Raw genomic sequence first — 115343 nt, forward strand, 5'->3', positions numbered from 1 at the left:
TTCATTTCACGCACTCTCCTCTTTTATATGTGTAAAGGAAAGGATTAACTTGTTTCTTACTATAAAGGGAGAGTGTGAATTTCATGTGAACTCCTAGTGAAATTAAGACAAATTATTTGACTTCTTTTACTTTTTGTAAATTGAAATAGAATACAACACTGTTAGTCGTATTATATACACCATACTCGGCATGATGTAGGTCTAAAATGTTTTTTACAATAGATAATCCGAGACCGGTACCTCCAGTGTGACGGCTACGTGATGCATCTAGACGATAGAAGCGATCCCAAATTTTTTCAAGACTTTCTTCAGGGATAGGGTTTCCTGTATTTTCGATTTCGACTTTTACGGTATCTTCTGCTTCTATAATGGAGACTTGTATTTTTTCTCCCTCTGGTGTATACCGAATTGCATTACTTAGTAAGTTCACAACTACTTGCTCAATGCGACTGCGATTTGCTGTAACAAGTATAGAAGGGTCTGCATCGACGTTCACTTGTAAATGTTTTTCTTCCATGCTAAATAATAATTTTGTGTAGACTTGTTGCGTTAATTCACCGATTGAGAACGTCGTCATATCTAGTTTGTAAGTACCAGATTCCAACTTTGCTAATTCTAACATTTCAACAATCAGCCTGTTCATATTTTCTGTTTCTTCTAAAATAACATCAGTATAATACGAAGTATCCTTACTAACACCATCTTTAATTCCTTCTGCAAAACTTCTAATTACACTTAGCGGTGTTTTTAATTCGTGTGATACGCCAGAAATGAATTCTTTTCTTGTTTTTTCTAATTGACGTTCACGTTCAATATCTTGTTGTAACTTTGTATTAGCAACATTTAATCGATCGATTCGATCTTTTAAATTTACAGATAATGTATTGATACTGCCAGAAAGCCCGCCAATTTCATCGTCAGCTGTAACAGGTAATTTCTCGCTGAAATCAAAATTAGCCATTTTTTTTGTAACACGATTTATTTTAATTAATGGCTTTACAATAATTTTTGAGTAGTAGAAGGATAACAAAATAATTACGAGAAACACGATGATTAAGGCATAGACATAATAATCTTTTAAAACGAGCATCGCTTCATTAACAGGCTGCAAAGATGCTATCGCAAAAGCATATTCTGTAATCCTTCCATTTTCTATAATCGGTTTTACAAAGATACTATTTTTTATATTTTCTCCGCCATCTAATATGAAAGTACTTAATTGGTTCGAGTTAGAAGTGCCCTCTCTAATCATATCAGCAAAATATTGAACGGCTTGTAATGTTTCAATATCATTTGCAAGGCGAACCTCAGCTTTGGATGGGAGCTGTAACTTAGTTATAACACCTGTAAAGACGATTCGAGTTGTAGATTTGTATCGGCTCGCAAGTCTATTCTTAGAAGGATTTCCATTAATTGATTGAAAATCCGAATAGAAATGTTCGTTTTGCCATTGATTATAATTCGTTCCTAATTTTTGTGGTGTGATTATATTATTCTCTTGCACGACTCCATCAACATTGATTATTACATCTTTTTTTAAACCTAAATTTTCGAATTTATTATATTCTTCTGGTGTTAAAAGATTATTGAGTGGAATGGAATACTGTTTATTATTGTTGGGATTAAATACATCGATATAGTAATTGTTATCACTTTTAATAATACCGTTAGAATCTAAAAACTGCATATCGGCATTTGTTTTATCATGAAATTCTTGTTTTAGTTTTCTAACCTTCTCATAACTTTTATCACTTTTATCATAATTATCTACGAATTTTTCAAAAGCAGTTTGGACTGTTTTTACTTTCTTATTAATATAAAATTTCTCTAAAAATAGAGATTGTCCTAGGAAAAAAAGTAGGAATATGATTGTAAATAAAGTGGATGTTAATAAAAATAGTTTAAAGACGATACTTCTGTTTTTCACTGCGTCACCTCTTATGAGAAATACTGTAAATGATTTCTTTATCCCGCTTTAACGGGCAATAAGACTCCCACTTCAAAATTCGGCGAATACAAGGGAGTTAAGTGGGAGATCAATTGCCCGTAAAATCCGATTGGTTCAACTAATAATCAGTGGGGGATGGAAAAAACCCCCACTGATTAAAGTTTCACTTTATTATAACAAACGTTACAAGAAAGTAGAGGGGAGAAATCTGTCTCTTTATAAAGTAGTTATTTATAAAAAGTCACATAAAAAGAACTCGCCAGACGTATGACAAGTTCTTTAGTGTACTATTGTTGAATTGCTGCATCTAAAGCGATTTCAATCATTTCGTTAAATGTAGTTTGACGCTCTTCAGATGTTGTTTCTTCGCCAGTGAAGATGTGATCGCTAACTGTTAATACTGATAATGCATTTACACCGTATTTCGCTGCTAATGTGTAAAGAGCAGTTGTTTCCATTTCTACTGCTAATACACCGTAATCTCCAAGTTTTTTAACCATGTCCATGCTTTCACGATAAAACACATCTGCTGTTAAAACGTTACCGACACGAACGTGTAATCCTTTTTCAGTTCCAGCATCATAAGCTTTCTTTAAAAGGTCAAAGTTTGCAGCTGGTGCAAAATCAAATCCTGGGAATGTTAAACGGTTCATATTAGAATCAGTACAAGCCGTCATTGCGATAATAACATCACGAACTTTTACATCTTTTTGAATTGCACCGCAAGTTCCAACGCGAATTAAATTTTTAACTCCGTAGCTTTGGATTAATTCGTTTACATAAATAGAAATAGAAGGAACACCCATACCTGTACCTTGAACAGATACACGTTTTCCTTTATAAGTTCCAGTGAAACCTAACATACCACGCACATTATTATAGCAAGTAACGTCCTCTAGAAATGTTTCAGCGATATATTTTGCACGTAATGGATCACCAGGTAATAGAATAGATTCAGCGATTTCACCTTGTTTTGCTTCGATATGTACACTCATAAAAAAGTCCTCCTTATAATGTATTGATAGAAATCAATATCATTTGCATTATACACTACGAATCCTTTCAATTAAAATCTTTTTATTATTTGTAATATGTGCAAAATAGGAGGATTTCATAAATCATAATCTAGAATATATATCTTAAGAAGTTTTGTATGAATAGAGACAATAAAAATGGTAGGTGATGTTTTGAAAAATCTTGTCATCGGGCTTATTGCGTTAGTACTTATTGTGGCAGGAGGATTTTACATAAAAAAATATCAAGAAAACGAAGAGACTGTAGGAGATGTTCAGGAAGTAAAGTGGGATGTTTCGAATGGAAAGGGAAATGAGAAAGTAGATATTGTATTTCAGTTGTTAAACAACAAGAATAATGAAATTCGTGGTGTAAATGATCAAATGCGGGCAGTGATTGTAGATGGACAGTTAAAAAACATACAACAAATTAAACCCACATTTGCAGGGAACGGGTCATATAAGTTATCTTCCAAAATAGCGAAAGACGAAGAATATACAATATTTTTATACGAAGACAAAAATAAGTCCGTAGAGTCATTCGCTAGGAAGAATTTTGGTAGAACGAAAGAGGAGAACAATAAGAAAAAAGTGAAATTTCCAATCGACAGTGTACTTACAAAAAAAATAGGAGAGTATGAAGTTTCTCTTTTATTTGGTGCATTACATCCGAATGAACCAGTTACGTTAACATTTCAGTTTCAAGCGAAAAAGGGTGAAAAATTGAAATTACATTCAGAGAGAGGAGAAGTAGAGTCACTCTATATAGTGGATGAAACGAAGGAGAATTTTTTATACGCTATGCCTGTAGATACGGATGAACAATTACAATACCGAATTACATTTCCTGCCGAGGGCACGTATAAAATGTGGGGGAATTTCTATATAAATGGTAAGAAGTATGAAAAAGAATTTATTGTACAAGTTCAAAAAAGAAAAAACAGCTAAGAATTTAGCTGTTTTTTCTTTTTCCTATTAATTTTGTTACAGAGAGCATTGTAATTGGTAAAGAATGATTCTTCCTAAATGCTAAATATTTACCGCTCCATGCTGGTTTATATTTTTCTTTAAAATGTCGTAATCCGCTGAAACTATACGTATAACGAACGTTATTAAAGATTGCAGCAGCCACTCGTTCAGACCAGAAAGACTGTGTGGATAAACCAACATTTGAAAGTGGTGCCATACCGATATTAAAGGAGTGGTATTCATTTTCTTTTGCCCACTGGAATAAGTGGATGAAAATTGCGTCCATAATGCCGCTAGGCGCATCTGGATAATATCGCATTAAATCGACAGATAATGATCCGTTTTGATATACAGGCATGAATGTTGTGAATGCAATAATTTTTCCATCCGCATCAGATAATGTTGCGATAGGAGCGCGACTAATATATTCACGATCGAAGTATCCGAGTGAAAAACCTTTCTCTTTTTTTCCACCAAGCCATGCATCTGAAACTTTTCTTAACTCTTCATATAATTCGTCGGAGAAAGGTGGCTCATGAATAGAGAATGTATAGCCTTCTCTTTCAAAACGGTTGAAAGTAGCTCGCATGCCAGCGCGTTTCTTTCCTGTTATTGTAAAGGTATTTAAATCAACAACAGCTTCTTCACCAAGCTTAAAGAAGTTATAACCAAAATCGTGGTATAAACTCATCCATTTACTTTCAATTTGATAGAATACACAAATGTATCCAAATCGATCAGCCTCAGCTAAAAACTCTTGCAATACAGTACGATAGGAGGAAGGGTCCCCAATTGGATCACCTAGTACAATAAGTCGTTTTCCAGTTATTGAGAAGAGAATGAGTGCTTTTCCATCACTACTGAAAAAGAACTGTTTATCTCCTAAAAAACCTAAATGACTAAGTACATTTCCACCATGTTCATCTAAGAAGTTGTGTAATCGTTTATCATTAGCTGGTTGCCCGGGAAATTCATTTCGATAACGATTTGCAATGAGTGAACCAATTAGTAAAAAAGTAGGAACAAAAAAGGCAGCTGCTAATGCACTTCGTTTCACTTGTGTAATATTACGAACGACAAAATCAGGTTTGAAAGCTTCTTTTGCACCTGCAAATAAAATACCTAAGTTTTTATATAAATATAACGTTACAAGTAGGAATATAAAAACTTTTACGATATCGGAAAGTGAGACTTCCATTTTCTCACGTACAAACCTTTTACGAAGCATATACAATACAGCGAGTACGATTAATAAAATAAAAGTTTCTTCAACATCAATTCCTTTTAGTGTGTTAAAAATAGCCGCTCCAATTAAAGAAACAATCGTCATATAATAAGAACGTTTTGTTCCGTAATATATCCCCCGCGAAAGAATGAGGAGGAGAATACCGAATGTTAGCGATAAGCTAAAAGAAAATTGAATAAGATGTTTTGGAGCTAGAATATGTAAGGCGTGTGCCCGATTTATACTTGTCGGTAGAATGGTTGATAAAATAACCATTAAGCCAGCAAATACTGTTAAAGCAGCAGATGCCCAAGAACCTAACTTTCCTAGAAAGTCACGCTGCAAAGTCCATATAACACCAGTTGTCTCTAATGCAGGCGCAATAAAAGGTTTATCTTCAAACTTTTTAATGGCTACTCCTGTCATTTCAAAAGCTGCAAAAATGAGACCAAGGCAGAAGGGCAAGATGTAATAGACGAGACGATATAATAACATAGCAGGGAGTAAAACACCTGTATCGATGCCGTATTGCCCAAGCCCAGTTAAGAAGACAAGATCAAATGATCCAAGGCCACCAGGAACAAGACTAACGACACCAGCTAAAGCAGCAATAACATATACGCCTAAAAACTTTTGGAATTCGATTTCAATGCCAAATAATAGTAATATGACGTACATAACAATACCAGCAGATACCCATTCGACTAATGAAACTAATGAGTATAAAACAGTTGGGTTTTTCTCCTCTTCTTCTTGTTCCTCTGTTTGCGTCGCTTTTCTATTTTTTAATTTAGAAAATCCGATATATATAGGGACGAAAAGAGCGAAGAAGATAAGAACAGGCCATAGCCATGGTTTTTCATGCAAAATAAATCTCGTGTCTAATATTCCGATGAGACCAAGAAATGAAAGAATGGCTAATCCATTAATAAAGGCAGTTGTCATCCAAGCGATACTTTTAATAAGTTTTCCATTTTCTTTTATATATGGACGATAAAGCATTGTGCGTACGCCGGCTCCAACAAGACCACCAAACCCGATAAATCCATTTAAAGTATTAGCAATCCACGAGATACGGAAAATCTTTTGGACAGGGATATCAGCTTTTAAGTAACGAAGCATAACATAGTCATAAAAGAACATTGTTGATACAGCGAATGCACCAAGTGTAATTGCTAAAAAGACTCCTCCAGTTGGAATGTTTTTAATTGTATCAATCGCTTCTAAAAAAGAAATGCCCGCTAATTCTTTTTTTGCTTGAAAGAATACAATTGTTAATACAACAAATGGGAAGACAATTTTCCCGATTTGTAAGAAACGTTTCCATGAAAACGACATAAATACAACTCTCCTTGTATAAGAAAACTGAGACAATAATATTATTATGACAAACTTCAAGAAAAATAAAAAGGTAAATTCCTGTATAGGCGAGCTATTTTTTATATAGGTATATTTAAAAGAATATTTTGTTTATCAGAAAATTAAGTTAGAATAAGATGAAAGAGGGGGAGGGGAGTATATGATTATAAAAGGTTACGTAGGATATGAGTTAGAAAAAGCGAAACCTAATACATCAGAAGATTTTTTTAACAGATCTGAAGTGACATATATATTAAATGGTAAAGAGAAAACTTTTTCGGTTTTATACGTTCGATATTTTGAAGAAGTTTTACAAGAAATTACTCCTTTTGAAGGAAATCCAGTGTATAAAGTAGAAGAACAAAACATATATTTGCGTGATATTGTAGCGATATGTTGTTTAGTGAAAGATAAGGAGCTTCGTGCGCAAAAACGTTTGTATTTAAATAATATGGAAGAATTTCAACAATATTTTGATGAGGGAACGGTGTCGAAAGTACAAGAAATATTGGCTGAATTACATAAAAATAAAAGAGTAGAAATAGCGTGAAATGGCAAAGGAGAGAGAAAAATGTCTAATTTGATGGTTGAAAATCAAACAGAACAAGTTTCTATATTTTTAGAAGATGCTATTAATTTGATAACCAATTATGTAAATTATCATACGTTACCTTCTTTATTAGAGGAAACACCAGCAGGGAATGAGCAATATTATAAAGGGGTATTAGCATCAATGAGACGACTTCTCGTTTTTTGCGAAGAAGGACAGGATGCATGTTTTGTTTTGTTGAATAGCCAGCCATTTCGAAAAACAGCAGCTGAAAAAATTTTATATAAGATTTACCATCAAGTAATTGCAGAGTTTTTTTCACCGAAGAGTGATCATTGGTATGAAAATAGTCGGTCTGCATATACAGGGAAAAATTCTATCGTTTTTCAACAAACACCACCTGCATCTTTGGAGCAAGTGATGAAGAGTTTAGAAGGTAAATTTCAATTGATGCGTGAAGAACTAGAATATTATGAGACGGATTATCAGACAAAGATGTTGCACAAATATTGATTGAGGAAAAGAAGCTAAGGTTACTTAGCTTCTTTTCCTTTTGTACAGTTATATAAGGGATTTTCATTGAATATAGTTAAGTGGATAGCATTAGGGAGGTGCAACATGAATCAGCAAGGTGTATTTACAGATTACTTTCATGAAGTAGAAAATTGGTGTGAAAGTGTTCTTCACGTATTAGATAGCCGCGCAATGGAAGTGTATGATGTCCATATGCTTGCCTATAAAATTCAGACGTTATTAGAGCGTATGAAAGAGCATGAGTATGAAACAGATGCAGAGTTTATGTATGAAATAAGCGATGATGTAGAACATATTCAGCATCACTTGCAGGAAGTATTTATGCAAGAAGAAGAGGAATATGAATTATATGAAAGAGGGGATAGTGAACGAGCTGTCCCGATTGGAGGACATACACTCCCGCCATTACCTTATCCGTATAATGCATTAGAACCGTATATTTCTAAAGAAATTATGATGTTACATCATGATAAACATCATCGGAGTTACGTGGAAGGGTTAAATAAAGCAGAGAAGATGATGGAAGAAGCGAGAAAAACAAATAAATTTGATTTAATTAAGCATTGGGAAAGGGAAGCGGCTTTTCATGGGTCAGGTCATTACTTACACACGATATTTTGGAATAACATGAAAAAAGACGGTGGTGGAAGTCCAAGAGGAGCTTTTTCACAACAAATTGAACAAGATTTTGGGAGCTTTTTACGTTTCCAAAAACATTTTACAGAAGCGGCCTCTAAAGTAGAAGGTTCAGGCTGGGCAATTCTCGTTTGGGTACCCCGGTCTGGAAGGTTAGAAATTTTGCAAAGTACACTTCATCAATTATTTACACAATGGGATACGATACCGCTCCTTGTACTAGATGTCTGGGAACATGCGTATTATTTACAATACCAAAATCGAAAAGATGAATATATTAAAAACTGGTGGAATGTTGTAAATTGGCCTGATGTAGAAAAAAGGTTTGAAACTGCGAAACAAATTGAATGGACACCATATTAGACGCAAATTCTCTGCGTCTTTTTTAATGGAAGTAGAAGGAAGATTTCGTTCATATTTTAAAAGGCCAAGCATACACTTGTACAAAAAGTGCCAAAAGGACGTGGGGGGAAATATGAGACGAATTTGTGTAATCATTACGCTTCTTATGATGTATGCAAGCGTTATGCCGATTCCTACATATGCAAAGATGAACAGCAATGTCAGTGCTCGAAATGCTGTATTAATGGAGCAACAGTCTGGTCGTGTATTATACGGAAAAGCAGAACATGAGCCTCAAAAAATTGCTAGTATAACAAAAATTATGACCGCCTTATTAGCTGCTGAATCAGGGAAGATGAAAGAAATGGTATCAGTTAGTAATGAAGCGGTGAGGGTGGAAGGATCGGCAATCTATTTAAAGCCTGGACAAAAAGTGAAGTTAGAAGATTTAGTATACGGACTCATGCTTAGATCTGGTAATGACGCAGCGCAAGTAATTGCTGAAAGTGTGGGTGGGAGTATAGATGGATTCGTATATTTAATGAATCAAAAAGCGAAAGAAATTGGAATGAAAGATACGCACTTCTCAAACCCTCATGGCTTAGATGGAGATGGATCACATTATTCGTCGGCTTACGATATGGCATTATTAACGAAATATGCAATGGGAAACGAGACATTTAAGAAAATCTTTGGAACCAAAACATATAAATCAGATTCTTGGGATTACCCGTGGAAAAATAAACATAAGCTGGTAACGTCTTATTATGAATTTGCAACAGGAGGAAAAACAGGCTTTACGAAGAAAGCTGGGCGAACGCTTGTGACAACGGCATCAAAAGATGGACTAGATTTAATTGTCGTAACTTTGAGTGCCTCTAGTGATTGGGATGATCATATGAATTTGTTTGATAAAGGTTTTGAACGTTTCAAACAAACGAAAGTTTTAGGACAAGGAGCAATTGCTGAAATAAATGAAAAGAAGTATGCCAACCATGTTTATACGAAAAATAGTTTTTCGGTACCGTTAACTGAAGAAGAAAAAAAGAACGTAGTATTAAAAGTTGAACTCCATAAAAGTATAAAACTTACGGATGGAGTAAAGGTTGGGAAGACAGACATTTATGTTGGTAATGAAAAAGTTGGAGAACGGAATTTATTTTATAGTAAACGGAAGTTAGTAGCTACAACGGGACTTTACTGGAATAATGTGAAAGAAATTTTTTCTTACATGATAGGTGTTGGGAACGATGGTTAATCTCGTATGGGTAGCGATGGCTGTCATTGGGATTGTATACGCCATGATAAATGGCACGATGGAAGAAGTGAATAAAGCTGTATTTGACGGAGCAAAAGATGCGGTAACGATTTGTATAGGACTTATTAGTGTTTTAGTATTTTGGCTCGGTTTAATGAAAATTGCAGAGGAAGCCGGATTGTTAAAAAAATTAGTTACACTTTTTATGCCGATAGTAAAAAGGTTGTTTCCAGAAATACCAAAGGATCATCCGTCTATGGGATTTATTCTATCAAATATGATGGCAAACTTTTTTGGTCTAGGTAATGCAGCAACCCCTCTTGGTATTAAAGCGATGGAACAACTGAAAGAGTTAAATGGAGGAAAGGATTCGGCGAGCCGTTCTATGGTGACGTTTCTAGCATTAAATACATCAGCCATTACATTAATTCCTACGACAGTCATTTCCATTCGAATGACGTATGAATCAGCGAATCCTACTGAAATTGTTGGGGTAACATTTATTGCACAAGTACTTTCTATGATTGGAGCAATTTGGATTGACCGCTATTTTTACCGAAGAAGGAGTAGAAAGGGGCGGAAAAAATGAGTATTGTAAATACAATTTCCTTATGGGTAATTCCTTGTGTAATTGGTTTTATCCTTTTATATGGCACAATAAAGAAAGTACCGACGTATGAATCGTTCGTTGAGGGAGGAAAAGAAGGGATTCAAATTGCAATTTCCATCTTACCGTTTATGGTTGGAATGCTTGTGTCTATTTCTATATTCCGGTCTTCAGGTGCATTAGACGCAATGATATCGGTAATGAAGCCAATGTTAGATTTGATCCATGTTCCAGCAGAAATTGTTCCACTAGCACTTATACGCCCTATTTCAGGCTCTGCTGGTTTAAGTATTACGACCGATTTAATTGCCACATATGGGCCAGATTCGTTTATTGGGAGATTGGCTTCTACGATGCAAGGGAGTACAGATACGACTTTCTATATTTTAACTGTATATTTTGGAGCGGTTGGGATCAGAAAAATGGGGGATGCACTAAAAGTAGGACTTTTTGCAGATTTAATCGGGATTATATGCTCAATTGTGTTCGTTTCTTTATTGTTTCAGTAATACTATTCATTTTTTACGCTATTTCGCTTATAATACGTATACGACCACTATTAAGGTGTAGCTTAATAGTGGTTTTTTTATGTGGTATTTTTGACAAAATGATGAACTTTTATTGTGAGAAATATGAAAAATATGGACAATAATAAAGGGTAAAAACATGATTTGACCTTTATATGTTTATTATCATCGCTATGTTGTTTAAGTAAGATGAAGCGAATAGCCGTAAAGCGTATGCGGTTGCCAAGTCTTTCTAATGTAAGGTAAGATAAATTCGAGGTGAAAAAAAGAAATGGAACGATTACAAAAAGTGATTGCGCAAGCAGGTATTGCATCGAGAAGAAAGGCTGAGGAATTAATTCAGCAAGGAAAAGTGAAAGTTAATGGAAAAATAGTGAAGGAGTTAGGGACAAAAGTAACTCCTCAAGATAAAGTAGAAGTAAATAACATCCCTCTTGAAAAAGAAGAACCTGTTTATTTTTTACTATATAAACCAACTGGCGTAATTTCAAGTGTATCAGACGATAAAGGAAGAAGTGTTGTAACGGACTTTTTCCCGGAAATTACACAACGTTTATTCCCAATCGGACGCTTAGATTATGATACGTCTGGCGTATTATTAATGACAAACGATGGGGACTTCGCAAACGTATTAATGCATCCTAGATATAAAGTTGAAAAAACATATGTTGCAAAAATAAAAGGGCCATTAACAGGTGAGAAAATTCGCATGTTAGAACGCGGTGTTACGTTAGAAGACGGTAAAACAGCACCAGCACGTGTGAAAATTATTTCTTGGGACAAGCGTAAAGAAATGGCTATTGTACAATTAACAATTCATGAAGGACGTAATCGTCAAGTACGTCGTATGTTTGAAGCGTTAGACTGTAAAGTAGTGAAATTAAAACGTGAACGTTATGCTTTCTTAGAAGTAGGAAGCCTGCGACCTGGTGATGCGAGAGAATTGACACCACATGAGGTGAAACAATTACGCGCGCTTGCTTCTACAAAGCCAAGATAAGCTATAGAGTTAAAAATTCACCAGTGGAGTGCTCTGCTGGTGATTTATTCAATACAACATTTACAGAAGATAATACATAACATTTATCGAGGAGAGGAGAAGTAATATGAAGAAAAATCGCTTATTATTTCGCGTTATTATTCTACTCATTTTATGTGGTGCTGTAGGATTTACCCTTTATCAAGGATTCTTTGCTAATAAAGAGAAAATGCAAATCGGAAAAGAAGCACCTAACTTTGTTGTGACGGATTTAGAAGGGAAGAAAATTGAACTAAAAGATTTAAAGGGAAAAGGTGTATTTTTAAACTTTTGGGGCACGTGGTGTAAACCTTGTGAAAAAGAAATGCCTTATATGAATGAATTATATCCAAAGTATAAAGAAAAAGGTGTTGAAATCATAGCGTTAGATGCAGATGAAACGGATATTGCAGTAAAGAACTTTGTGAACCAGTATGGTTTGAAATTCCCAGTTGCCATTGATAAAGGACAAAAGATTATAGGAACATATGGAGTAGGTCCATTACCGACAAGCTTTTTGATTGATAAAGATGGAAAAGTAGTGGAGCAAATTATAGGTGAACAAACGAAAGAACAGTTAGAAGGGTATTTAAAGAAAATTACTCCGTAATAAAGAAAGCCTTTACATAAGGGGTGCGTGTCTATAGTGCCTCTGGTTTAAAGATTCTGAGTATTGCGGTAACTTGAGGTTAGAATATACAATAGTACATATAGATACAGGGGCGGTGAGAGTGTTGAAAGAAATTAAATGTGAATGTGGACATGTTAATCCGATAGGAACCGTTTTTTGTGAAGCTTGCGGGAAACCATTTGAAAGCAATGAAAATACAAAACTATTGGATATGCGCTATGAGGGGAGTGCACGGAGATCTCTCACGCAGACAAAAACGATAATCGATAAAATTTGGAGCTTTTTCTCTTCTGTAAAAGTGGGTGTATGGCTAATCGTAATAACTTTAGCTGCATCAGCGATAGGAACTATTTTTCCGCAAGAAATGTACATAACTCCAGGGATTGCACCAGCTGAATATTATAAACAAGAATACGGATTTTTAGGACAATTATACTATCAATTAGGGTTTAATAATTTATACGGTTCATGGTGGTATATGATTTTGATTGCTTCTATCGGTATTTCACTTGTGATATGTAGTTTAGACCGTGTTATTCCACTTTATAAAGCTTTAAAAAAGCAAGGCGTAAAAAGACATCCTAGCTTTTTAAAGAGACAGAGATTATATGGGACTGGTACACCGCAAGAAGGTGACCTGGAAAGAGTGCAAAAGAATTTAAAGAAAAGAAACTATAACGTGAAAGTGGAAGACGGAAACGTTTTAGCAGAAAAGGGACGCTTCTCGCGTTGGGGTCCATATGTAAATCATATCGGTCTTATTATCTTTTTATTCGGTGCGATGCTTCGTTTTTTACCGAGTATGTACGTAGACGAAGCACTTTGGTTACGTGACGGTGAAACGAAAGAGATACCAGGGACGGATGGACAATACTACTTAAAAAACGAGAAATTTATAAAAGAAGTTTATGATAAAAGTAAGGACAAGGAAGTTTTTGATGAAGCGATTGATCGTGTAGGCGATAAAATGATTGCGAAAAACTTCCAAACGAATGCCGTATTATATAAAGCAGTAGGAGAAAATATAGCAGGACAAAAACCGAAATTAGAAAAAGTAAAAGAAGCGGAAATTCGAGTGAATGAACCACTGAAATTTGATCAATTTGCAGTGTATCAAGTGGATTATAAAGAAAGTGAATTTAAAAGTATGTCCTTTAACTTACAAAATAAAGAAAATAATCAAAAGTGGGGACCGATTAAAGTAGATTTAACGAATCCTAAGGAAAAATATGATTTAGGAACTGGTTATTCTCTAGAACTATTAAGCTATTTTCCTGATTTTTATTTTGATGAGAATGGAAAACCAAATACGAAAACGAAATTACCAAACAATCCTGCATTTGTATTTAAAATGTTTACACCTGAAACACCAGATGGTGAAGTGAGTTTTGTTGGTATTCAGCAAAATATAGAACCAGATGGAAACAACAAATATAAAATGTCGTTTGCAGGTGTTGAAATGCAAAATGCAACAGCACTTACTGTAAGAAAAGATTTAACGCTTTGGATTCTCGGCATTGGAGGATTTATATTTATGGTTGGTGTCATTCAAGGTATGTATTGGAATCATCGCCGTATTTGGATACAACGTGTTAATGATGAATGGTGGATTGCAGGGCATACAAATAAAAATTGGTTCGGTTTAAAGAAAGATATTGAAAGAGTAATAGAAGGTACAGCAATTCCACAGCCAAATGATAAAGTAATTGATAAAAAAATTAGTTAAGGTGGGGAAACGATATGGTGCAAATAAGTAGTAACTTTCTCTTTACCGCATTTATTTTATATTTAATTGCGACTCTATTTTTTGGGGGAGCCATTAAAGAAAAGGGTCATAAATGGGCAAATGTAGGAATAACGATTACAATTTTAGGGTTTATAGCACAAACAGTATATTTTGTTACAAGGTGGATTGCATCAGGGCATGCGCCAGTTAGTAACTTTTTTGAATTCGGTACATTTTTCGGCATGATGCTTGTAGGAGCATTTATTGTCATGTATTTTATGTACCGTGTAAGCATAATCGGACTATTTGCATTACCAGTTGCGCTTTTATTAATTGCCTATGCAAGTATGTTTCCGAGGGAAATATCTCCGCTTATTCCATCTTTAAAAAGTAATTGGTTACATATTCACGTGACGACTGCAGCAGCAGGACAAGCCATTTTAGCGATTAGTTTTATTACAGGCGTTATGTATTTATTGAAAAATGTAGATCAATCGACGAGAAGTAAACGTACATTTTGGCTAGAGACGGTAGTATTTACACTTGTTTGTACAGTTGGATTTATTGGAGTAACAACGGTATTTTCTAGTATGAAATATGAAGCGAAGTTTCAATGGATTGATAAAAATGAACAACAACTGGAAATGAAGTACAATCTTCCGGCTTTAGTTGGACCGCATGAAGGGAAGTTACTGACAGAAAATAAATTAGAACCGGCAGTTGAAGTTCCAGCAATTGTAAATGCAAAAAAATTAAATACTGTTATTTGGTCAGTGTTAGTTGGAACATTACTGTATATTGTATTAAGACTCGTTTTACGGAAGCGAGTATCGGCGGCACTTCAGCCGTTAGTAAAGAATACGAATAGTGATCTACTAGATGAAATCGGATATCGATCTATTGCAATTGGATTCCCAGTTTTCACATTAGGTGCATTAATTTTTGCGATGATTTGGGCTCAAATAGCGTGGACGCGCTTTTGGGGCTGGGATCCGAAAGAGGTTTGGGCACTTATAACGTGGCTCTTTTATGCTGCAGTACTACATTTACGATTATCTAAAGGGTGGCATGGGGAGAAATCAGCTTGGCTTGCAGTAATTGGTTTTGCAATCATTATGTTTAACTTTATTGTAGTAAACTTAATTATTGCCGGTTTACATTCATATGCATAGAGAAATAAAATAGGAGAGTGCATGTCACTTTCCTATTTTATTTTTGTCAACTTTTCTTCTTTTTTGAGAAAAACATGACAAAGTAGCGGTTGATTTTGTAAAATGATGTCGAGGACATTATATACAGTTCAAAAAAAATACATAGTTTTGGAAAAAAATTGAACAAAATTTATTATTCTTGTGAAGCATAATATGGGAAGTGAAACATTTAGAAGATTGCTTAAATAAACGAGAATAGCGCAACATAATAGTTAAAGAAGGGTAGGTGTGAACCGCTGAGGTGAGAGTACGCAGCGGGTAGAGATGGAAAATGAATCAAGAATTTTAATTGTAGATGATGAGGATCGTATTCGTCGTTTATTGAAAATGTACTTAGAAAGAGAACAATATACGATTGAAGAAGCAGATAATGGTGATACAGCTTTAGAAATGGCGTTGCAAAATGATTACGATTTAATCTTATTAGATCTTATGATGCCTGGTAAAGATGGCATTGAAGTATGTAAAGGGGTTCGTGAGAAGAAAGCGACACCAATTATTATGCTGACAGCAAAAGGTGAAGAAGTAAATAGAGTACAAGGATTTGAAGTTGGAACAGATGATTATATTGTAAAGCCGTTTAGTCCACGTGAGGTCGTGCTACGTGTGAAAGCGGTATTACGTCGTGCTGTACCAACAACATTCTTTACACAAGATACAACGACAAAAGATGTTACTGTATTCCCTCACTTAACAATTGATAACGATGCACACCGTGTTACTGCAGATGGCAATGAAGTAAACTTAACGCCGAAAGAATATGAGTTACTATTATTTTTAGCGAAAGCTCCTGATAAAGTATTCGATCGTGAGCAGCTGTTAAAAGAAGTATGGCAATATGAATTCTTCGGAGATTTACGTACAGTTGATACACATGTAAAGCGTTTACGTGAGAAGTTAAGCAAAAAATCACCAGATGCAGCGAAAATGATTGTTACTGTTTGGGGTGTAGGTTACAAATTTGAGGTTGTGAACGACTGATGCTTTGGAGAAGTGTAGTAGGGAAGTTATGGATGACCATATTACTTCTCGTTTCGTTTGTTCTTGGATTTGTTGCGATTTTACTTTCACAATTTTTTAGAACGTATTATGTTGATATGAGTGAAAATAGACTTCAAAAAGTCGCAACAAGTGTTACGGAATTAATTGAAGAAGGTGCCGATGTAAAAACGATTGAGAACATCGCGTACAAATTCTCTGATCCACTTTCAAGGATTATTATTGTAGAAGATGGCAAGGAAATCTCTTCTTCACCGAAACAAGAAGGGTTAGTCACCCTTACAATGGATAATTTAAAAGAAGATAAAGAATTAGCCGCTGTTTTTACGGACAAAAAAGAAATTAAGAACAACATTAGAAAAGCTTCTGATAGTAGAAAGAATAAAAGCACTGAAAATGATATTGTGATCGTTGGGAAACCAGTGCAATCAAAAAATCAAAGCGCAGTGTTCGTATATGAATCTTTACAAGTGCCAATAAAAGATATGGAGAGAACGACTGATTTCATTTTCTTAGCCGCTGGGATTGCGATTATATTAACAACTTTCTTTGCGTTCTTCTTATCTACTCGGATTACAGCACCGCTTCGTAAAATGCGTGAGGTTGCTTTTGAAGTGTCACGTGGGAAATTTGATGCAAAGGCTCCTATGGTATCTCAGGACGAAATTGGTGAGCTGGCAACGGCCTTAAATCAAATGGGTAAACAGTTGAAGTTTAATATGAATGCTTTGCAGCAAGAAAAAGAACAGTTAGCTAGTATTTTGAGTAGTATGGCAGATGGAGTTATTACGTTAAATCAAGAAGGTGAAGTCGTAGTTATTAATCCACCGGCTGAACATTTCTTACAAGTTTGGCAAGAAGAAAAAGAGATAGAGTTAAGTAAAAAATTACCTTCTGAACTTGTGGAACTATTCCATCTCGTTGTAGAAAGCGAGCAACAACAAGTTGTTGAAATTAATTTACAAAAAGGGAACTATGTAGTTCTTATGACACCACTTTACAATCAAACGAAAATTCGTGGGGCTGTAGCGGTACTGCGAGATATGACGGAAGAACGTCGTCTTGAGAAAATGCGTCAAGACTTTATTGCGAATGTATCACATGAACTTCGTACACCGATGGTCATGCTGCAAGGGTATAGTGAAGCGATTTTAGATGATATTGTGCAAACGAAAGAGGAAATAGATGAGTTTGTTCAAATCATTTATGATGAATCCGTTCGTTTAGGTAAACTTGTAAATGAATTGTTAGATTTAGCTCGTATGGAAAGCGGTCACGTAGAGTTACATATTGGTGAAGTGGACATACATCCGTTTGTGGAAAAAATTGGTCGTAAATTCCAAGGGATTGCAAAGGATAAAGAAGTTGAACTAACAGTTGATTTCCGGAATCAGATTGAAGAATATGCGTTTGATGCAGATCGGATGGAACAAGTGTTGACGAATTTGATTGATAACGCAATTCGTCATACGAATGCGGGTGGACATGTAACGCTTGTAATTGATACGAAAAATAATGGCCTCATTTTTGAAGTACAAGATTCGGGTGTAGGCATTCCAGAAGAGGATATTCCATTTTTATTTGATCGTTTCTATAAAGCTGATAAAGCAAGAACACGTGGGAAAAAGGGTGGAACAGGACTCGGGCTTGCAATTGCGAAAAATATTGTTCAAGGCCATGACGGTAAAATTTCTGTATCAAGTGTTGTTGGAGAAGGAACTACATTCTCTGTATATTTACCGAATCGTATAATTTAGATATGCTTTTTTAAAGTTGATAATGAATAAAGTTCTGCTGTTTTTTATTTTTTTGTAAACTCAATTAAATAAAGAATGGTAGAACTTTTTTCTATCTTGGTCGAATTAAAAATAACAAGAGAGGTGCTGTGAAGAAATGAAATTATATACAAAAACAGGAGATAAAGGAACGACAAGTGTAATAGGTGGCAGGGTTGATAAAGATGATATCCGTGTGGAAGCGTATGGAACAATAGACGAGGCAAATTCTCATATTGGATATGCAATGACTAAGGTTCAAGGCAAGGCTTTTAGAGATATTTACAATGAGCTCGAAAATATTCAACATGAACTATTTGATTGCGGAGGAGACTTGGCAATAGTGGAACAAAAAATTCCTTATAAAGTGACAATTGAGATGGTTGAAAGTTTAGAAAGAAAGATTGATTTATATATAGAAGAAGCCACGCCATTAGAACGCTTTATTTTGCCAGGTGGTAGCGAGGCGGCGGCTACTATTCATATTGCACGTACTGTTGTAAGGAGAGCAGAACGCTCTATAGTATCATTGCAAAAAGAAGTGAAAATAAATGAAGTTGTCTTAAAGTATGTAAATAGATTATCTGATTATTTGTTTGCGATAGCTCGAGTAATAAATGCCCGATTACAAGTGAAAGATGTGGAGTATAACCGTAGTGCATTAGTTTTTCGTGATAAGAAAGAGAAGGAAGTGGAGTAATTCACTTTCTTTTTTTGTATACTTTTTTCTGTAATATACCAAAATAGAGAAGGTATGGTGGTAATTAGAAAACGGAGGATGTATATGAAAGTTTTAAAATGCGGCGTCATGTTATTGAGTATACTGTTTGTATCTCAATTACATGTTTATGCAGAGGAAAATCGATGGACATGGCCTGTTGAAGGTCAGATAAGTGATTATTTTGGGACAAGGCATGGAAAACACTATGGTATTGATGTAGCTGCGCCGATTGGAACGCCTGTGGCAGCTATTCAAGATGGTAGGGTAACGAAGTCTTATTATTCAAGTAGTTATGGAAATGTTGTATTTATTAAACACGGAGAATATGAGGCTGTATATGCACATTTAAATAAGAGATATGTGGGGCAGGGAGATTATATTTCCAAAGGAGAAAAAATTGGAGAAGTAGGGAACACGGGAGAATCGCGAGGTGCACACTTACATCTAGAACTTCATCAAGGAAGATGGACGATGGCGAAAAAGAATGCGATGAACCCATTGCTTGTTTTAAATGAACAAAGAAATGAAGTTGTTTCTTCATCATTATATGTCGTACAAAAAGGGGATACTTTAGTTAGTATTGCACGGAAATTTAGTATGACACTTAAGGAAATTAAAGAAAAAAATGGATTGCAGCAAGAGCTAATTTATCCTAATCAACAATTATATGTTAAGTGAAGGAAACATCTCAAAAATTAAACTTTGAACAAATTTATGTTCTTCTTAAATAAGGTTCAATGTAAATGAAATTATATGGGCGCTTTTGCTAGAACTATTGAGTGAATTAGAGCATCTATATCTAAAAGAAAACCGTCCCAAAATTTATTTTGGGACGGCTTCTTTTACCAAAAAATAAAGACACATATAAATCCAGAAATAGCTAAATAGCTATATAAGTAAAAAACTTTTGTTCTTGTTTTCTCTTTTGTTCGAAACAGTACGATAGTCGGTTCAATTAAACCGATTGTCAAACAAAGTAGGCCAAGAAGCATACAACCAATCGAGATAGAATACAGGGCGATTTGTGGTGCTTGAAATGGAATCATCCATTTTAATAAAAATGCAATAAGTGCAGTGTAACAAATACTACCGATGTATTTATTCAGTGGTGTATTAGAACGAAAACCAGGAAGTTTTTTTAAGAAAGAGCGGGAAACAACTTCTGTTTGTAAAGATGTATGCTCTTCAATAATTTTTTGAGCTTCTTTTCCTTTTTGAAAAAGAGATAAGATCCAATTTCGCTCACCCTGAAAAATAAATTGAGAAGTTGTCAAATAGTGATCAATCTTCACTTTATTCCAACTCTTCCACGGATGACGCTCACACAATTTTAATTTACTTTCTGTTTTTTTATCATACTGATAAATACTGATGCCATCTTCATCGAAAGTAGCATAGTATGTCTCGTTTGAGAATGTGCCTAAATCAATTGGGCAGTAGAAAAGTAATTCTTTTTTTAAGTAAAAGTATTCTTTTCTTAAGTTTTTTTTCATTGCTTCTCGAATAGAATGTCTCTTGTCTTTTTTCATGACATTTCCTCCATAACTCAGAAAATGTTCTTATCTTAACAATTCAATATCTTATCACTTTTAATTATATATGACTAGGTAATTCAAAAGAGAAATGCCGAATAATAAAAAATATGGATTGTATTGTAAAATATCTCGCAATTTATTTTTTTTGTTACGAAAAATAAATAACTAATTTTAAATAAGTTACAATTTTTTAGTTCACAATGTTATGAGGTTGTTGTATAATGAAGGGGAAAATAGAATATCGGTCTATCTTCGGGGCAGGGTGAAAATCCCGACCGGCGGTGATGAACTATTTATGATTTTGTTCTAAGCCCGCGAGCCGTTAAGGCAGGATTTGGTGTGATTCCAAAGCCGACAGTATAGTCTGGATGGGAGAAGATGGAGGTTCAAGCGTTCAAAAAAGATATGGATTTGAACGTCTGTTTGATGTGCCTTAAATTCTCCCTTTGTGTAAAACACAAAGGGTTTTTTCGTTCTATGAAAAAATAGGCATAGCAGAACCTTTCCACTTTCCATGAGATGATCGATGGAAAAGGAGAGAGAAAGATGAAACAAAAAAACAGTGTAGTGCAGATGGTGAGTGTAGCGATGCTAAGTAGTATTGCATATTTACTAATGATGTTAGATTTTCCGTTCCCAGGGCTTCCGCCATTTTTGAAAATTGATTTTAGTGATGTACCAGCTCTAATTGCAGCAATTATCTTTGGACCAGTAGCAGGAGTGATTGTAGAGGCGATAAAGAACATTTTACATTACGGGATTCAAGGAAGTTTAACGGGAGTACCAGTTGGAGAGATTGCAAACTTTATTGCAGGATGCTTATTTATTGGACCAGCAGCTTTCTTATTTAGAAAGTATCGTACTGTGAAGAGTTTAACTACAGGATTAATGCTAGGGACAATTACAATGGCACTTATTATGAGTGTATTAAACTACATCATCATATTCCCGGCTTACACTTGGTTTTTAAATTCACCGGCTATGTCTAGCGAAGCTATAAGAACAACGGTTGTAACGGCAATCTTACCATTTAATTTAATTAAAGGGATTGTTGTAACAATTGTATTTGTAGCATTATTCTCACGCCTGAAAGTATGGGTGTTTGCAAAAATGAAAAATGCATAATATATATTAAAACCATTAGTAGTGTGAAACTACTAATGGTTTTTTATTAAGGAAAATAAAATTTAGATACAAAAAATGCCCCTCATCAATATGAGGGGCATTTTTTGAAGTTAATAAAAGACTATTCGAATTTTAAAGCGTCTCCGTCGAATGATTCGTCAGCAACTTTAATTGAGTCAGTTGGACAGCCTTCGAATGCATCCATCATATCTTCAATTAATACATCTGGAATTTCAACGATACCTTGGTTATCATCTAATGTTACAAATGCAATACCTTCATCATCATAGTCATAAATGTCTGGTGCAGCAGCGCCACAAGCACCACATGCAATACAAGTATCTTTATCAACGATTGTATATTTTGCCATCTTTTTTCCCTCCTGATAATATGTATGTGAAAAGCTCGCCATAAAAATTATAACCTTATTGTAAAACGGTTTGTAAAACTTTTCAACATAAAATTATAATGATAATGCTTATCAATTAGAGTGTCAACTTATTTTTGAATTATGTCATAAGATTTTCAAAATACGTAAATATGATTTCGTTTGATACAATAGAATATATACAAGTATATAGTTCTTATATGATAAGTTTAATGAGCGAAAGTAGATAGTGTAATTGTACTGAAAAGAATGAAGTTAAGATTGGAAGGTGGAAGCGGTCATGCAAATACAATATACTTTGTTGCATTGTTTAAAACAATTGAATGGTGAAAGAACCGTTTCTTCTATTTATTATTTACTAAAGGGCAAACGTTCTTCGCAAACTTTACAAGATGGAAATATGTTCCGAATTTCTTTTTTGTTCGGAATATACAAATCATTGAATAGAAATGACTATGATGGTGAAGTTGCAAAGTTGTTGCAAGCGAATTTTATTCAAGAAATACATGAAAATACATATGTGTTAACACCTACGGGTAAAATGCAGTTACATAAATGGGAGGAAGTTTATGCTTTTCCGGCGCATTTGCATGGTTTACATTATGGTGAATTAGGTGAAACATTTTGGAAAAGATTATCATTAATTATTCAAACTATATCAAATTTACAACAGAATAATACGAAGTTTATCCCAATTCAGCAAGATACAGAAATAATGATGTGGGTGAAACGTTTTCTAACAGGAATACCATATAAGAGAAGTGAGTTGGCGAGAAAACTATGGACGGAAGTATATAATCTTTTAGAAAAGAGCAATACGATAGAAGCGACGATTGTAACATATCGACTAACGGGTTATGAACGTATTGGTTGTACATTGCAACAATTAGCAGAAATTACGAAACAAGATATATTCAGGGTGTATTTTTTATTTTGGGGTACAATGCATTTCTTTATACAAGAAGTTCGTGATAAAGAAAATGAATTTCCACTATTAGCTGAAATTATATCTTATCCAAATGAAAGAGCTGAATTATTTAGTTTATCGACGAAAAAAACATATAATTTTTGGAGACAAGGACGTTCTTTAGAAGAAATAGCGACGATTCGGAATTTAAAGGTTGCAACGATAGAAGATCATTTTGTTGAAATTGCTTTGCGAGAAAAAGATTTTTCTATTGAAATGTTTATGGAAAAAGAAAAGATAGACAAAGTAATAAAAGTAATTGAAGCATTGCAAACGCGGAAGTTACGTGTTTTGAAACAAGCGGTTGGAGAAGATATCTCTTATTTTGAAGTTCGTCTTGTATTAGCGCGGATGGAGGGTGTAAATGAAACTTGAAGAATATTTATATAAGTGGTTTGGATATTCTGAATTTCGTCCAGGTCAAAAAGGAGTTATTACAGATTTATTAGAAGGAAAAGATGTGATAGCAATGCTTCCGACTGGAAGAGGGAAATCTATGTGCTATCAGTTTCCGGGGCTTATGCGAGAAGGAACAGTGCTTGTTGTATCACCGTTATTATCTTTAATGGAAGATCAAGTAACACAATTAAAGTATGTTGTGAAAAACCGAGTAATAGCATTTAATAGTTTTCGGACATTAAATGAAAAAAGAGAAGCGATGAAAAAATTATCTTCATATAAATTTATTTTTGTTTCACCAGAGATGTTACAGTCGGAGTTATTAATTAGGGAATTGAAGAAAATTCATATTTCATTATTTGTTGTTGATGAGGCTCATTGTATTTCTCAATGGGGTTATGATTTTAGACCGGACTATAAAAAACTAAATGTAGTTATTGAAAATATTGGTTCTCCTACAGTATTAGCATTGACAGCCACAGCGACAAAAGGGGTACTGCAGGATATCGCAAATAGTTTAAATTTAAAGGGTGCCGCGGAACATGTATACTCTATTGACCGTCCTAATATTGCAATGGATGTGCAATTTGTAGAGACGATAGAAGAAAAGAAAGAGGCGCTTTTAGAGCAGGTGATGTATTTACAAGGGCCGGGGATTGTATATTGCTCAAGTAGAGCGTGGACAGAAAGGTTAACGGAATACTTGAGAGGGAAAGGTGTTACTGGTGTAGCTTTTTATCATGGTGGTATGGAACATGAAGAGCGTATGTTAATTCAACAGCAGTTTATGAACGATCAATTGCAACTTGTAATATGCACAAGTGCATTTGGTATGGGGGTAAATAAGGCGAATACGCGATATATTATTCATTTTCATTATCCAACTAATATAGCTTCTTACTTACAAGAAATCGGAAGAGCTGGAAGAGATGGCGAACCGAGTATAGCTATTTTATTATGTAGTCCGTTGGATCATGATTTACCAATTTCGATCATTGAGGATGAATTGCCAAGTAAGTCACAAATACAATTTTTATTTTCTTTACTACAAGAAAGAATGTTTCAAACGAAAGAATTACCAATAGAAGATGTAGAAGAAATTTGTTATAATGCAGCAAGATTTAATGAGCAATATTGGCGTTTCGTTCGTTATCATCTCGAACAGGTTGGAATTATACAACAACGAAGATTATTATTAGAAGGTTTGTCAGATGAAATCATGAACCGATTAATAGCTGAAGTAGAAATAAGGTTGCGTAATAAATATAGTGAGCTAGAAAATATGAAGTCATGGATACAAGTTAAAGGATGTAGACGTGAATATGTGCTGCAACAGTTCGGTTATAGGAAAGAGCAAGAGTTAATTAATTGCTGCGATTATTGCGGTATTACAAAAGAAGATTATAAAAAAAGACGAGCGCAACAATCGGATTTCGACTATAATTGGGAAACAGAGTTACAAAAGCTTTTCGGCCTAGAAAAGATGGAGGAATGATGAACATTCAAAGACATAATGTTGAAGATATGAGTCCGCAGGAAATAAGGCTGAATCTATATATAACACAGTTAATTATTATCGGTATTGGCTGTTTACTGGCATATATATTATTTCAAGATGTAAAAGAAGTCTTTAATTTATGGAAATGGGAACCAGTATCTATACTTATTATAGGTGGTTTGTTAGCGATTGGTATTGTGTTATTAGATTATGTTGCAATGCGAGTGTTTCCGGAGTCTTGGTTTGATGATGGTGGTATTAACGATAAGATGTTTCGAGGAATGTCCGTTCTGCACTTACTCGTTATTACGTTCTTAATTGGTTTTGCAGAAGAATTTTTATTTAGAGGTGTAGTACAGACTCATTTTGGAATTGTAATTGCGAGCTTCGTATTTGCAGTGTTACATATTCGTTATATAACAAAGCCATTTTTGTTTTGTTTCGTCTGTTTCATTAGTTTTGTCTTTGGTTATGTATTTGAATGGACAGGAAATTTGTTTATAACAATCTTTGCACACTTTCTTGTTGATTTTATAATGGGACTCCAATTAAGAAAATAAATGGAAGGTGGTGGTGAACAACATGAGGAAACGAATTCCTGATTTTGAAGAGGAATTAGAAGTTGAGCGAGTGGAAGAAAAAGAAAGTTTACCGCCGCGTAGTGAAATTCATAGAAATAAAGAAAAAAAACAAAAGTTTAAAATAAATCACATTTTCGTCCGGGTTTTAACATTTCTATTCATTCTGCTGCCGATTAGTATTTTGTGGTACACGGATAAATATATTCAGGTGAAGGGTGATAGTAATAATGCCGGAAAAAGTGCGTTTGAAGTAATCTTCTTTGATTCAGCTAAATCTGAGTCGCAGAAACATTCTGAAAAAGTAATAACGCATACTGTGAAAGAGGGAGAAACTTTAGAAAGTATAGCGAAGCAATATTTTTCAGATGGAAATGGAATTGAAGTAATTAAAAAGTATAATAACTTGCAAGAAGATGAAGTGAGTGCAGGTCAAGAATTAAAAATTCCGATAAAAGATAAGTCCACAAAGCAAGAAAGCTAGTGAGTTAAGCGATCACCGTTTGTTATAAAAGCCTAGGATTATCTTTATGAGGAGGGGAGTCAAAAATATGATATGGATTATATTATTCAGTACTCTCATAGGCATGGGGATTTTATTGCTTCTTGTGATGTATAAAGAAGCGATGCGTAATACGGTGTTGGAACATACTTTAGTATTTAAAGAATTTCCGAAAAGTTTTCAAAAAGTAAATGTGTTTTTTATTTCTGATATTCATAGAAGAGTCATTTCGAATTTGTTAATTGAACAAGTAAAAGGAAAAGTAGATCTCGTAATTATCGGAGGAGATTTAGCAGAGAAAGGTGTCTCTTTATCAAAAATCTCTGCGAATATTCAAAAGTTAAGAGAGATAGCTCCTGTATATTTTGTGTGGGGAAACAATGATTATGAGATAGAATATCATGAATTAGATGCGTTATTATTAGAAAATAACGTAAAAGTTTTAGATAATACAAGAGTGGTATTTGAGTCTGAATTAGGCGAGAAAATTTGTTTGCTCGGTATAGATGATGTTGGATTGCACCGTGATCGTCTAGATTTGGCATTGGCGGATTGTAAAGAAGATGGTTTTCGTATCCTAGTTAGTCACAACCCTGATATAATAAAAAAAATGTCTGGAAATGAACAGATTTCACTTGTCTTAAGTGGACATACGCATGGAGGGCAAATCCGATTATTCCCATCTAAAAAATATTTAAAAGGTGGCGTATATAACCATTTAAATACGATTCTCTTTGTTAGTAATGGGTATGGAACAACATTGATACCACTTCGTTTCCGAGCACCTGCTCAAACACACATCATTACATTGTGCGGAGGGAAATGATGCCAACTCTTAATGGGAAATACAATATAAAAGCCGTTTCGAATATAATTGGAGTTCAGCCGAGTACGCTTCGTGCATGGGAAAGACGATATCAAATTATTGCCCCAAAGCGGAATCAAGCTGGGCATCGTTTATATACAGAAGAGCATATTCAAATTTTAAAATGGTTAATGGAAAAAGTTTCTTCCGGTATGATGATTGGACAAGCAGTTCGATTATTAGAAGAGAATCGTTTGCAGAGTACAGTTCAAAAAGAGATACATTTCGATAAAGAAGTTGTTTTAGTGGACGATTTGCTACAAGCTTTGTTAAAATTTGATGAAATTACAATTGCTGCATTATTAAACGAAGCTTTTAGTATATATTCAACAGAGAAGGTTGTTGCCAGTATTGTTCTTCGAGTGACAGACAAATTATTAACGTCAAAAAATAATAATGAGATTTCAATGGTGCAATTTCAATATGCACTATCATTTTTACAAACGCGTCTAGGGATGGTGTATCACAATGCCTCAATGTTTTCCTCTTTACACAAAGTTATTGTGTTAGAAAAGGATGCATTGAAAGGATTTATTTTTTCAACTTATTTACGCTTAAAAGGATATGAGGCGATATATATTAGGACAAGCTTAGCTGAAGATGGTATGTTATCAGCGGTAGAGGAAATACAGCCGAAATATGTATTTGTATCTTTTGCTGACGAACAAGAAATGAAAAAGACGATGAACTTTATAAATTTATTACAAGAAAAAAGGGAATCTCTTTTAGTTGGATTTATCGGAAAGCTAGGCGTTCTAAACCAGTTGGACATTGAAACAATCCTAATTGGTGATACGAAAGAAGAATGGGATGGATGGTTAAAAATGTCGGAATAGTTGTTCGAAAAGAACCATCTATTTTCTATTTCATATAATAAAAATTAGATGCATTGGTTACGTAGGGAGGGTATGAGATGAGGCTGGAACGATTAAATTACAATAAGATAAAAATTTTTCTAACATTTGATGATTTATCTGAACGAGGATTAACGAAAGAAGATTTATGGAGAAATGCACCGAAAGTACAGCAATTATTTCGTGATATGATGCAAGAAGCAAATAAGGAATTAGGGTTTGAAGCAGATGGTCCGATTGCAGTTGAAGTGTTTTCTCTACAAGCACAAGGGATGGTTGTAATTGTAACGAAAGAAAATCAAGAAATGGATACAGATGATGAGTTCCGTGACGAGTTTATTGAAATGCAAGTGACTCTAGATGAAAGTGAGCATATATTATATGAGTTTGCTACGCTAGATGACGTAATTAACCTGTCGAATCGCTTATATAACCTTGGTGTAACTGGCGGAAAGCTATATACGTGGGATGAGCGCTTCTATCTTTGGGTGGAAGAAGAGGAACAAATTCAATTGTTAAAGGCGGATTTTATAGCTATTTTAGCGGAATACGGTAATCCGTCTACAGCAACCATTTATCGCATCATGGAGTACGGTAAAGAATTAATGGATGTTAACGCGATAGAGCAAATACACAATTACTTTGTGAAAAAACAAAACCTCAGCTAATACAACATAGCTGAGGTTTTGTTTTTATTTGGAGAAGGGAAGGGATGATTGTAAATACTCGAACATACTTTTTGAAAATAAAATATGCAGTTTTATGGGAGTGTGGTTGATGGAAATAAAAAATATTTAAATATTTAAGTATTTTACTTTTCTAAAAGTAATAAAAGGACTATAATAATAGTGAAAACGCTTGCAACAGAAAATAGTTTGTATATATTTGTTAGCGTTTTCTATTGCATTCCAAATTTAAGGGTGTATACTAGGCAATGAAGGTTTACTAAACAAGTGAAATTACAGGGGGTTTACTTACTATGGTAGCCGAAAAGGGAACTCAAACAAAAACACAACAACAAAGGGAACAACATTTTGAACTATTGAATTCAACACAAATTGTTATTAGTGAAGCGTTAGAAAAATTGGGTTATCCAAACGAAGTATATGAATTATTAAAAGAACCAATTCGTATGATGACAGTGAAAATACCAGTTCGTATGGATGACGGGACTGTTAAAATATTTACAGGATATCGTGCACAACATAATGATGCTGTTGGTCCAACGAAAGGTGGGATTCGCTTCCATCCGAATGTAACAGAAAATGAAGTGAAAGCACTTTCAATCTGGATGAGTTTAAAATGTGGTATTGTTGATTTACCATATGGTGGAGGTAAGGGTGGAATTATTTGTGATCCACGTGAAATGTCATTCCGTGAGTTAGAAAGATTAAGTCGCGGTTATGTACGAGCAATTAGCCAAATCGTAGGACCGACGAAAGATATTCCAGCTCCAGATGTATTCACAAACTCTCAAATTATGGCATGGATGATGGATGAGTATAGCCGTATTGATGAATTTAATTCACCAGGATTTATTACAGGTAAACCGCTTGTATTAGGTGGATCACATGGACGTGAAACAGCAACAGCGAAAGGTGTAACAATTTGTATTCGCGAAGCTGCGAAAAAACGTGGCATTGATATTAAGGGTGCACGCGTTGTTGTTCAAGGATTCGGTAATGCTGGTAGCTTCTTAGCTAAATTTATGCATGATGCAGGTGCGAAAGTTATTGCAATCTCAGATGCTTACGGCGCGTTACATGATCCAAACGGATTAGATATTGATTATTTATTAGACCGTCGTGATAGCTTCGGTACAGTAACAAAGTTATTTAACAATACAATTTCAAACAAAGAATTGTTAGAACTTGATTGCGATATTTTAGTTCCAGCTGCAATTGAGAACCAAATTACAGAAGAAAATGCTAATGATATTAAAGCGAAAATCGTTGTTGAAGCTGCAAATGGTCCAACAACATTAGAAGCGACTAAAATTTTAACAGATCGCGGAATTTTACTTGTTCCAGACGTGTTAGCAAGTGCTGGTGGTGTAACAGTATCTTACTTTGAGTGGGTACAAAATAACCAAGGTTACTACTGGACTGAAGAAGAAGTAGAACAACGTTTAGAAAAAGTAATGGTAAGATCATTTGATTCTATTTATGAAACAGCACAAGTTCGTAAAGTGAACATGCGCTTAGCGGCGTACATGGTTGGTGTTCGTAAAATGGCTGAAGCAAGCCGCTTCAGAGGTTGGGTATAAAATATTATATCTTGAGAAAACGTGATTTCCTTTCGAGGGAATCACGTTTTTTTGTTGAAGTATTAAATGAGGTGTTGTATATGGAGAATGAAATGTTGGAACGAGTAGAACAATTAGAAGAAAAGGTTAATAGGTTAGAGGGAGAACTCGCAAGAACGATGAAAGCTCGCAAAATAAGTACCGTTCGGATGTTCGGGGAAGGGCTACTGTTTCTGATATTTGGTGTGGTTGTAGTAGGGCCGATTATTGCCGTTGTAATCTCAATTTTTACTTGGCTTGCTGAAAAATAAAATAAAAATAAAAAAGAACGCTTGTTCTACACGAACAAACGTGCTATACTCTCCTTAGATAAACAAAACGGAAATGATTTTAAGGAGAGATAAATGATGAAAATGACAGTAGACCAAAGATTTATGATGCCAGCAGATGTTGTAGAGCGAGTGGAAGTTTTACGAAACAAACAAAGCAAGCGTGGCACATTATTACAATCGGTAAATAAATTTTTCGGTTTAGATACGAAAGAAGATTGTGTTTGGTTTTACGGTTTTTATGGAGTGGCTGTAAGTATCTTGTTGTTTATGGTGTTCACTTCAAATATTTTCGATTTTCTCTTCGCGTAAGAAATATGCGATAAGGACATTGCTACCGAATACATATATAAGGAAGTAAGGTAATCTTCTAGAGCGGGAGTTGGTAGCAATGGCGATGTTTCCTATAGAGCGCAATTATATTGGATATGGAAGTTCACGACCGGGGATTCCTCTGACTAAAGTGAGATTTATCGTAAGCCATGATACGGGGAATCCTGGAAGCAATGCGATAGGCAATCGAGATTACTTTAATGAATTACAACCGAAAGCTTCGGCACATACATTTATAGATGATAAAACAATATTGGAGATTATTCCTATAAATGAAGTTGCGTATCATGTTCGATATGGTGTGCCGACGGATAATGACTTATATGGCTATGACGCGAATAAGGCGGCCATTGGAGTGGAACTTTGTTATGGTGGTGATGTTAACTTTTGGGAAGCGTATAATCGTTTTACATGGTATCATGCGTATTTATGCCAAAACTTTGGCTTAAATCCGAAAAAAGATATCGTGTCACATAAAACGCTTGATCCAGCTAGAAAGATTGATCCTGAGAATGTATTAGGGAAACAAGGTATTAAATTTCAGCAGTTTTTAGCAGATGTCTATCGGATGTACGTTTCGTTTAGATGACAAATATATGAAAAATGAATACAATAAAGATAGGTGCCTACTGCTGTAAGTAGGTTTTTTCTTGTTTTTATAAATAGTGCATTGGTAGAAGACTAGGAGTGGACGAGTATGCAGAAAGAAACAGTTATTATAATCGGAGGCGGTCCGTGCGGATTAGCGGCTGCAATTTCGTTGCAAAAGGTAGGGATAAATCCGTTAGTAATTGAAAAAGGAAACATTGTAAATGCCATTTATAATTATCCAACTCATCAAACATTTTTCTCTTCTAGTGAAAAATTAGAAATTGGTGATGTAGCTTTTATTACAGAAAATCGTAAGCCATTTCGAAATCAAGCGCTTGCGTATTATCGTGAAGTAGTAAAACGTAAATCTGTACGTGTAAATGCTTTTGAGCGAGTGGAGAAAGTTCAAAAAGATGGAGAAGTTTTTCAGGTTGAGACGACAAAGCGTGATGGAAGTAAGGAAATGTATATAGGGAAATATATTGTTGTAGCAACTGGATATTATGATAATCCAAATTATATGAATGTTCCAGGTGAGGAATTGAAGAAAGTAGCTCACTATTTTAAAGAGGGGCATCCTTATTTTGATCGAGATGTAGTAGTTATAGGTGGGAAAAACTCGAGTGTAGATGCCGCGTTAGAACTTGTTAAATCTGGTGCACGTGTAACGGTACTGTATCGTGGAAGTGAGTATTCACCAAGCATAAAGCCTTGGATTTTGCCGGAATTTGAGGCGTTAGTACGAAACGGTACAATTCAAATGCATTTTGGAGCTCATGTGAAAGAGATTACTGAGCATACATTAACGTTTACAGTTGATGGTGAAGCTTTTACAATCAAAAACGATTTTGTATTTGCGATGACTGGTTATCATCCTGATCATAGCTTCTTAACGAAGATGGGTGTTCAGATTGATGAAGAAACAGGACGTCCAATTTATACAGAGGATAGAATGGAAACGAATGCTGAAAATATTTTCATTGCAGGTGTCATTGCTGCTGGAAATAATGCAAATGAAATATTTATCGAGAACGGTAGATTTCATGGAGATGCGATTGCGCAAACCATTGCATCAAGAGAAAAATAAAAAGGAGCTGTCGGGAAAATCTCGACAGCTCCTTTTTATTCGTGCATAAACATATTTTGAATGGATTCATGAGAATTTGTATTCTCTAATGCAACAAGTAATTTAATGCGTGCTTTTTGTGCATTTAAGCCGTATGTGAATACAATGCCCATATCTTTTAAGTGTTTACCGCCACCTTCATACGAATATACGTCTTGAACGATACCGTTGAAACAGCGAGAAACTAATACGACAGGAATACCTTTATTTAATAATCTTTCTAGGCTAGGTAGTGTTCTTGGAGGGAGATTACCTTGTCCAAGAGCTTCGATAACAATGCCGTCTACAGGAAGATTTTCGATTGCTGCTAATAATGTATCATCCATGCCAGCATATGCTTTTAGAACAACTACATTTTTAGACACTTTATTTATCGTATATGATTCGCGATGTACTAAAGCGTGATGGAAGACAACGCCGCGTTTTGTTACCATTCCAATTGGTCCGTATTGTGGACTTTGGAATGTTGCGACATTACTTGTATGTGTTTTCGTTACATTTGTAGCGCAATGAATTTCGTCGTTTAATACGACTAAAACACCTTTTTCTGCAGCTTCATCACAACTAGCAACTTTTACAGCTGATAAGAAGTTATATAGACCATCAGCACCTAACTCATTACTAGAGCGCATTGCACCTGTCACTACGATCGGAATAGTTGCTTGTACTGTTAAATCTAAGAAATAAGCTGTTTCTTCTAATGTATCCGTACCATGCGTAATAACTACGCCATGAATGTTGTCTTGTTTTACTCTTTCATCAATGATGACTTGTAATTGTAACATTTCGCTCGGTGTCATATGAGGAGATGGTAGATGGAACACATCTTCAACGATTAAATCAACATCGCCTTCTAAATCAGGAATGAATTTTAAAAGAGGATTTTTTTTACCTGGTTGTACGACCCCAGTTTCTTTATCTTCCTCCATTGCAATTGTTCCACCTGTGTGTAAAACTAGGATTCTTTTCAATGCTTATACCCCTTTCAAGTAAAAAAATACATTTAGAACATAACATGTTTTGAGTAAATTCGACAATGGAAATGTATAAAAGTATGCCTCGAAAATGACAATAAAATTAACTGCTATATGTACGATGTATAAAATTACGAAACGAAATGTGCAAATATAGTATAGGAGGGAGAAATTACGGTGAAAAAGATGGAGAGAATTTTTATTCGTATATTAATAATACAATTCATTTGTCTTTCTGTTGTACAATTATTATTTATACATAAGTCATCAGTGAAATATTTATCTAAAATTGTTTATTATGAGGGTGTTATGGTAAAAAACAAAGTGGAAATCTTGCAGGTGAATCGGTAGTTTTCATTTTCTTCTATGAAGGATTATGCTACAATAATTGAGGATTTAATGACGCGAAGCAAATGAGAAGAAGCAGGGTGAACACCTGCTTTTCGTTTTGTTTTATAAGTGAAAAAATGAGGTGTTACAATGGATAAACGAATTTCAATTGCTATAGATGGTCCAGCAGCTGCAGGGAAAAGTACAGTGGCAAAAGTTGTTGCGAAGGAACTTTCTTATGTTTATATTGATACAGGCGCAATGTACCGTACGCTTACATATGCAGCCCTTGAACAAAAAGTAGACATTGAAAATGAAGAGCAGTTAATGGAAGTTGTAAAGAATGTAAATATTGAGTTTCAGCAAGGAGAAAATACACAGCTTGTATTTTTAAATGGACAAGATGTTTCTGAAGTAATTCGTACACCTGATGTGACGAATCGAGTATCTATTGTAGCGAAACATCGCCTTGTTCGTGAAGAAATGGTACGTCGTCAGCAAGAGTTAGCGAAAAAAGGCGGCGTTGTAATGGACGGCCGTGATATTGGTACACATGTATTACCGGATGCTGAAGTGAAAATCTTTATGCTTGCTTCTGTTGAAGAAAGAGCGGAAAGAAGGCATTTAGAAAATTTAAATAAAGGTTTCGATTCTAATTTAGAGCAGCTAAAAGAAGAAATTGCTCAGCGTGATAAATTAGATTCAGAACGCGAAGTTTCTCCACTAAAAAAGGCTGATGATGCATTGGAATTAGATACGACTTCTTTATCAATTGAAGAAGTTGTCCAAAAAATTATGAGCATTGTTTCTGGAGTGTTTGCGAAATAAAGAAAGGGGATAATCCTCTTTCTTTTTTTGTTTAAATAGAAATGTAAAGGATACGTGAATTATGAGTCTCTTTCCTTGACAAATGAGCTGATTTGTAAGAAGTTAGTTAAAGAGGAATAAAACTGTCAGAATATATTCGCTATTATATTTCAAAACATACTTTTTTCAAGCTGGTTTTGCTGTATACTATTTATATAGGTTTAATATATTTTCTTGTGAATGTTATTGAAAAAGAGTATGTGATGAGAAATTCTTAAACATGCAAATGAAAACTTTGTTTTCATTTCGTATATACATAAAAAATGCTTTGTCAATTCTGTAGGGAGGTATTTCCATGGTAGAGAAAATGAATGAAGAAGTTATGGATTCAAAAGAATTACAAGTTGGTGACGTTGTTACAGGTTCTGTAACGAAGGTTGAAGAGAAACAAGTGCTTGTAAATGTTGGATACAAAACAGATGGCGTAATTCCAATTAGTGAATTAGCTAACGTTCATATTGAAAAAGCAAGCGATGTTGTAGAATTAGATCAAACACTAGAGTTGAAAATTATTAAATTAGAAGAAGATGATCTTGTCTTATCTAAACGTGCTGTTGATGCAGAAAAAGCATGGGTAGAACTACAAGAGAAATTTACTTCTGGTCATGTATTTGATGTTACTGTAAAAGATATTGTGAATGGCGGATTAGTTGTGGACCTTGGTGTTCGCGGTTTTATTCCAGCTTCACTTGTAGAAGTACATTATGTAGAAGACTTTACTGACTATAAAGGTAAAACATTAGCGGTGAAAATTGTTGAATTAGACCGTGAAAAAAATCGTGTAATCCTTTCGCATAAAGCGGTAGTAGAATTAGAACTAGATTCTAAGAAAAAAGAAGCAATTTCTTCATTAAAAGAAGGGGACGTTGTTGAAGGAACAGTACAACGATTAACTGACTTTGGCGCATTCGTTAATGTTGGTGGAGTGGACGGTTTAGTTCACATTTCACAAATTTCACACGAACGTGTAGAGCAACCTTCTGAAGTGTTAGAGCAAGGTCAAAAGGTTAAGGTAAAGGTGTTATCTGTTGATGCTGATACACAACGTATTTCTTTATCAATTAAAGCAGCTCAACCAGGACCTTGGGAAAACGTTGCTGGCGAAATAAAAGCTGGAGATATTCGTGAGGGAGTAGTAAAACGCCTTGTTACATTTGGTGCATTCGTTGAGATTTTACCGGGCGTTGAAGGACTTGTACACGTATCTCAAATTGCAAATCGTCACGTGAAAAATCCGAATGAAGTATTGGAAATGGGACAAGAAGTAAAAGTAAAAGTACTTGAAGTTCACGTAGCAGAGAAACGTATTTCTTTAAGTATAAAAGAAGCGCTTGAGGAAAATAATGTAACTGAAGATTATAGTCAGTATGAGCCAAATGCTGATTCTGCTACTTTCCAATTAAGTGATATTATTGGTGAACAACTGAAAAAATTAAAGAAATAATGAGGGGTACAAGTGGTAAGGGCAAAACGTAAATTAGATCATATTGAATACGCTCTTTCTACTGGTCAGTCTCGTACGCATGGCTTTCATGATATTGATTTTGTGCATCAAAGCTTGCCAAATTCAAATTATGACACAATAACATGTGAAACAAAAATCGGCGAACTTTCACTAAGTTCGCCGATTTTTATCAATGCGATGACTGGTGGTGGAGGAGAGAAAACGTTACATATTAATGAGCAATTAGCATATGTAGCGAAACATCATAACCTTGCTATGGCTGTAGGTTCGCAAATGGCGGCGTTAAAAGATGAAAGTGAAGCTGCTTCTTATAAGGTGATCAGAAAGGTAAATCCAAATGGTATTTTCTTTGCTAATTTAGGTAGTGAGGCAACTATCGAACAGGCAGAGCGTGCCGTTGATATGATTGAAGCGAATGCATTGCAAATTCATTTAAATGTCATACAAGAGTTAACGATGCCAGAAGGAGACCGTGATTTTACTGGAGTACTTCAGCGCATTGAGAAAATTGTTTTAAATAGTAAAGTTCCTATCATTGTAAAAGAAGTTGGATTTGGGATGAGTAAGGAAACAGTGCAGCAGTTAGCGAACGTAGGTGTAACAGCAATTGATATTGGTGGGCAAGGTGGTACGAATTTTGCTGCTGTTGAAAATGAAAGAAGACAGCGAATGCTTTCTTATTTTAATAACTGGGGCATACAAACAGCAACCTCGATTATTGAAGCAACCTCTACAAATAATAACCTCTCTTTTATTGCATCTGGGGGCATACAAACAGCGCTTGACGTAGCGAAAGCGATCGCATTAGGGGCGAATACAACTGCGTTTGCTGGTTACTTTTTACGTATTTTAATGCAAGATGGTATCGAGAAGTTAGTGGATGAAATTGAGCTTCTACATACAGATTTGAAATTTATAATGACAGCTCTTGGTGCGAAAACGATAGAAGAGTTGCAATCTGTACCTCTTGTTGTAAAGGGTGAAACGTATCATTGGTTAATGCAGCGTGGTATTGATACTGCGCATTATAGTAGGAGATAAAAAATCAACCGTTCGGTTGATTTTTTTTTTGTTCTATTCTTTTTCGTAATATAAAGTGGAGAAAGGAATTAGTATTATATAAAAATATCATTTCGTAAAAATTTCAATTGAAAAAGGGTTGAAAAATGTAGATGGTGTGTTGTCGAATTACTGGAGAGAACTTAATTTTTAATAGGAATAGGTGAAGATAAAAAGAAGTAGTGGGAGGATATAGTGTGTGAAATATTATTTCAATATAAATAGAAAACATTAAACTGATTATGTAAAAGACGGTTTCGTACAATATCGAAACCGTCTTTTTGCATTAATTAGTGCTGGTTTTGTTTTCGAGCCTGTTCTGGTGTATCAAGTCCAGTTGCACCTGGATATTGTAGTGATTGATCACGATCGGATTCAACGCGGCGTGATTCTCGTAGTTTTCGTTCTTGGCGATCTTTACCCATAATGAATAACACCTCCTTGTTAAAAGTGTTGCTGTTATAAGAAAAAACTATGCGTAAATAAAGTGGATTAACTTTCATAAAAAGTTCCCATAATGGAAAACATAGGAGGTGAAGTTGATGGATGGAAGTACTTTTTATTTTGTAGCTTGGATAGGGTGGATCATTGTAACCTTTTTTATGAAAAAGGACCTTATTCGGTGGAAGTTAGGCGCTTGTATACTGATTTTTATAATTTGCTCTCCGTTACATGTAACGATCGCCTCATTCGTGGTATCAGTAAATGCTCTTTTACTTTGTATTATTTCTTTTATAGGGATCACGCTATATTCTGTCTGGAAAAAATTATATAGCTTACTTTCGGCGCTTATTATTGCAATGTTATATACAAGTTTTCATCTGTTAGAAATATATGATCCGATTTGGATTGTGGTGGATAGAGTGTTTCTGCTAAGTAGTGGTCTTGTGTATGCATCGGTGTTATTGCATGGAGATCGCATATTACGATTATGTTCTCTATATGTAGGGATGTTACAAGGAGAGCTGCTAGTGACATTTATTTTTAGGAAATTGAATTTTCCATATGATTACGGTAGTTTAGCATTTTTTGATATCGTCGCCATTTCTACATTATTCATGGCAATATTGTTTTGGATTGCAAAAGCATCAGTATACATGGAACGGTTTAAGAGAAAAACACGTAAAAGAAAGGCGAGGGTAATACATGACTGAATATACACCAGCCATTTTATGCGGCGTAATAGCGGGGACAGTTACAAGGGTGCTAATGCTTCGGACGGATACACGGCAATATCCGACGAGGCTACATGGGAAAATTATTCATATTGCAATGGGGTTAATTGCAGCTGCTTTAGGAGCGATTGCAATCCCGTCTATTTTGAAAAAAGATTTTTCTGCCATTACATTTCTTACATTAGCAGCGACACAATTTCGTGATGTACGTAATATGGAAAGAAATACGCTTCAACAATTAGATGGGTATGAGCTCGTACCGCGTGGAAATACATACATTGAAGGAATTGCATTGGTTTTTGAAAGTCGCAACTATTTGGCAATGTTAACGTCGTTTGCAACGACGTTTGCGTATATAGGATTCCGTTCATGGATTGCAGGAGTAATTATGGCTATAATCGCATTTTTTATTGCGAAAAAATTAATGTCTGGTAAAAGGCTACATGATCTTGTTGAAATTGAGCACGTTCCGCTTCGTTTTGAAGGAGCAGGGCTTTATATTGACAATATTTACATTATGAATATTGGATTGCCAGCAAGACAAGAAGAAATTATGAAATATGGTATGGGTTTTATTTTAAAGCCGAAATCAATTGATGCGATGGTTACAATCTCAAATTTAGGGCAACGACAAGCTATTTTACACGATGTTTCAGTAGCGTTAGGGATTTATAGAGATTCTGGTACACCAGCGCTTGTACCGTTAGCAAAGCGTGATTTAGAGGATGGCAGGGTTGGGATTTTTGTCCTGCCGCAAGATCAAGATGCAGAGAAAGCGATAGGTGTCATAGGAAATGTACCAACGTTAGAAAGTGCTGTCCATATGTCATCGGAAGCCCCGAAAGGAAGGGGAGATAAGAGATGATGTTAGAAAGTGTTATTCTGGCAGTTATAACAACGACTCCAGAAAAATTTGCAGGTGGTGCTCCTTTATTCGTTTGCGAATCGACAGAGGAACTAGAATTTGTTGCAAATAATTTAGAGGCAATTTTAGATGGTATTGCACATCGCTTACAAGAGAATGTATATATTATTGTGAAACATTAGCAACGTGTGTTATAATGTGAGGTGTTTTGATACGTTGAGAAATATTCTGGAATGCAAATCCCTTCTTGCACAAAGAAGGGTTTTTTACATAATAAACAGAAGCAAGTTGAAAGGATGAAAGTATATGCCGAAACCAGTAATAGCGATAGTAGGTCGCCCGAACGTAGGGAAATCTACTATTTTCAATAGAATTGTTGGAGAAAGAGTTTCAATCGTAGAAGATATTCCAGGTGTAACGCGCGATCGTATTTATAGCGCTGGAGAATGGTTAAATCATGAATTTAACATTATTGATACGGGCGGAATTGATATTGGAGACGAGCCGTTTTTGACACAAATTCGTCAACAAGCTGAAGTAGCAATTGATGAAGCGGATGTTATCATTTTTATGACAAACGGTCGTGACGGTGTAACAGCAGCTGATGAAGAAGTTGCAAAAATTTTATATCGTTCAAATAAACCGGTTGTACTTGCAGTAAATAAAGTGGACAATCCGGAAATGCGCAGTGACATTTATGACTTTTATGCATTAGGATTTGGCGAACCATTCCCAATTTCAGGTACACACGGATTAGGGTTAGGTGACTTACTAGACGAAGCTGCACAACATTTTCCAAAGATTGAAGAAGACGGATATGATGAAGACACAATTCGTTTCTCTTTAATTGGACGTCCAAACGTAGGAAAATCATCACTTGTAAATGCTCTTCTTGGTCAAGAGCGTGTAATTGTTAGTAATGTAGCAGGAACAACTCGTGATGCTGTCGATACACCATATAGTAAAGATGGAAAAGATTATGTAATTATTGATACAGCTGGTATGCGTAAAAAAGGAAAAGTGTATGAAAGTACAGAAAAATATAGTGTACTTCGTGCGCTAAGAGCGATTGAACGTTCTGACGTTGTTTTAGTCGTTTTAGATGGTGAAGAAGGAATTATTGAGCAAGATAAAAAAATCGCTGGATATGCTCATGATTCAGGGCGAGCTGTTGTTATCGTTGTAAATAAATGGGATGCAGTGAAAAAAGACGAAAAAACAATGAAAGCATTTGAAGAAAATATCCGTGCTCATTTCCAATTCTTAGAATACGCACCAATTGTTTTCTTATCTGCAAAAACAAGAAAACGTACACAAACATTAATACCGGTTATCGATGAGGTAAATGAAAGTCATAGTATCCGTATTCAAACGAACGTATTAAACGATGTAATTATGGATGCGGTAGCGATGAATCCAACGCCAACTCATAATGGTAGCCGTCTGAAAATTTTCTATGCAACACAAGTTGCGGTAAAACCACCGACATTTGTTGTGTTTGTAAACGATCCAGAATTATTGCACTTCTCATATGAGCGTTTCTTGAAGAATCGCTTACGTGAATCATTTGGCTTCGTAGGAACGCCGATTCACATTATCGCTAGAGCAAGAGACTAATGGAGAGGATGTGATTTTATGACAAAAATCACAGTAGTAGGAGCAGGTAGCTGGGGAACAGCGTTAGCGATGGTATTAGCTGACAATGGACATGATGTACGTATTTGGGGAAATCGCCCAGAACTTATGGATGAAATTAATACGAAACATGAGAATAGTCGATATCTCCCAGGCATTACATTGCCAAGCACAATCGTAGCCTACTCTTCTTTAGAAGAAGCATTAGTAGATGTAAATACAGTACTGTTAGTAGTACCAACGAAAGCGTACAGAGATGTATTACAAGAGATGAAAGAAATTGTTACTGAACCAATTACTTGGATTCATGCGAGCAAAGGAATTGAACCTGGTACGTCAAAACGTATTTCGGAAGTGATTGAGGAAGAAATTCCAGAGCACTTAATTAAAGATGTTGTTGTACTGTCTGGACCGAGTCATGCTGAAGAAGTCGGTTTACGACAAGCGACAACAGTTACGTCTGCAGCAAAGCGTATGGAAGCGGCTGAGGAAGTACAAGATTTATTTATGAATAGTTATTTCCGTGTATACACAAATCCAGATATCGTTGGAGTTGAACTTGGTGGTGCGTTAAAAAATATTATCGCATTAGCTGCTGGTATAACTGATGGTCTTGGATTAGGTGATAATGCAAAGGCGGCATTGATGACACGTGGTTTAACAGAGATTGCTCGTTTAGGAAGAAAAATGGGCGGGAATCCGTTAACGTTTGCTGGTCTAACTGGTATGGGAGACTTAATTGTAACGTGTACAAGTGTTCATAGCCGAAATTGGCGCGCTGGAAATATGCTTGGAAAAGGACACTCTTTAGAAGAAGTGTTAGAAAGCATGGGTATGGTTGTGGAAGGTGTAAGAACAACGAAAGCTGCTCATGAATTGGCAGAGAAAATGGAAGTTGAAATGCCGATTACAGCTGCTTTATATGACGTGCTGTTCAATGGGAATAACGTAAAAGATGCGGTAGGCTCATTGATGGGGCGTGTTCGAAAACATGAAGTGGAAGCTATACCTGATTTACTGTAAAGAAAAGCGACAGAAGTACATTTGTACTTCTGTCGCTTTTTTATTTTTTGGGTCTTTTCACCATTTTTTCATTTTTGCATAGGATGAAGAGTAACTTGAGGAGAGGGTGAAAAGAATGGATAATAATATTTTTAATAATATTGAGAAGGAAGCGAAAGTAAATAAAGAGGATATTTTTAAATTAGCATCATCCGTGCAAAATGCGAATTTACGTGATGAAACTGTACTTCGTCAATTAATTCATCAAGTGGCTCTTATGGCGGGACGTGAAGTGCCGAAAGAGCAAGAGGATCAAATTGTAAAAGCGATTATTAATAATAATATGCCAACAGATTTTGGCTCGTTAAGCAAAATGTTTAAAAAATAAATTATGAGAAACAAAGAGTTTGTAGATTGCATATGATAGCCATGAAAGAATGGGAATAGAGCTGTTTTTGGGCATATTTGGTCAACCGAAGCGAGAGGTACAATCGCTTCGGTTTTATTTTTGCTTAGATTGGTGAAAAATGCTGGAAAACCTATTGATTAAAGTTATATATTCGCAATTTGTAGTAAAATGTTCTTTTTGTATTTGTTTAAAGATTTTAATTTGTTAAAATAGTATAAAAATAGATTGATAAAAAGGGGTGTGTATATGTCAGAAGGGCTTATGAAAATGTGGTTAGCTTTAGGGGCAATTGGATTTATGTTTTTTGCAGTAAGTTTTATTTTATTAAGTAGACATAAAATAAAGAATAAATTTTTGAAAGGGATTACAGCATTAGTAGCGTACACCCTTATGATTGTGTCAGGAATTGTTATTTTTCTTGTTGTATTTAGTGGACCTGTACAGCAGTAAATGGAATGGTCTCGAAAATACTACATACAGAGCAAATTAGATTAGTATGAAAAGGTGATGCTAGTGAAAAAATTACATATTATTTTAATATTTTGTTGTATGAGCCTTTTAACGGGGTGTCTGTATCCGAAAGAAAATATGAAGCAAAATGCGGTTCCTTATGAAGATCAGCTACAGGTTGTTCAAAAAGCTGTTGTGACATTTAAGGAGCAAAATGATGGGATATTGCCAATTAAGACGAGGGATATGAGTACACCTATTTATCAAAAGTATCCGATCGATTTTCAACAGATTGCCCCGCGTTACATACAAGAAGCGCCAGGGAATGCGTATGAAAGTGGAGGAGTATATCAATACGTATTAATAGACGTTGAAACAAATCCAACAGTAAAGTTAATTGATGTTAGGATGGCTGAACAAATTCAGGAACTATCTTTAAAGCTTAGGATGTATCGTGATGAACATCAATATCCACCTTTTAAAAAAGTAATTTCAGATGGTGTATATGAATTGGATTTCAAAAAACTAGGATATAAAGATGTGCCACAAGTGACAAGTCCATATTCTGGTAAAGGACTTCCTTTTGTAATTAATGAAAAAGGAGAAGTTTTTGTTGATTATAGAATCGATTTATATGACGCTTTGAAAAAAAATGAAGGGCAGTTTACGGAGGGAGAAGATATTCGAAATATACTTTCGAAAGGTTCCCCGTTTGTACCAGCTTATTCTTTACCGTACACAGTAAAGGATGGAGAACCAATTTTTTTAAAATGATAAGTCATGAACCTTTCTTTTAGTGAATAAGTTCTAGAAGAAAGGTTTTTTATGTTATACAACTTACGATGCAAACAAAAGATATTTTTTAATAGTCATATGAAATTGGACAAAATTATATGATATATTGTCCGAACTTCTAGAATACCATTATATTATATCAGATATTATAGGCAACGTTAGAGAAGGTATTAGTTGACTATAAACGCGGAATTATTCCCAAAAATTTTGAGGGAGGGAATCACTTGGAAAAGGTAGATATTTTTAAAGATATTGCAGAACGAACAGGCGGTGATATTTATTTTGGAGTTGTAGGAGCTGTTCGAACAGGGAAATCAACATTCATTAAAAAATTTATGGAACTTGTAGTTATTCCAAACATTGAGAATGAGTCTGACCGTCAAAGAGCGCAGGATGAATTGCCTCAAAGTGCTGCTGGTCGTACAATTATGACGACGGAACCGAAGTTTGTTCCAAACCAAGCGGTTTCTATCGAAGTAGATGAAGGACTTGAAGTGAATATTCGATTAGTAGATTGTGTTGGATATACGGTTCCTGGAGCGAAGGGCTATGAAGATGAGAATGGCCCACGCATGATTAATACCCCTTGGTATGAAGAACCTATTCCATTCCATGAAGCTGCAGAAATCGGCACGCGTAAAGTAATTCAAGAACATTCAACAATTGGTGTTGTAATTACAACAGATGGAACAATTGGTGAAATTCCAAGAAGAGATTATATAGAGGCAGAAGAACGCGTTGTAAATGAGTTGAAAGAAGTAGGAAAACCTTTCATTATGATAATTAATACGGTACAGCCGTATCATCCAGATACAGAGCAATTACGCCAAAGTTTATCAGAAGAATATGATATCCCGGTTATTGCAATGAGTGTGGAGAGTTTAAGAGAAACAGATGTATATAATGTACTTCGTGAAGCACTATTTGAATTCCCTGTATTAGAAGTGAATGTGAACCTTCCGAGCTGGGTAATGGTGCTAAATGAAGGGCATTGGTTGCGTCAAAGTTATCAAGAAGCAGTTCAAGAAACTGTGAAGGATATAAAACGTCTTCGTGATGTGGATCGCGTTGTTTGGCAGTTTAGTCAATATGAATTTATTGATCGAGCGAGCCTAGCTGGCATTGATATGGGGCAAGGTGTGGCTGAGATTGATTTATATGCGCCAGATGAATTGTATGATCAAATTTTAAAAGAAGTAGTAGGAGTAGAAATTCGGGGGAAAGATCATTTATTAAAGCTTATGCTCGATTTATCTCATGCGAAAATAGAGTACGATCAAGTGGCGGATGCACTGCGTATGGTTAAGCAAACAGGATATGGTGTAGCAGCGCCTGCATTAGCGGATATGAGCTTAGATGAGCCAGAAATTATTCGTCACGGTTCAAGGTTTGGTGTGAAGTTAAAAGCGGTAGCGCCATCTATTCATATGATTAAAGTAGATGTAGAGTCAACGTTTGAGCCGATCATTGGTACTGAAAAGCAAAGTGAAGAATTAGTTCGTTATTTAATGCAAGATTTTGAAGATGACCCGTTATCAATTTGGAATTCTGATATATTTGGACGTTCACTTAGCTCGATTGTTCGAGAAGGAATTCAGGCGAAATTATCTTTAATGCCAGAAAATGCTAGATATAAATTAAAAGAAACGCTAGAAAGAATTATTAATGAAGGATCTGGCGGATTAATTGCGATTATACTATAAGAAAAAATCCCTCTCATTGTAGAGGGATTTTTTGTTTTTTTTGATTATAAAATAGAAAAATAAACAGTCATTATCTAATACATTGTTGTAAATTGTCAAGTTTCATCAGATTTTCACATTTTCAGAGTAACAATTTCCTTAAAAATATTGAATTATAAAGGAGAATCGTATAATATAGGCGTTGATAATGATTTATCTACATCTTTGTAGTATAGAATTTGCAAAAATTGCCTACAAATGAAAGTAAGACTCATTTTATGATCATTATACAGTCTTATCTTTGGGAGGAGGTGAATGGCATGAACAAGACAGATTTAATCAATGCTGTTGCAGAAGCAAGTTCCCTTTCTAAAAAGGACGCAACAAAAGCAGTAGACGCTGTTTTTGATTCTATCTTAGAAGCTTTAAAACAAGGTGATAAAGTACAACTGATCGGATTCGGTAACTTCGAAGTTCGTGAGCGTGCGGCTCGTAAAGGTCGTAACCCACAAACAGGTGAGGAGATTGAAATCGCTGCAAGTAAAGTACCTGCATTCAAACCTGGTAAAGCGTTAAAAGATGCGGTTAAATAATCCTTACATATTAACAGGGAAGAAGAGTTTCCTTTTTGGGAACTCTTCTTTTTGCTTTTAAAAACATAAATATGCTAGAATGTGTTCGTATCACTTTTAGGTTTTCGGGAGGGCTAGCGGATGGCAAAAGTTAATTTAGAACAAATTGAACATGCAGTACGCCTTATTTTAGAGGCGATTGGGGATGACCCAAATCGTGAGGGAGTACTTGATACACCAAAGCGTGTTGCAAAAATGTACGCAGAAGTGTTCTCAGGTATGCATGAAGATCCGAAAGAGCATTTGCATAAAGTATTCGGAGAAGATCACGAAGAGCTTGTACTAGTAAAAGATATACCATTTTATTCGATGTGTGAGCATCATTTAGTTCCATTCTATGGAGTTGCTCACGTTGCATATATTCCGCAAGGTGGAAAGGTGACAGGGTTAAGTAAATTAGCTCGTACCGTAGATACAATTGCACGTCGCCCACAACTGCAAGAACGTATTACATCAACAGTAGCGAACTCTATTATGGAAGTACTAGAGCCTCATGGTGTAATGGTAGTAGTAGAAGCAGAACATATGTGTATGACGATGCGTGGTGTAAAAAAACCAGGTGCGAAAACAGTAACGACAGCAGTGCGTGGTGTGCTTGAAAATGATGCTGCAGCGCGCAGTGAAATTTTATCGTTTATTAAAACGAAGTAAAGAAAAGCGGGAAACTGCTTTTCTTTTTTTTTTTAGTAAATAAATGATATAGTTTTAACTAGACAGAGTGAGATTAGAAAGATTGCTTACATGAATGGTAGGTGTAGCCAAGTTTTGGTTATAGAAAATAGAGTGTATGTGTTATAATAAGTTTTATGAATTAGAAAACAAGGGTGATTTTTTGTGTGTGACATCTACGGAGGGTATGCGAGTATAAAAGAAAAATTGATGGAGAAATTACGCCATCCTTACTTTATAAACTATATTGAAGAACCATTTATTGATGAAGAAAAGATAGCATTGTTATATGGTGCTTTAAAGAGTGCAAACTTACATATAGAACAAATTGAGCATTACGTAGTAACAATTATGCTTGTACAAATTGCGCTTGATACGCATGAAAGGGTATCAAATAAAGCAGGCGAGGAAGAGATTGAATTCCATAAATGTCGTCAATTAACAGTACTTGCAGGCGATTACTATAGTGGACTATATTATTATTTATTGTCTATGAATCGTGATATTGTTTTAATTCGTGCACTTGCTGAAGGAATTAAAGAGATAAATGAACACAAAATTATGTTATACCAAAAAGCGCATGAAACGACGGATGACATAATGAAAAGCATAGTAATGATTGAGTCTGCGCTCCTTCAAAAAACATGTGATCATTTTCAGTTATCACATTGGAAGCCATTTATCACATACGTATTAGGTGGAAATCGCCTTCAAAAAGAAATTCAATTGTATGCTGATAAGCAACATTCGCCTGTTTTTCAAGCTATGCAAGATGCTTTAGGGGATAAAGCAGAAGTAGTGATTAATGGTTGGATGAAGGAATTGAGAAAGAAAGAAAAACAATTTTTAGAAAATCACACAGACATAAATGAAATAAATTCTGTGTTAAGGAATAAATAGAAGACATAAGCAATTTTACATTGGAAGAAGGTACGAGCATGCAACAATCAAAAGAAGAAAGAGTACATGACGTATTTGAAAAGATTTCTGATAAATACGATGTGATGAATTCTGTAATTAGTTTTCAAAGACATAAAGCGTGGCGTAAAGAAACGATGCGAATTATGGATGTACAACCAGGCAGTCAAGCGCTTGATGTATGCTGTGGAACCGCAGATTGGACAATTGCGCTAGCTGGAGCCGTAGGTGAACAAGGAAAGGTTGTTGGCTTAGACTTCAGTGAAAATATGTTATCTGTCGGTAAGCAAAAGGTAGAGGCGTTACAATTAAAACAAGTAGAACTTCTACATGGGAATGCAATGGAACTTCCGTTTGAAGATAATACGTTTGATTATGTGACGATTGGGTTTGGTTTACGTAACGTACCGGATTATATGCACGTATTAAAAGAAATGACGCGTGTAGTAAAACCAGGTGGAAAAGTAATCTGTTTAGAAACATCTCAACCAACAATGATTGGTTTTCGACAAGGGTATATTTTATACTTTAAATATATCATGCCGTTATTTGGAAAGATGTTTGCGAAAAGTTATAAAGAGTATTCATGGCTTCAAGAATCTGCTAGTACGTTCCCAGGGATGAAAGAATTGGCTCAAATGTTTGAGCAAGCTGGACTTGAACGTGTGCAAGTGAAACCATTTACTTTTGGGGTAGCAGCGATGCATTTAGGTATTAAACCAGAATCAAAATAGAAAAAAGAAGTTTTAGGTTAAGGTGAACAATATGAAGTTACAACTTATGTACTCTTTTTTACGATCGGATATTAATGTGATAGAAAAAGAATTAAAAAAGACAGTCGCTTCTGAACAGCCATTAGTAGAAGAGGCAGCATTACAGCTTATTGAAGCTGGTGGGAAACGAATTCGTCCTGTATTTGTGTTGCTTGCAGGGAAATTTGGAGATTATAAGTTAGATGCGATTAAGCATGTTGCTGTTGCGTTAGAACTTATTCATATGGCTTCTCTTGTTCACGATGATGTTATTGATGCTGCATTTTTACGACGCGGCAGTGCGACTGTGAATGCGAAATGGGGAGATCGTATTGCGATGTATACAGGGGACTATCTGTTCGCTAAGTCTCTTGAATGTATAACAAATATCGAAATTCCAGAGGCGCATCAAGCGTTATCACATACTATTTTAGAAGTCTGTAAAGGTGAAATTGAACAAATTAAAGATAAATACAATTATAACCAAAATTTAAGAACGTATTTAAGAAGAATAAAGCGAAAAACAGCATTATTAATTGCCGCGAGTTGTCAATTGGGAGCGATTGCTGCTGGTGCTAATCGTGATACGGTAAATCGTCTATTTTGGTATGGGTATTTTGTAGGAATGTCTTATCAAATTATTGATGACATTTTAGACTTCGTTTCTACAGAAGAGAAACTTGGAAAACCTGCTGGCGGAGATTTACTACAAGGGAATATTACACTTCCTGCTCTATATGCGATGGAAGATCCCGTACTTCGTCAGAAAATCACATCTGTACATGAAAATTCAACAGCAAGTGAAATACAAGAAATTATTGATGCTGTAAAAAATAGTACAGCAATTGATCAAGCATTTGCATTTAGTGAACGTTATTTACATAAAGCTTTAGAAATAATAAAACCACTCCCACGTGGAAAAGCAAAGTACGCATTACAAAATGTTGCAAAGTATATTGGAAAACGAAAATTTTAATGTTTATTCTAAAAAATAAAATAATCTCTCTATTTCAAAACTATTGCACAATTGTGATAAGGGTGATAATATGTGTGTGGGGATATACAATTACATACATAATTCAGAAGTGGAGAGATTTTTTATGGAAAAAACATTTCTAATGGTAAAACCAGACGGTGTACAACGTGCCTTCATTGGGGAAATTGTAGCTCGTTTTGAGAAAAAAGGCTTTCAATTAGTTGGTGCAAAATTAATGCAAGTCACTCCGGAAATTGCTGGACAACACTACGCTGAGCATAAGGAAAAACCTTTCTTTGGTGAGTTAGTAGACTTTATTACATCTGGACCTGTGTTCGCAATGGTATGGCAAGGTGAAGGTGTAGTAGATACAGCGCGTAACATGATGGGGAAAACAAGACCACATGAAGCAGCTCCTGGAACAATTCGTGGAGATTTCGGTGTAACTGTTGCGAAAAACATTATCCATGGTTCTGATTCTTTAGAAAGCGCAGAGCGCGAGATTGCTATTTTCTTTAAAGAAGAAGAATTAGTTGACTACTCAAAATTAATGAATGAATGGATTTACTAATTATTTTGAAATAATTTGTAAACGCTTTAATCACTGTGATAATAGTAAAAAGTGCAAGGAGAATAGGGGTATTCTTCTTGCGCTTTTTTTATTTTCAGTTAGTTACAAAGTTTGAGCTGTTATGATATGTTGATATTTAAATTAGGCCTATCGGAAATATAGAATAAGAAAATGGTCGATTTATGATATAATTTCTTTAATATTTTTAGAATGATAAAAGTTAATATAGTGAGATAAATACATATACGAAAAGAGGAATAACGTATGCGATATATTACAGCTGGTGAATCTCATGGTCCACAACTTACAACGATTATAGAAGGTGTTCCGGCAGGGTTGTCTTTAGTAGCAGATGATATAAACGAAGAGTTAGCTAGAAGGCAAAAGGGATATGGGCGCGGTAGACGCATGCAAATTGAAACGGATCAAGTGCAAATTTTAAGTGGTGTTAGACATGGAGAAACATTAGGTTCCCCTATTGCACTTGTTGTTGAAAATCGTGATTTTGCACACTGGACAAAAATTATGGGGGCGGAGCCTTTAACTGAGCAAGAAGAAAAAGAGATGAAAAGGAAAGTGACAAAACCAAGGCCTGGGCATGCTGATTTAAATGGTGCGATTAAATATGGTCATAGAGATATGAGGAATGTACTGGAACGTTCGTCAGCGCGCGAAACGACGGTGCGTGTTGCTGCTGGTGCGGTTGCTAAAAAGGTGTTAGCAGAACTTGGTATTAAAGTGGCGGGCCATGTAATTGAAATTGGCGGTGTACAAGCTAAGGAGATTACGTATAGTTCAATTGAAGAATTAAAGAGTATTACAGAAGCATCTCCTGTACGTTGCTTAGATGAAGAAGCTGGTAACCAAATGATGAAAGCGATTGATGATGCGAAAGCAAATGGTGATTCAATTGGTGGAATCGTTGAAGTAATTGTGGAAGGGATGCCAATTGGAGTAGGTAGCTACGTGCATTATGATCGAAAACTGGATGCGAAATTAGCAGCTGCAATTATGAGTATTAATGCTTTTAAAGGTGTCGAGATTGGAATTGGTTTTGAAGCAGCGCATAGACCAGGAAGTGAAGTTCATGATGAAATTCTGTGGGATGAGGAGCATGGATATACACGAAGAACAAATAATGCAGGTGGACTAGAAGGCGGTATGACGACTGGAATGCCAATTGTTGTGCGCGGTGTGATGAAACCGATACCTACACTTTATAAACCTCTTCAAAGTGTAGATATTGATACGAAAGAGCCTTTTACAGCGAGTATTGAACGTTCAGATAGTTGTGCAGTGCCAGCAGCTAGTGTCGTTGCAGAAGCGGTTGTGGCTTGGGAATTAGCGACAGCTTTAATAGAACAATTCGGATTAGATCGTATGGAACTAATTCGTGAAAATATTGAGAAACATAATGAATATGCGAGGGGATTTTAATGGGAAACATACATATTCAAACGAAATCAAAAGAATATGATGTACATGTTGGTAAAGAAGCGTTGTCAAACTTAACAACGATCGTTCAAAATATGCAGCCAGCGGTATCTAACGTAATGATCATTTCAGATGAAGCTGTTGCATCACTACATTTACAGACAGTTATCGATGCATTACAAGTAGAGCAGCACGTGTTTTCGTTTGTTGTACCAAGTGGCGAAAAAGAGAAGTCTTTCGAAAATTTCTATGCGGCTCATACGTCAGCTCTTGAAAATAAATTAGATAGAAATTCTTTAATTCTTGCACTTGGAGGCGGAATGATTGGAGATTTAGCTGGTTTTGTTGCTGCATCGTTTATGCGTGGTATTCGCTTTGTGCAGGTTCCGACAACTTTATTAGCGCACGATAGCGCAGTGGGTGGGAAAGTAGCGATTAACCATCCGTTAGGTAAAAATATGATTGGTGCATTCCATCAGCCAGAAGCAGTTGTATATCATACACCGTTTTTACAGTCTCTTCCTGAAAAAGAGTGGCGTTCAGGTTATGCAGAGGTGATAAAGCATGCTCTTATTGGTGATGTGGAGCTATACCATTGGTTAAAAGAAGAAGTGCAAACATTAGCGGATCTTCATGATGAGAAGTTAATCCATATATTAACGAAGGCGATTCCTGTAAAGGCAAATGTTGTGTCACAAGATGAAACAGAGAAGGGTGTACGTGCTCATTTGAACTTTGGACATACGTTAGGACATGCTCTTGAAAAAGAGCTAGGGTATGGAAATATTACTCACGGTGACGGTGTAGCGGTTGGAATGTTATTCGCCATATTTTTAAGTGAGCAAGTGTACAAGGTTGATCTTGCTTATGAAGATATGAAGCAGTGGTTCTTGAAATACGGCTATCCAAAAATGCCAAGGGATTTGAATGTAGAGCGCCTCGTTCAATTGATGAAACAAGATAAGAAAGCAAATGCAGGAGCAATTCATATGGTGCTTATGCAGGAATATGGGGTAGTGAATGTCGTATCTATTTCAGATGAGACTGTTCATATTGCGTTAGAGGCATTTCAAAAAGATATGGTTTAAAATGATAGCGAAGTGCTGTGAAGTGCTCATTTAGAGGTATTCTCGTAATAGTGACGGTTATGACAAAAGATTACAGTAAGGGGCTATAACCGTATTGTAATCAAATTGAATGAAATGACTGGGGGAAGAAAAATGAGAGTGAAAGAGCAATTGTTAACTTTGAGAGCGTATGTGCCTGGGAAAAACATTGAAGAAGTAAAAAGAGAATATGGTTTATCAAAAATTGTGAAATTAGCATCCAACGAAAATCCATTCGGTTGTTCAGCACGTGTGACAGAAGCATTAACTTCTTTAGCGAGCCAATATGCCCTTTATCCAGATGGATATGCCTTTGAACTTCGGACAAAAGTAGCGGAACATTTAGGTGTAAAAGCAGAACAACTACTATTTGGTAGTGGATTAGATGAAGTCATTCAAATGATTAGCCGAGCGTTACTACATGAAGGAACAAACGTTGTAATGGCGAATCCTACGTTTTCACAATATCATCACCATGCTGTTATTGAAGGAGCAGAAGTTCGTGAAGTATCACTTAAAGATGGTATTCATGATTTAGATGCAATGCTAGAGCAAGTAGATGAGAAAACGAAAATTGTATGGATTTGTAATCCGAATAATCCAACAGGTACATATGTTGAGAAACAAAAATTACTTTCATTTTTAGAATCAGTTCCTAAGTCGGCTCTCGTTATTATGGACGAAGCATATTATGAATACGCGGAAGCAGAAGACTATCCGCAAACATTACCACTTCTTGAAAAGTATGAAAATCTTATGGTTTTACGCACGTTTTCAAAAGCATATGGTTTAGCTGCTTTTCGTATCGGATATGCGATTGGGGATGCGAAGTTAATCGGACAGCTAGAAGTAGCTAGGTTACCATTCAATACATCAACTGTAGCCCAATCTGTAGCACTCGCTGCATTAGAAGATCAAGCCTTTTTACAAGATTGTGTGCAAAAGAATGCTGAAGGTTTAAATCAGTATTATGCATTTTGTAAAGAATATAACGTATTCTATTATCCATCCCAAACAAATTTCATTTTCTTAAAACTTGGTATACCGGGTAATGAAGCTTTCGAACGATTAATGAAAAAAGGATATATCGTTCGTTCTGGTGCTGCATTTGGTATCGATGATGGTATTCGTATTACTGTCGGTTTGAAGGAAGAAAATGATGAAATTATAGAGTTGCTGAAAGAGCTTGTAAATGAGCAAGTACAGAAAGAAGAAACATATTCTTAAGAGATTGTGAAGGCTCCTAGTATAGGAGCCTTTTTTATCGCATTCAAAATAAAGGTTGAAGACTGCTAATTAAGTTATTCTGTAAACCACGGTTTGTATGGCTCGATAATTAGTGAGAGAAGTTATTTGCACGGTCATAAAAGAAAGCGGTACAATAGAAGATGATGGTAAGGTATCGGTGTCATATCCGAACCTTTTGAACAATTAACTACTCTGTAAGAAGAAGTATAAGAAGAAGTATGCTCATTCTAAAGGTTGCGTTCTAACAGTGAGTTGCTTATGATAAATGAACAGAAGAGAATATTTTTTAGAATTAAAGGAGACGTTTATGCAAAAGTTTGAACAAGCTGTTTCATATATTGAAAATGGTGAAGCGGAAAAAGGATTACAATTATTAAAAGAACAATTAAAAATTGCGAATGATGAAGAGAAGTATGATATCGCTCGTTACTATCATACGCTTGGATTTACAGATGAGGCATTAGCAATTACTGAAGACTTACGTTTACTGTATCCAGAAGAAAGTGAATTCACTGTATTTTTAGCAGAATTATATATTGATCTAGATAAAGAAGATGAAGCGATTGAAGTGCTTCATGATATTCCAGAAAATGACGATTTATATGTTCAATCGTTATTACTTGTTGCAGATTTATTCCAAATGCAAGGTTTTGATGATGTAGCAGAGCAAAAACTATTAAAGGCGAAAGAAATGATGCCTGATGAACCTGTTATTACGTTTGGGTTAGCAGAATTATATAGTAGTAAAGGTGAAGAACAAAAGGCAATTACTTATTATGAATCGCTATTAGCGGAACATAAAGTAATGGGTGGTGTTGTGATCGCACTTCGCCTCGCAGAAACGTTAAGCGCGATCGGAAACTGGGAAGAAGCGATTTCTTATTATGAAGCAGGCCTAGAGGAACAAAAAGATATTCACTCATTATTTGGATATGCCTTTACATTATACCAAGGTGAAGAATATCAGAGAGCAATTGGTGCTTGGCAAGAACTAAAAGAATTAGACCCTGAGTACGCATCACTGTACATGTATTTAGCGAAAAGCTATGAAAAAGAAGGAATGCTTCAAGAAAGCTATGAAACGCTTCATGAAGGAATTAAAGTAGATGAGCTTTCAGTTCCATTTTATGTAGAGTTGGCGAACATTGCGGCGAAATTAGGGAAAATAGTAGAAGCAGAGGAAGTTCTTCAAAAAGCGCTTGAGTTAGATCCAGGGCATTTAGGTGCAACATTAAAATATGCATATATCTTAAAAGAACAAGAAAAGTACGAAGAGTTAATTGCAATTGTAGAGCGTGCTATTGATAGTGGAGAACCAGATACACAACTACTTTGGGATCTTGCGTATGCAAAAAAACAATTAGAAATGTATTCGGATGCATTAAAACACTATGAAAGTGCATATACTTCTTTTAAGAATCATCCAGACTTCTTAGAAGAGTACGGTTATTTCTTATTGGAAGAAGGAAAACGAAAAGAGGCGAAAGAAGTATTTACCCAGTTATTACAACTAGACCCGACACAAATTCATATTGAAGAATTGTTATATAATTTAGAGGATTTTTCATAAGTTGGAAGGAAACTGAATGCCGCTTCTTGAATCTAAAAAGAAAAGAGAAAGACAGAGGAGGGACTTAATTGCTATGAATACCCCTGTTTCTGTAAACGAGAAGAAGGATTTTGTAAAATGGTTTTTGAATAATTACCAACTGAAACAGCGTGAATGTGTATGGATTCTGAATTATTTAATGAGTCACGACCAATTGATGCATAAAGTCCACTTCGTAGAGCATGCAAAATATTGTCCGCGTGGCTTAGTGATGTCAGCGAATTGTGTGAAAGACACACCGTTTCACTTTTTTAAACAAAATGTTATGACAACAGATGCTGAAAAATCGTTTCATGATATTCGTTTAAATCGAGATGAGGATATTTATATTCAACTCAACTTTAAATCATCGTTTCAAAATGCGAATTATGTAGCTGTATTAGAAGAAAACCCATATCTACCAAAGCATATTGAAGTAAATGAAAAAGATCGTTTACTTGCAGAAAGGTTTTTGGAAGAAAGTGTATTTTCGTTTAGGAGAGAACGCCTTTTGAAACAAATTGATGAAGCGTTAGATAAGCAAGATAAGGAAGCGTTTCATAGATTAACGGCAGAGTTAAAGACTTTATAGAATTTATTTGGATTAATTAATTTTTACAAATTTCAGACTTTTATAAAGAAAAACTACCTATATTGGGTAGTTTTTCTTTTTTTACCTCTTTTAGTGTGGTTTAATATATATAAAGTGAAAGTTCTGTCATTTGCAAGTGAAGGAGGGAAGGGATTTGAAGTGGATTGTAAAAGATGTAGAACAGTTTGAGCAAGCAAGAGAGTATGTTGATACAGGAGTAATACCGCTGTTATCAATTTCGGCAGCAAAAGAAATGAAAATGGTTGTAGAACAAGGTGAATTTATCGAATTGTTGAGCACGGAATTGGAAAGAGAGTATAAAGGAAGAGTGCTTTTACTGCCTGCGTTTACGTATTTGGTAGAAAGTCAAAAGAATGAAAAAGGTCGTTTGCAAGAATGGACAAATCATTTACGAAGTGAAGGTTTTAAGCATATTGCTTATGTTACAAGTGATTTTTCATGGAAAGAGGATATGCAAGAGTTACAGGGAGATTTATTTTGGTTTCCTTCATTAGCGTTAGAACAATTTAGTGATCAAGCAAAAAGAGAAGTTATTCATGCGCATATAAAAAATATAATGGCGATGTTGGAAGAGAAATGGGGAAACTCGCAATAAACAGAAAGTTCTTATTATTATGAGTAGTATGATATTGACCTGTGCATGAGCGTATTATATCATGATAGTGTCCTAGTTTTTATTTTTTATATAATTTATCACGAGGGGACAATTTCTGATAGAGGGGGGAAATTTTCGTGAGCGACAAAGAACATCGCGTGTCAAGAAGACAATTTTTAAATTACACACTCACAGGGGTAGGAGGCTTTATGGCTGCCGGTATTTTAATGCCGATGACGCGATTTGCGCTTGATCCGGTGTTAAGAAAAGAAGCGGGAACAGATATGGTTGCTGTTGCGCAAGTAAAGGATATTACAACAGAGCCGAAGCGTTTCGATTTTAAAGTGAAGCAGGTTGATGGTTGGTACAAGTCTGAAGAACCAAAATCGGCTTGGGTTCATAAAGATGAAAGCGGAGACATTGTTGCGTTCTCTCCAGTATGTAAACATTTAGGATGTACAGTTAACTGGAATTCGGACAAAGCACATCCGAATCAATTCTTTTGCCCATGTCACGGGGGGCGTTATACAAAAGATGGGATTAACATTAAAGGTACGCCACCCCTTGCTCCGCTTGATGTGTACGAGTCTAAAGTGAAAGATGGAACGCTGTATCTAGGAAAAGCGAAGCCAAGAGGGGGTGCAAAGTAGATGTTAAATAAAATTTATGATTGGGTGGATGAAAGATTGGATATTACACCAATATGGCGTGATATCGCTGATCATGAAGTACCTGAACATGTAAACCCGGCACATCACTTTTCTGCATTCGTCTATTGCTTTGGAGGACTTACCTTTTTCGTTACTGTAATTCAAATTTTATCTGGAATGTTTTTGACGATGTATTATGTGCCTGATATTAAAAATGCTTGGGAATCAGTTTACTATTTACAAAATGAAGTTGCTTATGGGCAAATTGTTCGTGGTATGCACCACTGGGGTGCTAGTCTCGTAATTGTAATGATGTTTTTACATACACTCAGAGTTTTCTTCCAAGGTGCGTATAAAAAGCCCCGTGAGTTAAACTGGATTGTTGGTGTTCTTATTTTCTTTGTTATGTTAGGTCTTGGTTTTACCGGATATTTATTGCCGTGGGATATGAAAGCTTTATTTGCTACAAAAGTAGGGATTCAAATTGCAGAGCAAACACCGCTCATTGGTCCTTATATTAAAACATTACTCGCTGGTCATTCCGAAATTGTTGGCGCTCAAACATTAACTCGCTTCTTTGCTATTCACGTCTTCTTCTTACCAGCAGCACTTCTAGGTTTAATGGCCTTCCACTTCATCATGATTCGCAAACAAGGTATTTCCGGTCCACTATAAGAGATTGCTAAATTAAAGGGGAAAGAACTAAAGGAGGGAGATTATGCATCGCGGCAAAGGGATGAAGTTTGTAGGAGATTCTCGGGTACCAGTAGCTCGGAAACCAAATATTCCAAAAGACTATTCTGAATACCCAGGGAAAACAGAAGCATTTTGGCCGAACTTCTTGTTAAAAGAATGGATGGTTGGTGCAGTTTTTTTAATCGGTTATTTATGTTTAACAGTGGCGCATCCGTCGCCGCTTGAGAGAATGGCGGACCCAACAGATGCTGGATATATACCACTTCCAGATTGGTATTTCTTATTCTTGTATCAGTTATTAAAGTATTCGTATGCTTCCGGTTCATTTACTGTAATTGGAGCATTTATTATGCCAGGGATTGCGTTTGGAGCATTACTGTTAGCTCCATTTCTTGATCGAGGTCCAGAAAGACGTCCATTGAAGCGTCCTGTGGCAACTGGATTTATGCTTTTAGCAATTGCATCGATTATCTTTTTAACTTGGGAATCTGTAGCACACCACGACTGGGAAGCTGCAAAAAAACAAGGAGCAATTGTAAAAACAGCGCCAGTTGATAAAAATGATGATGGCTATAAATTAATGCAAAAAAATACTTGTTTAACATGTCATGGTGACAATTTACAAGGCGGGGCAGCAGCACCGGCACTGCAAAACTTAACTTTAAAGCCAGAAGAAATTGCTAAAATTGCGAAAGAGGGAAAAGGTTCAATGCCTAAAGGTGTATTTAAAGGTACGGATGAGGAACTGAAGAAGCTTTCGGAATTCGTTGCAAAGTATAATAAAAAATAATAAAAAGCTGACTACAAAATTTGTAGTCAGCTTTTCTATTTAGTTGGATGAAGTTTGTTATAATAGAGTAGGATTTAATGAATGAATTACTTTGCTTGAAAGGTGTTGGACATACGGATTGGTGTACTTGTATGCAATGTTAAGACAACGCTCGGTATTATTATTTTTATTAATTGTTAACATATTAGGTACAATTTACGGATTTATATGGTACGGAAATCAATTGAAAGAAACGTCACCTATATTTTGGCCGTTTGTACCAGATAGTCCTATGGCGAGTCTCTTTTTTGTCTTTGTTTTAATTGCTTTTTTGGCAAAGAGAAACTGGGGATTAATAGAAGCGTTAGCGATTGTAACTTTAATAAAATATGGTATTTGGGCTGTTGTTGTAAACGGGATTATGATTTACGTAAAAGGGCCTATTGGCCTTATGGGCTACATGTTAATGCTTTCGCACTTTGCGATGGCAGTACAAGGATTTTTATATGCTCCATTCTATCGTATAAAAAAATGGCATTTTATAGTAGCAGCTGTGTGGACGTTGCATAACGATGCAATTGATTATTTATTTTGGCAAATGCCGCGATATGGAATTATGCATTTGTTTGTAGAGGAAATTGGTTATTTTACGTTTTGGTTAAGTATTGCTGTACTATGTATTACATATTATTGTTGCTTACGTGAGCAAAGGAAACAATTTTCTTTATGATGGTTAGAACATTTAGGGGGAGAACATGGAGAAAAATAAGAGTGGTACAAAAATATTGGATCGATTGATTACTTTAGTTGTTTCATATAGCATAGCATTTTCTATTTTTGCACTCGCAACAACGGCAGTTGTCTATGGAAAATGGCTGTATTATTTTGAAATTGATTTTTTAAATATTCCTGATTTAGCGGATATGACGAAGGATGAAATTAAAAGAAATTACGATGTGCTTATTACATATTTATCCCCGTTTTATGACGGAGCATTACATTTACCAACATTAGATATGTCCACAAATGGCCGTATTCATTTTGTAGATGTTAAAAATATTTTAGTAAAGATTCAATATGTGATGTATGCGACAATTATGATTGCAGTGATAGGCGGAATTTATTTATTAAAAAAGAAAAATGAAAAGTTTTTACTGCACGGATCGATTTTAACAATCATTTTTCCGATAGCGCTTATGTTACCAATTGCTATTAATTTTGAAAAGAGTTTTGTATTATTCCATAAACTTTTATTTAGTAATGATTATTGGGTTTTTGATCCTGAAAAAGATCCAATTATATTAATGTTACCAGAAGAGTTCTTTATGCATGCTGCGTGTGCTATTTTATTATTCATTTTAGGTGGTAGTATACTTTGTTACAGTTTATATCGATATTTCGTAAAAAAGAAAAGGATGTCACAGAAAAAATTCTCTGCTTAAAGAGAATTTTTTTCTTTGTAAAATGATAATATATTTTTCGGTCTAGTTCTGTTCTATTCTTGTCCAAATTAACATATTTTGTACTAGTAGTTATAGGGGGGACCGGGATGAAGAGAACATTAATTGGATTGATAGCATTTCTAATTATAATGTTTCCGTTACGTATATATGCTGAAGAGTGGAATGAGCTAACAGGGTTGTTAGACGACTCGTTACAGTTAGTGAAGCGTAATGAAGATGAAAAAGCGGTACAAGTATTACAACATTTCTCGGAGCAATTTTTAATAAAGGGGAATGAAAAGAAGCAGGAAGTAACACCAGATCAAGTTAGAGTTATTTCTTTAGCTTACGATAAGGCGCAACAATCGCTCTCTGAAGAAGGTTTAGGTAAGCAAGCTAAAATTGATAATGTGCTGGCATTACAACTTGCTGTTGATGCACAAGTATCGAAATATCAACCACTTTGGATGGAAAGAGAAAGGAAAGTAATGGATGCCTTTTCTCAAATGGAAAAAGCGATGGAAAAAGAAGATGCTGGGCAGTTTCAACAAACGTTAAATACGTTTTTAAATGAATTCAATATTATTTATCCAAGCCTAATGATTGCTTTGCCAGAAAACGAGGTTCAGCGTGTAAATGTTCATTTATCTTATTTAGATGAATTTCGTAACGTTATGTTAAAAACGAAAGGCGGCCAAATGCAATTAGGGATTATTAAAGGGGATTTGCAAAAGATATTTCACACAGTAAAAAAAGATGAAATTGCACCCTCTCTCATTTGGTTTATGACAATTACTGGGGGACTTATTTTCTTCACATTAACTTATGTTGGATGGAGAAAGTATAAAGGAGAAAGAGAAAAAAGAAAAAGTAATGTACATTCTAAAAATAGATAATGCAATAAATAAAGATATGGATTGTAAGGTTTATTCATTGACAATAGTGGCAGAAGAAAATAGAATGAGAAGTACTATAATTAAAACTTCAATGGAGGTTCATGATGTTTTATTTAATTTACTTCGCGATCATAATGATCATACCGTTGTATGCACAGTCAAGAGTACGTAGTGCCTATAGCAAGTATTCACAAGTTTATTCAACATCAGGTATGACAGGAGCGGAAGTGGCTCGAAAAATTTTAGATGAAAATGGATTATACAACGTAGCTGTAGAAGAAACACCAGGTCATTTATCAGACCATTATGATCCAACCGCTAAGACGGTTCGATTATCAACAGATAACTATTATGGACATTCAGTTGCTGGTACAGCAGTTGCAGCACACGAAGTAGGACATGCAATTCAAGATGCAAAAGATTATAAATTTATGCGCGTTCGTCATTCGTTAGTGCCAGTTGCAAACTTTGGTTCGAATATGTCTTGGATTTTCGTCCTAATCGGTATATTTGCACAAATGTCTGGTTTGTTGTTATTAGGTATCATTTTAATGGCAGCAGGTGTTGTGTTCCAGCTCGTTACATTGCCAGTTGAGTTTGATGCGTCAAAGCGCGCAATGCAACAAATTGAAGCGTTAGGTATTGTATCAACAGATGAATATGGGCAAGCTCGTAAAGTATTAAATGCGGCAGCATTAACATATGTAGCAGCTGCAGCTGTAGCGGTATTTGAATTATTACGTCTCGTATTAATGTATACTGGTATGCAGCGTAGCGACGACTAAAGACTATCAATTTTGATAGTCTTTTTTTGTTGTATGGATTGAATTATATAATGTATTGCAAATAGAAATAATAGAAGTAATGCGGAAAGGCGGTGGGGGGAAATGAAATATCCAGACCATTTAGTAAAACAAGTGCAAGAGCGCAGTGCTCCTTATCAACTAGAAGGTTTTTTAAGTGGACAAGGTCCTGAAAATCCCAAATTTATGTTGTTAGGAGAAGCGCCTGGTGAAACAGAAATTCATAATGGGATTCCGTTTAGCGGGAGGGCGGGAAAACAATTAATGGATTTTTTAGAGCGTATTGATGTTACAAGGGAAGAAGTATATATTACGAGCGCTGTTCGAAGTAGACCTTATAAATGGCGAGAGAAAAAAGAACGAAATGGTGAAATCATACAAAAAAAGTATAATAGAACGCCAAATCAGGGAGAAATAGTTGCCCATGCGCCTTTGTTAGATTATGAATTAGAGAAAATACATCCGAAGCTTATCGTCACGCTTGGAAATATCGGTCTTCAACGTTTAACAGGAAAAAATAAAAAAATCACAGATGTACACGGGCAATTATTAAAACAGCCCATTCAAAAATTAAAGGATATGCAAAGTGCAGAGTTTACATGGTCAGAGAAAGAATATCATGTTTTTCCGACTTTTCATCCAGCTTCCATTTTTTATAATCGGAGTTTATTGGAGCTTATTCATGAGGATTTTGAGAAGCTTAAAAGACTTGTAATAAAAAACTAGAAAAGCTAAGGCGCTTTTCTAGTTACATTTAATTATGTAAAGGGTTTTTATTTTCATCTAACGTAAATCCTTCACCAACTACATCATGTACATCACTTACAGCGACAAAAGCATGAGGATCTACAGAAGTAATGATATTCTTTAATTTCACGATTTCATTTTTAGCAACAACGCAATACAATACGTTACGTTCCACTTTTGTATACGATCCAACAGCTTTTAAAAAGGTTGCTCCACGCTCCATTTCAGATAAAATTTTGGCAGCAATTTCATCGTTTTTCTCTGAGATAATAGTCGCTCCTTTGGCAGCATAAGCTCCTTCTTGCATAAAATCAATGACTTTAGCACCGATAAAAACAGCAACTAGCGTATACATGCCCTCGCGGTATGATAAATAGGTAAGAATAGAGACTACGATAACGACAGCATCAAACATAAACATTGTTTTCCCCATACTCCAGCCAACATATTTGTGAGCTAGTCGTGCGATAATATCTACACCGCCAGTAGTCCCGCCATATTTAAATATTATTCCAAGGCCGATACCGATAAATGCCCCGGCGAATAAAGCTGCGAGTGTCATATCATTTTGCAAGTTTAAATGTAAGTTGAGTACTTCGTAACGCTGGAAAATCCATAGAAATAAAGATACGCTAAAGGTGCCAATTAATGTATATAAAAATGTCGTTCTGCCAAGTAACCTCCAACCAATAAAAAATATAGGGATATTTAAAATTAAGTTTGAGTAGGAAGGATCAAACTTAAATAAAAAATACAATAATAGTGTAATACCAGTAAACCCACCCTCTGCAAGGTGGTTTTCAATATTGATATTGACAATACCGAAAGAAAATATAGCGGAACCGATTAAAATAAAAATAATATTTCGCATCTTCAATTTTGATGTCATATAGAAATCCCCCTAATTATGTAATGATTGCATTGCTCCGCTGAAACAGTAAAACATAATAATAAGTAATTTCTAGTTGCTAGTGAAAATAGTAAGAACTTGATTGATGTGGGCTGATCTTTTGTGAAAAGCACAAAAGAAGGTTTCACTTTATCCCGCTCTAACGGCTGATAGGAGATGAAGCAAAGAAGAGGGGCAAACCAGCCGTAGGAACTCGATTAGTTCAACTAATCTTGTGCAAAAAGCGCAAAAGAAGTTTCACTTTACCCCGTACCAACGGCTGGTAGGAGATAAAGCTCTGAAGAAAGGCGAACCAGCCGTAGGAACCCGATTAGTTCAACTAATCTTTTGCAAAAAAACGCAAAAGAAGTTTCACTTTATTATAGTCTATCCAAAAATGGGTCGCAAATAGGTGTTTGGCGGGGAATAATATTTGTCAAATCGCGATGAATTGGCTAACATGAAAGAGGAAGGATTAGAGGTGAATAGTATGGAAGCAAAAACGATGAAAGATATGCAGAAAGAAGTAGATGCATATATTGGTCAGTTTAAAGAAGGTTATTTCAGTCCGCTTGCAATGATGGCTCGTTTAACGGAAGAAATGGGAGAGCTTGCAAGAGAGGTAAATCATTATTATGGTGAGAAACCGAAGAAAACAACTGAAAAAGAAAGAAGTATTGAAGAAGAGCTTGGAGATGTATTATTTGTTATGATTTGTATGGCAAATAGTTTAAATATTGATTTAGAGACAGCACATAACATTGTAATGAATAAATTTAATACACGTGATAAAGATCGCTGGACACGTATTGATGAGGGAGAGAAAGAATAATGAAAGAAATTAAAGTAATTATCGCCGGACCAAGAGGACGTATGGGACATGAAGCAGTTCTTCTTATGGAAAGAACGGAACATTTTAATTTAGTAGCAGCAGTGGATTATAAGCATGGTGGTGAGAAGATTTCTGATTTACCTGGCATGCCAGCATTACATGCACCGATTTACGCTGATTTACATACTTGTTTAGATGAAGTAGAAGCAGATGTGTTGTTAGATTTAACAACACCAGAAGTGGGGAAACAACACGTTACACTTGCAGTTGAGCGTGGACTTCGTTCGGTTATTGGTACAACTGGATTTACAGAAGAAGAATTGGCACGTTTAACAGAGAATGCAAAAGAAAAAGCAGTAGGAACAATTATTGCTCCAAACTTTGCAATTGGTGCAGTTCTTATGATGAAATTCTCACAAATGGCAGCGAAATATTTCCAAGATGTTGAGGTAATTGAATTACATCATGATCAAAAATTAGACGCACCATCTGGTACAGCTGTAAAAACGGTAGAGTTAATTCGTCAAAATCGTGAATCAAAGCAGCAAGGTCATCCAAAAGAAGTAGAGCAACTAGCAGGTGCACGTGGTGCAAATGTAGACGGTATTCACATTCATAGTGTACGTTTGCCAGGGCTTATTGCACACCAAGAAGTAATGTTCGGTGGAGATGGACAAATGTTAACAGTTCGTCATGATTCATTCAATCGTGCATCATTTATGTCAGGTGTAAAACTATCAATTGAGACAGTAATGAACCTTGATCATCTTGTGTACGGTTTAGAAAATATTATCGACTAAAGGGGAGACAACGGATGAAAATTGCCTTAATCGCACATGACAAAAAGAAAAATGATATGGTTTCGTTTGCATACGCATATAAACCAATTTTTGAACAACATGAATTATTTGCAACAGGAACGACAGGGCTTCGTATTATGGAAGCGACTGGATTAGTTGTAACAAGATATCAATCTGGCCCTCTTGGTGGAGATCAAGAAATTGGTGCAATGATTGCAAAGAACGATTTAGATATGGTGATTTTCTTCCGCGATCCATTAACAGCACAGCCGCATGAACCGGATGTGAATGCATTGCTTCGTTTATGTGATGTATATGCGATTCCACTTGCAACGAATATGGCAAGTGCTGAAATGTTAATGCACGCATTAGAGCGAGGAGATTTAGATTATCGTAAGTTAAGAAAATGAGGGGAACAATTATGAGTGGATTACATATATTAGCGTTTGGTGCTCATGCCGATGATGTTGAAATCGGCATGGCTGGTACCATCGCTAAATATACAAAGCAAGGGTATGAAGTAGGTATTTGTGATTTAACAGAAGCTGATCTTTCTTCAAATGGAACGATAGAGTTGAGAAAAGAAGAAGCGAAGGTTGCAGCTCGTATAATGGGAGTAAAAACGAGGCTGAATTTAGCGATGCCAGACCGTGGTTTGTATATGAAAGAAGAGTATATACGTGAAATTGTCAAGGTGATCCGTACATATAAACCAAAACTAGTTTTTGCACCGTACTATGAAGATCGCCATCCAGATCATGCAAATTGTGCAAAGCTTGTGGAAGAGGCTATTTTTTCAGCAGGAATCCGTAAATATATGCCGGAACTTTCACCACATCGTGTGGAGTCTTTTTATAATTATATGATTAATGGTTTTCATAAACCGAATTTTTGTATAGATATAAGTGAGTACCTCTCTATAAAGGTGGAAGCATTAGAAGCGTATGAAAGTCAGTTTTCAACAGGGAGCGATGGTGTTAAGACACCGTTAACAGAAGGTTACGTTGAAACTGTAATCGCTCGTGAGAAGATGTTTGGAAAAGAAGTTGGAGTCTTGTATGCCGAGGGATTTATGAGTAAGAAACCGGTTTTATTACATGCTGATTTATTAGGGGGATGTAAATGAAATTAAAAATAGGTATTACATGTTATCCTTCTGTAGGTGGTTCTGGAGTTGTTGGAACAGAATTAGGAAAGCAATTGGCGGAACGTGGGCATGAAATTCACTTTATTACATCGGGTTTACCATTCCGGTTAAATAAAGTATATCCAAACATTTATTTTCATGAAGTGACGGTAAATCAATACTCTGTATTTCAATATCCACCATACGATTTAGCGTTAGCAAGTAAAATGGCCGAGGTTGCACAAAGAGAAAACTTAGACATTTTACATGTGCATTACGCAATACCACATGCAATTTGTGCATATTTAGCAAAACAAATGATCGGAGAGCGTATTAAAATTGTTACAACCTTACATGGAACAGATATTACTGTGTTAGGTTCCGACCCTTCGTTAAATAATTTAATTCGTTTTGGTATTGAGCAATCGGATGTTGTCACTGCTGTCTCGCATTCATTAATTAACGAAACACATGAGCTTGTAAAACCAAGTAAAGAAATTCAAACGGTATATAACTTTATAGACGAACGTGTATATTTCAAGCGTAATATGTCTCAATTAAAGAAAGAATACGGTATAAGTGAGAGTGAAAAAGTACTTATTCATATTTCGAATTTCCGTAAAGTGAAACGTGTGCAGGATGTTGTTCAGGCATTTGCTAAAATTGTTAAAGAAGTAGATGCGAAGTTGCTTCTTGTTGGAGACGGACCAGAATTCTGTACGATTTTACAGATAGTGAAGAATTTACATATTGAAGATCGCGTTTTATTCCTAGGGAAGCAAGATAATGTTGCAGAACTACTTGCGATGAGTGATTTAATGTTGCTTCTATCAGAGAAGGAAAGTTTTGGTCTTGTTTTATTAGAAGCAATGGCGTGTGGTGTACCTTGTATCGGAACGCGGGTTGGAGGTATTCCAGAGGTTATTCAACACGGGGAAACAGGATATTTATGTGAAGTTGGCGATACAACAGGAGTGGCAAATCAAGCTATTCAGCTATTAAAGGACGAGGAACTTCACCGTAATATGGGAGAACGAGCAAGAGAAAGTGTTTATGAGCAATTTCGCTCAGAAAAAATTGTTTCACAATATGAAACGATTTACTATGACGTACTAAGGGATGACAAAAATGGAAAGATTTAAAAAAGCTAGTTCTATTATTGAGACATTAAAGCAACAAGGACATGAGGCTTACTTTGTTGGTGGGAGCGTACGAGATCTTATTATCGATAGGCCGATTGGAGATATTGATATTGCGACATCTGCTCTACCAGAAGAAGTGATGGCTATATTCCCAAGAAATGTTCCTGTTGGTCTTGAGCATGGAACTGTAATTGTTGTAGAAAATGGTGAGCCTTATGAGGTAACTACTTTTCGAACAGAAAGCGAATATGAAGATTTTCGAAGACCTAGTAGTGTTCAATTTGTTCGTTCATTAGAAGAGGATTTAAAACGTCGTGATTTCACGATGAATGCAATTGCTATGACAGAAGAAGGCAAAATGGTTGATTTATTTGCTGGACAGGAAGCCATTCAACAGAGAAAAATTGTGACAGTTGGAAATGCTGCGGATCGTTTTCAAGAAGATGCCCTGCGAATGATGCGTGGTATTCGGTTTGTAAGCACGTTAGGTTTTTCATTAGAAATGAAAACGAAGCAAGCGATTGAAACGCATGGGCATTTGCTAGAACATATAGCAATTGAGCGTATTACAGTAGAGTTTGAGAAACTGTTAACTGGTACATATTGTGTGAAAGGTCTCAAAGAATTAGTAGAGACGAAGCTATTTTCTCATTTGCCATATTTACAAATGTCAGAAGAGAGACTGTTAAAAGCTACGCAGTATAAATGGGATTCTTTCGAAACGGATATTGAGGCGTGGGCATTTTTCTTATATTGTATCGGAGAAGAACATCCAGCTGTCTTTTTACGTCAATGGAAGTTTTCGAATAAAAAAATAAAAGATATTGTTGCAGTTTTATTGGCAATTCGTACTAGAAAGGAGAAGGATTGGGATACAGTCCTTCTTTATAAAACGGGAATTCATATCGCTGAAATGGCAGAGAGAGTATATGAAGCGATGATTGAAAGCTATGACCCTACATCTGTTGAACGAGTACAATTAATGTTTCATGCATTGCCAATCCAGGAACGTCAAGAAATGAATGTGACTGGTAATGATTTATTAAACTGGGCAAACAAAAAGCCTGGTCCGTGGGTTGCTGAAATGCTTCAGAAAATCGAAGAAGCAATCGTACAAGGAAACGTAGTTAATGAGAAAGAGCGTATAAGGGAGTGGCTGCAAGGATGCAATCTACTATAAGAAAGCAGTTATTGCAAGTTTTTTCTGAAGCGGATGGCGAGTTTGTATCCGGCCAAACAATTAGTGATAAACTTGGTTGTTCAAGAACTGCTGTGTGGAAACATATGGAGGATCTGCGGAGTGAGGGATATGAACTTGAAGCTGTGCGCCGATTAGGTTACCGAATTGCAAGTAAGCCAGACAAAGTGACTGCTAATGAAATTCAGTTAGGGCTACAAACGAAGCGGATTGGTAGAACAGTGTATTTTGAAGAAACTGTTGAATCAACGCAGCACATTGCAGCAAAACTTGCTTATGAAGGTGCAGAAGAAGGAACTGTCGTTATAGCAGAAGAACAAACAGCGGGAAGAGGTCGTTTAAGCAGAAAATGGCATTCACCAAAAGGAACAGGGATTTGGATGAGTATTATTTTACGCCCGTCAATCCCAGTTCATCATGCACCGCAACTTACTTTGTTAGCGGCTGTTAGTGTTGCACAGGCAATTGAAAAATGTACAGGTGTAAACGTAGGAATAAAATGGCCAAATGATATTTTAATTCAAGGTAAAAAGGCTGTAGGTATATTAACAGAAATGCAAGCGGATCCTGATAAAATTAATGCTGTCATTATGGGCATCGGTATTAATGCGAATCAAAAGCAAGAACATTTTGATGAAGAAATTCAGCACATCGCTACTTCATTAGCGATTGAATCAGGTAAGCCGATTGTTCGTGCAGAACTTATGCAACAAATCTATTTACAACTAGAAAAATTATATGAAGAATATTTACAAAATGGTTTCTCTGTCATTAAAATTCTTTGGGAAAGTTACGCTGTGAGCATCGGGAAAGAAATTACCGCTCGAACGATGAGAGAGACAATTACGGGGTTAGCAAAAGGAATCACAGAGGATGGTGTATTACTTCTGGAGGATCATGAGGGGAAAGTACATCATATTCATTCTGCAGATATCGAAATTAAGTAAAAGAAGTTCCTCTTTTGGAACTTCTTTTTATTTCAATAGTTTTGAGTTGAATTTGTAACATGATAATAACTTCTTTTCATATTTAAAGTTCATTTTAAAATAGCTTCCGTCGAGTTGACCTGGCATGTTATTTGACGATTACTTTGCCTGTCATTCCTTTAAGAAGATGGTATCGACATATTAATTCATATGTACCAGTATTTTTAGGTTTCACGGTAATATTCTTTTCTTTTCCTGACTGGACTACGACGTCAATACCGAGTTTTTTCACTGTAAAGGTGTGCTCGTTTTTACCTTTATTTTTCAATAGTAATGTTGTTGATCCTTCAAGCGGAATCGTGATGACATTTGGATTAAAGTAATCATCATTTAGTTCAACCTCAATCACTTTCGTTAAATCGGTGGGTTGTGTTACGACATGAACTGAGGCAAATACTTGGGAGGATCCTAAAGACATCCACCATACAATCATTACAAGCAAACTGCTGAATCGAAATAACCACCTGTTCATAGACATCTGCAATTCTCCTTTGTTAAGTACTTTCCTCAATTAACCTGCATCATTAGTTTAAGAGTTATACTATATAGTTAAATTGATTACAGAAAAAATTAACTTGGACTTTTTTAACATGCGTTGAAAAAACATGTATCTTTTCAGGATTGAATTATCCATAAAAACTGTATAGCATATATACTCTCGTGTTAAATTTCATATACCGTAATAAGAATAAAAAATTATTTTTTCGAAAAAATGTAGTAATTCCTTTTTGTAGTTTGCTATAATTAGTTCGAATGTGGGCAGTATCAGAGCGAACTGCACCATGATTCGAAGTCATACGAAAAATAATAACTTGGATTCTGCCTTGATCCAATAACGGACTGGGACAGAGGGATGAATAATGCCGACTAACACACAACCCTTCTGCCCTTTTATGGCCAGAGGGGTTTTTTTATATGATTTCGGCCATCTCCTCTCTCCTGCATAAAGGAGGAGTAGTTTTTGAAAACAAAAACAGATTTTTTGAAGATGAAAGAGCAAGGTGAGCCGATTACAATGCTAACGGCGTATGATTATCCATCTGCTAAATTAGCAGAAGAAGCTGAAGTTGATATGATTCTAGTTGGAGATTCTCTTGGAATGGTTGTACTCGGATACGATTCAACAGTACCTGTAACAGTAGAGGATATGATTCATCATACGAAAGCTGTACGCCGCGGAGCGAAAGAGACGTTTATTGTAACTGATATGCCATTTATGTCGTATCACGTATCATTACAAGAAACGATGGTGAATGCACGCCGCATCGTTCAAGAGAGCGGGGCACACGCACTGAAGGTAGAAGGTGCTGGAGAAGTTATATCGACGATTCAATATTTGACGAACGCAGGAATTCCTGTTGTAGCGCATTTAGGTTTAACCCCTCAATCTGTAGGAGTGTTGGGTGGATATAAAGTGCAAGGAAAAGATGCGGAGAGTGCAAAAAAATTAATAGAAGATGCAAAGAAATGTGAAGAAGCTGGTGCAATAGCGCTTGTGTTAGAATGTGTACCAATGCAGTTAGCAGAACTTATTTCAGAGCAACTAACAATACCGACAATTGGGATTGGCGCAGGACAAAAAGTAGATGGGCAAGTGCTTGTTTATCATGATCTTATCTCATACGGCGTAAATCGTGTTCCGAAATTTGTGAAGCAATATACGTCTGTTCAAGAGGAGATTGTGCGTGGGATTTCACAATATGTTACTGAAGTAAAGACAAGGCAATTTCCTGAAGAAAAACATTCGTTCACAATGAAAGAGGAAGAATGCTTAGCGTTATATGGAGGAAAACAATAATGAAAATCGTAACTACAGTGCAAGAGATGCAGCAAATTACGAGCGAACTTCGTGCAAGTGGAAAGAGTATTGGTTTTGTTCCAACAATGGGTTATTTACATGAAGGCCATGCTACTTTATTACGTAAGGCAAGAGAAGAAAATGAAACTGTAGTTTTAAGTGTATTTGTAAACCCACTACAATTTGGCCCAAATGAAGATTTAGATCGATATCCTCGTGATATTGATAGAGATGAAAATGTAGCAAAAGAAAACGGTGTAGATTATTTATTTTATCCGAGTGTAGAAGAAATGTATCCAGCAGAACAAACAACAACGGTAGAAGTTGTGAAGCGCACGGACGTATTATGCGGTCAACAAAGACCTGGTCATTTTGCTGGTGTTGCAACTGTACTAATGAAACTATTTAATATTACGCTGCCAAAGCGTGCTTATTTCGGTATGAAAGATGCTCAACAAGTTGCAGTAATTGAAGGGTTTGTAACTGATTTCAATATTCCAGTTACAATCGTACCAGTTGATATTGTAAGGGAAGAAGATGGTTTAGCGAAAAGTTCTCGTAACGTGTACCTATCACAAGATGAACGTGAAGAAGCTCTTCATTTATACCGCAGCCTATGTATAGCGAAAGAAAGAATTGAGGCAGGTGAACGTAATCCCGAAATCATTACAAATCTTGTGAAAGAGTATATTGAGACGCATACGAAAGGCACTGTAGATTATGCAGATTTATATGCATATCCGTCATTAACAATGGTAGAGAAAGTCAAAGGAAGAATCATTTTAGCTATTGCAGTTAAGTTTGAAAATGTAAGATTAATTGACAATATAACATTAACAGTTAAATAAGGGGGAGCATCTATGTTTCGCACAATGATGAGAGCAAAGTTACATCGTGCAACTGTAACGGAGGCAAATTTAAATTATGTAGGTAGTATTACAATTGATGAAGACTTAATGGATGCAGTAAATATTGTAGAAAACGAAAAAGTCCAAATTGTAAATAATAATAATGGTGCTCGCTTAGAGACATACGTTATTAAAGGGGAACGCGGTAGTGGTGTTGTTTGTTTAAACGGTGCTGCGGCAAGGCTTGTACAACCAGGGGACAAAGTAATTATTATTTGTTATGGGCTAGTTACGGAAGAAGAGATTCATAAACAAGAACCAAAAATTGCAGTATTAGACGATAATAATCAAATTATTGAAATGTTAGGTGCTGAAAAAGCGGGTACGATATTATAAGTAGAAAGGCTATCTCCATTGCGGAGATAGCTTTTTTGTGCATCTTTTCATTAAGATGAGATAAAACGTGGTATAGTAACATTATATAAATTATTGTTGTTTGAAAGGTAAGAAATTGAGGTGTTACATATATGAGTAAGCGTTATGTCGTTGTTGATTTAGAGACGACAGGGAACTCCTGGAAAGATGGGAAGGATAAAATTACCCAAATTGCAGCTGTTGTAGTAGAAGATGGAGAGATATTGGAGATTTTTTCGTCTTTTGTTAACCCAAAGAGAGAGATCCCACCATTTATTACAGAATTAACAGGGATTGATGAAAGTCTTGTAAAACAAGCCCCGTTATTTCAAGATGTAGCCCCGATGATTGTTGAGCTATTACAAGGTGCGGCTTTCGTTGCGCATAATGTTCACTTTGATTGGAATTTTTTAAATGAAGAATTAAGGCAAGCTGGATATACAGAAATACATTGTCCGAAAATCGACACGGTTGAATTGGCTCAAATTCTTTTGCCGACAGCCGATAGTTATAAATTACGTGATTTAGCTAAGAAGCATGAACTAGAGCACGATCAACCACATCGTGCGGATAGTGATGCTCTTGCAACAGCGGAATTATTTTTACAATTTTTAAATGAAATTGAAAAGTTACCACTTGTCACGTTGCAATCGCTTTATGAATTAAGTGATGTGTTCCAAAGCGATATAGCTGATGTGCTTTCTGAAAATATTTTAAAGAAAGTAATGCACGGTAAAGAAGATATAGCGGAGTATGAAATACATCGAAATATTGCGCTGAAAAAGCGGAACTATTCCTTAAACCTTGGAGAAACGTGTTCATCAAAGTTTGATGCTTTCTTGAATAAAACGATGGATAAATTGGAATCACATATGCCAAAGTTTGAAAGAAGAGAAAGTCAACAACTGATGATGAAAGAGATATATACGGCGTTAAGAGATTCTCGTTTTTCACTAATTGAAGCGGGTACAGGAACAGGAAAGACTCTTGCTTATTTGCTTCCCAGTCTTTATTTTGCAAAGAGAAAAGAAGAACCTGTCATTATAAGTACACAAACGGTACAACTCCAACAACAAATATTAGAAAAAGAAATTCCGTTATTACAAAAAATAATGCCATTTTCATTTGAGGCAGCTCTTCTAAAAGGAAGAAAGCATTATTTATGCTTACATAAATTTGAGTATGCTTTGCAAGAGGAAGAAAAAAATTATGATATGGCACTTACGAAGGCGAAGATTTTAGTTTGGCTATTGCAAACTGAAACAGGTGATCGAGACGAATTAAATATTCCTGAGGGCGGAAAGTTACTTTGGAATCGTATTTGTAGCGATGCGTATAGTCCAGGCGGTATGCAAAGTAATTGGTTTAGTCGTTGTTTTTATCAGCGAGCGAAGAATAAAGCTTTATTTGCAGATATCGTTATTACAAATCATGCGTTATTATTTCAAGATTTTTCAAGTGAAGAACCGTTGTTTGCTTCATGCGAACATATTATTTTTGATGAAGCTCACCATATTGAAGAAGCTGCGAGTAGAACATTGGGTGAACAGTTCTCTTGTATGTATTTTCAATTGGTTATATCTCGTCTTGGGACGCTAGAAACAGAAGATGTACTCTCCAAAGTATATAAAATGATGAAAAAATCAGAGCAAGCATCTCGTTCAACTTTCCGTATGATAAGTTATAGTTTGAAGGAACTTAAGTTTGATGCGGATGAACTCTTCCAAATGTTACGTACTTTTATATTTAAACAAACAAAGCAAGAGCAAGGAACGAATAATATGCCGCTCATCTATAGGTATAACGCAGAACTAGAAAAAGGTAAGTTGTGGGATAGTATCGTCGAATTAACAAATCGTTTTATATATGAATTAAGAAGGGTAGTAACTGCTCTTGAGAAGCAAGTTGATATATTGCAAAGTAAGTTAGAATGGGAGATGCATGTTGTAACAGGTGAATTTATGCATTTAATTGAGTTGCTGAGAAAGATGGCAGAATCATTACAGTTACTCGTATTAGAAAAGAATTCGTATGTAACTTGGATGGAGACTGAAACTAAAGGGACGATTCATTCAACAGTTCTATACGCACAGCCTGTCCATATTGGTGAAAGATTTGCTGATGAATTTTTAACAGAAAAAAAGAGTGTTATTTTTACATCCGCAACACTAACAGTTAACGATACGTTTGATTATATAAAAGAGGAACTTGGTTTACATGATTTCGCTCCAAATACTTTAAAGGTTCCGTCACCATTTCGTTATGATGAACAGATGAAATTAATGGTTTCAACGGATGTACCTTTTATTAAGCAAGTAAGTAATGAGCGATATATTGAATCTGTATCGGAACATATTGCAAAGATAGCAAAAGCCACAAAAGGCAGAATGCTCGTTTTATTCACTTCGTATGAAATGTTAAAAGAAGCGTATGCGAATTTAAAAAATAATGATGAATTAGAGGGTTATTTATTACTCACCCAAAGTGTGAATAATAGAAGTCGAAGCCGCTTAATTCGAAAGTTTCAAGAGTTCGACAAATCAATTTTATTAGGGACGAGCAGTTTCTGGGAAGGAATAGATATTCCTGGAGATGCCTTAAGTTGTCTTGTTATAGTCCGTCTACCATTTACACCTCCTCATCAGCCGATGATGGAAGCGAAAGGTGAGTGGCTAAAAAATCAAGGTGAAGATGTATTCGCTAAATTAGCGCTCCCACAAGCAATATTACGTTTCAAACAAGGATTCGGCCGCTTAATTCGAACGAATACAGATACAGGAACGGTAGTAGTGTTAGATCGTCGTTTGACGAGTTCTTCCTATGGAAAACGATTTCTACAATCGATTCCTAACGTACCTCTTTATGAAGGACCATTAGAAGAATTGTTAGTACAATTAGAAGAACCATTAAATGAATAAAAATGGAAGAAAAATACGCCTGAAGTACTTATAAACTTCAGGCGTAAAAAATGTGGGTAGGAGGAATTTTATTTTTCTTACTTCTTGTATACAAAATGTGTTGGTTTTCGACTTGAAACCTTTTTTTGCTGTACATGTCCTGCTATAATAGATGGGTGATGAAGCAGGGGTTGTAAAGAATGTACTCTTATTGTAACCGCATTGCGTTCTTCTATAATTAGAAATTTTTGTGTAACGGAGGAGTTTTTTCATGGATAAGAAAATCGAAGTACTATCAACGACGCGTATTAAATATTCGTCGGATTTGTATAAAATTGTTGATAGTTTAAATCGTACGTTAAAAGAGCAGGACCTCATGTTCGGACTAGCATTAGACGAAAAAGATAAAGAAACAGCTGTATTTACGATTTACAGAACGTAGTGATACAATGAAAAAGTGGATTTTTGCAATCATTATTGTTATCGTTGCTAGCGGAATATATGGGGCGTATGTTTATAATAAAGCGATGGGAAAGAAAATTCCAAAAGAGTCGAAATTTGTAGAAATTGCTAAAGAAAAAGCAAAGCTTACAAAGGTGAAATCTGTTGATTATTACAACGGAAAATCTGCATATATAGTCGTGCAAGGTACAGATGAAAAGGGAGAACAACTTATCGTTTGGGTGCCTGAGAAAAAAGGGGATACTGTAGTAAGGAAAAAGAGCGAAGGTATTTCTGAAAAAGAGGCTATACAAAGAACAATAGAGCAAGTCGGCAATGAAAGTAAGGAATCAAAAAGTAAGCCGAAAGAGATTATGAAAGTGAAATTAGGCTTTGAAAATGATGTACCACTATGGGAAGTTACATATATTGATGATGACAATCGTTATAGTTATTACTATCTTGAATTTAAAGATGGAAAATTTTTAAGACGATATAGCATTGAAAAATAGATGTAGGGGGAACTACAAATGAAATTAGCAAAGCGAGTAGCTGCTTTAACACCGTCTTCAACTTTAGAAATTACAGCAAAGGCACAAGCATTAAAAGCAGAGGGTCATGATGTAATTGCATTAGGGGCAGGGGAACCTGACTTTAATACACCAGAGCATATTATGGATGCTGCACATAAAGCGATGTTAGAAGGGCATACGAAGTATACACCAACAGGTGGATTACAATCGTTAAAACAAGAAATTGTGAAGAAATTTACTCGCGATCAAGGTATTGCGTATAATCCATCTGAAATTATTGTATGTAATGGTGCAAAGCATGCATTATATACATTATTCCAAGTATTACTTGATGAGGGAGATGAAGTTATCATCCCAACTCCTTACTGGGTAAGCTATCCAGAGCAAGTAAAGCTTGCTGGCGGTAAGCCGGTTTATGTAGAAGGTTTAGAAGACAATGAGTACAAAATTACAGCAAAGCAGCTGCGTGAGGCAATTACAGAGAAAACGAAAGCAGTTATTATTAATTCACCGAGCAATCCAACAGGAATGATTTATAGCAAAGAAGAATTACAACAGCTTGGAGAAGTATGTTTAGAACATGATATTTTAATCGTTTCTGATGAAATTTATGAAAAATTAATTTATGGTGGCGTAGAATATACTTCAATTGCCCAGCTTTCTAATGCATTAAAAGAACAAACACTTATTATTAATGGTGTATCTAAATCTCATTCTATGACAGGATGGCGTATTGGATATGCTGCAGGAAATAAGCAGCTTATTAAAGCAATGACGAATTTAGCGAGTCATAGTACGTCAAACCCTACTTCAATCGCTCAATACGGCGCAATTGCGGCATATGCAGGCTCACAAGAACCTGTGGAAACAATGCGTCAAGCCTTTGAAGAGAGATTAAACATCATTTATGATAAATTAATTCAAATCCCTGGCTTTACTTGTATTAAACCGCAAGGGGCATTTTACTTATTCCCTAACGTAAAAGAAGCTGTAGCTTTATCAGGATATGCAACAGTTGATGATTGGGCAAAAGCTCTATTAGAAGAGGAAAAAGTGGCTCTTGTACCAGGTACAGGATTTGGTGCTCCAAATAATGTTCGTTTATCATATGCGACATCTCTTGAACAAGTAGAGAAAGCATTAGAGCGCATCCATACATTTATGAAAAGTAAAGTGCAAGCTTAATTTTATATTTCATTCATGTAATATAAAAAACCTCCCTATTAATGGGGAGGTTTTTTTGACGGATTGTGGCAAAAAGAAATAGCTAAAGGTGTGTTATACTAGAGAGCGAGGTGTTTGGTGATGAAAAAGAAAATGATGTTACAGTGGTTTGAGCAGGGAAGCATTGCAATTCCAAAATTGCTTATGATGCATTATAAAAAATTAGGTTTAAATGAGACGGAATTTATGGTTGTACTTCATGTACACACATTTTTAGAATCAGGTAATTCGTTTCCGACTCCTTCAGAGATTTCTGAACGGATGACGATAACGGAAATGAAATGTATGGAAGTAATTCAGACGTTGATTCAAAAAGGTTTTTTATCACTAGAAGGTGGACAAAGATCAGAAGCGATGATGTGCGAAAGTTATTCTTTACAACCGTTATGGGAAAAAATATTACATTTCTTAATGGATGAATCAATAGAGGAAGAGCAAAAAGAAAAAAAACAGCTACAAGTAAATTTATATACAGTATTTGAAAAAGAATTTGGAAGACCACTTTCGCCGTTCGAATGTGAAACGTTAGGGATGTGGGAGGACCAAGATCAACATCATCCAAATTTAATTCAAGCGGCTCTTAGAGAAGCTGTAATGAGTGGAAAACTAAATTTCCGATATATTGATCGTATTTTATTTGAGTGGAAAAAGAATGGAATTAAAACGGTAGATCAGGCTCAAAATCAAGGTCAAAAATTTAGAGCGAATCAACAAAGGGCACAACAAATGACAAAACAAGAGACGAAATTTACTGGAAAAGTGCCTTTTTATAATTGGTTGGAGCAGTAATATAGGAGGAAAAATATGCTTAACAAAACGCAAATCCGTTATTGTTTAGACACAATGGCAGATATGTATCCAGAAGCACATTGTGAATTGGTTCATGATAATCCATTTGAACTTGTAATCGCGGTGGCGTTATCTGCACAATGTACGGATGTACTTGTAAATAAAGTGACAAGAAATTTATTTCAAAAATATAAAACACCAGAAGATTATTTAAGTGTTTCTCTAGAAGAATTACAACAAGATATACGCTCTATCGGATTGTATAGAAATAAAGCAAAAAACATTCAAAAATTATGCCGAATGTTATTAGATGACTATAATGGAGAAGTACCGAACGATCGAGATGAACTTACGAAATTACCAGGTGTAGGAAGGAAAACAGCGAATGTTGTAGTTTCCGTAGCGTTTGGAATTCCGGCAATTGCTGTTGATACACATGTGGAGCGAGTGAGTAAACGATTAGCTATGTGTAGATGGAAAGACTCTGTGTTAGAAGTAGAAAAAACATTAATGAAGAAAGTACCAATGGATGAGTGGGGAGTTACACATCATCGTATGATTTTCTTTGGACGTTATCATTGTAAAGCACAACGACCGCAATGTGAGGAATGCAGACTGTTAGAAGTATGTCGTGAAGGAAAGAAGCGAATGAAGGTGAAATAAAGGATGGAACGAGTTATAGAAATACCGAAAGAATTTCACTGTTTACCATTTTTTAAAGAAAGTGTAAATTTAATTAAGTATCATACAGACAATTCTTTTGAAGAGATAATACAAAATACTTACTTTATATTTGATATTGAAAGACAGTATGAGCCATGGAAGGAAATTGAAAACAGCATTCCAGTGATGTTGAATGTATGGAAAAATAAGCATGAAGACATTGCTATACTGTTTCGAAATAGAAATAAGCAAGAGGCTGAGGGACCAATGATTCTTTTTGCAGCTCACTTGTTATCGGTTGTCTATTGGCTAAATGAACAACCTGTTCATAGTTTGAATGAAATGCAAATAAATACGAATAAATTAAAAGTGCAACCTGTTAATTTTATGGAAAGATATTCATTCATTATAAAGAAACCGAGTAATTATCATTCTTATATTCAATTAGCGCAGTTGTATATCGAAATAGAAAAGCTGTATGTAAAGAAAATGATAACAAAAAAGAAGTCCGCTTCTCGTTAAGAGAAACGGACTTCTTTTTTTGTATATTAGGACTCTGTTGTAACAACAGCACCGTCTGCGTGAGGTGTATCTCCTCCGGGATTTTGGTGTTGCTGTTCTTGTTGTTTCTTAGCCTCTTCTTCAGCTTTTTTCTTGGCCTCTTCTTCAGCTTTCTTCTTAGCTTCTTCTTCAGCTTTTTTCTTAGCTTCTTCTTCAGCTTTCCTTCTAGCTTCCTCATCAGCTTTCTTTTGAGCTTCTTCTTGCTGTTTACGTTGTTGTTCTTGCTGTTGCTGTTCTTGTTGTTTCTTAGCCTCTTCTTCAGCCTTTTTCTTAGCTTCGTCTTGTTTTACTTTATCTTCATTAGCCTTTTTCTGGGCTTCCTCATCAGCTTTTTTCTTAGCTTCTTCATCGGCCTTTTTCTTAGCCTCTTCTTCAGCTTTTTTTGCATCTGGAGTTCCGCCAGGCGCAGTGAAGGATGCACCAACTGCTGGGCTTGTTCCAGTGCCTTTTTTCGCTACTACAGAGAAGCTGTAAGTAACACCTGGTTTAATACCACCAAGAGTAGCTGTCGTACCACTTATTGATAGGCTACCACTTGAACCGTCAGTTGCTTTATAGCTGGCTGCATATGCATCAACTTCTGCTGGTCCAGACCAGTTTAGTGTAACTGTGCTAGCGCCATCAAAAGTGACATTCAGACCACTAGGAGCATCTACTTTAATTTGTTTAATTGCATCTTTTTTCGCACCTTTTACGTATAACTCTCCGTTTATTTCTTGTACAGAAGAAGGACGTTCAAAGCGTGATTTATCTGTAGCGAATTTGCTCATCATTACTTGGAACATTTGCTGTGCAATTCTAGTGGAGCGATCGCTAACATAATTTTTTGGACCATCTTTTTCGTAACCGGTCCAAACAGCCATTGTGTATTGTGGCGTATATCCAGCAAACCAGCTATCTCTGTTTGCATCAGCTGGGATGTCATATTTTTGAAGAACTGATTCATCAAAGTTTTGTGTTCCTGTTTTACCTGCTACGTCAACACCTGAAACGTATGCTGTTGGACCTGTACCACCAGAACCAGGTTTTACTACGTCACGAAGAACGTCAGTAACCATATAAGCTGTATAGTCTTGCATTGCGCGATGTTCTTTCGGTTTAAAGCTTTTCTTTTTCCCGTCCGGGAAGGTTACTTCTTTTACGAAGTGTGGTTTATTATAGTTACCACTATTACCAAAGGTTGCATATGCACCTGCTACTTCTAATGGAGAACTATCGTTACTACCGATTGCTGTTGATTCGTAGACTTTTCCTTCTTTAAAGGTCATGCCTAAACCTTCAGCAAATTCTTTTGACTTATTAAGACCAACTGTTTGTGCTGTCTTTAAAGCTGGAATGTTTAATGACTTTTTCAAAGCTTCACGTAGTGAAACGTCACCTTTGTAACTCTTTGTTGCATTTTGTATTTTCTTACCATTGGAATACGTATACTCTGAGTCGTTTAATTGATGGTATGTAGACCATTGTAAATTTTCAATTGCCGGACCGTAGTCGAAAATTGGTTTCATTGTTGAACCAACTTGGCGTTTTAAATCAGTTGCCATATTATGACCTTTGAAAGTAGACTTACTTTCTTTACGTCCAGCACCAATTGCTCGAACTTCTCCAGACTGTGTATCCATAAATACGAATGACCCTTGGAATTGATCGTCCGGATACTTAATAAGATTGCCATCCATAATTTTGTCGGCGTAATCTTGAGCATCTTGATCAAGTGTTGTATGAATCGTTAAACCATCTGAACCGATATTTACATCAGGATATTCTTTTTCAACTTCTTTTACAACTGCATCTAAAAATGCTTGATACTTCATCTCAGTTACTTCTGAAGACGGTTGAAGGCCCTCAGTTACTGGAATCTTAACGGCGTTATTCATTTCTTCTTTTGTTATATAACCATGTCGATTCATTAATGATAATACGACATTACGACGATTTGTTGCTCGTTCAACATTTTCCTTTTTTGTTGGATCATAAATGTTTGGACCTTGGGGTAAACCAGCGAGCATAGCAGCTTCATGTAATTGCAAGTCTTTTAAATCTTTACCATAATATTTTTGCGCTGCTGTCGCAATACCGTATGAACGGTTACCTAAATTAATCTTATTTAAGTACATTTCTAAAATCTCATGTTTAGAGTATTGTTGCTCTAATTTGTAAGATAAGTACCATTCTTGCACTTTTCTTTTAGCAGTTTTGTCCATCGTTAGAAAGTAGTTTTTAACGACTTGCTGTGTAATCGTACTACCACCTTGGGAACCGAAACCACCAGTGACATTTTCCATAACTGCTTTTGTAGTTCGTTTAAAATCAATTCCATTATGATCATAGAAACGCGAATCCTCAGTTGCAAGAAATGCATTTTCAACTACTTTTGGAATTTGATCATAAGTAACATGTGTTCGTTTTTCAGCACCGTATTCATAGAAGAAATTTCCGTTTTTATCGAGAAACTTTGTTGATAAAGGATTAACAAGTTTGGATTTGTCTAATTTTGGAGCGTCCTTTACCATAACAAAGAAAGCGGAAACGCCGGCTACAAGACCAACGATACCAAGAAGTAGACAACCTATAAGGAATTTCTTGAAAAAGGAGCCTTTTTTCTTTGGTTTTTCTTCTTTATGTGTTTTTTTCTCTTGATTTTTCACATGATTTCGTTCTGTACGAGAACGATAATTATCTGACATTATACTTTCTCCTACCTTTCATTCTCTCCCCCAAAAGTCGAAAAAAGAGCCTTAGTGATGACTCTATCACGAAAAATAAACCATGTCTAGTACACGGATATAGTCAATCCGAGGGTGATAACCGCATGATAATAAGGATCCATGCTCTTCTATTTCTTCTTTCGTAATCGACTTGCGTCCACCAGTATTTTGACGATTCCAAAATGCAATAATATGTTTTGCATCTAGTAAATAAAATTCATCAAAAAGTGTAAATTTAATAATAACAAATGCAATTCCATTATGAGCAACGACTTGCTTCATATGTTCAATTTGATGAAGGTGGAAGTTTTGAAGTGGGAAACTAGTTTTATTTTTGGTTTCCTTTGCTTCAAAATCGATGTATTTCCCTTTGTATACACCGTTGTAATCTGTTGTAGAAGGTTGTTTAAAATACGCTTCTTTTACCACTGCAGCACTTCGAGCGGGGTAATCTACTTTTACAATTTGAAGAGGTGTAGGCTTTTTATGTACACATGCAATATTATGGGTTAAGTAATATTGATTTGTTTCATTCAATTCCTCTTCAAGGGACATACCTCTATTACTATAAGTATGTGTTTTTATAGGTGTTTTTTGAGGTTGTGAAGCTTGATTATACCTTTTTCCATTTGGGTAACGAATGGTCATAGTGTGTCCACCCCCAACTTGCTAAGAATTACTTACAAAGGTGATTATATCAAAAAATGAAAAAAGATGTGACCTTTTTGATGAAAGGTATGATGACTTATTTATGTTTACATGGAATGATTATATGAAAATTAAACAAAATCGAGAAAAAAATTTTTGTACAGAGGAAGAAAAAGCAATCATTCACAATATTAAAAAGAAAACAGAAATAGCTAATGTGGACAATATTTCTCGGACACAATCTTATCAAGAATATTATTTAAGAAATAGTGAAATCAGGTGGGCCTTTTTAGCGAGTATGGTTTCGAGAAATGCGGGCTGGAATATGACTGATTTAGAAGGGAGATATTATGCTACTGTTTTACCTAGAACGGTAAAAAAACATTTATTTCTTCTGTACGAACAGGCTAATTGGATTATTTTTTTAGATGCATTTCCTCAGCTATTATTGTATGAGGAAAGTAAGAAGAGACATGCACCTCTCTTTCATTTGTTGCAATACTTCAACGTATCAATTTTTATGGAAAAAGAATGGTTACTTTTCTGGGAAAGAAGAGATACGAATAGACTTATGACAGCGCTTATTATAAATGAACAAAATAAAATTCAAAAACCAGTCATTGAGAATACATATTTTAAAAAACATGTATTCCATACTGCACTTTTTAAAGTACAAGAAAGACTTCATATTAGTGCAGTTATCTTCCCAACAATTGAAGGGAGAATGTATGGGTTTTCGGTTTATCAATTTGAAACGTTACAAAAGCGTATAGAACTAGGAAAAAAATTAGCATGGTTATTGTTTCATCCAATTTATAATGGTTCGTTTTATAAGTTTGCACTGCAAACTACACATACTGGGTCTAGAGAAGATTATGAAGTTTACGCAAAGGAAACTCGAAAGTCTTATACGCCAACACTTAGAGATATTTATCCTGTTATTTTACATGAAGAAATAAAAATGAGAGATTGGTTTTGTGCAAATATGAAAATGAATGTGCTATTTGTACTTGAAGAACCTAAAGGGGAAGTTAATATAACAGAATGGTATAGAAGAAAGAGAGAACAAATCTATAGGCTATCTATCGTAAACCGTTTTGCTAAAAGGATCGATGAGTTCATGATATAATAAAAAAGAAGTCCCGTCTTCCATTTTGAAGACGGGACTTCTTAATTTGAAAAAATCCTGCTATGCGTGCTACAACTTTAATTTCAAAACGTAATGCTAGTAGGAGATTAAGGATGATTTGAAATTTAAATGTTCGTAATAAAGTCTCGCTTTATGTAGCAGGGAAGTTTGGACCATCTAGCTTTGGATTGCCAGTCTCGGGTTTATTTTGTTGTTTGTTTTGGTTTTTCTTTTTTTCATTTTTGTTCTTTGCCATTGTAATACACCTCCTTTTTGTATTGTTACCATTTCTATAAATGACATACGAAATGATTTCTTTGACGAATAACAACTAGTTTTGTCATGTGGGCAGGAGTGGTGAATCATCCGGCGAAATTACATGACAAAGGAAAAGCAAAGAAGGAGGCGTTTTGTATATGGCGATGGTTCAGAAGGAAGATGTAATGAAAAAAATGGATCAAATGTTAAGTTCTCTCGATTTGCTGGAAATGAATATAGGGATTAGAATGAATCATGCATTAAAGGATGCGAGTGAAAAAATATGTAATAAGATAGAAATAACAGAAATGCATATTGAACATATGGAAAATAAATTAGTGCATCACGAAGAAAAAGGGAATTGGGTGAAGACATTTCAAAACGTCGTAGTGAGTGCATAATAAGGTGGGAAAGAAATGAAGAATGAAGCATTAATACAGTCTTCAGAAAAACTCATGCAGTATAATAATGAAGCGAATGTAAAAAAAAGAGAACTAACTGAATACGACTTTTATAAGGATATGAAACCGTTTGTAGATATGGTAGATGAGGAATTAAAGAAGTGGAAAGAATTAGCTTATACGTGGATTAAAGAAGAAAAGCCAAAGTATATACATGTACAGCAAATTGATCAAGTATACGATAATTTACAAACGAATGTGTTGCAATGCTTTGTAAATAAAGGTAAAGGTAAACGATTCTTTGAAACACACCAAGCCATTTCGTATACTTTGCAAAATATAGTTGAGCAATGTAAATAACAAGAGGGAGAGCCCTCTTGTTATTTTTATGCTTCTGTCATTGTTGTAGGTTTTGTTGCGCCGTTTATTTCTAATTCTTTTATTAATGTTCGATAATCTGATATGCATATTTTTCCTTCGAGATACCAATGTCTCGCAAAGTCTAATAATTCATTTGCATTCTCTGTGCAATACCCCTTTTTTTGAGAAAACGCTTGTTTTAAATCCCCTAATACCATGTTGATTCCTCCCCCATGAGAATCTTCTTCTTAATTATCATAGCATGGAAGGGTTTTCTTTTTTAATTTTTTAAAAATTTAAACTTCCGACAAAAATAGACATATATTCCATCACACATATTATTTTATAGGTACATATTATATATGTAGAAACTTATGTGAAGGAGGAGAGAATGCATGTTTCAACAACCTAACGTATATCAGCAAACGAATCCATATGCACAGCAAAATATGTACCAATATAATACGGATACATATTTACGGTATAATATGTATCCTTTCGAGCCTTATTATGGAAATCAAAATTATTATCAACCGTTTGAAGTGTCCTTTATGAATCAAGCTCAACAACCACAACAGCAGCAACCTTATGTGAATCAAGCTCAACAATCACAAGCTCAGCAACCATACATGAATCAACCACAGCAGCAGCCTTATATGAATTCGCAATATTATATGCCACCACCATCGCCGTATGCTAATCAACAAGCGATGTTTTATCCACCAAAACAACCGTACCCGACGCAGGGTAAGCAAAAGCAACAACAGCCAAGCCAGTTTTCTAGTTTTGTTTCTCAATTTAAAACATCAGATGGTAACTATGATGTAAATAAAATGATGAATACAGCTGGACAAATGATGAATGCGATGAATCAAGTGACAGGTATTGTAAAGCAAGTTGGAGGCTTTTTTGGTAAGTGATGTTGAAGGATTGTCTATAAAAACAATGTAAATGAAATAAAGGACTAGACAAATTTCCTTGTAATAAATGGGTATATATAACAAACGGCTTTCTCTCTTTTCTCATACTGTAAAGTGTAATCAGATTTTTTTAACGAGAGAGGAGAGAAAAAACTATGCATCATTGTCATCCTTGCTTTGGAGGGCATAAGCCTACAGGACCTATTTGTACGACTGCTCCTGTCATTCATCCGACGAAACAATGCGTAACACACTCTTTTTCAACAACGGTGGTGCCACACATTTTCCCAACACATACAACACATGTACATCATCAACAAATTAAAAACCAAAACTTCTTCCCCCAAACAAATTCAAATGTAAATGTTGTGGACCCAATCGACCCAGGATTCGGCGGCGGATGTGGACCGTGTGGCCATGGTCATCATGGACATCATGGACATCATGGACATCACGTATCACCATTTGGTCCAGGACCAAATGTATCTCCGTTTGGACCAAACGTATCACCATTCGGACCGAATATTGGACCAAACGTATCACCATTCGGTCCAAATATCGGACCAAACGTTGGTGGAATGTTTAAAAAGTAAATGATATGTTAGAACTAGCGAAATGCTAGTTCTTTTTTTGTAATTGGAGTGTTGATATGAAAGTTATTGCAGTAACAGGATATAAGCCATTTGAACTTGGAATATTTAAAAATGATCATCCAGGGGTGGAGTGTATAAAGAAAGCGTTACACCGTAAATTAACCAATTTTGTAGAAGATGGTTTAGAGTGGGTTATAATAAGTGGCCAATTAGGTGTAGAATTATGGGCTGCTGAAGTTGTTTTTGAAATGCAAGTAGAATATCCAGATTTAAAATTAGCGGTATTCACTCCGTTTTTAGAACAAGAAGAAAATTGGAAAGAAGATAATCGTGAATATTATGAATTTATCCTTTCTCAAGCAGACCATGTTGATAGTATCACGAAACGGAAGTATGAAAGTCCAGAGCAATTTAAATTAAAAAATCAATTTTTTATTGAAAAAAGTGATGCGCTTTTAGCGGTATACGATGAAGAAAAACCAGGAAGTCCCAAATATATTGTAGAAGCAGCAAAGAAAAAAGGAGAAATAGAAAATTATCACAGTTATTTCATTCTTTTTTCTGATTTACAAGATATAATAGAAGAGGAACAGTGGAATAATGCAGAGTAAATATGTAATATAGTACTCGTATATATGATTGACAAAAAGCATTGTTTCTGAAAAAATTTAGTTAATGAAAGTTTTGGTAAAAATTTGAGGTGAAGAAAATGATTTCGGATAAAATTAAATTAACAGCGAAAGATATTTTAGAAAAAGAATTTAAAACAGGTATGAGAGGTTATCAGCAAGAAGAAGTAGACAAGTTTCTTGATATGATCATTAAAGACTATGAAGCTTTCCACAAAGAGTTTGAGCAATTAAAGCAACAAAATGCTCGTTTAAAGCGTGAATTAGAGGAACAAAAACTAGCAGTAACGCAAGTTCCACAACAACCTGTACAAACACCAGTTGCACAACCAGTTTATAACAACACGAATACGGATATTTTAAAACGCTTATCTAACTTAGAAAAAGCTGTATTTGGAAGTAAGTTATACGAATGATGTAAGGTGGGAAAAGGTTTAAGCATTTTACATAGAAAAAAACGTTGCAAAATCTTTTTGTTTCCACTATACTAATGGATGTCATAACGTTTGGGTAATCGCTGCAACGCCAACGTTGTAGAGGAAAGTCCATGCTCGCACGGCCTGAGATGGCTGTAGTGTTCGTGCCTAGCCAATTCATAAGCTAGGGTATTCTGGCTGTAAGGCTGGTTTAACGGCAGGGAAAAAACCTAAGTCCTTTCGGATATGGTTTGACTACCTTTAAAGTGCCACAGTGACGAAGTCCTTGAAGAAATGATAGGAGTGGAACGAGGTAAACCCCACGAGCGAGAAACCCAAATAATGGTAGGGGAATCTTTTCCAAGGAAATGAACGACGGGAAAGGACAGGTTTTATAACCTGTAGATAGATGATTGCCACCGGAGTACGAGGCGTGGGCCGTTTGTAGTACAAAGGAACAGAACATGGCTTACAGAACGTTATGAACCAACTATGAAATAACTCAGCTCTCCTTTGTTAGAGGAGGGCTTTTTATTTGTATGAAGTTATAAAGTATGAGTTAAAATGGTTAATGAGAAAATTTTTCGTAAAATGTAATGATTAATAGGACCAATTGCTATTAATTATTGTTTGAATATACATAAGAGGTGAATGCAAATGGGAAAAGTTACTTTAATTGCAACAGCGGCAATGGGTATTGAAGCGTTAGTTGCCCGAGAAGTTCGCGATCTTGGTTATGAATGTCAAGTAGAAAACAGCAAAGTAACATTTGAAGCAGATGAAAAGGCGATTTGTCGTACGAATTTATGGTTACGTACTGCGGACCGTGTAAAAATTAAAGTTGGCGAATTTAAAGCAACAACATTTGATGAGCTATTTGAAAAAACGAAAGCATTAAACTGGGGAGATTATATTCCAGAGAATGGTGAATTCCCTGTTATCGGAAAATCTTTAAAATCTGAATTATTCAGTGTTTCGGATTGCCAACGTATCGTTAAAAAAGCTGTCGTTGAAAAATTAAAAACAACATATAAACGTACAACTTGGTTTGAAGAAGATGGCCCGTTATTCCGTATCGAGATTGCAATGCTAAAGGATATTGCGACATTAACAATTGATGCGAGCGGTGTTGGACTTCATAAACGTGGATACCGTATGGATCAAGGGGAAGCTCCGTTAAAAGAAACATTAGCTGCGTCTTTAATTAAATTAACAAACTGGAAGCCGGATCGTCCATTTGTTGATCCATTCTGTGGATCAGGTACAATTCCGATTGAAGCAGCATTAATTGGACAAAACATTGCACCAGGATTTAACCGTGGTTTCGCATCTGACGAGTGGGGCTGGGTAGGTAAACAAAACTGGCGTGAAGCTCGTCAAGAAGCTGAAGATTTAGCGAACTATGATCAACAATTACAAATCATTGGATCCGATATTGATCATCGTATGATTCGAGTTGCTCAAGATAACGCAGAAGAAGTAGGCTTGGGCGATTTAATTACATTTAAACAAATGCAAGTAAAAGATTTCACAACAAAAGAGGATTATGGCTACGTTGTAACGAATCCTCCATACGGAGAACGTTTAAGTGAAAAAGCACTTGTTGAACAATTGTACAAAGAAATGGGACAAGTATTCCGCCCATTAGATACATGGTCAGCGTATGTATTAACAAGCTACGAAGCATTTGAGAAGTGTTACGGAAAAGAAGCGTCGAAGAAGCGTAAGCTGTTTAACGGATTTATCCGTACAGATTACTACCAATACTTCGGAAAACGTCCACCGCGTAATTCATAGTATAAAACTCCTCCAGCGCGCATATACTGGCTATTATGTAATGCGTAAAGGAGGAAGTGATATGGATAATTTCCAATTATCAATGATTCAAAAAGCTATTCACCGTACGTATGATGAGCTCGGAAAAGAAGTGGATAGTCAAGGTGCGATTGTAGATGAAATACAAAAAGCACAAGAAGAATATTTGTCAGCTCTTTCACATGAAACAGCGATTGATAAACGGTATTTAAAGTCATTAATATAGAAGAAAATTTTCCTTTTTCGAAAGGAAAATTTTTTTTCGTGAATTTCTATGTATTGCAACAGGGGAAAGTGGCTGCACACATATGAGTAGCGGTTGCTATTATCTTTTTATAGAAAAACTTTTTGGTTGGAGGCTAAGGATGTTTACTGAGAAGAGATTACCATTTGAAGTAGGAAAACAAGATAATTTTTATGATAAGTTGAATGAGTGGATTGGAGATGTGTTTTACGACATCCTTCCGGAAAAAGGCTTTGAAGAGCGTGATGAACAAATTTTTATGGCGTTTCAATTAGAACGCGCTTTCCAAGAAAAGAAAGTTATGTTCGCAGAAGCTGGTGTAGGAACAGGGAAAACAATTGTATATCTTCTATATGCAATTTGTTACGCGCGTTATACTGGGAAACCAGCTATTATTGCTTGTGCAGATGAAACGTTAATTGAGCAGCTTGTGAAAGAAGAAGGGGACATTGCTAAGTTATCTGAAGCATTAGGGCTATCTGTTGATGTAAGGCTTGCAAAATCAATGGATAATTATTTATGCTTACGTAAACTTGAAGATGTTATGAGTGGACGAGCTCCAGAAGTAATTGAAGACGTATATTACGAGTTACCACAGTTTGTATTCGATCATGGTACAATGCAAAACTTTACTCACTATGGTGACCGAAAAGAATTTCCACTATTAAATGACGAAGAATGGTCAAAAGTAAATTGGGATTACTTCCAAGATTGCTTCACTTGTGATTCTCGTCATCGTTGCGGTCAAACTCTTTCACGTGAACATTATCGTAAAGCAGCAGATTTAATTATTTGTTCTCAAGATTTTTATATGGATCATATTTGGACGTACGATGCTCGAAAGCGTGAAGGGCAAATTCCATTATTACCAGAAAGTAGTTGTGTTGTATTCGATGAAGGACATCTTGTAGAATATGCAGCTCAAAAAGCTTTAACATATCGTTTAAAGCAAACGATGATGGAGCAACTTTTAACGAGATTATTACAAAACGATATTCGTGAAGAGTTTGCACATTTAGTAGAAGAAACAATTTGGCAAACAGAGCGATTCTTTGATGTGTTACAAGAAAACAAAAAAGAAATTGCCGGTTCTGATCGTTTAGAAATTACTGTGACAGAAAAAGTAACAGCTGAAGCAAAACGACTTTATGCGAAAATTGGTGAAGTCGGTGATGCGTTAGTATTTGAAAGTGAAATGCATACAGTAAATACGTATGATTTAAATATCGTTGATGAACATTTAGATGTATTAGAACATTCACTTCGTCTATTCATGCATGAGAAAAATGTAATTACATGGGGTGAAGAAGGTGATGGAGCCTTCACGTTAGTAATTATGCCACGTGCAGTTGAAGAAGTATTACAAGAGAAAGTATTCTCGAAGAAAATCCCGTATATCTTCTCATCTGCTACATTATCTAATAACGATTCATTCGCATTTACAGCAAATAGCCTAGGGGTAAAAGATTACTTATCATTCTCAGTTGCCTCACCATTTGATTATGAAGAGCAAATGGCAGTAAACTTACTATCGCATACGAAAGAAAATGAGTGGGAAAGAAAGTGTCAATATACACTTGAAAATATACAGAAAACAAACGGACGTACACTTGTATTATTCCGTACAACGCAAGAACTTGCAGCGTTTAAAGAATATGTAAGTAAAGAACAAATGTCAGTTCCGTTCCTATATGAAGGGGATCAAGAAATTAGTCAGCTCGTTTCTCGCTTCCAAAATGAAGAAGAGACTGTACTTTGTGCCGTTCATTTATGGGAAGGTTTAGACATTCCTGGTTCATCATTATCACATGTTATCATTTGGTCATTACCATTCCCTCCAAACGATCCTGTGTTTGAAGCGAAGCGTAAACATGTGAATGACCCGTTCTGGGATGTAGATGTACCATATATGATTTTACGTCTTCGTCAAGGGATTGGTCGTTTAATTCGTACGAGCGACGATAAAGGTGCTATATCAATCTTCTTATCTGATACAGAAGATGAGAAAGTGGTAGAAGCGGTGAAAAACGTACTACCGGTAGAAGGTAAAGAATTATAAGGAGAAAGCTTGGCGCTTGCCAAGCTTTTTTTCTATTATAAAAGGAATTTAGATTTCCGTGTCGAATTAAGTTTGAGGTAGAAAAGGGAGGTTTTTATACGATGACAGTAGCTACATATGAAGTAGAAAAACAATTTTTAACATATGTGAAGAAGATACAAAATTACGGAGAAGCATTAAGTTTAATGTTTTGGGACTTGAGAACAGGGGCGCCTAAAAAAGGTGTAGACCAGCGTTCAGAAGTAATTGGTATGCTTTCATCCGAAGTATTTGCTATGTCGACTTCAGATGAGATGGGGAACTATTTAACAGAGCTTGAAGCTTTAATACGTGAAGATAAACTTTCTGAAACGACGAAGAAAATGGTTGAAGAGTGTCGGAAAGAATATGATAGAAATAAGAAAATTCCACAAGCGGAATACGAAGCGTATGTGAAATTAGAAGCGAAAGCAGAGAGTGTGTGGGAAGAAGCTCGCGAAAAATCTGATTTCGAAATGTTCCGCCCGTACTTAGAAAAAATTGTTGAATTTAAAAAGAAATTTATTACATATTGGGGTTACGAAACATATAAATACAATACATTATTAGACATGTATGAGCCAGGTATTACAGTAGAAGTTTTAGATCACGTATTTGGTCAACTTCGTGAGCGCATCGTGCCGCTTGTAAAAGAAATCTCTGAGTCTAAAAAAGGATTAAAAACAAGTGCTTTATCGGAAAAATTTTCAAAAGAAAAACAAAAGAACTTTACATTAGAACTATTAAAGCAATTGAATTATGACTTTGAAGCAGGCCGTCTTGATGAAACAGTACATCCATTCGAGATTACATTAAATAGAGGGGATGTTCGTATTACGACACGCTATGAAGAAAAGGATTTCCGCATGGCTGTGTTTGGAACAATTCATGAATGTGGTCATGCTGTATATGAACAAAATATTGCAGAGAAATTTGAAGGTACACCGTTATGTAGTGGAACATCCATGGGTATTCATGAGTCACAATCGTTATTCTTTGAGAACTTTATCGGCCGTAATAAATCATTCTGGAAGAAAAATTATGATTTATTAAAAGAGTATAGCAATGGTCAATTTGATGATATGTCAGTCGATGAATTTTATGATGCAATTAACGAATCGAAGCCGTCATTCATTCGTATAGAAGCAGATGAGCTTACATACCCGCTTCATGTTATGGTGCGTTATGAATTAGAGAAAGAATTATTTGATGGTACATTACAAGTGAAGGACTTACCAGCAGCTTGGAATGATAAGATGCAAGCATATTTAGGAATTCGTCCGGAAAATGATGCGCAAGGTGTATTGCAAGATGTTCACTGGGCTGGTGGCTCATTTGGATACTTCCCATCTTATGCGCTTGGTTACATGTATGCAGCGCAATTTAAGCAAAGAATGTTAAAAGACATTCCGAACTTTGATGCATTATTAGAAGAAGGAAACGTAACGCCAATTCGTGAATGGTTAACAGAAAATATTCACCAATACGGTAAAACGAAAAAGCCACTTGAAATTTTAGAAGATGTGACAGGCGAAGGATTAAACGCAAACTATTTAGCCGATTATTTAGAAACGAAGTATAGAGAGATTTATGAGTTATAAAAAAGGGCTGCTTACTTGCAGCTCTTTTTTTAAAGGGGGATAGAAAAATGAACTATACATATACAGTAATGACGCAAGAAGAAGCAGAAGAAATTGCATATAACTGGCATTATGAAGGGGAATATTCCTTTTACGATATAGAGGCGGATGAAGAAGATTTAACTGAGTTTTTACATAATGAGAGTAGAGGGAATCATACATTTTCTGTGAAGGAAAATGGCACTCTCATTGGTTATTTTACTGTTTGTAAAATAAATGATGGAACGGTTGATATAGGTCTTGGAATGAGACCTAATATAACTGGGAACGGATTTGGTTTACAGTTTATAAACGCTATACTAGCTTTTAGTAAAGAAAAATACGGATGCAAGTATATAACACTATCAGTAGCTACATTTAATGAGAGAGCGATTAAAGTGTATAAAAGGGCAGGGTTTGAAGCGATTGGAACGTTTATACAGAAAACAAATGGTGGTTGTTTTGAGTTCTTGAAAATGAACTATATATGTAAACGTGATTAAAAAACAGAGGGATCTTCTGTTTTTTTATTTTAATTTAGAAATATATGATACATATTTTTTACTTGTTGTAATTGAGAGTTTTGAAATTTTGGTAGAGGGTGTGTATGATAGAAGTTTAGTAGCAAATAGTAGGTTTAGCAAGGAAGGGTAGAGGTAGTATGATTACAATTAAAACGAAAAATGAAATAGATTTGATGCATGAATCTGGAAAATTACTTGCTTCATGTCATAAAGAAATTGCGAAAATGATAAAGCCAGGTATAACGACACAAGAGATTGATACGTTTGTTGAAATGTATTTAAAAAAGCATGGTGCCACATCTGAACAGAAAGGTTACAACGGGTATCCATATGCGATATGTGCATCTGTAAACGATGAAATGTGTCATGCGTTTCCGGCCGATGTTCCTTTAACTGAGGGTAATATTGTAACAATTGACACGGTAGTAAACTTAAATGGGGGTCTTTCAGATTCTGCTTGGACGTATAGAGTTGGAAAAGTTTCTGATGAAGCAGAAAAGTTGTTGTTAGTAGCTGAGAATGCTTTGTATAAAGGGATTGATCAGGCGGTAATTGGTAATCATGTAGGAGACATTGGCTATGCAATTGAAAGTTATGTAACAAATGAAGGTTTTTCTGTCGCAAGAGACTTTACGGGACATGGGATTGGTAAAGAGATTCATGAAGAACCAGCAATTTTTCATTTTGGGAAACAAGGACAAGGACCTCAGTTACAAGAAGGAATGGTAATTACAATTGAACCGATTGTAAATATAGGTATGCGATATTCTAAAGTAGATTTAAATGGGTGGACTGTACGAACGATGGACGGGAAATTATCAGCTCAATATGAGCATACAATTGCGATTACAAAAGATGGGCCAATCATTTTAACGAAGTTGTAATTGGGAATGAAAGAGTTTGCAAAACTCGAACAAAGATAGTGGTTTTTAAAAATTTGTACGTGTTTTTTGATAAATGCTTTTCAAAGCATAAAAAGTACGTTATAATCCTTCTATAAAATAAATAGTTAGCTACACTCATATAATCGCGGGGATATGGCCTGCAAGTTTCTACCGAAGTACCGTAAATACTTTGACTATGAGTGAGGACGAATATAATTGCTTGTTTAGCATTCTTTTTTTGCGAAACTCCAAAAGCGCGTCTCTCACTTGTAACGAGTGGTGGCGGCTTTTGGAGTTTTTTTATTGCATAAGAGGGGGAACAAACATGAAAGTATTACAAGAAAAGATTTTGAACGAAGGAAAGGTTTTATCTGGTGACGTATTAAAGGTAGATGCTTTTTTAAATCATCAAATTGATCCAGTACTTATGCAAGAAATCGGAAAAGAATTTGCTAAACGTTTTAAAGAAGAGAACATTACAAAAATCGTGACGATTGAATCTTCAGGCATTGCACCATCGGTTATGGCTGCATTAGAGCTTGGTGTAAAAGTAATTTTTGCACGAAAACGTAAATCGTTAACGTTACAAGATAATATGTACGTTGCAAACGTATATTCATTTACAAAACAAGAAACAAATGAAATTTCATTATCTCGAAATCATATCGATGAAAATGATCGTGTATTAATCATCGATGACTTTTTAGCAAACGGTCAGGCTGCTTTAGGTTTAATGAGTTTAGTAGAGCAAGCCGGAGCGAGTATTGCAGGAATTGGAATTGTTATTGAAAAAGCATTTCAAGATGGAGGAAAGAAGCTTCGTGAACAAGGCGTTCGTGTTGAATCACTAGCAGAAATTGCATCACTTGATAACGGCACAGTTACATTTGTACAGCAAGAAACTGCGGAGGTGAAATAAACGATGAAGCAGCATCCATTTAAAATTGCATCGCTTGGTATGCAGCATATGCTTGCAATGTATGCTGGAGCAATTATCGTTCCGCTTATTGTGGGCGGTGGACTTGGTTTGAATCAAAAAGAGTTAACATATTTAGTCTCAATTGATTTATTAATGTGCGGCGTTGCGACAATTTTACAAGCACTATCAAATCGCTTTTTCGGTATAGGACTTCCCGTTGTGCTTGGTTGTACATTTACAGCGGTTGGACCGATGATTGCGATTGGAAAACAATACGGTGTGTCTTCAATTTATGGAGCAATTATTGCTGCTGGGTTATTCGTTGTTATTTTTGCGAAATTATTTGGAAAACTTGTAAAACTGTTTCCACCTGTTGTAACAGGATCTGTCGTTACAGTAATTGGAGTTACACTTGTTCCAGCGGCAATTAATGATATGGCTGGAGGAGTAGGAAGTAAAGATTTCGGTAGTCTTGAAAATTTAGCATTAGCATTTGGTGTGTTACTATTTATCATCATTATGTATCGTTTCTTCGACGGATTTATTCGTTCAATCTCTATTTTGCTAGGTTTATTGTTCGGTACTATCGTTGCAGCGTTTATGGGGAAAGTAAGTCTGCAAGCGGTTGGAGAGGCGGATTGGTTCCACGGTATTCAACCATTTTACTTCGGTACACCAACATTTGAATTAACACCAATTATTACGATGATTTTAGTTGCTTGCGTAGGGATTGTAGAAGCAACGGGTGTATACTTTGCATTATCTGATATTTGCAATAAAAAAATCGGTGAAAAAGAATTAACAAAAGGCTATCGCGCAGAAGGATTAGCGATGGTGTTGGGTGGCATTTTCAACGCGTTCCCATATACAACATACTCTCAAAACGTAGGACTTGTTCAATTAACTGGAGTAAGAAATCGCGTTATTATTTATACTTGCGGTGGTATGTTAATCGTTCTTGGATTTATTCCAAAAATTGCAGCTATTACAACAATCATTCCGAAATCAGTACTGGGCGGTGCGATGTTAGCAATGTTCGGTATGGTAATGGCATATGGTATTAAAATGTTAAGTAGCGTTGATTTTGGTAAACAAGAAAACTTATTAATCGTTGCATGTTCTGTCGGAATTGGGCTTGGCGTAACAGTCGTTCCTACATTATTTTCACAACTTCCAGAAAGCATTCGTATTTTAACAGATAACGGAATTGTACTTGGAAGTGCGTCAGCAGTACTTTTAAATATCGTATTTAATATGGTGCCACAGCGCAAAGTGAAAGTAGAAGAAGAGCCAGTATCTATGCAAAGTGCAGTAAGAGAAGCGTGAAAAAGCAAGGTCTCGTTATGAGACCTTGCTTTTCTTTTTAAGTGGCATTATTTTCCCGTACGTACCAAGACGCCAAATGTACTCAAGTGGCCCGTATTGGTAATGTGAAAGCCACCAGCGGCTAATAAAGATTTGTAACGTGTAGAAACTAATGCAGAATATTGGTCCAACCCATAATGGAGCAGGATAATAATTTTTAAGGAATAGACCAAATACAAGTAATGTAACAATTGTATGCGAGATGTAATTTGTTAATGCCATTCGTCCAACGTATTGGAATGGACGTAATAACGTTTGCCATTTTTCTTTTTGTAATAAACGCATTAGCGTGAAAATGTAGAATATGAATAACGTTTTTCCGCTAAACATTGTAAAGACCTGCATATAAATTGGTTCATAAAATGGTTTTGATAAGAAGTAACGGACCATGAAGAACCACATTGGTAATGTTAAAAGGAACATAATAATTTGCCATTTTTTAAGTTTTAGATCTAACTCTTTCGTGCGGCGGAAAATATCCTTTTTGCCGGCGTATAAACCAAGCAAAAATAGCCCAACTGTTTCTGGAAGCATAAGTAAATTTAATCCAATTCCATCAGCGTAAAATGCATGGAAACGATTTTGTATTTGTGACAGCCAATCTTCTAATGGCATGATAGGTAAGGAAAAACCTAGCTCTTCCTTTGGTACCAATGCAACTGTAATACCAGCCATTAGCATAATGAATTGAAAAATACTCAATAAAACGATAGCCCATATTAAAATAGTCCGAGGTTCTCTCTTATAAAATAAAAATAAGAAAAATCCAGCAATCGCATAAGTATGTAAAATGTCTCCGTCCCATAAAAGAACGTAATGTAAGAAACCGAATAATAATAAAATAAGTAAGCGGCGAACAAATAAAATTTTCGGATGATCTGTTTTCGCTTCAGCACGACTCATAAAAATATAAAAACCTAATCCGAATAAAAACGAAAAAATTGTATAAAATTTCGTTTGAATAAACATATCGTAAAATAGGCGAATGTAGCTGTCTATCCCTTCATAAATTCCTGAAACATCACGTGAGTCAACTCCGGCGATAACAGGCCAATTCACAAGAAAAATACCTAGTACAGCTATTCCTCTAATAATGTCAATGGAGTGTATCCTCTCGCCTTGTGTGAGATTTTGTGTCATTTTTTTCCTCCTTGTTAAGTAATTCCCTTTTATTATACAAAATGTAAGATGGAGGGGATAGGGGATATTTCCATTTTTTTAAACTGTTAAGTTATGTAGGATGAGATATAATAAGAGTGCACAACAAGTTTTAACCTTTTTCAAAACAGGCAGTAAAGCTCCTTCTTATAAGGGGCTTTCTTTATGAAAAGTGTTGATAATGATTCTCTTTAATGATAAAATGTATTTAAAAGTGATAATCATTATCAAAAAAGGTTGGTGCATCAGTATGGTATATGCATTAGTAGCAGGTACAGTCGCTGTATATGCAGTTATTGCGAAGTATGTTTTAAATGGAGTAGGAACAGCAAAATGAGTGATATGACATAAAATCCCTTTCATTTGTAAAAAGAATGAAAGGGATTTTTTATTTTTAATGAGAATATGCTGAAAATTTAGTATGATAGTAAAGTGAAACTGTAATCAATGGGTAGGTGTAACTCTCACTGGTTATGAGCTCGCAATTAGCGGGAAAAAGTATATACATCTTGGATAAAGGGGAACAAGGGGATGACAAACATAGTACAGACAAACGGTATGAAAAAACTTGTTTGTTTTTATGAAGAGTGGCAAAAACACGGCGATGCAGAGAATAGTTTAAAGTTGTTTGAGGTGATTCAAAAATATAAACAAGAACAGCTTATGATAGCGTTCTGTGGTCACTTCTCTGCAGGGAAATCAACGATGATGAATCATCTATATAAAGCGCAGTTGTTACCAACAAGTCCAATTCCGACAAGCGCTAACGTTGTCAAAATTGAAAAAGGAATGGATCGTGTTGTTGTAACGGTTAAATCTGGAGAACAGTACGAGTATGACGGTGCATATTCAGCTGAAGAATTAAAACAAATTTGTAAAGATGGTGATGAGGTAATTGGTGTTCACATTTATCGGAATGATGCGCCAATTCCTGAAGGTGTTATGTTAGTAGATACACCAGGGATTGACTCAACAGATGATGCCCATCAATTAGCGACAGAATCAACGCTACATCTAGCAGACGTAATTTTTTATATGATGGATTATAATCACGTCCAATCGGAAGTGAATTTGCAATTTGTTAAAGAATTGAAACAACGTAATAAAACGGTTTATCTCGTTGTCAATCAAATAGATAAACATAAAGAAAATGAATTGTCGTTTGAGAATTATAAAGATAGTGTAAAGCAATCGTTCTCTAACTGGGATATTGAAGTAGATGGAGTATATTATACGTCATTACGAATGATGAACCATCCACATAATGAAATTGGAAGCTTAGAAACGTTAATTACTTCTATTATGAAAGAAAAAGAGCAGTATGTAAGGACTGGAATGGAGCGAGAAACAGAATATTTAATGGGGGAACATTTCTCGTTTATTGTTTCTGAAAATGAAAAAGCTCTTTTGAAATATGAGGAAGAGTTAGCATCACCACTTTCTATTTCAGAGGTAGTTGAAAAGAAGGAAGAGTTAACGGAAGCGAAAAATCGTGAGGCAAGTAAAGAGTCTCATGTGAGAAATGAATTTATAAAAGGCCTACAAGCTATATTAGATAACGCGTATTTAATGCCATTTGAAATGAGAGAATTGGCAAATGCGTACTTAGAAACGAAATTAACAAAGTTTAAAGTCGGTTTGCTATTTGCGAAAGGAAAGACGGAGCAAGAAAAACAAAGGCGTGTAGAGGCGTTTTATTCTGCCCTTCAAAAGACTGTTGAAACGCAGCTTGATTTTCATGTGAAGGAATTTATTGTAGCCTTCTTAAAAGAAGAAGGATTGTTCACGGAGGAAATTGGGAAAGACATATATGGGTTAGAAATTGCTTTCGGACCAGAAATGTTGGCTGAGGTAATTAAACAAGGCGCAGGTTTCACAGGTGATTACTTACTTCTTTATACAGCGGATGTAGCGAATGAACTAAAGAAGCGTTATTTTATAAAAGCACAGCAAATTTTTGATAAAAGTGCGGTCGTTTTAAAGCAAAAGGTGAGGGAAGCAGTTGCTCGTATTGAAGAAGAGATTGAAACATATACGATGTTGCAAACGGCGAAAGAAACACAATTACAATACAATAACAATTTGGCGGCATATGAAGACTATTTACGAAATGTTTGGCACGATCATGTTGCTACGCCTGAAGGTTTGCAAATAGATGAGATATTGCAAAGGGAAAAGCAAATTGTTAGTGAGAAATTTACACTACAAGAGCAGGAAATCGTAAACGATAACGTAGCGATTCATGAAGAAGAGCTGAAAGGAACGGCGGCTTTAAATATTCAGCGGATATTAGAGAAAGTGAAAAAAGCTGAAACGATATTAGAGCCATTGCCAGCGCTGAAACATGTACAGCAAGAGGTAATAGAGAAAAGAAGACGTGTAGAAACAAAACAATTTACAGTAGCGTTATTCGGGGCATTTAGTGCTGGAAAATCATCATTTGCCAATGCCTTACTCGGTGAGAAAGTACTTCCTGTATCACCAAACCCGACGACGGCAACGATTAATCAAATTTTGCCGGTTACAGAGGAAAAACCACATGGAACAGTAATTGTTCAGTTTAAATCAAAGCAAGCGTTATTAGAAGATATGAAAGCTGTTTATAAGCTGTTTCATTATGAGATTGCTACGTTAGATGAAGCGTTAGCACAAATTGATAAAGTTATGAAATATCCTTCACCAACTGGGAAGCAAAAAACAACATTTAGCTTTTTACGAGCGGTACAAAAAGGGTATGATGCAGTTTCTACTTATTTAGGAGAACAAGTACAAGTTACATTAGAAGAGTTCTCTGATTATGTAGCGAATGAAGAGAAATCATGCTTCGTTGAGTATATGGAACTTTATTATGATTGTGCTTTAACAAGGCAGGGAGTAGCGCTTGTAGACACACCTGGAGCGGATTCTATCAATGCTCGCCATACGGATGTTGCATTTCAGTATATTAAAAACGCAGATGCTATTTTATTTGTAACATATTATAACCATGTATTCTCTCGTGCTGACCGTGAATTTTTAATTCAGCTTGGTCGTGTAAAGGATACTTTTGCCCTTGATAAAATGTTCTTCTTAATTAATGCTGCGGATTTAGCAGAGTCTGAAGAAGAACTTGAAATGGTAAAAGGTTATATCGCAGATCAGCTACTGCAATACGGTATTAGAAATCCGCGTTTATTTGCAATTTCAAGTTTATGTGCGCTTGAAGAGAAACAAGGAAAGAATGTTGAAAAAGAGAAGTATGGTATTTTACAAAACTCTGGGATTACTAAGTTTGAGGAATCATTTACGTCCTTTATGATGAGAGATTTAATGCTTGTTTCTGTGCATGCTCTATATGGTGCGTTGCAAGGGGCAGATCAGCTTTTAGTAAACATGATAAAGGGTGCAAAGCAGGGGAATGAAGAGAAAGAGAAGCAAACGAAAAAATATGAAGCAGAGCGTGATCAACTACTTCATATCATTTCTTCATATAGTGTACTTGCTGAAGAACAGGCGATGCAAAATGAAGTGAAAGAGTTGCTTTATTACGTGCAACAGCGTCTATTCCTCCGCTATAATGATGTGTTTACTGAATTTATTAATCCGGCATCACTTCGAACGGATGGAAATGTGAAAACACAATTGCAACAGTGTGTTATGGAATTAGTAGCATTTATTCAGCATGATTTATTACAAGAAATGCGTGCGACATCATTACGCCTTGAAAAATGGATAGACGAAGCGATGAAGCGTGCAAAGGATGAAATTGTAGTGAACTGTAAAGTAGAAAATGAATCAATTTCTATGAATGGAACAGTGGAGTATGAATACAAAGATATTACACATAAAGAACCGTTCCCTTCAGTTGAAATAAAAGATTTCAAAAAAGCACTGGCACATTTTAAAAATGAGAAAAGCTTTTTTGAAAAGAATGACAAAGCTTTTATGCAAGAAGACGCTAAATCTGTATTAGAACCGCTCGTATCAAACTATGTAGCTGATGAAAAACATTTATTTGTTCATCATTATAAGCAAGAGTGGGATATGAAGTGGAATTTATTCCAAAAAGTGATGCAGCAAGATGTGATGAACTATTATGAAAGTATATTGTTTGCATTGGCTGAAACGATCGATGTATCTCTATATGAACAAAGTAAAGAACAATTGCAAAAGCAGTTAGTAGAGATTGAAAAAGAAATTTATGTTATATAGTCGTTATGAGAAAAAGATTCGTTCAATTTTCTTTTGAAGTACAGTATCTAAAGATTTTACAAATCCAGCAAATTCATCGGTAGAAATCATATGAGTAAGAACGAGTCGTCTGCCATCTGGTGTTTCACCGCATAAGACGAATGAAGAAAATTCATATGTTTTGTTTTCAACTACTAATTTTGGATAGGAATACGTGTCGCTTTTCTTCTTCTTTCCATCAATAGAGATGACGTTGCATTTTTTCTCATTGTTGTCCATGGTGAATCCCTCCTTTCTATTATTTATGGTAGACAAGGAGGGTTTAGAACAATAGAGAAGGGGGAATTTTTTATGTCTGTTGTAATAGAACGTATTCCAAAAGAGGCTATACCGAAGGCTTTATTGTTACTTGCGGATCCAAGTGAACGGCAAATAGCTACGTATGTACAAAGAGGATTAACATACGTAGCTAAGCAGGGGGGGAGCGTTATCGGTGTATATGTTCTTTTGGAAACAAGGCCAAAGACGATGGAAATCATGAATATTGCGGTTGCAGAGCATTTGCAAGGAAAAGGGATTGGGAAGAAGCTATTAAGGCATGCTGTAGAAACTGCTAAAGGATATGGTATGTCAAAACTTGAAGTTGGTACAGGCAATTCTAGTGTTTCACAACTTGCTTTATATCAAAAATGTGGATTTCGTATTTTTTCTATTGATTTTGATTACTTTTCGAAGCATTATGAAGAAGAGATTATTGAAAATGGGATTGTATGTCGTGATATGATCCGGCTTGCAATGGAATTGAATAAAAACGTATAACTATTTAGGGGGAAGAGAAGATGGAAGTACATAAAGCAATTACAGCACATTCTCGTAAACAAAATGAAAGTGTAAAAGCATGTTTACAATTAGATGCACAGCGTGAAGCAGCTATTGAAGCTGCCGTATCTCTTGCGTCAAATGGGAAAGAATTTTCGGTTGATGTCATTAATGTTGTAACGAAGCAGATTAATGATCTTGCAAAAAATGGTGTTACCTTGCAGCGTAAATATGTTACAGAAGAAATGGTTATGGAGTATGTAAGTCGTTTGAAAGAGAAAGAAGGTCGTTAAAGATGATAGTTACAGTCGAATGGTTACGTGAGCATATAGAAGATGAGAATGTCCGTATAATCGATTGTCGTTTTGATTTAGCGAATCCTAATTGGGGTAGAGAAAAGTATGAAGAAGGACATATTCCTCATGCGTTATATTTTGATTTGAATTTAGATTTATCAAGTCCTATAGCAGAACATGGTGGCCGCCATCCTTTACCAAATATTGAGGAGTTTGCAGACAAGCTTTCGAAGGCTGGTATTGATGAACATACGACAGTAATTGCGTATGACAGTCAAGCCGGTGCAAATGCTGCTCGTTTATGGTGGTTATGTAACTATGTAGGACATGAGAAAGTATATATATTAGATGGTGGTTTCCAGGCTTGGAAAGAGAATGGACTACCGACAACAGCGGAAATTCCTGTTGCTATACGAAAAACATTCAAAGCTAATATACAAGATCATATGCTTGTAACGATGGAAACGGTCAGAGAGAATATCCGTGCAGGTGCGGATGTTACATTAATTGATTCAAGAGAGCCCAAACGTTATGCTGGTGTAGAGGAACTTGTCGATCATAAAGCAGGACATATTCCAACAGCGGTAAACCATTTTTGGAAGGATGGAATGTTGCAATCAGGACAATTTAAGAATAAAGCTGGGCAACAAGAACGATTCCAAAATCTGTCGAAAGATAAGGAAACCATTGTATATTGTGGTTCTGGTGTTACGGCATGTCCAAATATCGTCGCATTAAAATTGGCTGGATTCCAAAATGTTAAATTGTATGCAGGTAGCTGGAGTGATTGGATCTCTTATCCAGAAAATCAAATTGCAAAAGAAGAAGATTAATCACTTGCATGCAAAAATAATTTGTATTAAAATAAGGTCACAAGCAAGAGATTGCTCGAAAAACTTTGTATTTTACACATTGGAAACAATGTGATAATATAACGACAAGTAAATAATACATCCTGCGGTGTGCGTAACTTATTTATGTCTAAAACCGATGTTAGTTATACGGAAGCTCAATATTTAGCGACCATCATCAAGCCTTCCTTGTGGAGGAAGATGTACGGTAACTGTGAGGGCATCCACCTGCGAGTAGCGGGTTTTTGGACATTTACGAGGAGCGGCACGTGCGGGGGTCTTATTTCAACTAACCTTATATAAAATTCCTACGGTGTACGTAGCTTATGCATGTCTTAAACCAATAAGTTTAATATGGAAGTTCAATATTTAAATGTAGCTAACATGCCATCTTTTTAAGAAGGAAGTTACAAACATTTGTGAGGGCATCCACCTGTGAGAGCAGGTTTATGGACATCTAGAGAGAACGGCATATGTGGGGCTATATAAAAACCTTACGTTTTATACGTAAGGTTTTTTTGTTGCATAGATATATTAATATTATCTTGATTCACCTGTGAAGTTTCCGTAATAAATGTAGCACTTTCTGTCTTCATCAATCTCTCTTGAATCCAAGGAGAATTCCATAGAAATGCCGTCTCGCTGAATATATATAATATCTGAATGAAGAGATGGTAAAATTTCTTCGTAGTTCCATACATCTTGACTATCTACTAAGCTTGAACTCGTTTCACTTAGTTCTCTAATTTCAAAACCGATGTGGGAGTATGTAGGGTCTGAAGGGTCATTGGCGAAAACTTCTTTTTGAATATAAATAACTGCTGTTCCGTCTGGATCAACCGAAGTTGCAGTAACAACATAAGTATTTTTCTCTTTAATAAAATATTCACAAGTCATGCGTGCGATAATTTCAGAATTAGAAATATTGGCGTAGTTCCATAAAGCAGGATACCCTTTCGTTTCATCATTAAGTCGATATTCTAAGCGCATTTTATACCTCTTCTTCCTTTTTCTTCTACTTTATCATGCCATCCTATATAATAGGAATAGAATTTAAAAAGGGGAGTGCGAAGGTGACAAAAACGAAATGGCTAGTAGGTGGTGTCGTAACGTCTTTAATGACTGGCACTTTATTTGGTTGCGCACAAGATCTTCCCCCAAAACCGAATGATAATAGTTGTTCTGATTGGGATTGGGATGATGAACTTGGGGTATGGCAGTGTGATGATAGTAGTTCAGGTTATCGTGGGCATTATTTCTATGGTGGGCGATACTATCAAAATAAATCCACTTTTAAAAATTCATCGGCGTTTAAATCGTATCAATCGTCTACTGAATTTAAAGGTGGAATTGGAAGCGGTTCAAAGGGAGGATTTGGGGGCTAAAATATGTCGCAATACATAAGGGATCGAAAAGAATTTTATTTAAAATATCCGAATTTTTGGTCGGATTTATATGAATGTGAGTATAGTTTGTTTCATGTTTTTTCTATAACAAATCAGACTTTGGACCAATTACACTTAGCAACTGAACGAATGGGCAAAATATTTTTTAAGACTGCTAGACTGCTGCGTAATCTAAGTGACGAACAGCTTCTAGATCTTGGCTTTCCATCCCCGAGTTTATCATTCATTAGAATGAAAGGGCTTTATCCTGAATCTGTAATTTCGCGATTTGATTTTGCTGTAACAGAGGATAACAAAATCAAAATGCTTGAGTTTAATAGTGATACACCAACTTTTATTGTGGAATGTTTTCAAATGAATGGGAAAGTATGTGAAAATCTAGGCTATGATGATCCAAACTCGGATCAAGAACGATTGCTATCTTCTGGTGTAACGAAAGCAGTAATGGAAGCGACAAAGGGATTAGATAATCCAAATGTTGTTTTTACAGCACATCATGAACATATCGAGGATTGGAATACCACTATGTATTTAAGTCAGCTATGCCATGTTGAAAATAAAGTAGTGCCAATGTCAGAACTTAGAATTACAAAAGATGCTCTAGTTGATAAAGATGGGGCGAAGATTGATGTTTTATATCGCCAAACATATCCGATAGAAGATTTAATTGAGGATCAAGATCCTGAAACAGGAGATTTGGTAGGTGTGGAACTGCTGCAACTTGTAAAAGCCGGAAAGCTTTTTATAATAAATCCTTTGTCAGCATTTTTACTTCAGCCAAAATCAATTCAGTGTCTTATTTGGGGGTTAGCAGAAGAAGAGGTCTTTTATACAAACGAGGAACAACAGTGGATTAAAGAATATATGTTACCTACATATTTAGAACCAGATTTATTTTTAGGAAAAGGTTCTTTCGTTCAAAAACCTTCATTTGGTAGAGAAGGAGATACAATTACGATTCGCGATAAGGATGAAAATATTATGCTTCAAAATGCACATCAAACGTATAAAACTGCACTGCCGATATTTCAAAAGTATACAGAACTGCCAGTCGTATCCTTGGAAACAGAAAAAGGGATGGAGAAACTGTCCTATGTGTTTGGTTCTTTTTTAATTGCTGGAAAAGCGAGTAGTATCGGTATTCGCGCGGGAGAAAAGATTACAGGAAATGAATCGTACTATTTACCGGTAGGTATAAAAAGGAGGGGGAAAAATGATTAATTTTTTATTATATTTAGCAGTAACACTTGGACTTTTATGTATTGGTCTGTTCTTGATGGAAGTGACAACGAAAGTTAAGGAATTTAAGTTAATGGCTCAAGGTAATAAGGCGGTAAGCTATGTGCTTGGAGGGCGATTACTTGGGTTAGCTATCGTTTTATATTCGACAGCAGCTAATTCAATTTCACTTCTTGATATGATTTCGTGGGGAGCAGTTGGGATTTTGGCTCAAATTATCGTCTTTTATTTAGCTGAGTGGCTTACACCACGCTTTAATATAAACAAAAGTCTCGAAGAAGATAATCAAGCAGTCGGTCTTTTTCTTATGTTTTTATCGCTTTCAATTGGGATTGTAATCGCTGGTTGTATAACTTATTAAAAACTTTACGTTTAAACGTAAAGTTTTTTATTTTATCCCGCTATTTGCCGGGCAGCCCGATTGGTGAGGGCTAATAATCAGTGGCGGATGAACAAAACCCCCACTGATTAAAGTTTCACTTTATATACGTTAGTTTGCCATACCATTTGAAAAAATTGTAGGCTACGGTTGACATCTATTTTAAATAAGAGTAACATTTTCAATGTAATGAAAATAAGTCTCTGTTAGGTGAGGCTCCTGTATAGAGAAATGCTACTGCCCAAAAATGTCGAGAGACGCCAATGGGTCAACAGGAATGATCGAATTAAGGTTTTTCTTAACGTAGCTGGTAATGTACCTATGCTATACAGTGCTAAAACTCGGTGAGGGAGAGGTCCGTAGATTTCTAATTATATTAGAAATCGTTTATTTGTGTATGTAATGGCCGCTACTCTCTTAAGGGTAGGGGTCTTTTTTGTTACCAAGCTATGAGTAATTTCATATTATAAACTATAAAATTAAACGAGGAGGTGAGGAGCATGTCAAATTCTGACTCGGTTCCGTTACCCATATACTTCAAATCAAAAATATATGATGTAGGCAGGAAACGATTTGTTCCTCCCTCTATATTTATCACAATATAGCGTTTATAAAGCGCGAGACACTTTCACAGTAAAGTGGATAAATTGAGAAACAAAGCGTTTCTTCCTATGTTGTAAAGGAGGAGACGATAATATGTTATATGCAAACAAAACTGTGGGTAACACGTCATATAAACTAAGTAAAAAATCAATAAAAGAACAAACAATGCTCCAAAAAAATAAAGATTTATTAATTGAAATTGCAACAAGAGATGTAAAATCTGTATTTGCATATTTTAAAACAACAAGAGACGGACTATCAATGAAAGAGGCACAAAAACGTATTCAAGTATATGGCCGAAATGAACTAACTTCAAAAAGAGCACTTCTTGCAGAAGTAATGATGAAGCTAGGTGGCATGATTCCAGGTTTTTCAAAACAACGTGTGTGTGATGAATTACAACGTGAAACGATTACTGTATCTAGAGTAGAATGTTCTAGTAGTACAGGGCTAAATAGTGAACTGAAAATGATGGAGATACCTGTGCAAGAACTTGTACCTGGAGATATGATTTTTCTTTCGGCTGGAGATGCTGTGCCAGCTGATGTACGTATTATTTATGCAGATGATTTATTAGTGAATGAGTCTGTGTTAACGGGAAACGAAGCGAATATAGAGAAGTTTGAGAGCTGCTATCACCTTGAACGTAAACGGTTTATTCCATTAAAACGGATGAAAGATTATAATCCACTTGAGCTTGAAAATGTATGTTTTAAAGGTTCGCATATTGTTAGTGGAAATGCAAAAGCTATCGTTGTTTCTACTGGAAAAAATACGTATTCAGGCATCTTGCATACTTGTTGTAGTAGAACGTCTTAATGTGTTAATGATGCTAAATATACAAAAACAATGTATAATAGACAAAGTTGAGCAAAAACGTAGAATGGTAATCTATTTATATAACCTTACGTGATAACGTAAGGTTATTATTTTTTTAATAGGAGAGGAATTATGAAAAAAGTATTATTAGTTGATGGTATGGCACTATTATTTCGTGCTTTTTACGCAACAAGTGTCTACGGACAATTTATGAAACGACAAGATGGAACCCCTACGAACGGGATTCATGGTTATATGAAACACTTATTAACAGCTACGCAAGCGATCGAACCAACACATATCGTTACATGCTGGGATATGGGAAGTACGACATTTAGAACAGAATCGTTCTCGAATTATAAAGCAAATCGTGCAGCGCCACCAGAAGAATTAATTCCTCAATTTGATTTAGTGCAAGAAATGACTGCAAAATTATCCATTCCAGTTATCGGTATGAAAGGCTACGAAGCCGATGATTGTATCGGTACGCTTGCAAAACAATATTGCAATGAAGCTGAAGTTTATATTTTAACAGGTGATACGGATTTACTTCAACTTGTTGATAAGAGCGTTACAGTCATGCTTCTGCGTAAAGGAATTGGAAATTACGAATATTACACACCGGAGAAAATCATGGAAGAAAAAGGTGTAGAGCCGTGGCAAATCGTCCATGCAAAAGCTTTCATGGGAGATACAAGTGATAATTATCCAGGGGTAAAAGGTATCGGTGAAAAAACAGCGTATAAGCTTATTCAAGAGCACGGAACAGTATCCGCTGTACTAGAAAATGTAGAATCATTAACAAAAGCGCAGCGTACGAAGATTGAAAGTGATTTAGAGAACTTAAATATTTCGTTACAATTAGCCCAAATTCACTGTGAAGTTCCAATTTCATGTTCACTAGAAGAAGGATTACACACAATGGATGAAGAAAAACTTAGATTTGTTTGTGAAGAAATGAATTGGGGAAGACCTGAAATATTAATAAATATGCTATAAATAGTTTGGGAAGAGGGATGTTGCATAAGTCGAACTTTGACTTGGTAACACCTTCTTTTTGTTTTTGTAAACAGTATTATAATAAATAAAATTATGTCGAACTCAATTTTAAATATATAAATATTTCGACAAGATATAATGATAAAAGTTGATGAAAATAATAACTTTTATCATGAAGTGAATTAATTTCAACATAGTTTTAGATAATCATTTTTTCGTGTTCACAAAGTTGTCAGAAAATAAACGAGATTTTCATATGAAGTTCAAATAGAATTCACAACAATCAATTATTATAAGAACACACAGATAATTCTTTATCTTTTATATAAACCATCCCCCAAGGAGGACAATGAAAATGAGAAAAAAAGTGAGAAAATCTTTTAAACAATTATTAATTGAAAATAAACAATCACTATTAAATAATAAAGAAAATATGAAAGAAATTGAAGAGAGAATTGAGAAACGACATGTAGCATATAGTGGTGCCAGTAATTAAATAAAATAAAAAAGATAGCCTATGTAGGCTATCTTTTTTATTTTATATTGAAAAAACGCTATTCAGCTCTTTAATTTTGTAAATATGCAAGATATTTTTATAGCGTTTTTCTATCAATATTACTCATTTTTCGAGGTTGAAATTGGTATATACCAATTTTTGAGATTTTCTATTCAAAATATTACAAAAAATGTTACAATACACTCAAATTTATACTATAAAATCATTTTAATATGAAAAATTGGAATGAAAAGAAAGGAGAGGAATATGAATAAAGATGTCGCTTTGAAATGATTATTATCATTTCATTAGGAGTTGATGTAAAAAGATGAAAAGATACGAAGAATTGGACTCTATAAGAGGGATTTCTTCATTAGTAGTAATGATTGGTCATCATTTAATGATTTTTTCAGCATTTCAAAATTACAGTTATGAAGATAATAAACCATTTGTTGTGTATCTATTAAAAGAAACGCCTGCTCGTCTAATTTTTAGTAGTGGTAACGAATCAGTTATTATCTTTTTTGTTTTGAGCGGATTTGTTTTGTATGAATCTATTCAAAAAAACTATAGTAGCTATGGGTCATACCTTTTAAAACGTATATGCAGAATATATATTCCTTATATTGTGGCAATAATTATAGCTATTGTATGCCAGATTACAATTAGTGAATATGGTATTTCTTATTTAAGTGAATGGTTTAATCGCTCATGGACGATTGAAAGTTCTTCAAGCTTAATCGCACAACATATTTTATTGGTTGGGAAATATAATACAGATGCATATAACGGTGTGATTTGGTCACTTGTCCATGAAATGCGAATATCAATAATTTTCCCGTTAATTTTGATGATTTGCTTACGAAAAACGTTAAGGTGTTCATTACTATTATTGTTTAGTTTTAGTATATGTTCTGTCGTAATATTATTTTTGTTTCGCTCGGGCTTAACATTAACAAGCTATGCATTAACATTGCATTACACAGTACTGTTTTTACTAGGAGCACTAGTTGCGAAGTATAAAAATAATTTAATAGTTTTTTATAGTAATTGTACTAAAAACACGAAAATTGCATGGTTTTTATTTGCGATTTTACTTTTTATGTATGAAGGGCTTATAGGAGAAATTAAAGTGCTCAATAATTTTATATTTCGAGACTACGTAGTGGCGATAAGTGCATGTTTATTTGTCATATTAAGTTTGTCAATATCAACTTTGTCGTCCTTGCTACATAATAAATATTTGTTATATTTGGGGAAGATTTCTTACAGTCTTTATTTATACCATATTATATCGTTGTTTTCCCTTATATACATGCTCCATGAAATATTACCGTTGCCTATTATTTTAATTTTTTCACTTGTTTTTTCGTTTATACTTGCAATGCTTTCGTATGTATATGTAGAAAAATTTGCATTCGGAATCGGAAAGTATGTAACAAAACAAGTGGATAGAAGAGAGAAAGGGTTATCTGTAAAGAGTGAATTGCAGGATGTTATTCAGAAAAGGGCGGTGAAATAATTGAAGCAAGAAATGAGTATAAAAGATTTTCAACAATTACTGAAAAGAAGATTCGTAACGATTATTTTAACGATGTGTTGTTTAACCGCTTCTTTAGTTCTTATCTCTATGTATGTTTTAAAGCCGTCATATCAATATTCAACGCAAATTCTTGTTGGGAATTTAGATGAGTTTAATAAGGAAAATTCAACAAATAAAACACAAGAAAATAAGCAACTAGTAACATCGTATGTTGATATTTTAAAAAGCCCATTAATTATTTCAACAGTCAAAAAAACTTTGAAATTAGAGCAATCAAGTTATGAATTAGCACAAAAAATCTCGGTTGTGAATACGGACAACTCACAAATTGTAACTGTTACAGTAAAAGATTCCAATCCGAAAATCGTGAAAGACATTGTAAAGACATTGGCAGAGCAATCACAAAAAAGCTTTCAACAGTACACAAATGTACAAGGGGTGAAAGTATTAACTGATCCTGAGTTACAGGAACAGGCTGAAAAATTGTTTCCGAAATTTCAACTGATCATTCCTATTTCTTTAATTGTTAGTTTTTTTGTTGGGATAGGTTTAGCTGTATTTCGAGATTATTTTGATGAACGTATATACACGGAACAGGATTTAGAGAAAATAACAACAGTCTCTGTTATTGGTCACATAAATATGGAACCAAATAGAAAAAAGAAACCTACAGAGGTTGATAAAAAATCATCTATATATCGAGGTGAACATGTCGATGTTTAGAACAAAGAAGCAGCTGCCATTCAATTTGCATGATGATCTGATGAAAGAGCAGTTTTATACGGTGTATCACGAGCTGAAAAAATCCGGAAAACAACTGTTCACAGTTAGTTCAACGAAGGACAGAGGTGTTGTTGCCTCGCTTATAGTAAATATGGGTCTAGTGTTTGCGGAAATGAAAAAAAAGGTGTTACTTATTGATGTGAATTTTTCTGACCCTAAACTACATGTATTATTACAAAGTGATCACATGATAACAGTAAACGATATAATAAGCTCTTCCTCCTGCAATTATGAATCTTTTTCTAGTAATTTGTCTAATTACTTATATTGTATTCCTGCAAAAAAAACAGTACATACAGGGACGCCTTTAGTTGCTATGGATGAATTTGATAATGCGATTGCTAAGTGGAAAGAAGATTTTGATTACATTTTCGTTTATTCTTCTGAAGTATTTGAACTTCCTGCTACGCACATTATTGCAGGGAAATGCGATGGAGTGGTTTTAGCAGTTAAAAAGCAAAAAGATTCATTACGTACAGTGCAAAAAGTAATAGCGGATATAAATAGGAAAGAATGTGAATTAATAGGTATAATTTTATATTCTTGAATGTGGGGGTAACGATCCATGATTCGTGAAACAAATCAAGCCAAGTTGTATACGATTCCGGCTCAAGAAAAGCCTAGCATATTGAATCGAAGTGTAAAACGCTTGTTTGATATTATATTTTCAATCATATTGTTACTATTAACAATACCAATTATGTTGTTCTTTTGTATTATGATTACCTTAGAAACATCAGGGGCTCCAATATACTTTCAAGAACGTTTAGGTATAAACGGGAAGAAGTTTAATGTATTTAAATTAAGGTCGATGGTAAAGGATGCTGAAATGAACGGACCACAATGGGCAAAAGAAAATGATCAAAGAATTACAAAAGTTGGATTGTTTATAAGAAAAACGAGAATTGATGAATTACCGCAACTTTTAAACATTTTAAGAGGAGATATGTCTTTTGTAGGCCCTAGACCAGAGAGAGAGTTTTTTTATAATGAGTTTGATGCGTATATTCCAGAATTTAAGGAACGTTTAATAGTAAAACCAGGCTTAACAGGATGGGCACAAATAAATGGAGGGTATAATCTTGATCCAAAGGAAAAGTTGAGGCTGGACATGGAGTATATTGAAATGAAAACATTTCGGATGGACATCCGTATTTTATGTAAAACCGTTTTAATTGTATTGAACGGTAATGGTGCAAGATAAATATATATGTAAACAAACAACATATGTAAGTAGGTTACTTGCAAAGGAGAACTTGTATGGGTAGATCTATTCTAAGCAATATTATCCATCTATTTTATAGTACGATTTTAGCTAACCTTCTTCAGGCCGTCAGTTTAATTGTTTTAGCAAACTTTTTTAACGCACAACATTATGGGATGTTTAGTGTTGCCATAGCAGTGACGTTTGTTATGTTATTTTTTACAGACTTAGGACTTAGTAATACGTTTCTTCGAGAAGGGGCAAAGGATGGAGCAGATTTAGAGCAGATTTTATCATCGTATATAAAAATAAGGATGATTCTACTTATTTTTATTTCTATCATCGGTTATATTGCTATTCATTATATGTATGCGGATAAAAATTTAATTTATATGATGATAAACGTAATGTTTTTCATGTTAATAGGATTAACTTGGCAAAACATAGGGATTGCCTATTTTCAACTGACGGAACGTATGAAGTATATAGCGCTCATAAAAGTTGTATCAGCATCAGTTGTCATTATAATTACATGTTTTTGTATTTTCGGAGAGTTACCGGTGTATGTAACAGCTCGCTTATATGCTTTTGGGTATATGATTGGTGGTTTATTCAGTATATATATCATGAGAAGAAAGACGAAAATGAATATGAAAGTCGTAATTCATAAAGCGTTATTTTGGCAATTAACTCCCTTTATTATTAGCGGTTTTTTAATAATGAGTACGCCACAATTAGCGCCTATCTTGCTTAACTATACATTGCCATTAAGTATGGTAGGTGTTTTTGCAGTGGCGTACCGGATGCCGGCAGCTTTATATCAAGTACCAGGGGTAATTGCAGGTGCATTTTTTCCGGTGCTCTTTAAGCATTATAACCAGAATAATATAGAAGAGCATACGAAATTAAATTTACTTCAAATTAAATCAATGGCGATTGTAGGAATATGTATGACGATCGGTTTATATCATTTAGCACCATACTTTATTTCTATATTTTTTCATGAAGAATGGAGGAATGCAGTAGAACCACTCCAAATATTATCATTTCTTATTGTGCTACAAAGTTTAAATATTGCCATTGCTGACGGTTTAACGACGAGTGGTTGTCAAAATAAGAGGACTGTTGTGCAGTGTGTAGCATTAGTGATAGGTGGGGTTATGCTTTATAGCTTTAGTAGTCTTGGTGGAGTGATAGGAGCGGCATACGCTATGGTTTTATTTGAAATAGTCGCTTTAGTGGGATATATAGTGGTAAGTGTAGTGAAGAAAAAAATTGTATTCCAAATTGTAATACCGTATACAATTTATTTTGGTGTAACCTTCATTGGAGTGCAATATATATTGCATACATATCATTTAATTGCGCTTGTTCTTAATATACTAATTGTAGTAGCTGCCATATTCCTATATGATTATGAGCTAAAAAAACTTCTTCTTTCTTTTATAAGAAAAATACGCAAAAAGGATTATATTACGAAACAGGGGATATAGCCTATGGAAAATAATATGAAAGTATCAATGGGATGGATTATTCTTCTAATATTATTTGTTATGTTAAGTAAATACAATTTATATATTGGATTTTCATTGAAGATATATATGATTTTTTTAGTCATATATTTTTGTTTAACAATTAAAGACTTTCATATTCAAAAGTTATATTTTCATGAAGTTATATTTTTACTGTTTTATTTCATTTATTGTTTAAGCGGAATTCTTTCTATGTATT

Annotated in this window: 127 protein-coding genes, 3 other RNA genes and 3 riboswitches (2 of these 133 cut by a window edge); of the genes, 113 read left to right on the forward strand and 17 right to left on the reverse strand. The window is 35.4% G+C overall.

What is annotated here, in order from left to right:
• From AC22L0_RS03750 to deoD, 3 genes are all read right to left on the reverse strand, one after another.
• On the reverse strand, positions 1 to 5 hold the beginning of the coding sequence (locus tag AC22L0_RS03750; RefSeq protein ID WP_000806236.1) for a tyrosine-type recombinase/integrase. 526 nt of this gene lie to the left of the window's left edge; only the first 5 of its 531 coding nucleotides appear in the window; the start codon lies at positions 3 to 5; its stop codon lies off the left edge, out of view.
• A 107-nt stretch (positions 6 to 112) separates the two neighbouring features.
• Positions 113 to 1927 carry a sensor histidine kinase gene (locus AC22L0_RS03755; protein WP_048568843.1) on the reverse strand — a complete coding sequence of 605 codons (1815 nt, stop codon included), beginning with the start codon at positions 1925 to 1927 and terminating at the stop codon, positions 113 to 115.
• A gap of 308 nt (positions 1928 to 2235) precedes the next feature.
• Positions 2236 to 2943 (reverse strand): purine-nucleoside phosphorylase, encoded by a 708-nt coding sequence (gene deoD / locus AC22L0_RS03760; protein ID WP_000110707.1) that lies wholly within the window; start codon positions 2941 to 2943, stop codon positions 2236 to 2238.
• Positions 2944 to 3120: 177 nt separating this feature from the next.
• Here deoD and AC22L0_RS03765 point away from each other — a divergent pair, with 177 nt between their 5' ends.
• Positions 3121 to 3909 carry a hypothetical protein gene (locus AC22L0_RS03765; protein ID WP_000232610.1) on the forward strand — a complete coding sequence of 263 codons (789 nt, stop codon included), beginning with the start codon at positions 3121 to 3123 and terminating at the stop codon, positions 3907 to 3909.
• A gap of 4 nt (positions 3910 to 3913) precedes the next feature.
• Here AC22L0_RS03765 and mprF read toward each other — a convergent pair whose 3' ends face one another.
• On the reverse strand, positions 3914 to 6493 hold the full coding sequence (mprF, locus tag AC22L0_RS03770) for a bifunctional lysylphosphatidylglycerol flippase/synthetase MprF (RefSeq protein ID WP_000010891.1): 2580 nt from the start codon (positions 6491 to 6493) through the stop codon (positions 3914 to 3916).
• A gap of 181 nt (positions 6494 to 6674) precedes the next feature.
• On the opposite strand from mprF, the gene AC22L0_RS03775 reads away from it, so the two are divergent.
• From AC22L0_RS03775 to AC22L0_RS03840, 14 genes are all read left to right on the forward strand, one after another.
• Positions 6675 to 7064: a hypothetical protein gene (locus tag AC22L0_RS03775; RefSeq protein ID WP_000584363.1), complete on the forward strand. Its 390-nt coding sequence runs from the start codon at positions 6675 to 6677 to the stop codon at positions 7062 to 7064.
• Positions 7065 to 7085: 21 nt separating this feature from the next.
• Positions 7086 to 7577 (forward strand): YpuI family protein, encoded by a 492-nt coding sequence (locus AC22L0_RS03780; RefSeq protein WP_000067556.1) that lies wholly within the window; start codon positions 7086 to 7088, stop codon positions 7575 to 7577.
• A gap of 105 nt (positions 7578 to 7682) precedes the next feature.
• Positions 7683 to 8597: a superoxide dismutase gene (locus tag AC22L0_RS03785; protein WP_001075739.1), complete on the forward strand. Its 915-nt coding sequence runs from the start codon at positions 7683 to 7685 to the stop codon at positions 8595 to 8597.
• 112 nt (positions 8598 to 8709) lie between these two features.
• Positions 8710 to 9834 carry a D-alanyl-D-alanine carboxypeptidase family protein gene (locus tag AC22L0_RS03790; protein ID WP_001252636.1) on the forward strand — a complete coding sequence of 375 codons (1125 nt, stop codon included), beginning with the start codon at positions 8710 to 8712 and terminating at the stop codon, positions 9832 to 9834.
• The gene (spmA, locus tag AC22L0_RS03795) at positions 9827 to 10423 is read left to right on the forward strand and encodes a spore maturation protein SpmA (RefSeq protein WP_000247811.1); all 597 of its coding nucleotides are present in this window, start codon (positions 9827 to 9829) and stop codon (positions 10421 to 10423) included. The genes AC22L0_RS03790 and spmA overlap by 8 nt, the downstream gene beginning before the upstream one ends.
• The gene (gene spmB, locus AC22L0_RS03800; protein WP_000029514.1) at positions 10420 to 10950 is read left to right on the forward strand and encodes a spore maturation protein SpmB; all 531 of its coding nucleotides are present in this window, start codon (positions 10420 to 10422) and stop codon (positions 10948 to 10950) included. Before spmA ends, spmB begins: the two co-directional genes overlap by 4 nt.
• 289 nt (positions 10951 to 11239) lie before the next feature.
• Positions 11240 to 11968 carry a 23S rRNA pseudouridine(2605) synthase RluB gene (rluB, locus tag AC22L0_RS03805; protein WP_000440556.1) on the forward strand — a complete coding sequence of 243 codons (729 nt, stop codon included), beginning with the start codon at positions 11240 to 11242 and terminating at the stop codon, positions 11966 to 11968.
• 106 nt (positions 11969 to 12074) lie between these two features.
• Positions 12075 to 12596, forward strand: coding sequence for a thiol-disulfide oxidoreductase ResA (gene resA / locus AC22L0_RS03810; protein ID WP_000742194.1), 522 nt, complete (start codon positions 12075 to 12077; stop codon positions 12594 to 12596).
• 121 nt (positions 12597 to 12717) lie between these two features.
• Complete coding sequence (gene resB, locus AC22L0_RS03815; RefSeq protein WP_000910547.1) at positions 12718 to 14343, forward strand: cytochrome c biogenesis protein ResB; 1626 nt, start codon at positions 12718 to 12720, stop codon at positions 14341 to 14343.
• 14 nt (positions 14344 to 14357) lie between these two features.
• Complete coding sequence (gene resC, locus AC22L0_RS03820; protein ID WP_000250081.1) at positions 14358 to 15515, forward strand: cytochrome c biogenesis protein ResC; 1158 nt, start codon at positions 14358 to 14360, stop codon at positions 15513 to 15515.
• A 303-nt stretch (positions 15516 to 15818) separates the two neighbouring features.
• Positions 15819 to 16535: a DNA-binding response regulator ResD gene (resD, locus tag AC22L0_RS03825; RefSeq protein WP_000426861.1), complete on the forward strand. Its 717-nt coding sequence runs from the start codon at positions 15819 to 15821 to the stop codon at positions 16533 to 16535.
• Positions 16535 to 18310 carry a sensor histidine kinase ResE gene (gene resE / locus AC22L0_RS03830; RefSeq protein ID WP_000964697.1) on the forward strand — a complete coding sequence of 592 codons (1776 nt, stop codon included), beginning with the start codon at positions 16535 to 16537 and terminating at the stop codon, positions 18308 to 18310. Before resD ends, resE begins: the two co-directional genes overlap by 1 nt.
• 136 nt (positions 18311 to 18446) lie before the next feature.
• Positions 18447 to 19028 carry a cob(I)yrinic acid a,c-diamide adenosyltransferase gene (locus AC22L0_RS03835; protein ID WP_021728349.1) on the forward strand — a complete coding sequence of 194 codons (582 nt, stop codon included), beginning with the start codon at positions 18447 to 18449 and terminating at the stop codon, positions 19026 to 19028.
• Between the two features lie 84 nt (positions 19029 to 19112).
• Positions 19113 to 19727 (forward strand): peptidoglycan DD-metalloendopeptidase family protein, encoded by a 615-nt coding sequence (locus tag AC22L0_RS03840; protein WP_000866120.1) that lies wholly within the window; start codon positions 19113 to 19115, stop codon positions 19725 to 19727.
• A 164-nt stretch (positions 19728 to 19891) separates the two neighbouring features.
• On the opposite strand, the gene AC22L0_RS03845 is transcribed toward AC22L0_RS03840, so the two are convergent.
• On the reverse strand, positions 19892 to 20578 hold the full coding sequence (locus AC22L0_RS03845) for a hypothetical protein (protein ID WP_000710837.1): 687 nt from the start codon (positions 20576 to 20578) through the stop codon (positions 19892 to 19894).
• 250 nt (positions 20579 to 20828) lie between these two features.
• Positions 20829 to 20968: riboswitch (FMN riboswitch) on the forward strand.
• A gap of 162 nt (positions 20969 to 21130) precedes the next feature.
• Between AC22L0_RS03845 and AC22L0_RS03850 the strand changes: the two genes are divergently transcribed.
• Positions 21131 to 21709: an ECF transporter S component gene (locus AC22L0_RS03850; protein WP_000810856.1), complete on the forward strand. Its 579-nt coding sequence runs from the start codon at positions 21131 to 21133 to the stop codon at positions 21707 to 21709.
• 121 nt (positions 21710 to 21830) lie between these two features.
• Here the strand turns inward: AC22L0_RS03850 and AC22L0_RS03855 are convergent, their stop codons facing one another.
• Positions 21831 to 22079, reverse strand: coding sequence for a ferredoxin (locus AC22L0_RS03855; protein WP_001151993.1), 249 nt, complete (start codon positions 22077 to 22079; stop codon positions 21831 to 21833).
• 298 nt (positions 22080 to 22377) lie between these two features.
• Between AC22L0_RS03855 and AC22L0_RS03860 the strand changes: the two genes are divergently transcribed.
• The 12 genes from AC22L0_RS03860 to AC22L0_RS03915 all read left to right on the forward strand — a co-directional run bounded on the left by AC22L0_RS03860 (position 22378) and on the right by AC22L0_RS03915 (position 32345).
• A complete protein-coding gene (locus AC22L0_RS03860; protein WP_001167011.1) occupies positions 22378 to 23439 on the forward strand; it encodes a YpbB family protein in 1062 nt (353 codons plus the stop codon).
• On the forward strand, positions 23429 to 24958 hold the full coding sequence (recQ, locus tag AC22L0_RS03865) for an ATP-dependent DNA helicase RecQ (RefSeq protein WP_000762980.1): 1530 nt from the start codon (positions 23429 to 23431) through the stop codon (positions 24956 to 24958). Before AC22L0_RS03860 ends, recQ begins: the two co-directional genes overlap by 11 nt.
• Positions 24958 to 25521, forward strand: coding sequence for a CPBP family intramembrane glutamic endopeptidase (locus tag AC22L0_RS03870; RefSeq protein WP_001025780.1), 564 nt, complete (start codon positions 24958 to 24960; stop codon positions 25519 to 25521). Before recQ ends, AC22L0_RS03870 begins: the two co-directional genes overlap by 1 nt.
• A 22-nt stretch (positions 25522 to 25543) precedes the next feature.
• The gene (locus tag AC22L0_RS03875) at positions 25544 to 26023 is read left to right on the forward strand and encodes a LysM peptidoglycan-binding domain-containing protein (protein WP_001231553.1); all 480 of its coding nucleotides are present in this window, start codon (positions 25544 to 25546) and stop codon (positions 26021 to 26023) included.
• Between the two features lie 67 nt (positions 26024 to 26090).
• Positions 26091 to 26867: a metallophosphoesterase gene (locus tag AC22L0_RS03880; protein WP_000637796.1), complete on the forward strand. Its 777-nt coding sequence runs from the start codon at positions 26091 to 26093 to the stop codon at positions 26865 to 26867.
• On the forward strand, positions 26867 to 27742 hold the full coding sequence (locus AC22L0_RS03885; RefSeq protein WP_001142653.1) for a MerR family transcriptional regulator: 876 nt from the start codon (positions 26867 to 26869) through the stop codon (positions 27740 to 27742). The genes AC22L0_RS03880 and AC22L0_RS03885 overlap by 1 nt, the downstream gene beginning before the upstream one ends.
• Before the next feature lie 77 nt (positions 27743 to 27819).
• Positions 27820 to 28428 carry a genetic competence negative regulator gene (locus AC22L0_RS03890; RefSeq protein ID WP_001235402.1) on the forward strand — a complete coding sequence of 203 codons (609 nt, stop codon included), beginning with the start codon at positions 27820 to 27822 and terminating at the stop codon, positions 28426 to 28428.
• Positions 28429 to 28739: 311 nt separating this feature from the next.
• Positions 28740 to 30026: an NAD-specific glutamate dehydrogenase gene (gudB, locus tag AC22L0_RS03895; RefSeq protein ID WP_000225173.1), complete on the forward strand. Its 1287-nt coding sequence runs from the start codon at positions 28740 to 28742 to the stop codon at positions 30024 to 30026.
• An 80-nt stretch (positions 30027 to 30106) separates the two neighbouring features.
• Positions 30107 to 30316 (forward strand): hypothetical protein, encoded by a 210-nt coding sequence (locus AC22L0_RS03900; protein ID WP_000426768.1) that lies wholly within the window; start codon positions 30107 to 30109, stop codon positions 30314 to 30316.
• Positions 30317 to 30409: 93 nt separating this feature from the next.
• Entirely contained in the window at positions 30410 to 30646 is a 237-nt protein-coding gene (locus AC22L0_RS03905; RefSeq protein ID WP_001983018.1) for a DUF3961 domain-containing protein, read from the forward strand.
• A gap of 79 nt (positions 30647 to 30725) precedes the next feature.
• A complete protein-coding gene (locus tag AC22L0_RS03910; RefSeq protein ID WP_001240655.1) occupies positions 30726 to 31256 on the forward strand; it encodes a peptidoglycan recognition protein family protein in 531 nt (176 codons plus the stop codon).
• A 108-nt stretch (positions 31257 to 31364) separates the two neighbouring features.
• Positions 31365 to 32345 (forward strand): YpdA family putative bacillithiol disulfide reductase, encoded by a 981-nt coding sequence (locus AC22L0_RS03915; RefSeq protein WP_001168510.1) that lies wholly within the window; start codon positions 31365 to 31367, stop codon positions 32343 to 32345.
• 35 nt (positions 32346 to 32380) lie between these two features.
• Here AC22L0_RS03915 and ansA read toward each other — a convergent pair whose 3' ends face one another.
• Positions 32381 to 33355 carry an asparaginase gene (gene ansA / locus AC22L0_RS03920; protein ID WP_000822026.1) on the reverse strand — a complete coding sequence of 325 codons (975 nt, stop codon included), beginning with the start codon at positions 33353 to 33355 and terminating at the stop codon, positions 32381 to 32383.
• Between the two features lie 180 nt (positions 33356 to 33535).
• On the opposite strand from ansA, the gene AC22L0_RS03925 reads away from it, so the two are divergent.
• The 4 genes from AC22L0_RS03925 to AC22L0_RS03940 all read left to right on the forward strand — a co-directional run bounded on the left by AC22L0_RS03925 (position 33536) and on the right by AC22L0_RS03940 (position 37061).
• The gene (locus AC22L0_RS03925; RefSeq protein ID WP_000738057.1) at positions 33536 to 33709 is read left to right on the forward strand and encodes a YpfB family protein; all 174 of its coding nucleotides are present in this window, start codon (positions 33536 to 33538) and stop codon (positions 33707 to 33709) included.
• A 129-nt stretch (positions 33710 to 33838) separates the two neighbouring features.
• Positions 33839 to 34516, forward strand: a complete 678-nt coding sequence (gene cmk, locus AC22L0_RS03930; protein WP_000361252.1) for a (d)CMP kinase — start codon at positions 33839 to 33841, stop codon at positions 34514 to 34516.
• 334 nt (positions 34517 to 34850) lie between these two features.
• On the forward strand, positions 34851 to 35999 hold the full coding sequence (gene rpsA, locus AC22L0_RS03935) for a 30S ribosomal protein S1 (RefSeq protein WP_000229559.1): 1149 nt from the start codon (positions 34851 to 34853) through the stop codon (positions 35997 to 35999).
• A gap of 12 nt (positions 36000 to 36011) precedes the next feature.
• Positions 36012 to 37061 carry a type 2 isopentenyl-diphosphate Delta-isomerase gene (locus tag AC22L0_RS03940; protein ID WP_000251037.1) on the forward strand — a complete coding sequence of 350 codons (1050 nt, stop codon included), beginning with the start codon at positions 36012 to 36014 and terminating at the stop codon, positions 37059 to 37061.
• Positions 37062 to 37369: 308 nt separating this feature from the next.
• On the opposite strand, the gene AC22L0_RS03945 is transcribed toward AC22L0_RS03940, so the two are convergent.
• The gene (locus AC22L0_RS03945) at positions 37370 to 37504 is read right to left on the reverse strand and encodes a YpzI family protein (RefSeq protein WP_000513900.1); all 135 of its coding nucleotides are present in this window, start codon (positions 37502 to 37504) and stop codon (positions 37370 to 37372) included.
• 117 nt (positions 37505 to 37621) lie between these two features.
• Between AC22L0_RS03945 and AC22L0_RS03950 the strand changes: the two genes are divergently transcribed.
• The 29 genes from AC22L0_RS03950 to AC22L0_RS04090 all read left to right on the forward strand — a co-directional run bounded on the left by AC22L0_RS03950 (position 37622) and on the right by AC22L0_RS04090 (position 62176).
• Complete coding sequence (locus tag AC22L0_RS03950) at positions 37622 to 38233, forward strand: YphA family membrane protein (RefSeq protein WP_000349098.1); 612 nt, start codon at positions 37622 to 37624, stop codon at positions 38231 to 38233.
• Positions 38226 to 39119 carry a YIEGIA family protein gene (locus AC22L0_RS03955; protein WP_000141596.1) on the forward strand — a complete coding sequence of 298 codons (894 nt, stop codon included), beginning with the start codon at positions 38226 to 38228 and terminating at the stop codon, positions 39117 to 39119. Before AC22L0_RS03950 ends, AC22L0_RS03955 begins: the two co-directional genes overlap by 8 nt.
• Complete coding sequence (locus AC22L0_RS03960; RefSeq protein ID WP_000979059.1) at positions 39116 to 39301, forward strand: capping complex subunit for YIEGIA; 186 nt, start codon at positions 39116 to 39118, stop codon at positions 39299 to 39301. Before AC22L0_RS03955 ends, AC22L0_RS03960 begins: the two co-directional genes overlap by 4 nt.
• Before the next feature lie 124 nt (positions 39302 to 39425).
• Entirely contained in the window at positions 39426 to 40736 is a 1311-nt protein-coding gene (gene der / locus AC22L0_RS03965) for a ribosome biogenesis GTPase Der (RefSeq protein ID WP_001125893.1), read from the forward strand.
• A gap of 18 nt (positions 40737 to 40754) precedes the next feature.
• Positions 40755 to 41777 carry an NAD(P)H-dependent glycerol-3-phosphate dehydrogenase gene (locus AC22L0_RS03970; protein WP_000161763.1) on the forward strand — a complete coding sequence of 341 codons (1023 nt, stop codon included), beginning with the start codon at positions 40755 to 40757 and terminating at the stop codon, positions 41775 to 41777.
• Positions 41778 to 41892: 115 nt separating this feature from the next.
• A complete protein-coding gene (locus AC22L0_RS03975; protein ID WP_000369754.1) occupies positions 41893 to 42144 on the forward strand; it encodes a stage VI sporulation protein F in 252 nt (83 codons plus the stop codon).
• A gap of 267 nt (positions 42145 to 42411) precedes the next feature.
• Positions 42412 to 42615: a DUF2768 domain-containing protein gene (locus tag AC22L0_RS03980; protein ID WP_001289004.1), complete on the forward strand. Its 204-nt coding sequence runs from the start codon at positions 42412 to 42414 to the stop codon at positions 42613 to 42615.
• A gap of 63 nt (positions 42616 to 42678) precedes the next feature.
• A complete protein-coding gene (locus tag AC22L0_RS03985; protein ID WP_000733112.1) occupies positions 42679 to 43389 on the forward strand; it encodes a hypothetical protein in 711 nt (236 codons plus the stop codon).
• A 245-nt stretch (positions 43390 to 43634) separates the two neighbouring features.
• On the forward strand, positions 43635 to 45113 hold the full coding sequence (spoIVA, locus tag AC22L0_RS03990) for a stage IV sporulation protein A (protein ID WP_000416519.1): 1479 nt from the start codon (positions 43635 to 43637) through the stop codon (positions 45111 to 45113).
• 299 nt (positions 45114 to 45412) lie between these two features.
• Positions 45413 to 45685, forward strand: a complete 273-nt coding sequence (locus tag AC22L0_RS03995; RefSeq protein ID WP_001043860.1) for an HU family DNA-binding protein — start codon at positions 45413 to 45415, stop codon at positions 45683 to 45685.
• A gap of 120 nt (positions 45686 to 45805) precedes the next feature.
• A complete protein-coding gene (folE, locus tag AC22L0_RS04000) occupies positions 45806 to 46375 on the forward strand; it encodes a GTP cyclohydrolase I FolE (protein ID WP_001151482.1) in 570 nt (189 codons plus the stop codon).
• A gap of 183 nt (positions 46376 to 46558) precedes the next feature.
• The gene (locus tag AC22L0_RS04005) at positions 46559 to 47293 is read left to right on the forward strand and encodes a heptaprenyl diphosphate synthase component 1 (RefSeq protein ID WP_000332858.1); all 735 of its coding nucleotides are present in this window, start codon (positions 46559 to 46561) and stop codon (positions 47291 to 47293) included.
• Between the two features lie 38 nt (positions 47294 to 47331).
• Positions 47332 to 48045, forward strand: coding sequence for a 2-heptaprenyl-1,4-naphthoquinone methyltransferase (gene menG, locus AC22L0_RS04010; protein ID WP_001187674.1), 714 nt, complete (start codon positions 47332 to 47334; stop codon positions 48043 to 48045).
• Between the two features lie 31 nt (positions 48046 to 48076).
• A complete protein-coding gene (hepT, locus tag AC22L0_RS04015) occupies positions 48077 to 49039 on the forward strand; it encodes a heptaprenyl diphosphate synthase component II (RefSeq protein WP_000776086.1) in 963 nt (320 codons plus the stop codon).
• Between the two features lie 124 nt (positions 49040 to 49163).
• Complete coding sequence (gene ndk, locus AC22L0_RS04020; protein WP_000415883.1) at positions 49164 to 49610, forward strand: nucleoside-diphosphate kinase; 447 nt, start codon at positions 49164 to 49166, stop codon at positions 49608 to 49610.
• Positions 49611 to 49874: 264 nt separating this feature from the next.
• Complete coding sequence (gene aroC / locus AC22L0_RS04025; RefSeq protein WP_001269386.1) at positions 49875 to 51047, forward strand: chorismate synthase; 1173 nt, start codon at positions 49875 to 49877, stop codon at positions 51045 to 51047.
• Positions 51047 to 52132: a 3-dehydroquinate synthase gene (aroB, locus tag AC22L0_RS04030; RefSeq protein WP_000526812.1), complete on the forward strand. Its 1086-nt coding sequence runs from the start codon at positions 51047 to 51049 to the stop codon at positions 52130 to 52132. The genes aroC and aroB overlap by 1 nt, the downstream gene beginning before the upstream one ends.
• Positions 52133 to 52264: 132 nt before the next feature.
• Positions 52265 to 53377: a histidinol-phosphate transaminase gene (hisC, locus tag AC22L0_RS04035; RefSeq protein WP_001264023.1), complete on the forward strand. Its 1113-nt coding sequence runs from the start codon at positions 52265 to 52267 to the stop codon at positions 53375 to 53377.
• 328 nt (positions 53378 to 53705) lie between these two features.
• A complete protein-coding gene (locus AC22L0_RS04040; RefSeq protein ID WP_001168671.1) occupies positions 53706 to 54968 on the forward strand; it encodes a tetratricopeptide repeat protein in 1263 nt (420 codons plus the stop codon).
• A 73-nt stretch (positions 54969 to 55041) separates the two neighbouring features.
• The gene (locus tag AC22L0_RS04045) at positions 55042 to 55578 is read left to right on the forward strand and encodes a ReoY family proteolytic degradation factor (RefSeq protein WP_001095925.1); all 537 of its coding nucleotides are present in this window, start codon (positions 55042 to 55044) and stop codon (positions 55576 to 55578) included.
• A 154-nt stretch (positions 55579 to 55732) separates the two neighbouring features.
• Positions 55733 to 56194, forward strand: coding sequence for a YpiF family protein (locus AC22L0_RS04050; protein ID WP_087966043.1), 462 nt, complete (start codon positions 55733 to 55735; stop codon positions 56192 to 56194).
• Positions 56195 to 56331: 137 nt separating this feature from the next.
• Positions 56332 to 56844, forward strand: a complete 513-nt coding sequence (gene qcrA, locus AC22L0_RS04055; protein ID WP_001280593.1) for a menaquinol-cytochrome c reductase iron-sulfur subunit — start codon at positions 56332 to 56334, stop codon at positions 56842 to 56844.
• On the forward strand, positions 56845 to 57519 hold the full coding sequence (gene qcrB / locus AC22L0_RS04060; RefSeq protein WP_000932700.1) for a menaquinol-cytochrome c reductase cytochrome b subunit: 675 nt from the start codon (positions 56845 to 56847) through the stop codon (positions 57517 to 57519). It begins immediately after the preceding gene.
• Positions 57520 to 57562: 43 nt separating this feature from the next.
• Complete coding sequence (gene qcrC / locus AC22L0_RS04065) at positions 57563 to 58330, forward strand: menaquinol-cytochrome c reductase cytochrome b/c subunit (RefSeq protein WP_000554603.1); 768 nt, start codon at positions 57563 to 57565, stop codon at positions 58328 to 58330.
• Positions 58331 to 58448: 118 nt separating this feature from the next.
• A complete protein-coding gene (lhaT, locus tag AC22L0_RS04070; RefSeq protein WP_025967075.1) occupies positions 58449 to 59039 on the forward strand; it encodes a lipoprotein heptaprenylglyceryl N-acetyltransferase LhaT in 591 nt (196 codons plus the stop codon).
• A 25-nt stretch (positions 59040 to 59064) separates the two neighbouring features.
• Positions 59065 to 59751 carry a lipoprotein intramolecular transacylase Lit gene (gene lit / locus AC22L0_RS04075; RefSeq protein WP_000414377.1) on the forward strand — a complete coding sequence of 229 codons (687 nt, stop codon included), beginning with the start codon at positions 59065 to 59067 and terminating at the stop codon, positions 59749 to 59751.
• 107 nt (positions 59752 to 59858) lie between these two features.
• Positions 59859 to 60647, forward strand: a complete 789-nt coding sequence (gene ypjB, locus AC22L0_RS04080; protein ID WP_000831583.1) for a sporulation protein YpjB — start codon at positions 59859 to 59861, stop codon at positions 60645 to 60647.
• A gap of 101 nt (positions 60648 to 60748) precedes the next feature.
• Positions 60749 to 61432, forward strand: coding sequence for a zinc metallopeptidase (locus AC22L0_RS04085; protein WP_058839490.1), 684 nt, complete (start codon positions 60749 to 60751; stop codon positions 61430 to 61432).
• A 102-nt stretch (positions 61433 to 61534) separates the two neighbouring features.
• Positions 61535 to 62176 carry a uracil-DNA glycosylase gene (locus tag AC22L0_RS04090; protein WP_000876871.1) on the forward strand — a complete coding sequence of 214 codons (642 nt, stop codon included), beginning with the start codon at positions 61535 to 61537 and terminating at the stop codon, positions 62174 to 62176.
• Positions 62177 to 62204: 28 nt separating this feature from the next.
• Here the strand turns inward: AC22L0_RS04090 and AC22L0_RS04095 are convergent, their stop codons facing one another.
• Complete coding sequence (locus AC22L0_RS04095) at positions 62205 to 63086, reverse strand: YitT family protein (RefSeq protein WP_000202121.1); 882 nt, start codon at positions 63084 to 63086, stop codon at positions 62205 to 62207.
• Positions 63087 to 63576: 490 nt separating this feature from the next.
• Here AC22L0_RS04095 and AC22L0_RS04100 point away from each other — a divergent pair, with 490 nt between their 5' ends.
• From AC22L0_RS04100 to AC22L0_RS04130, 7 genes are read left to right on the forward strand one after another with little or no spacing between them, the layout of a single operon-like run.
• Positions 63577 to 63918, forward strand: a complete 342-nt coding sequence (locus AC22L0_RS04100; protein WP_002108639.1) for a nucleotide pyrophosphohydrolase — start codon at positions 63577 to 63579, stop codon at positions 63916 to 63918.
• On the forward strand, positions 63918 to 64718 hold the full coding sequence (gene dapB / locus AC22L0_RS04105; RefSeq protein WP_000658809.1) for a dihydrodipicolinate reductase: 801 nt from the start codon (positions 63918 to 63920) through the stop codon (positions 64716 to 64718). Before AC22L0_RS04100 ends, dapB begins: the two co-directional genes overlap by 1 nt.
• A 14-nt stretch (positions 64719 to 64732) precedes the next feature.
• Positions 64733 to 65128, forward strand: coding sequence for a methylglyoxal synthase (gene mgsA, locus AC22L0_RS04110; protein WP_000684765.1), 396 nt, complete (start codon positions 64733 to 64735; stop codon positions 65126 to 65128).
• A gap of 11 nt (positions 65129 to 65139) precedes the next feature.
• Positions 65140 to 65844 carry a bacillithiol biosynthesis deacetylase BshB1 gene (gene bshB1 / locus AC22L0_RS04115; protein ID WP_000015673.1) on the forward strand — a complete coding sequence of 235 codons (705 nt, stop codon included), beginning with the start codon at positions 65140 to 65142 and terminating at the stop codon, positions 65842 to 65844.
• Positions 65841 to 66986 carry an N-acetyl-alpha-D-glucosaminyl L-malate synthase BshA gene (gene bshA, locus AC22L0_RS04120; RefSeq protein ID WP_000768305.1) on the forward strand — a complete coding sequence of 382 codons (1146 nt, stop codon included), beginning with the start codon at positions 65841 to 65843 and terminating at the stop codon, positions 66984 to 66986. The genes bshB1 and bshA overlap by 4 nt, the downstream gene beginning before the upstream one ends.
• Positions 66973 to 68166, forward strand: coding sequence for a CCA tRNA nucleotidyltransferase (locus AC22L0_RS04125; protein ID WP_000439323.1), 1194 nt, complete (start codon positions 66973 to 66975; stop codon positions 68164 to 68166). Before bshA ends, AC22L0_RS04125 begins: the two co-directional genes overlap by 14 nt.
• Complete coding sequence (locus AC22L0_RS04130) at positions 68151 to 69131, forward strand: biotin--[acetyl-CoA-carboxylase] ligase (protein ID WP_087966038.1); 981 nt, start codon at positions 68151 to 68153, stop codon at positions 69129 to 69131. Before AC22L0_RS04125 ends, AC22L0_RS04130 begins: the two co-directional genes overlap by 16 nt.
• 127 nt (positions 69132 to 69258) lie before the next feature.
• Here the strand turns inward: AC22L0_RS04130 and AC22L0_RS04135 are convergent, their stop codons facing one another.
• Positions 69259 to 69648 (reverse strand): cupredoxin domain-containing protein, encoded by a 390-nt coding sequence (locus tag AC22L0_RS04135; RefSeq protein ID WP_000062393.1) that lies wholly within the window; start codon positions 69646 to 69648, stop codon positions 69259 to 69261.
• 483 nt (positions 69649 to 70131) lie between these two features.
• Here AC22L0_RS04135 and panB point away from each other — a divergent pair, with 483 nt between their 5' ends.
• The 10 genes from panB to AC22L0_RS04185 all read left to right on the forward strand — a co-directional run bounded on the left by panB (position 70132) and on the right by AC22L0_RS04185 (position 79299).
• A complete protein-coding gene (gene panB, locus AC22L0_RS04140) occupies positions 70132 to 70968 on the forward strand; it encodes a 3-methyl-2-oxobutanoate hydroxymethyltransferase (RefSeq protein WP_000851108.1) in 837 nt (278 codons plus the stop codon).
• Positions 70968 to 71816 (forward strand): pantoate--beta-alanine ligase, encoded by an 849-nt coding sequence (gene panC, locus AC22L0_RS04145; protein ID WP_000707027.1) that lies wholly within the window; start codon positions 70968 to 70970, stop codon positions 71814 to 71816. The genes panB and panC overlap by 1 nt, the downstream gene beginning before the upstream one ends.
• Before the next feature lie 12 nt (positions 71817 to 71828).
• Complete coding sequence (panD, locus tag AC22L0_RS04150; RefSeq protein ID WP_000490182.1) at positions 71829 to 72212, forward strand: aspartate 1-decarboxylase; 384 nt, start codon at positions 71829 to 71831, stop codon at positions 72210 to 72212.
• A gap of 131 nt (positions 72213 to 72343) precedes the next feature.
• The gene (gene dinG / locus AC22L0_RS04155; protein ID WP_000044955.1) at positions 72344 to 75148 is read left to right on the forward strand and encodes an ATP-dependent DNA helicase DinG; all 2805 of its coding nucleotides are present in this window, start codon (positions 72344 to 72346) and stop codon (positions 75146 to 75148) included.
• A gap of 250 nt (positions 75149 to 75398) precedes the next feature.
• Entirely contained in the window at positions 75399 to 75569 is a 171-nt protein-coding gene (locus AC22L0_RS04160; RefSeq protein WP_000358352.1) for a YpmA family protein, read from the forward strand.
• A gap of 7 nt (positions 75570 to 75576) precedes the next feature.
• Complete coding sequence (locus AC22L0_RS04165; protein ID WP_000758739.1) at positions 75577 to 76080, forward strand: cell wall elongation regulator TseB-like domain-containing protein; 504 nt, start codon at positions 75577 to 75579, stop codon at positions 76078 to 76080.
• Between the two features lie 18 nt (positions 76081 to 76098).
• A complete protein-coding gene (gene aspB, locus AC22L0_RS04170) occupies positions 76099 to 77286 on the forward strand; it encodes an aspartate transaminase AspB (RefSeq protein WP_087966036.1) in 1188 nt (395 codons plus the stop codon).
• Between the two features lie 120 nt (positions 77287 to 77406).
• Positions 77407 to 78114 carry a DNA replication protein DnaD gene (dnaD, locus tag AC22L0_RS04175; protein WP_000728552.1) on the forward strand — a complete coding sequence of 236 codons (708 nt, stop codon included), beginning with the start codon at positions 77407 to 77409 and terminating at the stop codon, positions 78112 to 78114.
• Positions 78115 to 78129: 15 nt separating this feature from the next.
• On the forward strand, positions 78130 to 78777 hold the full coding sequence (gene nth / locus AC22L0_RS04180) for an endonuclease III (RefSeq protein WP_000933034.1): 648 nt from the start codon (positions 78130 to 78132) through the stop codon (positions 78775 to 78777).
• A 3-nt stretch (positions 78778 to 78780) separates the two neighbouring features.
• Complete coding sequence (locus tag AC22L0_RS04185; RefSeq protein WP_000442652.1) at positions 78781 to 79299, forward strand: YpoC family protein; 519 nt, start codon at positions 78781 to 78783, stop codon at positions 79297 to 79299.
• Between the two features lie 26 nt (positions 79300 to 79325).
• On the opposite strand, the gene AC22L0_RS04190 is transcribed toward AC22L0_RS04185, so the two are convergent.
• Positions 79326 to 82025, reverse strand: a complete 2700-nt coding sequence (locus AC22L0_RS04190; protein ID WP_001283099.1) for a PBP1A family penicillin-binding protein — start codon at positions 82023 to 82025, stop codon at positions 79326 to 79328.
• Positions 82026 to 82091: 66 nt separating this feature from the next.
• The gene (recU, locus tag AC22L0_RS04195; RefSeq protein WP_000155598.1) at positions 82092 to 82694 is read right to left on the reverse strand and encodes a Holliday junction resolvase RecU; all 603 of its coding nucleotides are present in this window, start codon (positions 82692 to 82694) and stop codon (positions 82092 to 82094) included.
• Between the two features lie 103 nt (positions 82695 to 82797).
• On the opposite strand from recU, the gene AC22L0_RS04200 reads away from it, so the two are divergent.
• Complete coding sequence (locus tag AC22L0_RS04200; protein WP_000495656.1) at positions 82798 to 83823, forward strand: DUF2515 domain-containing protein; 1026 nt, start codon at positions 82798 to 82800, stop codon at positions 83821 to 83823.
• Between the two features lie 151 nt (positions 83824 to 83974).
• Here AC22L0_RS04200 and AC22L0_RS04205 read toward each other — a convergent pair whose 3' ends face one another.
• Positions 83975 to 84154 (reverse strand): hypothetical protein, encoded by a 180-nt coding sequence (locus AC22L0_RS04205; protein WP_001987054.1) that lies wholly within the window; start codon positions 84152 to 84154, stop codon positions 83975 to 83977.
• Between the two features lie 85 nt (positions 84155 to 84239).
• On the opposite strand from AC22L0_RS04205, the gene AC22L0_RS04210 reads away from it, so the two are divergent.
• On the forward strand, positions 84240 to 84482 hold the full coding sequence (locus AC22L0_RS04210; protein ID WP_001252036.1) for a hypothetical protein: 243 nt from the start codon (positions 84240 to 84242) through the stop codon (positions 84480 to 84482).
• A gap of 15 nt (positions 84483 to 84497) precedes the next feature.
• Positions 84498 to 84842 (forward strand): YppE family protein, encoded by a 345-nt coding sequence (locus AC22L0_RS04215; RefSeq protein WP_000786940.1) that lies wholly within the window; start codon positions 84498 to 84500, stop codon positions 84840 to 84842.
• 26 nt (positions 84843 to 84868) lie between these two features.
• On the opposite strand, the gene AC22L0_RS04220 is transcribed toward AC22L0_RS04215, so the two are convergent.
• On the reverse strand, positions 84869 to 85060 hold the full coding sequence (locus AC22L0_RS04220; protein WP_000242652.1) for a YppF family protein: 192 nt from the start codon (positions 85058 to 85060) through the stop codon (positions 84869 to 84871).
• 177 nt (positions 85061 to 85237) lie between these two features.
• Here AC22L0_RS04220 and AC22L0_RS04225 point away from each other — a divergent pair, with 177 nt between their 5' ends.
• The 13 genes from AC22L0_RS04225 (at position 85238) to pbuX (ending at position 96808) form a co-directional block, all read left to right on the forward strand.
• The gene (locus AC22L0_RS04225) at positions 85238 to 85762 is read left to right on the forward strand and encodes a YppG family protein (protein WP_000487626.1); all 525 of its coding nucleotides are present in this window, start codon (positions 85238 to 85240) and stop codon (positions 85760 to 85762) included.
• A 155-nt stretch (positions 85763 to 85917) separates the two neighbouring features.
• Positions 85918 to 86355 (forward strand): CotD family spore coat protein, encoded by a 438-nt coding sequence (locus tag AC22L0_RS04230; RefSeq protein ID WP_000546267.1) that lies wholly within the window; start codon positions 85918 to 85920, stop codon positions 86353 to 86355.
• 56 nt (positions 86356 to 86411) lie between these two features.
• Positions 86412 to 86966, forward strand: a complete 555-nt coding sequence (locus AC22L0_RS04235) for an SLOG family protein (protein ID WP_000862914.1) — start codon at positions 86412 to 86414, stop codon at positions 86964 to 86966.
• Between the two features lie 98 nt (positions 86967 to 87064).
• On the forward strand, positions 87065 to 87400 hold the full coding sequence (gene gpsB / locus AC22L0_RS04240) for a cell division regulator GpsB (protein WP_000622431.1): 336 nt from the start codon (positions 87065 to 87067) through the stop codon (positions 87398 to 87400).
• Positions 87401 to 87486: 86 nt separating this feature from the next.
• Positions 87487 to 87877, forward strand: an RNA gene (gene rnpB, locus AC22L0_RS04245) — RNase P RNA component class B.
• Positions 87878 to 88057: 180 nt separating this feature from the next.
• Positions 88058 to 89197 (forward strand): THUMP domain-containing class I SAM-dependent RNA methyltransferase, encoded by a 1140-nt coding sequence (locus AC22L0_RS04250; protein WP_087948099.1) that lies wholly within the window; start codon positions 88058 to 88060, stop codon positions 89195 to 89197.
• 61 nt (positions 89198 to 89258) lie between these two features.
• Entirely contained in the window at positions 89259 to 89441 is a 183-nt protein-coding gene (locus AC22L0_RS04255; protein WP_000368570.1) for a DUF3921 domain-containing protein, read from the forward strand.
• Positions 89442 to 89580: 139 nt separating this feature from the next.
• Positions 89581 to 91518 carry an ATP-dependent DNA helicase gene (locus AC22L0_RS04260; RefSeq protein WP_000493699.1) on the forward strand — a complete coding sequence of 646 codons (1938 nt, stop codon included), beginning with the start codon at positions 89581 to 89583 and terminating at the stop codon, positions 91516 to 91518.
• Positions 91519 to 91619: 101 nt separating this feature from the next.
• The gene (ypwA, locus tag AC22L0_RS04265) at positions 91620 to 93137 is read left to right on the forward strand and encodes a carboxypeptidase (RefSeq protein ID WP_087966034.1); all 1518 of its coding nucleotides are present in this window, start codon (positions 91620 to 91622) and stop codon (positions 93135 to 93137) included.
• Positions 93138 to 93184: 47 nt separating this feature from the next.
• Positions 93185 to 93658, forward strand: a complete 474-nt coding sequence (locus AC22L0_RS04270) for a GNAT family N-acetyltransferase (RefSeq protein WP_087966032.1) — start codon at positions 93185 to 93187, stop codon at positions 93656 to 93658.
• Positions 93659 to 93816: 158 nt separating this feature from the next.
• Entirely contained in the window at positions 93817 to 94563 is a 747-nt protein-coding gene (locus AC22L0_RS04275; protein WP_000628415.1) for a type I methionyl aminopeptidase, read from the forward strand.
• Positions 94564 to 94678: 115 nt separating this feature from the next.
• A riboswitch (purine riboswitch) is annotated at positions 94679 to 94780 on the forward strand.
• A 108-nt stretch (positions 94781 to 94888) separates the two neighbouring features.
• Complete coding sequence (locus AC22L0_RS04280) at positions 94889 to 95482, forward strand: xanthine phosphoribosyltransferase (RefSeq protein ID WP_000866496.1); 594 nt, start codon at positions 94889 to 94891, stop codon at positions 95480 to 95482.
• Positions 95483 to 95485: 3 nt separating this feature from the next.
• Positions 95486 to 96808 (forward strand): xanthine permease PbuX, encoded by a 1323-nt coding sequence (gene pbuX, locus AC22L0_RS04285; protein ID WP_000809223.1) that lies wholly within the window; start codon positions 95486 to 95488, stop codon positions 96806 to 96808.
• A 15-nt stretch (positions 96809 to 96823) separates the two neighbouring features.
• Here pbuX and AC22L0_RS04290 read toward each other — a convergent pair whose 3' ends face one another.
• Complete coding sequence (locus AC22L0_RS04290; protein ID WP_061654664.1) at positions 96824 to 97987, reverse strand: DUF418 domain-containing protein; 1164 nt, start codon at positions 97985 to 97987, stop codon at positions 96824 to 96826.
• Positions 97988 to 98186: 199 nt separating this feature from the next.
• On the opposite strand from AC22L0_RS04290, the gene AC22L0_RS04295 reads away from it, so the two are divergent.
• Positions 98187 to 98342, forward strand: coding sequence for a hypothetical protein (locus tag AC22L0_RS04295; protein ID WP_164970708.1), 156 nt, complete (start codon positions 98187 to 98189; stop codon positions 98340 to 98342).
• Between the two features lie 194 nt (positions 98343 to 98536).
• Positions 98537 to 102196, forward strand: coding sequence for a dynamin family protein (locus AC22L0_RS04300; protein ID WP_053514226.1), 3660 nt, complete (start codon positions 98537 to 98539; stop codon positions 102194 to 102196).
• 3 nt (positions 102197 to 102199) lie between these two features.
• Here the strand turns inward: AC22L0_RS04300 and AC22L0_RS04305 are convergent, their stop codons facing one another.
• The gene (locus tag AC22L0_RS04305) at positions 102200 to 102454 is read right to left on the reverse strand and encodes a DUF3931 domain-containing protein (protein ID WP_000369740.1); all 255 of its coding nucleotides are present in this window, start codon (positions 102452 to 102454) and stop codon (positions 102200 to 102202) included.
• 72 nt (positions 102455 to 102526) lie between these two features.
• On the opposite strand from AC22L0_RS04305, the gene AC22L0_RS04310 reads away from it, so the two are divergent.
• From AC22L0_RS04310 to ssrS (AC22L0_RS04330), 5 genes are all read left to right on the forward strand, one after another.
• Positions 102527 to 102994, forward strand: a complete 468-nt coding sequence (locus tag AC22L0_RS04310) for a GNAT family N-acetyltransferase (protein WP_000117686.1) — start codon at positions 102527 to 102529, stop codon at positions 102992 to 102994.
• A 20-nt stretch (positions 102995 to 103014) separates the two neighbouring features.
• Positions 103015 to 103287: a YpbS family protein gene (locus tag AC22L0_RS04315; RefSeq protein WP_000451818.1), complete on the forward strand. Its 273-nt coding sequence runs from the start codon at positions 103015 to 103017 to the stop codon at positions 103285 to 103287.
• A 2-nt stretch (positions 103288 to 103289) separates the two neighbouring features.
• Positions 103290 to 104123, forward strand: coding sequence for a sulfurtransferase (locus AC22L0_RS04320; RefSeq protein WP_000637566.1), 834 nt, complete (start codon positions 103290 to 103292; stop codon positions 104121 to 104123).
• A gap of 116 nt (positions 104124 to 104239) precedes the next feature.
• Positions 104240 to 104422, forward strand: a non-coding RNA gene (ssrS, locus tag AC22L0_RS04325) — 6S RNA.
• A 21-nt stretch (positions 104423 to 104443) separates the two neighbouring features.
• A non-coding RNA gene (gene ssrS / locus AC22L0_RS04330) (6S RNA) lies at positions 104444 to 104627 on the forward strand.
• Positions 104628 to 104681: 54 nt separating this feature from the next.
• Here ssrS (AC22L0_RS04330) and AC22L0_RS04335 read toward each other — a convergent pair.
• The gene (locus AC22L0_RS04335) at positions 104682 to 105131 is read right to left on the reverse strand and encodes a hypothetical protein (RefSeq protein WP_001235520.1); all 450 of its coding nucleotides are present in this window, start codon (positions 105129 to 105131) and stop codon (positions 104682 to 104684) included.
• A gap of 83 nt (positions 105132 to 105214) precedes the next feature.
• Here AC22L0_RS04335 and AC22L0_RS04340 point away from each other — a divergent pair, with 83 nt between their 5' ends.
• The 12 genes from AC22L0_RS04340 to AC22L0_RS04395 all read left to right on the forward strand — a co-directional run.
• Positions 105215 to 105526, forward strand: coding sequence for a hypothetical protein (locus tag AC22L0_RS04340; protein WP_000169031.1), 312 nt, complete (start codon positions 105215 to 105217; stop codon positions 105524 to 105526).
• A gap of 3 nt (positions 105527 to 105529) precedes the next feature.
• A complete protein-coding gene (locus AC22L0_RS04345; protein WP_000084940.1) occupies positions 105530 to 106768 on the forward strand; it encodes a glutathionylspermidine synthase family protein in 1239 nt (412 codons plus the stop codon).
• Positions 106761 to 107147, forward strand: coding sequence for a DUF350 domain-containing protein (locus tag AC22L0_RS04350; RefSeq protein WP_000606857.1), 387 nt, complete (start codon positions 106761 to 106763; stop codon positions 107145 to 107147). The genes AC22L0_RS04345 and AC22L0_RS04350 overlap by 8 nt, the downstream gene beginning before the upstream one ends.
• 213 nt (positions 107148 to 107360) lie before the next feature.
• Positions 107361 to 107526: riboswitch (M-box (ykoK) riboswitch) on the forward strand.
• A gap of 335 nt (positions 107527 to 107861) precedes the next feature.
• Positions 107862 to 108587 (forward strand): P-type ATPase actuator domain-containing protein, encoded by a 726-nt coding sequence (locus AC22L0_RS04355; protein WP_000964949.1) that lies wholly within the window; start codon positions 107862 to 107864, stop codon positions 108585 to 108587.
• 132 nt (positions 108588 to 108719) lie between these two features.
• Positions 108720 to 109586: a 5'-3' exonuclease gene (locus AC22L0_RS04360; RefSeq protein WP_000757075.1), complete on the forward strand. Its 867-nt coding sequence runs from the start codon at positions 108720 to 108722 to the stop codon at positions 109584 to 109586.
• Positions 109587 to 109941: 355 nt separating this feature from the next.
• Entirely contained in the window at positions 109942 to 110082 is a 141-nt protein-coding gene (locus tag AC22L0_RS04365; RefSeq protein WP_001228048.1) for an FbpB family small basic protein, read from the forward strand.
• Between the two features lie 328 nt (positions 110083 to 110410).
• On the forward strand, positions 110411 to 111604 hold the full coding sequence (locus AC22L0_RS04370; protein WP_487272149.1) for an acyltransferase family protein: 1194 nt from the start codon (positions 110411 to 110413) through the stop codon (positions 111602 to 111604).
• On the forward strand, positions 111605 to 112348 hold the full coding sequence (locus AC22L0_RS04375) for a YveK family protein (protein ID WP_000807055.1): 744 nt from the start codon (positions 111605 to 111607) through the stop codon (positions 112346 to 112348).
• Positions 112335 to 112955: a CpsD/CapB family tyrosine-protein kinase gene (locus tag AC22L0_RS04380; protein ID WP_002100874.1), complete on the forward strand. Its 621-nt coding sequence runs from the start codon at positions 112335 to 112337 to the stop codon at positions 112953 to 112955. Before AC22L0_RS04375 ends, AC22L0_RS04380 begins: the two co-directional genes overlap by 14 nt.
• A gap of 18 nt (positions 112956 to 112973) precedes the next feature.
• Positions 112974 to 113612, forward strand: coding sequence for a sugar transferase (locus tag AC22L0_RS04385; protein WP_000617650.1), 639 nt, complete (start codon positions 112974 to 112976; stop codon positions 113610 to 113612).
• Between the two features lie 56 nt (positions 113613 to 113668).
• Positions 113669 to 115105: an oligosaccharide flippase family protein gene (locus tag AC22L0_RS04390; RefSeq protein WP_000533744.1), complete on the forward strand. Its 1437-nt coding sequence runs from the start codon at positions 113669 to 113671 to the stop codon at positions 115103 to 115105.
• A gap of 3 nt (positions 115106 to 115108) precedes the next feature.
• Positions 115109 to 115343: the beginning of an O-antigen ligase family protein gene (locus AC22L0_RS04395; RefSeq protein ID WP_000429870.1), read on the forward strand. The gene runs 980 nt beyond the window's last position; only the first 235 of its 1215 coding nucleotides appear in the window; its start codon is at positions 115109 to 115111; its stop codon lies off the right edge, out of view.

The organism is Bacillus sp. LQ01 (genome assembly GCF_057624735.1).

What these genes read in the sequence shown, in the direction of transcription:
- deoD (WP_000110707.1), bottom strand. Translation starts at nt 2,943, where the DNA reads ATGAGTGTACATATCGAAGCAAAACAAGGTGAAATCGCTGAATCTATT.
- AC22L0_RS03765 (WP_000232610.1), top strand. Translation starts at nt 3,121, where the DNA reads ATGGTAGGTGATGTTTTGAAAAATCTTGTCATCGGGCTTATTGCGTTA.
- mprF (WP_000010891.1), bottom strand. Translation starts at nt 6,493, where the DNA reads ATGTCGTTTTCATGGAAACGTTTCTTACAAATCGGGAAAATTGTCTTC.
- AC22L0_RS03775 (WP_000584363.1), top strand. Translation starts at nt 6,675, where the DNA reads ATGATTATAAAAGGTTACGTAGGATATGAGTTAGAAAAAGCGAAACCT.
- AC22L0_RS03780 (WP_000067556.1), top strand. Translation starts at nt 7,086, where the DNA reads ATGTCTAATTTGATGGTTGAAAATCAAACAGAACAAGTTTCTATATTT.
- AC22L0_RS03785 (WP_001075739.1), top strand. Translation starts at nt 7,683, where the DNA reads ATGAATCAGCAAGGTGTATTTACAGATTACTTTCATGAAGTAGAAAAT.
- AC22L0_RS03790 (WP_001252636.1), top strand. Translation starts at nt 8,710, where the DNA reads ATGAGACGAATTTGTGTAATCATTACGCTTCTTATGATGTATGCAAGC.
- spmA (WP_000247811.1), top strand. Translation starts at nt 9,827, where the DNA reads ATGGTTAATCTCGTATGGGTAGCGATGGCTGTCATTGGGATTGTATAC.
- spmB (WP_000029514.1), top strand. Translation starts at nt 10,420, where the DNA reads ATGAGTATTGTAAATACAATTTCCTTATGGGTAATTCCTTGTGTAATT.
- rluB (WP_000440556.1), top strand. Translation starts at nt 11,240, where the DNA reads ATGGAACGATTACAAAAAGTGATTGCGCAAGCAGGTATTGCATCGAGA.
- resA (WP_000742194.1), top strand. Translation starts at nt 12,075, where the DNA reads ATGAAGAAAAATCGCTTATTATTTCGCGTTATTATTCTACTCATTTTA.
- resC (WP_000250081.1), top strand. Translation starts at nt 14,358, where the DNA reads ATGGTGCAAATAAGTAGTAACTTTCTCTTTACCGCATTTATTTTATAT.
- resD (WP_000426861.1), top strand. Translation starts at nt 15,819, where the DNA reads ATGGAAAATGAATCAAGAATTTTAATTGTAGATGATGAGGATCGTATT.
- resE (WP_000964697.1), top strand. Translation starts at nt 16,535, where the DNA reads ATGCTTTGGAGAAGTGTAGTAGGGAAGTTATGGATGACCATATTACTT.
- AC22L0_RS03835 (WP_021728349.1), top strand. Translation starts at nt 18,447, where the DNA reads ATGAAATTATATACAAAAACAGGAGATAAAGGAACGACAAGTGTAATA.
- AC22L0_RS03840 (WP_000866120.1), top strand. Translation starts at nt 19,113, where the DNA reads ATGAAAGTTTTAAAATGCGGCGTCATGTTATTGAGTATACTGTTTGTA.
- AC22L0_RS03845 (WP_000710837.1), bottom strand. Translation starts at nt 20,578, where the DNA reads ATGAAAAAAGACAAGAGACATTCTATTCGAGAAGCAATGAAAAAAAAC.
- AC22L0_RS03850 (WP_000810856.1), top strand. Translation starts at nt 21,131, where the DNA reads ATGAAACAAAAAAACAGTGTAGTGCAGATGGTGAGTGTAGCGATGCTA.
- AC22L0_RS03855 (WP_001151993.1), bottom strand. Translation starts at nt 22,079, where the DNA reads ATGGCAAAATATACAATCGTTGATAAAGATACTTGTATTGCATGTGGT.
- AC22L0_RS03860 (WP_001167011.1), top strand. Translation starts at nt 22,378, where the DNA reads ATGCAAATACAATATACTTTGTTGCATTGTTTAAAACAATTGAATGGT.
- recQ (WP_000762980.1), top strand. Translation starts at nt 23,429, where the DNA reads ATGAAACTTGAAGAATATTTATATAAGTGGTTTGGATATTCTGAATTT.
- AC22L0_RS03870 (WP_001025780.1), top strand. Translation starts at nt 24,958, where the DNA reads ATGAACATTCAAAGACATAATGTTGAAGATATGAGTCCGCAGGAAATA.
- AC22L0_RS03875 (WP_001231553.1), top strand. Translation starts at nt 25,544, where the DNA reads ATGAGGAAACGAATTCCTGATTTTGAAGAGGAATTAGAAGTTGAGCGA.
- AC22L0_RS03880 (WP_000637796.1), top strand. Translation starts at nt 26,091, where the DNA reads ATGATATGGATTATATTATTCAGTACTCTCATAGGCATGGGGATTTTA.
- AC22L0_RS03885 (WP_001142653.1), top strand. Translation starts at nt 26,867, where the DNA reads ATGCCAACTCTTAATGGGAAATACAATATAAAAGCCGTTTCGAATATA.
- AC22L0_RS03890 (WP_001235402.1), top strand. Translation starts at nt 27,820, where the DNA reads ATGAGGCTGGAACGATTAAATTACAATAAGATAAAAATTTTTCTAACA.
- gudB (WP_000225173.1), top strand. Translation starts at nt 28,740, where the DNA reads ATGGTAGCCGAAAAGGGAACTCAAACAAAAACACAACAACAAAGGGAA.
- AC22L0_RS03900 (WP_000426768.1), top strand. Translation starts at nt 30,107, where the DNA reads ATGGAGAATGAAATGTTGGAACGAGTAGAACAATTAGAAGAAAAGGTT.
- AC22L0_RS03905 (WP_001983018.1), top strand. Translation starts at nt 30,410, where the DNA reads ATGATGAAAATGACAGTAGACCAAAGATTTATGATGCCAGCAGATGTT.
- AC22L0_RS03910 (WP_001240655.1), top strand. Translation starts at nt 30,726, where the DNA reads ATGGCGATGTTTCCTATAGAGCGCAATTATATTGGATATGGAAGTTCA.
- AC22L0_RS03915 (WP_001168510.1), top strand. Translation starts at nt 31,365, where the DNA reads ATGCAGAAAGAAACAGTTATTATAATCGGAGGCGGTCCGTGCGGATTA.
- cmk (WP_000361252.1), top strand. Translation starts at nt 33,839, where the DNA reads ATGGATAAACGAATTTCAATTGCTATAGATGGTCCAGCAGCTGCAGGG.
- rpsA (WP_000229559.1), top strand. Translation starts at nt 34,851, where the DNA reads ATGGTAGAGAAAATGAATGAAGAAGTTATGGATTCAAAAGAATTACAA.
- AC22L0_RS03945 (WP_000513900.1), bottom strand. Translation starts at nt 37,504, where the DNA reads ATGGGTAAAGATCGCCAAGAACGAAAACTACGAGAATCACGCCGCGTT.
- AC22L0_RS03950 (WP_000349098.1), top strand. Translation starts at nt 37,622, where the DNA reads ATGGATGGAAGTACTTTTTATTTTGTAGCTTGGATAGGGTGGATCATT.
- AC22L0_RS03955 (WP_000141596.1), top strand. Translation starts at nt 38,226, where the DNA reads ATGACTGAATATACACCAGCCATTTTATGCGGCGTAATAGCGGGGACA.
- AC22L0_RS03960 (WP_000979059.1), top strand. Translation starts at nt 39,116, where the DNA reads ATGATGTTAGAAAGTGTTATTCTGGCAGTTATAACAACGACTCCAGAA.
- der (WP_001125893.1), top strand. Translation starts at nt 39,426, where the DNA reads ATGCCGAAACCAGTAATAGCGATAGTAGGTCGCCCGAACGTAGGGAAA.
- AC22L0_RS03970 (WP_000161763.1), top strand. Translation starts at nt 40,755, where the DNA reads ATGACAAAAATCACAGTAGTAGGAGCAGGTAGCTGGGGAACAGCGTTA.
- AC22L0_RS03975 (WP_000369754.1), top strand. Translation starts at nt 41,893, where the DNA reads ATGGATAATAATATTTTTAATAATATTGAGAAGGAAGCGAAAGTAAAT.
- AC22L0_RS03980 (WP_001289004.1), top strand. Translation starts at nt 42,412, where the DNA reads ATGTCAGAAGGGCTTATGAAAATGTGGTTAGCTTTAGGGGCAATTGGA.
- AC22L0_RS03995 (WP_001043860.1), top strand. Translation starts at nt 45,413, where the DNA reads ATGAACAAGACAGATTTAATCAATGCTGTTGCAGAAGCAAGTTCCCTT.
- folE (WP_001151482.1), top strand. Translation starts at nt 45,806, where the DNA reads ATGGCAAAAGTTAATTTAGAACAAATTGAACATGCAGTACGCCTTATT.
- menG (WP_001187674.1), top strand. Translation starts at nt 47,332, where the DNA reads ATGCAACAATCAAAAGAAGAAAGAGTACATGACGTATTTGAAAAGATT.
- hepT (WP_000776086.1), top strand. Translation starts at nt 48,077, where the DNA reads ATGAAGTTACAACTTATGTACTCTTTTTTACGATCGGATATTAATGTG.
- ndk (WP_000415883.1), top strand. Translation starts at nt 49,164, where the DNA reads ATGGAAAAAACATTTCTAATGGTAAAACCAGACGGTGTACAACGTGCC.
- aroC (WP_001269386.1), top strand. Translation starts at nt 49,875, where the DNA reads ATGCGATATATTACAGCTGGTGAATCTCATGGTCCACAACTTACAACG.
- aroB (WP_000526812.1), top strand. Translation starts at nt 51,047, where the DNA reads ATGGGAAACATACATATTCAAACGAAATCAAAAGAATATGATGTACAT.
- hisC (WP_001264023.1), top strand. Translation starts at nt 52,265, where the DNA reads ATGAGAGTGAAAGAGCAATTGTTAACTTTGAGAGCGTATGTGCCTGGG.
- AC22L0_RS04040 (WP_001168671.1), top strand. Translation starts at nt 53,706, where the DNA reads ATGCAAAAGTTTGAACAAGCTGTTTCATATATTGAAAATGGTGAAGCG.
- AC22L0_RS04045 (WP_001095925.1), top strand. Translation starts at nt 55,042, where the DNA reads ATGAATACCCCTGTTTCTGTAAACGAGAAGAAGGATTTTGTAAAATGG.
- qcrB (WP_000932700.1), top strand. Translation starts at nt 56,845, where the DNA reads ATGTTAAATAAAATTTATGATTGGGTGGATGAAAGATTGGATATTACA.
- qcrC (WP_000554603.1), top strand. Translation starts at nt 57,563, where the DNA reads ATGCATCGCGGCAAAGGGATGAAGTTTGTAGGAGATTCTCGGGTACCA.
- lit (WP_000414377.1), top strand. Translation starts at nt 59,065, where the DNA reads ATGGAGAAAAATAAGAGTGGTACAAAAATATTGGATCGATTGATTACT.
- ypjB (WP_000831583.1), top strand. Translation starts at nt 59,859, where the DNA reads ATGAAGAGAACATTAATTGGATTGATAGCATTTCTAATTATAATGTTT.
- AC22L0_RS04085 (WP_058839490.1), top strand. Translation starts at nt 60,749, where the DNA reads ATGATGTTTTATTTAATTTACTTCGCGATCATAATGATCATACCGTTG.
- AC22L0_RS04090 (WP_000876871.1), top strand. Translation starts at nt 61,535, where the DNA reads ATGAAATATCCAGACCATTTAGTAAAACAAGTGCAAGAGCGCAGTGCT.
- AC22L0_RS04095 (WP_000202121.1), bottom strand. Translation starts at nt 63,086, where the DNA reads ATGACATCAAAATTGAAGATGCGAAATATTATTTTTATTTTAATCGGT.
- AC22L0_RS04100 (WP_002108639.1), top strand. Translation starts at nt 63,577, where the DNA reads ATGGAAGCAAAAACGATGAAAGATATGCAGAAAGAAGTAGATGCATAT.
- dapB (WP_000658809.1), top strand. Translation starts at nt 63,918, where the DNA reads ATGAAAGAAATTAAAGTAATTATCGCCGGACCAAGAGGACGTATGGGA.
- mgsA (WP_000684765.1), top strand. Translation starts at nt 64,733, where the DNA reads ATGAAAATTGCCTTAATCGCACATGACAAAAAGAAAAATGATATGGTT.
- bshB1 (WP_000015673.1), top strand. Translation starts at nt 65,140, where the DNA reads ATGAGTGGATTACATATATTAGCGTTTGGTGCTCATGCCGATGATGTT.
- bshA (WP_000768305.1), top strand. Translation starts at nt 65,841, where the DNA reads ATGAAATTAAAAATAGGTATTACATGTTATCCTTCTGTAGGTGGTTCT.
- AC22L0_RS04125 (WP_000439323.1), top strand. Translation starts at nt 66,973, where the DNA reads ATGGAAAGATTTAAAAAAGCTAGTTCTATTATTGAGACATTAAAGCAA.
- AC22L0_RS04130 (WP_087966038.1), top strand. Translation starts at nt 68,151, where the DNA reads ATGCAATCTACTATAAGAAAGCAGTTATTGCAAGTTTTTTCTGAAGCG.
- AC22L0_RS04135 (WP_000062393.1), bottom strand. Translation starts at nt 69,648, where the DNA reads ATGTCTATGAACAGGTGGTTATTTCGATTCAGCAGTTTGCTTGTAATG.
- panC (WP_000707027.1), top strand. Translation starts at nt 70,968, where the DNA reads ATGAAAATCGTAACTACAGTGCAAGAGATGCAGCAAATTACGAGCGAA.
- panD (WP_000490182.1), top strand. Translation starts at nt 71,829, where the DNA reads ATGTTTCGCACAATGATGAGAGCAAAGTTACATCGTGCAACTGTAACG.
- dinG (WP_000044955.1), top strand. Translation starts at nt 72,344, where the DNA reads ATGAGTAAGCGTTATGTCGTTGTTGATTTAGAGACGACAGGGAACTCC.
- AC22L0_RS04160 (WP_000358352.1), top strand. Translation starts at nt 75,399, where the DNA reads ATGGATAAGAAAATCGAAGTACTATCAACGACGCGTATTAAATATTCG.
- AC22L0_RS04165 (WP_000758739.1), top strand. Translation starts at nt 75,577, where the DNA reads ATGAAAAAGTGGATTTTTGCAATCATTATTGTTATCGTTGCTAGCGGA.
- aspB (WP_087966036.1), top strand. Translation starts at nt 76,099, where the DNA reads ATGAAATTAGCAAAGCGAGTAGCTGCTTTAACACCGTCTTCAACTTTA.
- dnaD (WP_000728552.1), top strand. Translation starts at nt 77,407, where the DNA reads ATGAAAAAGAAAATGATGTTACAGTGGTTTGAGCAGGGAAGCATTGCA.
- nth (WP_000933034.1), top strand. Translation starts at nt 78,130, where the DNA reads ATGCTTAACAAAACGCAAATCCGTTATTGTTTAGACACAATGGCAGAT.
- AC22L0_RS04185 (WP_000442652.1), top strand. Translation starts at nt 78,781, where the DNA reads ATGGAACGAGTTATAGAAATACCGAAAGAATTTCACTGTTTACCATTT.
- AC22L0_RS04190 (WP_001283099.1), bottom strand. Translation starts at nt 82,025, where the DNA reads ATGTCAGATAATTATCGTTCTCGTACAGAACGAAATCATGTGAAAAAT.
- recU (WP_000155598.1), bottom strand. Translation starts at nt 82,694, where the DNA reads ATGACCATTCGTTACCCAAATGGAAAAAGGTATAATCAAGCTTCACAA.
- AC22L0_RS04200 (WP_000495656.1), top strand. Translation starts at nt 82,798, where the DNA reads ATGTTTACATGGAATGATTATATGAAAATTAAACAAAATCGAGAAAAA.
- AC22L0_RS04210 (WP_001252036.1), top strand. Translation starts at nt 84,240, where the DNA reads ATGGCGATGGTTCAGAAGGAAGATGTAATGAAAAAAATGGATCAAATG.
- AC22L0_RS04215 (WP_000786940.1), top strand. Translation starts at nt 84,498, where the DNA reads ATGAAGAATGAAGCATTAATACAGTCTTCAGAAAAACTCATGCAGTAT.
- AC22L0_RS04220 (WP_000242652.1), bottom strand. Translation starts at nt 85,060, where the DNA reads ATGGTATTAGGGGATTTAAAACAAGCGTTTTCTCAAAAAAAGGGGTAT.
- AC22L0_RS04225 (WP_000487626.1), top strand. Translation starts at nt 85,238, where the DNA reads ATGTTTCAACAACCTAACGTATATCAGCAAACGAATCCATATGCACAG.
- AC22L0_RS04230 (WP_000546267.1), top strand. Translation starts at nt 85,918, where the DNA reads ATGCATCATTGTCATCCTTGCTTTGGAGGGCATAAGCCTACAGGACCT.
- AC22L0_RS04235 (WP_000862914.1), top strand. Translation starts at nt 86,412, where the DNA reads ATGAAAGTTATTGCAGTAACAGGATATAAGCCATTTGAACTTGGAATA.
- gpsB (WP_000622431.1), top strand. Translation starts at nt 87,065, where the DNA reads ATGATTTCGGATAAAATTAAATTAACAGCGAAAGATATTTTAGAAAAA.
- AC22L0_RS04250 (WP_087948099.1), top strand. Translation starts at nt 88,058, where the DNA reads ATGGGAAAAGTTACTTTAATTGCAACAGCGGCAATGGGTATTGAAGCG.
- AC22L0_RS04255 (WP_000368570.1), top strand. Translation starts at nt 89,259, where the DNA reads ATGGATAATTTCCAATTATCAATGATTCAAAAAGCTATTCACCGTACG.
- AC22L0_RS04260 (WP_000493699.1), top strand. Translation starts at nt 89,581, where the DNA reads ATGTTTACTGAGAAGAGATTACCATTTGAAGTAGGAAAACAAGATAAT.
- ypwA (WP_087966034.1), top strand. Translation starts at nt 91,620, where the DNA reads ATGACAGTAGCTACATATGAAGTAGAAAAACAATTTTTAACATATGTG.
- AC22L0_RS04270 (WP_087966032.1), top strand. Translation starts at nt 93,185, where the DNA reads ATGAACTATACATATACAGTAATGACGCAAGAAGAAGCAGAAGAAATT.
- AC22L0_RS04275 (WP_000628415.1), top strand. Translation starts at nt 93,817, where the DNA reads ATGATTACAATTAAAACGAAAAATGAAATAGATTTGATGCATGAATCT.
- AC22L0_RS04280 (WP_000866496.1), top strand. Translation starts at nt 94,889, where the DNA reads ATGAAAGTATTACAAGAAAAGATTTTGAACGAAGGAAAGGTTTTATCT.
- pbuX (WP_000809223.1), top strand. Translation starts at nt 95,486, where the DNA reads ATGAAGCAGCATCCATTTAAAATTGCATCGCTTGGTATGCAGCATATG.
- AC22L0_RS04290 (WP_061654664.1), bottom strand. Translation starts at nt 97,987, where the DNA reads ATGACACAAAATCTCACACAAGGCGAGAGGATACACTCCATTGACATT.
- AC22L0_RS04295 (WP_164970708.1), top strand. Translation starts at nt 98,187, where the DNA reads ATGATTCTCTTTAATGATAAAATGTATTTAAAAGTGATAATCATTATC.
- AC22L0_RS04300 (WP_053514226.1), top strand. Translation starts at nt 98,537, where the DNA reads ATGACAAACATAGTACAGACAAACGGTATGAAAAAACTTGTTTGTTTT.
- AC22L0_RS04305 (WP_000369740.1), bottom strand. Translation starts at nt 102,454, where the DNA reads ATGGACAACAATGAGAAAAAATGCAACGTCATCTCTATTGATGGAAAG.
- AC22L0_RS04310 (WP_000117686.1), top strand. Translation starts at nt 102,527, where the DNA reads ATGTCTGTTGTAATAGAACGTATTCCAAAAGAGGCTATACCGAAGGCT.
- AC22L0_RS04315 (WP_000451818.1), top strand. Translation starts at nt 103,015, where the DNA reads ATGGAAGTACATAAAGCAATTACAGCACATTCTCGTAAACAAAATGAA.
- AC22L0_RS04320 (WP_000637566.1), top strand. Translation starts at nt 103,290, where the DNA reads ATGATAGTTACAGTCGAATGGTTACGTGAGCATATAGAAGATGAGAAT.
- AC22L0_RS04335 (WP_001235520.1), bottom strand. Translation starts at nt 105,131, where the DNA reads ATGCGCTTAGAATATCGACTTAATGATGAAACGAAAGGGTATCCTGCT.
- AC22L0_RS04345 (WP_000084940.1), top strand. Translation starts at nt 105,530, where the DNA reads ATGTCGCAATACATAAGGGATCGAAAAGAATTTTATTTAAAATATCCG.
- AC22L0_RS04350 (WP_000606857.1), top strand. Translation starts at nt 106,761, where the DNA reads ATGATTAATTTTTTATTATATTTAGCAGTAACACTTGGACTTTTATGT.
- AC22L0_RS04355 (WP_000964949.1), top strand. Translation starts at nt 107,862, where the DNA reads ATGTTATATGCAAACAAAACTGTGGGTAACACGTCATATAAACTAAGT.
- AC22L0_RS04360 (WP_000757075.1), top strand. Translation starts at nt 108,720, where the DNA reads ATGAAAAAAGTATTATTAGTTGATGGTATGGCACTATTATTTCGTGCT.
- AC22L0_RS04365 (WP_001228048.1), top strand. Translation starts at nt 109,942, where the DNA reads ATGAGAAAAAAAGTGAGAAAATCTTTTAAACAATTATTAATTGAAAAT.
- AC22L0_RS04370 (WP_487272149.1), top strand. Translation starts at nt 110,411, where the DNA reads ATGAAAAGATACGAAGAATTGGACTCTATAAGAGGGATTTCTTCATTA.
- AC22L0_RS04380 (WP_002100874.1), top strand. Translation starts at nt 112,335, where the DNA reads ATGTCGATGTTTAGAACAAAGAAGCAGCTGCCATTCAATTTGCATGAT.
- AC22L0_RS04385 (WP_000617650.1), top strand. Translation starts at nt 112,974, where the DNA reads ATGATTCGTGAAACAAATCAAGCCAAGTTGTATACGATTCCGGCTCAA.
- AC22L0_RS04390 (WP_000533744.1), top strand. Translation starts at nt 113,669, where the DNA reads ATGGGTAGATCTATTCTAAGCAATATTATCCATCTATTTTATAGTACG.